Origin of the sequence: Vibrio sp. YT-15 (assembly GCF_033337445.1) — a bacterium.
GTDB classification, from domain to species: domain Bacteria; phylum Pseudomonadota; class Gammaproteobacteria; order Enterobacterales; family Vibrionaceae; genus Vibrio; species Vibrio alginolyticus.
In genome coordinates, this window is the sequence record NZ_JAWOQR010000005.1 from 57,672 (window position 1) to 173,014 (window position 115,343).

At 44.7% G+C, this 115,343-nt stretch carries 106 protein-coding genes and 1 riboswitch; of the genes, 49 read left to right on the forward strand and 57 right to left on the reverse strand.

All coding sequences use genetic code 11. The features are described from left to right. Positions 1-121: 121 nt before the first annotated feature. Positions 122-850 carry a 30S ribosomal protein S2 gene (gene rpsB, locus R7D93_RS11400; RefSeq protein WP_005380327.1) on the reverse strand — a complete coding sequence of 243 codons (729 nt, stop codon included), beginning with the start codon at positions 848-850 and terminating at the stop codon, positions 122-124. 385 nt (positions 851-1,235) lie between these two features. On the opposite strand from rpsB, the gene map reads away from it, so the two are divergent. The 3 genes from map to R7D93_RS11415 all read left to right on the forward strand — a co-directional run bounded on the left by map (position 1,236) and on the right by R7D93_RS11415 (position 5,373). Next, the gene (gene map / locus R7D93_RS11405; RefSeq protein ID WP_005380326.1) at positions 1,236-2,114 is read left to right on the forward strand and encodes a type I methionyl aminopeptidase; all 879 of its coding nucleotides are present in this window, start codon (positions 1,236-1,238) and stop codon (positions 2,112-2,114) included. Between the two features lie 108 nt (positions 2,115-2,222). Then, complete coding sequence (glnD, locus tag R7D93_RS11410) at positions 2,223-4,847, forward strand: bifunctional uridylyltransferase/uridylyl-removing protein GlnD (protein ID WP_053304072.1); 2,625 nt, start codon at positions 2,223-2,225, stop codon at positions 4,845-4,847. Between the two features lie 142 nt (positions 4,848-4,989). Continuing rightward, a complete protein-coding gene (locus R7D93_RS11415; RefSeq protein WP_005380322.1) occupies positions 4,990-5,373 on the forward strand; it encodes a DUF3461 family protein in 384 nt (127 codons plus the stop codon). 81 nt (positions 5,374-5,454) lie between these two features. Here R7D93_RS11415 and truC read toward each other — a convergent pair whose 3' ends face one another. Together truC and R7D93_RS11425 are read right to left on the reverse strand one after the other, a co-directional pair. Continuing rightward, positions 5,455-6,234, reverse strand: coding sequence for a tRNA pseudouridine(65) synthase TruC (gene truC / locus R7D93_RS11420; RefSeq protein ID WP_213868610.1), 780 nt, complete (start codon positions 6,232-6,234; stop codon positions 5,455-5,457). A 4-nt stretch (positions 6,235-6,238) separates the two neighbouring features. Then, positions 6,239-6,553: a YqcC family protein gene (locus R7D93_RS11425; protein WP_213868612.1), complete on the reverse strand. Its 315-nt coding sequence runs from the start codon at positions 6,551-6,553 to the stop codon at positions 6,239-6,241. A gap of 76 nt (positions 6,554-6,629) precedes the next feature. Between R7D93_RS11425 and R7D93_RS11430 the strand changes: the two genes are divergently transcribed. Both R7D93_RS11430 and R7D93_RS11435 read left to right on the forward strand, forming a co-directional pair. After that, on the forward strand, positions 6,630-7,667 hold the full coding sequence (locus tag R7D93_RS11430) for a DUF3549 family protein (RefSeq protein ID WP_213868614.1): 1,038 nt from the start codon (positions 6,630-6,632) through the stop codon (positions 7,665-7,667). A gap of 13 nt (positions 7,668-7,680) precedes the next feature. Further along, positions 7,681-7,980, forward strand: coding sequence for a DUF3301 domain-containing protein (locus R7D93_RS11435; protein WP_005380315.1), 300 nt, complete (start codon positions 7,681-7,683; stop codon positions 7,978-7,980). Here the strand turns inward: R7D93_RS11435 and R7D93_RS11440 are convergent. Continuing rightward, on the reverse strand, positions 7,940-8,425 hold the full coding sequence (locus R7D93_RS11440) for a GNAT family N-acetyltransferase (RefSeq protein ID WP_005380314.1): 486 nt from the start codon (positions 8,423-8,425) through the stop codon (positions 7,940-7,942). The two genes, R7D93_RS11435 and R7D93_RS11440, sit on opposite strands and share 41 nt — an antisense overlap. A gap of 932 nt (positions 8,426-9,357) precedes the next feature. On the opposite strand from R7D93_RS11440, the gene R7D93_RS11445 reads away from it, so the two are divergent. The 8 genes from R7D93_RS11445 (at position 9,358) to R7D93_RS11480 (ending at position 16,522) form a co-directional block, all read left to right on the forward strand. Further along, entirely contained in the window at positions 9,358-9,651 is a 294-nt protein-coding gene (locus R7D93_RS11445; RefSeq protein ID WP_005391777.1) for a hypothetical protein, read from the forward strand. After that, a complete protein-coding gene (locus R7D93_RS11450; protein WP_005380310.1) occupies positions 9,648-10,097 on the forward strand; it encodes a YaiI/YqxD family protein in 450 nt (149 codons plus the stop codon). The genes R7D93_RS11445 and R7D93_RS11450 overlap by 4 nt, the downstream gene beginning before the upstream one ends. A gap of 194 nt (positions 10,098-10,291) precedes the next feature. Then, positions 10,292-11,281 carry a ketoacyl-ACP synthase III gene (locus tag R7D93_RS11455; protein WP_017636033.1) on the forward strand — a complete coding sequence of 330 codons (990 nt, stop codon included), beginning with the start codon at positions 10,292-10,294 and terminating at the stop codon, positions 11,279-11,281. Further along, the gene (locus tag R7D93_RS11460) at positions 11,278-12,264 is read left to right on the forward strand and encodes an NAD-dependent epimerase/dehydratase family protein (RefSeq protein WP_005380308.1); all 987 of its coding nucleotides are present in this window, start codon (positions 11,278-11,280) and stop codon (positions 12,262-12,264) included. Before R7D93_RS11455 ends, R7D93_RS11460 begins: the two co-directional genes overlap by 4 nt. Next, entirely contained in the window at positions 12,233-13,096 is an 864-nt protein-coding gene (locus R7D93_RS11465) for an MBL fold metallo-hydrolase (protein ID WP_225496608.1), read from the forward strand. The genes R7D93_RS11460 and R7D93_RS11465 overlap by 32 nt, the downstream gene beginning before the upstream one ends. After that, positions 13,084-14,352 carry a F390 synthetase-related protein gene (locus R7D93_RS11470; protein WP_405537550.1) on the forward strand — a complete coding sequence of 423 codons (1,269 nt, stop codon included), beginning with the start codon at positions 13,084-13,086 and terminating at the stop codon, positions 14,350-14,352. The genes R7D93_RS11465 and R7D93_RS11470 overlap by 13 nt, the downstream gene beginning before the upstream one ends. Further along, positions 14,340-15,452 (forward strand): ATP-grasp domain-containing protein, encoded by a 1,113-nt coding sequence (locus R7D93_RS11475; protein ID WP_225496621.1) that lies wholly within the window; start codon positions 14,340-14,342, stop codon positions 15,450-15,452. The genes R7D93_RS11470 and R7D93_RS11475 overlap by 13 nt, the downstream gene beginning before the upstream one ends. Continuing rightward, positions 15,449-16,522: a hypothetical protein gene (locus R7D93_RS11480; protein WP_213906530.1), complete on the forward strand. Its 1,074-nt coding sequence runs from the start codon at positions 15,449-15,451 to the stop codon at positions 16,520-16,522. Before R7D93_RS11475 ends, R7D93_RS11480 begins: the two co-directional genes overlap by 4 nt. Positions 16,523-16,628: 106 nt before the next feature. Here R7D93_RS11480 and R7D93_RS11485 read toward each other — a convergent pair whose 3' ends face one another. The 3 genes from R7D93_RS11485 to R7D93_RS11495 form a co-directional block, all read right to left on the reverse strand. After that, a complete protein-coding gene (locus R7D93_RS11485) occupies positions 16,629-18,215 on the reverse strand; it encodes an AbgT family transporter (protein WP_005380301.1) in 1,587 nt (528 codons plus the stop codon). Between the two features lie 229 nt (positions 18,216-18,444). After that, complete coding sequence (gene ykgO / locus R7D93_RS11490; protein WP_005380299.1) at positions 18,445-18,570, reverse strand: type B 50S ribosomal protein L36; 126 nt, start codon at positions 18,568-18,570, stop codon at positions 18,445-18,447. 3 nt (positions 18,571-18,573) lie between these two features. Next, on the reverse strand, positions 18,574-18,834 hold the full coding sequence (locus R7D93_RS11495; RefSeq protein WP_005380295.1) for a type B 50S ribosomal protein L31: 261 nt from the start codon (positions 18,832-18,834) through the stop codon (positions 18,574-18,576). A gap of 123 nt (positions 18,835-18,957) precedes the next feature. Here R7D93_RS11495 and tsaA point away from each other — a divergent pair, with 123 nt between their 5' ends. From tsaA to R7D93_RS11520, 5 genes are all read left to right on the forward strand, one after another. Continuing rightward, complete coding sequence (gene tsaA / locus R7D93_RS11500) at positions 18,958-19,653, forward strand: tRNA (N6-threonylcarbamoyladenosine(37)-N6)-methyltransferase TrmO (protein WP_005380294.1); 696 nt, start codon at positions 18,958-18,960, stop codon at positions 19,651-19,653. Between the two features lie 111 nt (positions 19,654-19,764). Continuing rightward, a complete protein-coding gene (locus tag R7D93_RS11505; protein ID WP_017820763.1) occupies positions 19,765-21,480 on the forward strand; it encodes a proline--tRNA ligase in 1,716 nt (571 codons plus the stop codon). A 179-nt stretch (positions 21,481-21,659) separates the two neighbouring features. Then, entirely contained in the window at positions 21,660-22,328 is a 669-nt protein-coding gene (locus tag R7D93_RS11510) for a tellurite resistance TerB family protein (protein ID WP_017820764.1), read from the forward strand. A gap of 111 nt (positions 22,329-22,439) precedes the next feature. After that, the gene (locus R7D93_RS11515; RefSeq protein ID WP_005391765.1) at positions 22,440-22,646 is read left to right on the forward strand and encodes a YaeP family protein; all 207 of its coding nucleotides are present in this window, start codon (positions 22,440-22,442) and stop codon (positions 22,644-22,646) included. Continuing rightward, positions 22,646-22,837 (forward strand): DUF4250 domain-containing protein, encoded by a 192-nt coding sequence (locus R7D93_RS11520; RefSeq protein WP_005380289.1) that lies wholly within the window; start codon positions 22,646-22,648, stop codon positions 22,835-22,837. The genes R7D93_RS11515 and R7D93_RS11520 overlap by 1 nt, the downstream gene beginning before the upstream one ends. Before the next feature lie 104 nt (positions 22,838-22,941). Here R7D93_RS11520 and R7D93_RS11525 read toward each other — a convergent pair whose 3' ends face one another. Then, positions 22,942-24,306 (reverse strand): sodium-dependent transporter, encoded by a 1,365-nt coding sequence (locus R7D93_RS11525; protein ID WP_213868624.1) that lies wholly within the window; start codon positions 24,304-24,306, stop codon positions 22,942-22,944. Positions 24,307-24,684: 378 nt separating this feature from the next. Here R7D93_RS11525 and R7D93_RS11530 point away from each other — a divergent pair, with 378 nt between their 5' ends. Continuing rightward, positions 24,685-27,231, forward strand: coding sequence for an Ig-like domain-containing protein (locus tag R7D93_RS11530; protein ID WP_213868626.1), 2,547 nt, complete (start codon positions 24,685-24,687; stop codon positions 27,229-27,231). A 90-nt stretch (positions 27,232-27,321) separates the two neighbouring features. Here the strand turns inward: R7D93_RS11530 and R7D93_RS11535 are convergent, their stop codons facing one another. Continuing rightward, on the reverse strand, positions 27,322-28,065 hold the full coding sequence (locus R7D93_RS11535; protein WP_005385316.1) for a YggN family protein: 744 nt from the start codon (positions 28,063-28,065) through the stop codon (positions 27,322-27,324). A 61-nt stretch (positions 28,066-28,126) separates the two neighbouring features. Continuing rightward, the gene (locus tag R7D93_RS11540) at positions 28,127-28,606 is read right to left on the reverse strand and encodes a GreA/GreB family elongation factor (protein ID WP_017820768.1); all 480 of its coding nucleotides are present in this window, start codon (positions 28,604-28,606) and stop codon (positions 28,127-28,129) included. A 76-nt stretch (positions 28,607-28,682) separates the two neighbouring features. Here R7D93_RS11540 and R7D93_RS11545 point away from each other — a divergent pair, with 76 nt between their 5' ends. After that, entirely contained in the window at positions 28,683-30,608 is a 1,926-nt protein-coding gene (locus R7D93_RS11545; protein WP_225496623.1) for an ATP-dependent DNA helicase RecQ, read from the forward strand. On the opposite strand, the gene dinB is transcribed toward R7D93_RS11545, so the two are convergent. Together dinB and R7D93_RS11555 are read right to left on the reverse strand one after the other, a co-directional pair. Next, positions 30,605-31,669, reverse strand: coding sequence for a DNA polymerase IV (gene dinB, locus R7D93_RS11550; RefSeq protein WP_025768236.1), 1,065 nt, complete (start codon positions 31,667-31,669; stop codon positions 30,605-30,607). The genes R7D93_RS11545 and dinB overlap by 4 nt on opposite strands. A 76-nt stretch (positions 31,670-31,745) precedes the next feature. Further along, positions 31,746-31,979 carry a DUF2789 domain-containing protein gene (locus R7D93_RS11555; RefSeq protein ID WP_005380277.1) on the reverse strand — a complete coding sequence of 78 codons (234 nt, stop codon included), beginning with the start codon at positions 31,977-31,979 and terminating at the stop codon, positions 31,746-31,748. A gap of 187 nt (positions 31,980-32,166) precedes the next feature. Between R7D93_RS11555 and R7D93_RS11560 the strand changes: the two genes are divergently transcribed. Further along, on the forward strand, positions 32,167-33,384 hold the full coding sequence (locus tag R7D93_RS11560; protein ID WP_225496626.1) for a response regulator: 1,218 nt from the start codon (positions 32,167-32,169) through the stop codon (positions 33,382-33,384). A 158-nt stretch (positions 33,385-33,542) separates the two neighbouring features. Here the strand turns inward: R7D93_RS11560 and nqrM are convergent, their stop codons facing one another. The 9 genes from nqrM to bolA form a co-directional block, all read right to left on the reverse strand. Further along, a complete protein-coding gene (nqrM, locus tag R7D93_RS11565) occupies positions 33,543-33,776 on the reverse strand; it encodes a (Na+)-NQR maturation NqrM (protein ID WP_005380273.1) in 234 nt (77 codons plus the stop codon). Positions 33,777-33,798: 22 nt separating this feature from the next. Beyond that, positions 33,799-34,803, reverse strand: coding sequence for an FAD:protein FMN transferase (locus R7D93_RS11570; protein WP_213868632.1), 1,005 nt, complete (start codon positions 34,801-34,803; stop codon positions 33,799-33,801). Positions 34,804-34,958: 155 nt separating this feature from the next. Continuing rightward, positions 34,959-36,182 (reverse strand): NADH:ubiquinone reductase (Na(+)-transporting) subunit F, encoded by a 1,224-nt coding sequence (gene nqrF / locus R7D93_RS11575; protein ID WP_213868634.1) that lies wholly within the window; start codon positions 36,180-36,182, stop codon positions 34,959-34,961. Positions 36,183-36,215: 33 nt separating this feature from the next. Then, on the reverse strand, positions 36,216-36,812 hold the full coding sequence (gene nqrE / locus R7D93_RS11580; protein WP_005380270.1) for an NADH:ubiquinone reductase (Na(+)-transporting) subunit E: 597 nt from the start codon (positions 36,810-36,812) through the stop codon (positions 36,216-36,218). Between the two features lie 7 nt (positions 36,813-36,819). After that, a complete protein-coding gene (locus R7D93_RS11585) occupies positions 36,820-37,452 on the reverse strand; it encodes an NADH:ubiquinone reductase (Na(+)-transporting) subunit D (protein WP_005380269.1) in 633 nt (210 codons plus the stop codon). Continuing rightward, positions 37,452-38,222 (reverse strand): Na(+)-translocating NADH-quinone reductase subunit C, encoded by a 771-nt coding sequence (locus R7D93_RS11590; RefSeq protein WP_005380267.1) that lies wholly within the window; start codon positions 38,220-38,222, stop codon positions 37,452-37,454. Before R7D93_RS11590 ends, R7D93_RS11585 begins: the two co-directional genes overlap by 1 nt. Further along, on the reverse strand, positions 38,212-39,456 hold the full coding sequence (locus R7D93_RS11595; protein WP_005380265.1) for an NADH:ubiquinone reductase (Na(+)-transporting) subunit B: 1,245 nt from the start codon (positions 39,454-39,456) through the stop codon (positions 38,212-38,214). The genes R7D93_RS11590 and R7D93_RS11595 overlap by 11 nt, the downstream gene beginning before the upstream one ends. A 5-nt stretch (positions 39,457-39,461) precedes the next feature. Further along, positions 39,462-40,802 (reverse strand): Na(+)-translocating NADH-quinone reductase subunit A, encoded by a 1,341-nt coding sequence (locus tag R7D93_RS11600; protein WP_005380264.1) that lies wholly within the window; start codon positions 40,800-40,802, stop codon positions 39,462-39,464. 473 nt (positions 40,803-41,275) lie between these two features. Continuing rightward, entirely contained in the window at positions 41,276-41,584 is a 309-nt protein-coding gene (bolA, locus tag R7D93_RS11605) for a transcriptional regulator BolA (protein WP_005380262.1), read from the reverse strand. Between the two features lie 243 nt (positions 41,585-41,827). Here bolA and R7D93_RS11610 point away from each other — a divergent pair, with 243 nt between their 5' ends. The 4 genes from R7D93_RS11610 to R7D93_RS11625 all read left to right on the forward strand — a co-directional run bounded on the left by R7D93_RS11610 (position 41,828) and on the right by R7D93_RS11625 (position 45,553). Next, positions 41,828-42,982: a methyltransferase gene (locus R7D93_RS11610; protein WP_005385302.1), complete on the forward strand. Its 1,155-nt coding sequence runs from the start codon at positions 41,828-41,830 to the stop codon at positions 42,980-42,982. A 32-nt stretch (positions 42,983-43,014) separates the two neighbouring features. Further along, on the forward strand, positions 43,015-43,584 hold the full coding sequence (locus R7D93_RS11615) for a YajG family lipoprotein (protein WP_005380259.1): 570 nt from the start codon (positions 43,015-43,017) through the stop codon (positions 43,582-43,584). Continuing rightward, positions 43,584-44,129: a peptidylprolyl isomerase gene (locus tag R7D93_RS11620; RefSeq protein ID WP_005380258.1), complete on the forward strand. Its 546-nt coding sequence runs from the start codon at positions 43,584-43,586 to the stop codon at positions 44,127-44,129. The genes R7D93_RS11615 and R7D93_RS11620 overlap by 1 nt, the downstream gene beginning before the upstream one ends. Before the next feature lie 71 nt (positions 44,130-44,200). Continuing rightward, positions 44,201-45,553, forward strand: coding sequence for an AmpG family muropeptide MFS transporter (locus R7D93_RS11625; protein WP_005380257.1), 1,353 nt, complete (start codon positions 44,201-44,203; stop codon positions 45,551-45,553). Between the two features lie 63 nt (positions 45,554-45,616). Here R7D93_RS11625 and R7D93_RS11630 read toward each other — a convergent pair whose 3' ends face one another. Genes R7D93_RS11630 through R7D93_RS11645 form a run of 4 tightly spaced genes read right to left on the reverse strand, consistent with a single transcriptional unit; the run spans position 45,617 to position 48,853 of the window. Then, positions 45,617-46,276, reverse strand: coding sequence for a ChrR family anti-sigma-E factor (locus tag R7D93_RS11630; protein WP_213868636.1), 660 nt, complete (start codon positions 46,274-46,276; stop codon positions 45,617-45,619). Then, a complete protein-coding gene (locus R7D93_RS11635) occupies positions 46,273-46,857 on the reverse strand; it encodes an RNA polymerase sigma factor (RefSeq protein WP_005380255.1) in 585 nt (194 codons plus the stop codon). The genes R7D93_RS11630 and R7D93_RS11635 overlap by 4 nt, the downstream gene beginning before the upstream one ends. 44 nt (positions 46,858-46,901) lie before the next feature. Next, positions 46,902-48,260, reverse strand: coding sequence for a DUF4397 domain-containing protein (locus tag R7D93_RS11640; protein WP_130545067.1), 1,359 nt, complete (start codon positions 48,258-48,260; stop codon positions 46,902-46,904). Beyond that, positions 48,257-48,853, reverse strand: coding sequence for an LON peptidase substrate-binding domain-containing protein (locus R7D93_RS11645; RefSeq protein ID WP_213868637.1), 597 nt, complete (start codon positions 48,851-48,853; stop codon positions 48,257-48,259). Before R7D93_RS11645 ends, R7D93_RS11640 begins: the two co-directional genes overlap by 4 nt. Before the next feature lie 323 nt (positions 48,854-49,176). Here R7D93_RS11645 and R7D93_RS11650 point away from each other — a divergent pair, with 323 nt between their 5' ends. The 4 genes from R7D93_RS11650 to csdA all read left to right on the forward strand — a co-directional run bounded on the left by R7D93_RS11650 (position 49,177) and on the right by csdA (position 52,828). Next, complete coding sequence (locus R7D93_RS11650; protein ID WP_005391741.1) at positions 49,177-50,022, forward strand: outer membrane protein OmpK; 846 nt, start codon at positions 49,177-49,179, stop codon at positions 50,020-50,022. Between the two features lie 108 nt (positions 50,023-50,130). Next, positions 50,131-51,021 (forward strand): 2-dehydropantoate 2-reductase, encoded by an 891-nt coding sequence (gene panE, locus R7D93_RS11655; RefSeq protein ID WP_206949382.1) that lies wholly within the window; start codon positions 50,131-50,133, stop codon positions 51,019-51,021. Further along, complete coding sequence (locus R7D93_RS11660; protein ID WP_213962822.1) at positions 51,018-51,617, forward strand: DJ-1 family glyoxalase III; 600 nt, start codon at positions 51,018-51,020, stop codon at positions 51,615-51,617. Before panE ends, R7D93_RS11660 begins: the two co-directional genes overlap by 4 nt. Further along, positions 51,617-52,828 (forward strand): cysteine desulfurase CsdA, encoded by a 1,212-nt coding sequence (gene csdA, locus R7D93_RS11665; protein WP_062730471.1) that lies wholly within the window; start codon positions 51,617-51,619, stop codon positions 52,826-52,828. The genes R7D93_RS11660 and csdA overlap by 1 nt, the downstream gene beginning before the upstream one ends. 33 nt (positions 52,829-52,861) lie before the next feature. On the opposite strand, the gene R7D93_RS11670 is transcribed toward csdA, so the two are convergent. The 5 genes from R7D93_RS11670 to R7D93_RS11690 form a co-directional block, all read right to left on the reverse strand. Further along, positions 52,862-53,782: a GGDEF domain-containing protein gene (locus tag R7D93_RS11670; RefSeq protein WP_025768228.1), complete on the reverse strand. Its 921-nt coding sequence runs from the start codon at positions 53,780-53,782 to the stop codon at positions 52,862-52,864. 309 nt (positions 53,783-54,091) lie between these two features. Then, entirely contained in the window at positions 54,092-54,520 is a 429-nt protein-coding gene (csdE, locus tag R7D93_RS11675) for a cysteine desulfurase sulfur acceptor subunit CsdE (protein ID WP_213968929.1), read from the reverse strand. 19 nt (positions 54,521-54,539) lie between these two features. Beyond that, positions 54,540-55,349 carry a tRNA cyclic N6-threonylcarbamoyladenosine(37) synthase TcdA gene (tcdA, locus tag R7D93_RS11680; protein WP_225496628.1) on the reverse strand — a complete coding sequence of 270 codons (810 nt, stop codon included), beginning with the start codon at positions 55,347-55,349 and terminating at the stop codon, positions 54,540-54,542. 99 nt (positions 55,350-55,448) lie between these two features. Then, positions 55,449-56,552: a murein transglycosylase A gene (gene mltA, locus R7D93_RS11685; protein ID WP_225496631.1), complete on the reverse strand. Its 1,104-nt coding sequence runs from the start codon at positions 56,550-56,552 to the stop codon at positions 55,449-55,451. A 273-nt stretch (positions 56,553-56,825) separates the two neighbouring features. Then, positions 56,826-57,281, reverse strand: coding sequence for a DUF2850 domain-containing protein (locus R7D93_RS11690; protein ID WP_005380234.1), 456 nt, complete (start codon positions 57,279-57,281; stop codon positions 56,826-56,828). A gap of 162 nt (positions 57,282-57,443) precedes the next feature. On the opposite strand from R7D93_RS11690, the gene argA reads away from it, so the two are divergent. Beyond that, positions 57,444-58,781, forward strand: a complete 1,338-nt coding sequence (gene argA / locus R7D93_RS11695) for an amino-acid N-acetyltransferase (protein WP_012841478.1) — start codon at positions 57,444-57,446, stop codon at positions 58,779-58,781. 417 nt (positions 58,782-59,198) lie between these two features. Further along, a complete protein-coding gene (locus R7D93_RS11700; RefSeq protein ID WP_005380230.1) occupies positions 59,199-59,387 on the forward strand; it encodes a hypothetical protein in 189 nt (62 codons plus the stop codon). 48 nt (positions 59,388-59,435) lie between these two features. Here the strand turns inward: R7D93_RS11700 and R7D93_RS11705 are convergent, their stop codons facing one another. From R7D93_RS11705 to recC, 5 genes are all read right to left on the reverse strand, one after another. After that, entirely contained in the window at positions 59,436-59,807 is a 372-nt protein-coding gene (locus tag R7D93_RS11705; RefSeq protein WP_031780957.1) for a hypothetical protein, read from the reverse strand. Then, the gene (locus R7D93_RS11710) at positions 59,795-60,805 is read right to left on the reverse strand and encodes a LysM peptidoglycan-binding domain-containing protein (RefSeq protein WP_054574840.1); all 1,011 of its coding nucleotides are present in this window, start codon (positions 60,803-60,805) and stop codon (positions 59,795-59,797) included. Before R7D93_RS11710 ends, R7D93_RS11705 begins: the two co-directional genes overlap by 13 nt. A gap of 165 nt (positions 60,806-60,970) precedes the next feature. Continuing rightward, the gene (gene recD, locus R7D93_RS11715) at positions 60,971-63,118 is read right to left on the reverse strand and encodes an exodeoxyribonuclease V subunit alpha (protein WP_218745661.1); all 2,148 of its coding nucleotides are present in this window, start codon (positions 63,116-63,118) and stop codon (positions 60,971-60,973) included. Next, positions 63,118-66,792: an exodeoxyribonuclease V subunit beta gene (gene recB, locus R7D93_RS11720; RefSeq protein ID WP_180919381.1), complete on the reverse strand. Its 3,675-nt coding sequence runs from the start codon at positions 66,790-66,792 to the stop codon at positions 63,118-63,120. The genes recD and recB overlap by 1 nt, the downstream gene beginning before the upstream one ends. Positions 66,793-67,118: 326 nt before the next feature. Continuing rightward, entirely contained in the window at positions 67,119-70,610 is a 3,492-nt protein-coding gene (gene recC, locus R7D93_RS11725) for an exodeoxyribonuclease V subunit gamma (RefSeq protein WP_225496633.1), read from the reverse strand. A gap of 252 nt (positions 70,611-70,862) precedes the next feature. Here recC and R7D93_RS11730 point away from each other — a divergent pair, with 252 nt between their 5' ends. After that, positions 70,863-72,686 (forward strand): DUF3413 domain-containing protein, encoded by a 1,824-nt coding sequence (locus tag R7D93_RS11730; protein ID WP_225496635.1) that lies wholly within the window; start codon positions 70,863-70,865, stop codon positions 72,684-72,686. A 75-nt stretch (positions 72,687-72,761) separates the two neighbouring features. Here the strand turns inward: R7D93_RS11730 and R7D93_RS11735 are convergent, their stop codons facing one another. After that, positions 72,762-73,736 carry a TDT family transporter gene (locus R7D93_RS11735; RefSeq protein ID WP_017636010.1) on the reverse strand — a complete coding sequence of 325 codons (975 nt, stop codon included), beginning with the start codon at positions 73,734-73,736 and terminating at the stop codon, positions 72,762-72,764. Between the two features lie 109 nt (positions 73,737-73,845). Between R7D93_RS11735 and R7D93_RS11740 the strand changes: the two genes are divergently transcribed. The 5 genes from R7D93_RS11740 (at position 73,846) to dapD (ending at position 78,748) form a co-directional block, all read left to right on the forward strand. Further along, positions 73,846-74,772: a LysR substrate-binding domain-containing protein gene (locus tag R7D93_RS11740; protein ID WP_205390988.1), complete on the forward strand. Its 927-nt coding sequence runs from the start codon at positions 73,846-73,848 to the stop codon at positions 74,770-74,772. 128 nt (positions 74,773-74,900) lie between these two features. After that, a complete protein-coding gene (locus R7D93_RS11745; RefSeq protein WP_005380208.1) occupies positions 74,901-75,200 on the forward strand; it encodes a YebG family protein in 300 nt (99 codons plus the stop codon). A gap of 156 nt (positions 75,201-75,356) precedes the next feature. Continuing rightward, positions 75,357-75,432, forward strand: a riboswitch (Fluoride riboswitch). Between the two features lie 259 nt (positions 75,433-75,691). Further along, the gene (locus R7D93_RS11750) at positions 75,692-76,384 is read left to right on the forward strand and encodes an iron-sulfur cluster assembly scaffold protein (RefSeq protein WP_005386501.1); all 693 of its coding nucleotides are present in this window, start codon (positions 75,692-75,694) and stop codon (positions 76,382-76,384) included. Positions 76,385-76,407: 23 nt separating this feature from the next. Further along, positions 76,408-77,391: a GGGtGRT protein gene (locus tag R7D93_RS11755; protein WP_225496639.1), complete on the forward strand. Its 984-nt coding sequence runs from the start codon at positions 76,408-76,410 to the stop codon at positions 77,389-77,391. A gap of 325 nt (positions 77,392-77,716) precedes the next feature. Continuing rightward, on the forward strand, positions 77,717-78,748 hold the full coding sequence (gene dapD / locus R7D93_RS11760) for a 2,3,4,5-tetrahydropyridine-2,6-dicarboxylate N-succinyltransferase (protein WP_225496641.1): 1,032 nt from the start codon (positions 77,717-77,719) through the stop codon (positions 78,746-78,748). 70 nt (positions 78,749-78,818) lie between these two features. Here the strand turns inward: dapD and glpQ are convergent, their stop codons facing one another. Together glpQ and glpT are read right to left on the reverse strand one after the other, a co-directional pair. Then, on the reverse strand, positions 78,819-79,874 hold the full coding sequence (glpQ, locus tag R7D93_RS11765; protein WP_005380201.1) for a glycerophosphodiester phosphodiesterase: 1,056 nt from the start codon (positions 79,872-79,874) through the stop codon (positions 78,819-78,821). Between the two features lie 56 nt (positions 79,875-79,930). Next, complete coding sequence (gene glpT, locus R7D93_RS11770; RefSeq protein WP_225496642.1) at positions 79,931-81,295, reverse strand: glycerol-3-phosphate transporter; 1,365 nt, start codon at positions 81,293-81,295, stop codon at positions 79,931-79,933. A gap of 896 nt (positions 81,296-82,191) precedes the next feature. Here glpT and R7D93_RS11775 point away from each other — a divergent pair. The 5 genes from R7D93_RS11775 (at position 82,192) to R7D93_RS11795 (ending at position 88,540) form a co-directional block, all read left to right on the forward strand. Next, positions 82,192-83,046 carry an MIP/aquaporin family protein gene (locus tag R7D93_RS11775; protein ID WP_005380195.1) on the forward strand — a complete coding sequence of 285 codons (855 nt, stop codon included), beginning with the start codon at positions 82,192-82,194 and terminating at the stop codon, positions 83,044-83,046. Between the two features lie 59 nt (positions 83,047-83,105). Further along, on the forward strand, positions 83,106-84,623 hold the full coding sequence (gene glpK, locus R7D93_RS11780; protein WP_005380193.1) for a glycerol kinase GlpK: 1,518 nt from the start codon (positions 83,106-83,108) through the stop codon (positions 84,621-84,623). A 159-nt stretch (positions 84,624-84,782) separates the two neighbouring features. Next, positions 84,783-85,574: a DeoR/GlpR family transcriptional regulator gene (locus tag R7D93_RS11785; RefSeq protein WP_005380192.1), complete on the forward strand. Its 792-nt coding sequence runs from the start codon at positions 84,783-84,785 to the stop codon at positions 85,572-85,574. A 177-nt stretch (positions 85,575-85,751) separates the two neighbouring features. Continuing rightward, on the forward strand, positions 85,752-87,311 hold the full coding sequence (gene glpD, locus R7D93_RS11790; protein WP_017636005.1) for a glycerol-3-phosphate dehydrogenase: 1,560 nt from the start codon (positions 85,752-85,754) through the stop codon (positions 87,309-87,311). 275 nt (positions 87,312-87,586) lie between these two features. After that, on the forward strand, positions 87,587-88,540 hold the full coding sequence (locus R7D93_RS11795) for a CorA family divalent cation transporter (RefSeq protein WP_005391702.1): 954 nt from the start codon (positions 87,587-87,589) through the stop codon (positions 88,538-88,540). Between the two features lie 73 nt (positions 88,541-88,613). Here the strand turns inward: R7D93_RS11795 and R7D93_RS11800 are convergent, their stop codons facing one another. Further along, the gene (locus R7D93_RS11800) at positions 88,614-89,798 is read right to left on the reverse strand and encodes an NnrS family protein (protein ID WP_213868650.1); all 1,185 of its coding nucleotides are present in this window, start codon (positions 89,796-89,798) and stop codon (positions 88,614-88,616) included. Positions 89,799-89,982: 184 nt separating this feature from the next. Here R7D93_RS11800 and R7D93_RS11805 point away from each other — a divergent pair, with 184 nt between their 5' ends. Then, positions 89,983-90,534: a gamma-glutamylcyclotransferase family protein gene (locus R7D93_RS11805; RefSeq protein WP_017636002.1), complete on the forward strand. Its 552-nt coding sequence runs from the start codon at positions 89,983-89,985 to the stop codon at positions 90,532-90,534. Between the two features lie 38 nt (positions 90,535-90,572). Here R7D93_RS11805 and R7D93_RS11810 read toward each other — a convergent pair whose 3' ends face one another. Beyond that, the gene (locus tag R7D93_RS11810; protein WP_012841470.1) at positions 90,573-91,169 is read right to left on the reverse strand and encodes an outer membrane beta-barrel protein; all 597 of its coding nucleotides are present in this window, start codon (positions 91,167-91,169) and stop codon (positions 90,573-90,575) included. A gap of 428 nt (positions 91,170-91,597) precedes the next feature. Between R7D93_RS11810 and ebgR the strand changes: the two genes are divergently transcribed. Then, positions 91,598-92,584: a transcriptional regulator EbgR gene (gene ebgR, locus R7D93_RS11815; RefSeq protein ID WP_225496644.1), complete on the forward strand. Its 987-nt coding sequence runs from the start codon at positions 91,598-91,600 to the stop codon at positions 92,582-92,584. A gap of 170 nt (positions 92,585-92,754) precedes the next feature. On the opposite strand, the gene R7D93_RS11820 is transcribed toward ebgR, so the two are convergent. Beyond that, entirely contained in the window at positions 92,755-93,672 is a 918-nt protein-coding gene (locus R7D93_RS11820; RefSeq protein WP_005380171.1) for a LysR family transcriptional regulator, read from the reverse strand. 117 nt (positions 93,673-93,789) lie between these two features. On the opposite strand from R7D93_RS11820, the gene chrA reads away from it, so the two are divergent. Then, a complete protein-coding gene (gene chrA / locus R7D93_RS11825; RefSeq protein WP_132936907.1) occupies positions 93,790-94,929 on the forward strand; it encodes a chromate efflux transporter in 1,140 nt (379 codons plus the stop codon). Positions 94,930-95,042: 113 nt separating this feature from the next. Further along, the gene (locus R7D93_RS11830) at positions 95,043-96,158 is read left to right on the forward strand and encodes a phosphatase PAP2 family protein (RefSeq protein ID WP_225496652.1); all 1,116 of its coding nucleotides are present in this window, start codon (positions 95,043-95,045) and stop codon (positions 96,156-96,158) included. Between the two features lie 100 nt (positions 96,159-96,258). On the opposite strand, the gene R7D93_RS11835 is transcribed toward R7D93_RS11830, so the two are convergent. The 14 genes from R7D93_RS11835 to R7D93_RS11900 all read right to left on the reverse strand — a co-directional run bounded on the left by R7D93_RS11835 (position 96,259) and on the right by R7D93_RS11900 (position 108,742). After that, positions 96,259-97,272 carry a tetratricopeptide repeat protein gene (locus R7D93_RS11835; protein WP_005386465.1) on the reverse strand — a complete coding sequence of 338 codons (1,014 nt, stop codon included), beginning with the start codon at positions 97,270-97,272 and terminating at the stop codon, positions 96,259-96,261. 20 nt (positions 97,273-97,292) lie between these two features. Next, positions 97,293-98,234 carry a type II secretion system F family protein gene (locus R7D93_RS11840; RefSeq protein ID WP_005386462.1) on the reverse strand — a complete coding sequence of 314 codons (942 nt, stop codon included), beginning with the start codon at positions 98,232-98,234 and terminating at the stop codon, positions 97,293-97,295. 2 nt (positions 98,235-98,236) lie between these two features. Further along, positions 98,237-99,205 carry a type II secretion system F family protein gene (locus tag R7D93_RS11845; RefSeq protein ID WP_005386459.1) on the reverse strand — a complete coding sequence of 323 codons (969 nt, stop codon included), beginning with the start codon at positions 99,203-99,205 and terminating at the stop codon, positions 98,237-98,239. Between the two features lie 9 nt (positions 99,206-99,214). Beyond that, on the reverse strand, positions 99,215-100,660 hold the full coding sequence (locus tag R7D93_RS11850) for a CpaF family protein (RefSeq protein ID WP_005386456.1): 1,446 nt from the start codon (positions 100,658-100,660) through the stop codon (positions 99,215-99,217). A gap of 12 nt (positions 100,661-100,672) precedes the next feature. Continuing rightward, complete coding sequence (locus R7D93_RS11855; protein ID WP_005386455.1) at positions 100,673-101,881, reverse strand: AAA family ATPase; 1,209 nt, start codon at positions 101,879-101,881, stop codon at positions 100,673-100,675. Positions 101,882-101,885: 4 nt separating this feature from the next. Further along, positions 101,886-102,419 (reverse strand): TadE/TadG family type IV pilus assembly protein, encoded by a 534-nt coding sequence (locus R7D93_RS11860; RefSeq protein ID WP_005386454.1) that lies wholly within the window; start codon positions 102,417-102,419, stop codon positions 101,886-101,888. Further along, on the reverse strand, positions 102,416-102,880 hold the full coding sequence (locus R7D93_RS11865; protein WP_031781046.1) for a TadE/TadG family type IV pilus assembly protein: 465 nt from the start codon (positions 102,878-102,880) through the stop codon (positions 102,416-102,418). Before R7D93_RS11865 ends, R7D93_RS11860 begins: the two co-directional genes overlap by 4 nt. A gap of 1 nt (position 102,881) precedes the next feature. Continuing rightward, positions 102,882-104,201 (reverse strand): pilus assembly protein TadG-related protein, encoded by a 1,320-nt coding sequence (locus tag R7D93_RS11870; RefSeq protein ID WP_167415419.1) that lies wholly within the window; start codon positions 104,199-104,201, stop codon positions 102,882-102,884. Between the two features lie 25 nt (positions 104,202-104,226). After that, complete coding sequence (locus tag R7D93_RS11875) at positions 104,227-104,451, reverse strand: hypothetical protein (RefSeq protein ID WP_031781045.1); 225 nt, start codon at positions 104,449-104,451, stop codon at positions 104,227-104,229. Positions 104,452-104,464: 13 nt separating this feature from the next. After that, a complete protein-coding gene (locus tag R7D93_RS11880; RefSeq protein ID WP_005386449.1) occupies positions 104,465-105,928 on the reverse strand; it encodes a type II and III secretion system protein family protein in 1,464 nt (487 codons plus the stop codon). A gap of 7 nt (positions 105,929-105,935) precedes the next feature. Further along, positions 105,936-106,691, reverse strand: coding sequence for a Flp pilus assembly protein CpaB (gene cpaB / locus R7D93_RS11885; protein ID WP_005386448.1), 756 nt, complete (start codon positions 106,689-106,691; stop codon positions 105,936-105,938). A 13-nt stretch (positions 106,692-106,704) separates the two neighbouring features. Then, the gene (locus tag R7D93_RS11890; RefSeq protein ID WP_165401630.1) at positions 106,705-108,018 is read right to left on the reverse strand and encodes an AAA family ATPase; all 1,314 of its coding nucleotides are present in this window, start codon (positions 108,016-108,018) and stop codon (positions 106,705-106,707) included. Between the two features lie 62 nt (positions 108,019-108,080). Continuing rightward, positions 108,081-108,569 (reverse strand): prepilin peptidase, encoded by a 489-nt coding sequence (locus R7D93_RS11895; protein ID WP_031781044.1) that lies wholly within the window; start codon positions 108,567-108,569, stop codon positions 108,081-108,083. Further along, on the reverse strand, positions 108,569-108,742 hold the full coding sequence (locus tag R7D93_RS11900; protein ID WP_031781043.1) for a Flp family type IVb pilin: 174 nt from the start codon (positions 108,740-108,742) through the stop codon (positions 108,569-108,571). The genes R7D93_RS11895 and R7D93_RS11900 overlap by 1 nt, the downstream gene beginning before the upstream one ends. A 336-nt stretch (positions 108,743-109,078) precedes the next feature. Between R7D93_RS11900 and R7D93_RS11905 the strand changes: the two genes are divergently transcribed. Together R7D93_RS11905 and R7D93_RS11910 are read left to right on the forward strand one after the other, a co-directional pair. Next, on the forward strand, positions 109,079-109,804 hold the full coding sequence (locus R7D93_RS11905; RefSeq protein WP_130545037.1) for a helix-turn-helix domain-containing protein: 726 nt from the start codon (positions 109,079-109,081) through the stop codon (positions 109,802-109,804). Between the two features lie 148 nt (positions 109,805-109,952). Beyond that, entirely contained in the window at positions 109,953-111,644 is a 1,692-nt protein-coding gene (locus R7D93_RS11910; RefSeq protein ID WP_031779037.1) for an AMP-binding protein, read from the forward strand. A gap of 68 nt (positions 111,645-111,712) precedes the next feature. Here R7D93_RS11910 and R7D93_RS11915 read toward each other — a convergent pair whose 3' ends face one another. Further along, positions 111,713-111,922, reverse strand: a complete 210-nt coding sequence (locus R7D93_RS11915) for a DUF1127 domain-containing protein (protein WP_213898575.1) — start codon at positions 111,920-111,922, stop codon at positions 111,713-111,715. A gap of 97 nt (positions 111,923-112,019) precedes the next feature. On the opposite strand from R7D93_RS11915, the gene R7D93_RS11920 reads away from it, so the two are divergent. Next, positions 112,020-112,967, forward strand: coding sequence for a LysR substrate-binding domain-containing protein (locus R7D93_RS11920; RefSeq protein ID WP_130545035.1), 948 nt, complete (start codon positions 112,020-112,022; stop codon positions 112,965-112,967). A 118-nt stretch (positions 112,968-113,085) separates the two neighbouring features. Here the strand turns inward: R7D93_RS11920 and fusA are convergent, their stop codons facing one another. After that, the gene (gene fusA / locus R7D93_RS11925) at positions 113,086-115,176 is read right to left on the reverse strand and encodes an elongation factor G (RefSeq protein WP_005386444.1); all 2,091 of its coding nucleotides are present in this window, start codon (positions 115,174-115,176) and stop codon (positions 113,086-113,088) included. Positions 115,177-115,343: the final 167 nt, after the last annotated feature.

Below are 115,343 nucleotides of genomic sequence, written 5' to 3' on the forward strand. Positions count from 1 at the left end.
CGTTTGATTCGAAATAAGGTAAAAAACAGGGGCCTAACATTGTCGGCCCCCATTGCTAACTATAACTTAGTTTATGCTACACAAAGGTTTCACATAGACCAAGTGTGACACAGAGCCGCTATTATTCAGCTTCTACGAAACCGTCTTTTTCAGCAACTGCAGCTACGTCTTTGTTACGACCTTCAGATACTGCTGAAGCAGCAGCGTTCAGGTATAGCTGTACAGCGCGGATCGCGTCGTCGTTACCTGGGATTACGTAGTCAACGCCGTCTGGGTTAGAGTTAGTATCTACCACAGCGTATACTGGAATACCTAGGTTGTTAGCTTCTTTAATTGCAATGTGTTCGTGATCAGCGTCGATTACGAATAGAGCGTCTGGTAGGCCGCCCATGTCTTTGATACCACCAAGAGATTTCTCTAGCTTCTCCATTTCGCGAGTACGCATTAGAGCTTCTTTCTTAGTTAGTTTGTCAAAAGTACCGTCTTGAGATTGAGTCTCTAGTTCTTTTAGACGCTTGATAGACTGACGAACTGTTTTGTAGTTTGTAAGCATACCGCCTAACCAGCGGTTGTTTACGTAAAACTGGTTGCTTGCGATTGCAGCTTCTTTAACAGCTTCAGATGCAGCGCGCTTAGTACCTACGAATAGAACCTTACCTTTCTTCTCGCCAACTTTAGCTAGTTCAGCTAGAGCGTCGTTGAACATTGGTACAGTTTTTTCTAGGTTGATGATATGAACTTTGTTACGAGCGCCAAAGATGAATGGCTTCATTTTTGGGTTCCAGTAACGAGTCTGGTGACCGAAGTGAACACCAGCTTTTAGCATATCGCGCATTGATACAGTTGCCATTTTAAAATCCTCTATGGGGTTAGGCCTCCACATTCCCCATAACTCCGACCAAGCTTCTGCTCAGCACCCCGGAATATGTGACGGAATGTGTGTGATTTAAAGATAAAAGGTTATTCGGATGAAGCTTGCTTCGCCGCTCAACTTTGCTAAGCGAAGAGAACAGTCCTCTATTCCGGCGCGCTTTATACCATATTTTAGCTCACTGTGGCTAGTAAAAATTATTTCTTCACCGTGCCACTTTCTCTTATTTTATAAGCAAAACTTTAAACATATGATCGAATTAAGAATGATGCATATTCCTATCTAACTTGGGTTAACGCCCCGATGTCTGATAGAATGCGGCCATTCGCACGTTTACGTGCTTAGGAATAAGTAGAGAAAGCCAATGTCAATCAAGATTAAAACTGCTGAAGAAATAGAACGCATGCGCATTGCGGGCAAGCTAGCCGCAGAGATTCTAGAAATGATCGAACCACACATCAAAGTTGGTGTGACGACAGAAGAGTTAAACAAAATCTGTCATGAGTACGCTCTAGAAAAAGGCGCATACTCTGCTCCGCTTGATTACCATGGTTTCCCTAAGTCGATCTGTACTTCAATCAACCATATCGTATGCCACGGTATTCCAGCGGAAAAAGACGAAATCGGTAGCAACGGCCAAATGAAGCCAGCGGTACTAAAAGATGGTGACATCTTAAACGTTGATATTACCGTAATCGTTCCAAATGATGAGAATGCCGATCTGAGCGTGCGTCCTCAGGGTTACCATGGTGACACTTCTAAGATGTTCCTAGTCGGTGATGTTTCGCCTGCAAACAAACGTCTATGCATGGTAGCTCAAGAAGCACTGTATGTTGGTATGCGTACCGTTAAGCCAGGTTCAACAGTTGGCGACATCGGTACAGCTATCGAGAAGTACATCAAAGAGAACAACAAGAACAATCCTCGCAACAAGTTTTCTATTGTGAAAGACTTCTGTGGTCACGGTATCGGCGATGAGTTCCATGAAGAACCACAAGTGGTTCATTACAAGAACAAAGACCGCCGCGTACTAAAAGAAGGCATGTGCTTTACTATTGAGCCGATGATTAACGCTGGAAAATTTGGTTGCTCTGTTGATGCACAAGATGACTGGACTGTTTACACGGGCGACGGCAAGAACTCTGCGCAATGGGAACATACCATTGTTGTAACAAAAGAAGGTTGTGAAGTACTGACGCTTCGTAGCGACGATACGATTCCTCGCCTAATGAAAAACGCGTAAAGCTGACGACCACTCGTTGTTTACTATATCCCTGCTTCGGCGGGGATATTTTTTATCTGCCGCAAATTTGTTAGATTGTTATTAGATTAGCTTGCACGGATGGCAAATATGACACTTCAGTCCCCTCTTACCTTTTCCGATGAACAAATCAATATCGGTGAACTCAAACGAGAATTAGAGAAGTTTAGCTCTAATCAAAACCAAGAGTTTCTCAATCATCATCCGGTAACAAGCTTGGTTTTAGCCAGAGCTGAATATATGGATCTGCTTCTCAATCGTTTGTGGCAACATTTTGGTTTCAAGGATATTTACAACATTTCCCTAGTTGCCGTTGGTGGCTACGGACGCGGTGAGCTGCATCCACTCTCCGATATCGATATTTTGATTCTGTCGAACAATAAACTGCCAACCGCGTTAGAAGCAAAAATCAGCGAATTCATTACGCTGTTGTGGGATTTAAAACTCGAGGTCGGACACGCTGTTCGCACCGTTACTGAATGTGCTGAAATTGGTAAAGCCGATCTAACGGTCGCGACAAACCTGCAAGAAGCGCGACTGCTGTGTGGAAGCGAGGACACCTTTCAGGCACTGAAGAAAGTCGTGTTATCAGACTCCTTCTGGCCAAGTGAGACGTTTTACCGCGCTAAAATTCAAGAGCAGCGCGAACGCCATGCACGTTACCACGACACGACCTACAACTTGGAACCGGACATTAAATCAACCCCTGGCGGGCTACGCGATATTCATACATTAAGCTGGGTCGCTCGACGTCACTTTGGTGCGACTTCATTGTTGGAAATGAGCCGATACGGATTTTTAACTGACGCAGAATACCGAGAACTGGTTGAATGTCAGGACTTCCTTTGGCGAGTACGTTTCGCTCTGCACATGGAGCTTCGCCGCTATGACAACCGCTTGACCTTTGCTCATCAAGCACAAGTTGCGGAAAATCTAGGCTACGTCGGAGAAGGCAACCGAGGCGTAGAAATGATGATGAAAGAGTTCTACCGCACGCTTCGTCGTGTGGCAGAGCTCAATAAAATGCTACTCAAACTCTTTGACCAAGCGATCATTAATGGTGGGGCGACAGAAAGTGCCGAGATTCTCGATACGGACTTTCAACGTCGCGGTTCTTTAATTGAAGCGCGGAAACCCGCATTGTTCCAAGCTCGCCCAGAAACTATTCTGGATATGTTCTTACATATTGCTAACGACTCAACTATTGAAGGGGTGAGCCCACCAACGCTGCGTCAACTGCGCACCGCTCGCCGTCGGCTCAACAAGTTTTTGCACACCATTCCTGCTGCGCGTGAAAAGTTCATGGCGTTATGTCGTCACCCTAATGCTCTTCACAAAGCATTCAGCCTCATGCACCGATTAGGGGTTATGGCGGCCTATTTACCGCAATGGAGTCAGATTGTTGGTCAAATGCAGTTTGACTTATTCCATGCCTACACCGTTGATGAACACAGTATTCGCTTACTTAAACACATCAACACTTTTAGTGACCCAGAAAATCATGCGAAGCACCCTATTTGCTGTGACGTCTACCCTCGGATGCAAAAGAAAGAGCTGCTGATTATTGCCGCTATTTTCCACGATATCGGGAAAGGTCGTGGCGGCGATCACTCGATTATCGGTGAAGGAGAAGCGTACGACTTCTGCATTGAGCATGGTTTATCGAAGCCCGAAGCGAAACTTGTCGCTTGGTTGGTAAGACATCATCTATTAATGTCTGTCACCGCACAGCGCCGAGATATTTATGATCCTGATGTCATTACCGAGTTTGCCAAAAAAGTCAGAGACGAAGAATCTCTCGATTATCTTGTATGCCTGACAGTTGCAGATATTTGTGCAACCAACCCAGAACTTTGGAATGCTTGGAAACGAACTTTACTTGCGGAGCTGTATTACTCCACACAACGTGCTTTACGTAGAGGCCTAGAGAACCCTGTCGATGTGCGTGAGCGAATTCGCCACAATCAACAAATGGCCTCCGCAATGCTGCGCAAAGAGGGGTTTGCCGCGCGCGAAATTGAAGTATTGTGGCAACGCTTCAAAGCTGACTACTTCCTTCGTCATACCCATACGCAAATCGCGTGGCACTGCGAACACTTACTTCGCATGGAAGATCCGACTAAGCCTTTGGTGTTGATCAGTAAAAAAGCCACTCGTGGCGGCACTGAGGTGTTTGTATATACGAAAGACCAGCCTGCTTTATTTGCGACAGTCGTGGCGGAGTTAGATAGGCGTAATTTTAATGTACACGACGCGCAAATCATGACCAGCAAAGATGGGCACGTGATTGATACCTTTATGGTACTCGATCAACATGGCGAAGCGATCGATGAGTCTCGTCACGCCGCGGTGATTAAACACCTCACTCATGTACTGGAGGCAGGCCGACCAACCAAGATTAAAACGCGCCGTACTCCGAACAAACTTCAGCACTTTAACGTGAAAACCAAAGTCGACTTCTTACCAACCAAAGGTAAAAAACACACTTTAATGGAGTTTGTCGCGCTAGACACACCAGGGCTGTTGGCCAAAGTAGGCCGTACGTTTGCTGATTTAAATATCAACCTTCATGGTGCAAAAATCACCACCATTGGTGAGCGAGCAGAAGACTTGTTTATTTTAACCAGTGATGCAGGGGGAAGATTAAGTGAAGAACAACAGGATGAGCTAAGAGAGAGATTGATCGAAAAGTTATCTGATGAGGTCGCAGCTTAGATCAAACCTGCCAATCTTTTCGGTTCAGGGCGAGAGCGATCTTGCCCACAAGTTAAGCATTTTGGCTAAATATCAGCTATCTAGCTCATACATAGGCTGCTACAGTTATATCAATATCAATTCGATGTAATAGAGGTAGCCTATGTATCCCCACCTCACTGGTTTGGGTATTCACGACCCTAAGCAGATTGAACGTTATTCCCTACGCCAAGAAGCACACAAAGACGTACTCAAGATCTATTTCCACAAGCAAAAAGGCGAACTGTTCGCTAAAAGCGTTAAATTCAAATACCCGCGCCAAATCAAAAATGTTCTTGTGGACAGTGGCAGTCACAAATATAAAGAAGTAACGGAAATCAACCGTAACCTCACATTAGTCATTGATGAACTGAATAAAATCACTAAGCCAACGAAACAACCTGAGGTTGATGTAAAAGAGAAAATTCTTTCAGACCTTCGTCATTTAGAAAAAGTCGTTTCGAGCAAGATCGCAGAGATCGAAGCGGATCTTGAAAAACTAAAGTAAAACGTTAAGTCTTAAATATTAAAAAGGGTTAGCATTGATGCTAACCCTTTTTATTTGTACTCAATCATTATCTAGATCTAACTACGCCGATTGTCGGTTGATCATCGATTCATCCCACTCAAATCGAGTAAACAATTGCTGCCAAGTTTCATCAAGATTGGCCGTCATGACAATCTCTTGATCGGTAAATGGATGGACAAACCGTAACTCTGAAGCATGCAGTAGCAAACGATGAGAATCAAACTCTGTGCGATACAGCTTGTTGTGCTTTCCATCCCCGTGCGTTGTATCACCCACGATCGGATGGCGTAGATGTGCCATATGACGACGAAGTTGGTGCTTACGCCCCGTTTTAGGTTTCATCTCAACTAAGCAATAACGCGTTGTAGGAAATTTACCCGTCGAATAGGGAACCTCCACTTTAGCCAACGGCTTATATTCCGTCACCGCTTCTTGCGCTTCTTTTTCTTGTGAAGCGAACTTATCAGCAATCTTGTCTAACTCCACTTTGAGTGCGTAATCCAAGACGCCCTCTTCCTCAATCCAACCGCGTACTATCGCGTGGTATGTCTTTTCCATTTTATGTTCAGCAAACATCGGCATGACTTGTGATGCGACTTCACTCGACAACGCAAACACGAGCACACCAGATGTTGGACGATCCAGACGATGCAATGGGAACACATGCTGACCAATTTGGTCGCGCAAAGTTTGCATGACAAATTGAGTTTCGTGTTTATCTAACCAACTGCGATGCACTAACATGCCGGCAGGCTTGTTGACCGCTACAAAATATTCATCCTGATAAACGATCTCCAGCTCAACTGGTTCTGAAGATCGCGCTATTTCTTGTTCTAGCATTCGTTTACTTACACAGTTCGTCAATGGTTCGGATTGTAACAAGCAGCTCTGCGAACTGCGGTTCCTGCTTCCACGCTTCTGAAAAATAGGGCTCGAGAGAAAACCCTCTTGGCAATGGTTGGTTGTTTTCCACTAGCACGTGCATTCTGTCTATAAAGACCCACTGCAACCACTCATGAGGATGCAATGTATCAATCGCAAATGGCTCCACGCTTTGTAAGGCTTGCTCTGAAGGCCTAGTGTGTTGCCACAACTTATGTTCTTTAAGCTGCGTTTCAAGTTGGTGAAGTAAGTCGACCAATTGAGTATTTGTTACCATTAATTCTATCTCGAACCTTGAATTAGCCGAGAATGATACCATTTCTTGTGAAAAGAACGTTAGGACGTCGTATTTAATGGAAAACATTCAAACCCTCACTCAACTGTTGAACAACAGCCGCTGTGATTATCAAATCTTCGATCTTGGTCGTCGTATCAAAACCATCGCTAAGAAAGAGTTTGCCGATGTAGAAAAAGGTCAAGCACCGTACCCATTCCCAATGCAGCGTAAAGCACACCTTGCCATCGCTTATTGGAATGAACAAAAGCAACCTTGGATTTGGTTTCTAAAGTTTGAATTGGACGAGCGCGGTTTGTTAAAGCAAGCGGATATCGGCAATTTCATTAAATACGTAGTGGAGGCTATGGGAACACGCCTCAATGATGATATCACTGAAGAGCAACAGCAAAAGCTGTCTAACAACCCATACACTTTCAAACCTTCCGAAGATAAAATGGCCGTGTTTCATAGCCAGGTCCGCGCAAACCTTAATCTTCCTACCAGCCAATATTACGAGCATACCCAGCATTACTTCTCTGGAGGTTTAGGCTGGGATAATTGGCAAACTGTAGGTCTGCAAGGTATCACAGACATAGCCGCTCGCCTGGACAAAGAACAAAACGGAGTAATGATACGCAAAGCGTTGAACCACCTACCAAATGAGCCACTTTATGCCCTATTAGGTGCGCTTGAGCATGTAGAGCTACAAGAGCGTTTAGCAGAACGTATCGCAGAAAAGGCACAGCAAGAAATCGCAAGTAGCGAACCTGATCTCTTCCTACTTTCAGCACTTATCCGAGCCCTTGCTGGTGCACCAACAGAAGTCGCCTCTCCAGTATTAGATGCGATATTGCATAGCCCTCGTTTAAGCCATCAGGAGGTATTGATTGGTGTGGCGGGTCGCGCTTGGCACTTACTCGCCAATGAAAAGGTAGCAGAACAGTTTTTGCTGCGTTTAGCTCAAACCGGTAATCAAGCCCTATTTAATCAGTTATTTGCCGATTTAGTGATGCTGCCAGAGTTAAGGATGGTGTTATTGCCTTTACTGCATTCAAATCCATCAGAGGAACTAGCAAATGCGCTAGTAAGCTTACAACAAACAACAAAAAGCTAAGAAAGGTTCAGGAATGATTGGTGATCTTTTAGCAATTTTAGGGCTCTGCTTTTTCTGTTACCTGTTTTGGCAACAGCGTCGCCAAGCCGAACTCGCAAAAGCGGCCATCACGCGTAAATGTGAGCAATTGGATCTCCAATTAATCAGCATCGCCTTTGGTGCCCATAAACTAAAAACGCCAGACGGAGTCTGGCGTTGGCATACGGTGTATCAATTTGAGTTTTCATCTCTTGGTGACGATTGCTACCAAGGAGAGTTAACCATGGTCGGTTTCAGGCCGCAGAACTTTCACCTACCACCGCATCGCTTGTAAATTCCATTTCAAAGTAAGGACCATATATATCCTTACTTTCTTTTGTTTCAACAAATCCCAGCTTTTTCAGTACTGCCATAGAAGCTTGATGATTGCTATTCACGTTAGCTTTCACCTTATTCAAGCCCAATTCACGGCACGCTTTGGGGAAAAATGCTTTTAGTGCTTCTGTTGCTAACCCTTTACCCCAATATGATTTATCAAAAATAAACCCTAATTCAGGTTCGGAATCGAGATTAGCAATGAACACGTGCCCCATATAGTCACGACTGGTGCTCTCTAGCACTGCCATACTATAAATGTTCTCATCATCCAGTATTTTCTCAAACATCTGTTTGGCAGACGCAACTGTATACGGACCATTCAATTCAGCACGGTTTTTCGCACAGCAATTCAGCATGACGAATTCTAGTTGCAACGACTCATTGTAGGGTAGAAGAAGCATTCTTCTGGTTACTATGGCCACATCTGTTCCTTGATTACAACAAACTTAATCTATCCGCAGATCACAAACTCGATGAGCTGAACATGCTCAATGATTGCGGGCATAACACCTTGTAGAGAAGCCGAAAGTTAAACCAACTGGTTGGAAAGGATATTGATCTGAGTTGTTTTTTATTAAGTGTTATTAGGAATTTATATATTTTGTGATATTGATATCCCCAAGTAACATCGAGATGCTTAATTCAATGAGAACACTGGATATCGTTTTTATATAAGAAAGACCCCGACACATAAGTATCGGGGTCATGGTCTTACTCGCAGCAGTCCGGCTACTAAAAGTGCTCCATGCATCATCCATAATAGTGGCTGATTCCGTCAGCTTATTCCTTACGTCGCCGTCCTAGCGGTGTCCTTATCATCCTGACTGCTAACATTCCTCGTTAGCACACGTCACTTGTTCCTTGAGCGGTGTCCCTTGCATCTTCCTGATGCTGTCCATAGCCTCAATCCTAGAGGGGTCCATTGTCTATCCTTAGTCATCAACATCCTATTGATGATCGTATCCTTACAATGTCCTACGCTCCATGCTTGATTAATCATCCTGACCAACCAAATCGTCTTCCTGACGATAACCAAATCCTTGGTGCTTTCCTGTTCCATGTCTGCTTCCTGCTGACAACTCTCAATTTACGCCTTTTCCAAAAATAGACAATCTATCTAAGATAAATATTTGGCTCTCACATTGGTTAACAAGTTGTTAAATCATTATTTATCAGAAACTTAAGCTCTTCAGCTTCTCTTTTTCCGCTTACGAAATCGTTTTCTCTCACAACCTATGTAAGAGATCTCTCACACTACACTCTCCAAAATGCCATTCGCCAAATTAGCGCACTCAACGTATGATGATAGATATATCGTTGTTAAGGATTAAAAATGTTAACTCAAGACGTTACTAAAGAATTAGAAGCGGCAATGGAACAGTTGCAACAACAAGGAAAAGAGCCAACCGTAGCGTTAGTGAAAGCACGCTTGAAAACGCCAGTTCCAATGCCAGCATTAATCACCGCAATAAAAAGTTGGAAGAGTGCTCAACGCGTACCCAAGGTTGAAATCGCAGCACAACACCACACCGATAATGATCGTCTTGAAGCCCTAGAGCGCACCGTAAAAATGCTAGCCATTCGTATTGAAGAGTTAGAAGCGAAACTCAGTGAGAAATCATCATGAAGTTATGGGTAGATGCAGACGCGTGTCCGAAAGTTATTCGCGAAACCATTGTGCGTGCCGCCGAGCGTACAGGGATTGAATGTACGTTTGTCGCTAACCACGTTGTCCCTGTGCCGAAAAGAGACAACATCCACTCGCTGCAAGTCCCTGCGGGATTTGACATCGCAGACAACGAAATCGTCAAGCGTGTGGAAGCCAACGATTTGGTGATCACGTCAGATATTCCGCTTGCAGATGAGGTTATCTCTAAAGGCGCTCAAGCCCTCAGTTCTCGTGGCGAGCTCTATACAAAAGACACCATCAAAGCTCGCCTAAATATCCGCGACTTTATGGAAACCATGCGTTCAAGCGGAATTCAGACTGGTGGGCCCGCCGCGCTTTCTCAAACCGATCGACGCGAATTTGCAAACCATTTGGATCGTATTTTGGCGAAATTTAAGAAGTAACCCTCACTCTATTCAAATTGAGCCAGCAAATCAAAGCCTGGCTCATTCCTGAAAATTCATTCTCAGCATTGCACCCAAAGCGTGCTCTTACTCCCATTTGTTTTGTTCTGTTTGTTTTTCATCTCGCTCGCCATAGCTTCAATATGCAACGTGGTTTATTTTGAACGACGTTTTTAATAAGTGTATAGAGAATAATGGGCTTTAACATCGTTTCCAGTGGAAGCTACCTGCCAACGAATCAATGGTCTGATCGAGAGATGGATCGCTTCCTAAAATTAGCGCCAGGGACCTGCCGAAATAAATTCGACGTTGAATATCGTCATGTAGCCAATACAAAAGAGACCGCTATTTACATGGCAATGCAGGCAATAGAGCAGTGTTTAGGAAACACACATACCTTAAGCTCCGTTGATCTTCTTATCTACGCTAGCGGCACACACCACCAGTCTCTACCCTACGACGCCTCAGCGGTTCTCGCCGCGTTAGACGCTCCAACATGGCTAGAAAGCTTTGATTTGAACAGCACCTGTTTATCCTTTCTCTCTGCGCTTGATCTTGCTCAGAGTCTATTCTTAGCAAAACGGTACCGTCGGATTCTTATTGTCACCAGCGAACTCGCCACTGGCATCACACTGAATCGAAATTTTACGCTCAAACCAGAAGTTGCAACCTTATTCGCGGACGGTGCCGCCGCATTTTTGCTCGAAGAACACGACGATGATGGATTGCTCACCAGTCACTTTGAAACGCATCATACCGGGTATTCATTTTGTCAAATTAAGGGCGGAGGTAGTCATATCAACCCGCATACCTCCGAGCATCAAGCCTATTTAAAAAGTTGCCAGTTTGAAATGGAGGGCAAAGCACTCTTTAAACATGTGCGTAAAGCCTTACCAGCGTTTCTAAAAAAAGGGTTTGACGCCTCTCCGGTAACACTCGGCGATATTGATTATTTTCTTCCTCATCAAGCCAGCGCGCATGGATTAAAAAAACTGCCTTCACTCACCGGGCTACCAACAGAGAAAACCGTTAATCACTTTTCGACTTTGGGAAACCAAGTCGCCGCCTCACTCCCAATTAACTTACACTGGCTGCGTAATCAGCCAGAAACCGCAGGAAAACATGTGTTATTAGCTGGCACCGCCGCAGGGTTGTCGCTAGGGATGGGAGTGCTAAAACTATGAAGATATTGGTCACTGGTGGCAGCGGGATGTTGGGTAGCGCAATTCTGAGAATGTTTCACCAGCAGCATGAACTGCATTTTATAGCACGAAATACAGTCATCGCTAAACAACTCGCCGAGCAATTCGATGTTATCCCCCATATAGTCGATTTAAGAGACCACTCAGCAGTTCATGCGGTATGCCAAGGTATGGATGCAGTCATCCATTGTGCCGCTCTCTCAAGCCCATGGGGAAAGTGGCAGGCGTTTTATCAAGCCAATGTAGATGCCACCAAAAACCTCGTCAATGCGGCTAATACGCATCAAATCTCGCGTTTTATCCATATTTCGTCCACCAGCGTCTACTTTGACCATCAAGACCGTTGGAATATTCGAGAAACCGACGCCATAGCTTCATACTGGTGTAATGATTACGCACACACAAAATATCTATCAGAAATTGAAGCCGTAAAAGGTCGAAGTAAAGCGATCATTTTAAGACCGCGTGGCATTTTTGGACCCAATGATCGCGCGATTATCCCAAGAGTGCTTAAGGCGATAAAAAACAACACTCTGCTTCTGCCATCGGGTAGAAATCCTGTGGTTGATCTGACCTATGTCGACAACGTTGCCCATGCAGCGATGCTCGCTTGCACTCAGGCAGACCGACTTCAGCATGGTGATGTGTTCAACATTTCCAACAACGAACCAATGCCAATTGAGACTGTTCTGCAAGCTTTATGTGAGGGGTTAAACCTAAAAGTAACGTTACAATCATTACCATACGGTGTGGTATCACCATTATTAAAGCTCAGTGAGCAAATACGAAGGCACTTACCACATCAGCCAGAACCAAGGCTCACCTCATACAGCGCAGGATTGTTTAACTATCATCAAACTCTGGATATCAGCAAGGCGAAACAAACACTGAATTACCAACCGCTTTTTTCAATTCAAGAAGGAATACAGCAGTATGCAAACTGGTCTAAAAATAAAAATCTTTGAGGCTGGACACTGCGTACACCCAGGCTTTGTTGTCAAACCAGGTTCTGGTATCAAGCCTAGAGCATTTCCGGCAGCCGTTGCGTTAATTCAGCACCCAACGCAAGGCAACATCCTGTTCGACACGGGATATCACGAGCATTTTTTTAGCGCGACTCGTCCCTTCCCTGAACGTTTTTATGCTTGGACAACACCTTGTCGCTATAAAAAAGAACACGGAATTGTTGCGCAGTTAGCAAAAGAAAGTCTCAAACGTCATGATATTGAACACTTAGTGCTCTCCCACTTCCATGCTGATCACATTGCTGCCGTGTCTGAGTTTTCCCACTCTCAATTGCATTGCCAACAAAAAGGGGTAGATGCAATTACTAAAAGTGGTCGAATTGGAGGCGTAAGAAAAGGATACCTAAAAGCTCTACTTCCTCCACAGCTTGAACCTAACTTATTCATTCATAGTGATTTTTCTGTACCAATCAGCCAAATTCTTCCTCAGTGCCAAGGTGTTAATTTGCTCTGTAAAGACATGTTCGACGACGGATTCATTTATATGGTTAGCTTGCCAGGCCATGCAGCTGGCCAAGTGGGCTTGCTGGTTAAAAGAGACCAAGGTTGGCTATTCTTACTCGCCGATGCATGCTGGTTAATCGAGAGCTTGAGTGAAAATATTGATCAGCATTGGCTGGCGAACATGCTTTGCGATGACACAAATGCCTATAAAAACACCCTCTCCGAATTGAGAAGTTGCTACCAACAAACCCACCACTTTGTTCGCTTCGTGCCTTCACATTGTCAGGAAACTATCCGGCAGCTAATCAAAGAAGGGTGGATGAAGTGATAACGCTTATCTCAGAATTCTGGCGAACCCGCTACCGCCCTTTCGGTTCAAGGGAACAAGTCGAAGCGTGGCAGCAACAACATTTAACGCAACACCTGGAATGGGTATGCTGTCATTCACCGTATTACCGCTCACTTCAAGGTGCAGCACTCAGTGATTTCCCTATCATGAATAAGCAAACCATGATGGAGAACCTCTCGGAGTTGAATACGAAAGGCTTAGAGGCTGAACAGCTAATGCAACAAGCACTCGACGCAGAACAGTCACGCAACTTCGCCGCTTCGAAAGTTGGCGATGTTACTGTTGGGCTTTCCTCGGGCACATCAGGCATGCGCGGGTTGTTTCTTGCTGACAAACAGGAAACGCAACTGTGGGCTGGCAATATATTGGCTCGCCTGTTGCCCAACCTATGGCAAAAGCACCGAATTGCGCTAGCCTTGCGCGCCAACAGCCCACTGTATAAATCCGTCGCGAAAGGCCCTGTCACATTCTTTTATGCAGATTTAACTAAACCTTACCAAGAATGGATAAAAGAGTTGGATGAGTTCCAACCCACGCTTTTGGTTGGTAGTGCGCAAGCTCTTCAGCTCTGCGCCCAGCTCAGCGGTCAATTTGGTCAACCCGCAATTCAACCACAGCGGATCATTTCTGGGGCAGAGGTTCTAACCGAGAGTGACCGTCACTATATTTCTCAACGGTTCGACAGCGAACTCCATGAAGTCTATCAATGTACCGAAGGTTTTCTTGCATGTACTGATCAGCATGGACAAATGCGCTGGAATCAGGATGTTATTTACATCGAAAAACATTGGCTGAATACCGAACGTACTCATTACAGCCCAATTATCACCGATTTTCGTCGTAAAACTCAGCCCATTATTCGTTATCAGCTCGACGATATTATTGAGAATAAACAGGATAATGGCGTATTTGAACCTCTTGGCACGATTGCCGGACGATGTGGTGATCGCCTCACGCTAAACGCAAACCACGTCCCAGTTACGGTGTTACCAGATCTCATCTACCGCGCTATAACACTATCTGCCAAAGGTCGCGTGGATTACCGAATCACCCAAACAGGGTCACAAGCCATTCAAATTGAAGCGGATGTTCACCACCATCGGGTTATACACCAAGCCTTGATAAAGTTGTTTGACCAATTGCGGCTTGATCCTGTCAGATTTAGTTACCGCCCTGCGCCTATTTGGACGCCAATGAATAAACAACGACGTGTGGTGAACATATGCGGGTCTTAATCACCGGAGCCCGAGCACCAGTTGCACTAGAGTGGGCAACCATGTGTATGCATCATGGGCATGAAGTAATTCTCACCGATTCGCTAAAAAAGCCTCTGGGATCGTTTTTGCGAGGTATCGAGTCTTATATACCCACCGCTTCACCTCGATTTGCGTTTCCCACCTATCAACAGCAGATTCTAAAAATCATTACTCAGATGCGTATTGATATGGTGATACCCACTTGTGAAGAAGTGTATTACTTGGCTCATGTTGCCAAACAATGCCCGGAAGTAGATTTTTTTCTGCCCCATGTAGGACTACTCAATGCCCTGCATAACAAGTTGACCGTCTATGAACAGCTTCAAGGTTTGCCAGAAATTACACTTCCCAAAACTCGTTTGGTCGCTGATAAAAGTGAGATTGAAATTAATAAGAGAACCGTTCTAAAGCCCGTTTACTCTCGGTTTGGCGGGCAAGTCATAAGAGATGTGACGACTCAGTCTATTTCTGCCGCCACGATATCGCCCCTTTACCCTTGGGTTCAGCAACAAAAAATCCATGGGACTCCGGTGTGTAACTATGCCATTTTTGAACATGGTGACCTTAAAGCACACCAAGCTTATGTGCCGAAATACTGTGTAAACGGCTCGGCCGCCAGTGCTTTTCAGCCGATCTCGTGCGAACGACTAGATAGATTTATCGCAACTTTTGGTAAACGTCATACTTATCATGGGCAAGTGTCGTTTGACTTCATCAAATCACAAGATGAACTCTACGTGATTGAATGTAACCCAAGAGCCACCAGTGGTTTGCACCTACTCTCGTCTCGATGCAACCAACTGCTTCCTAATATGGATTTTACCAGTCCTTCCAAGCAGCGATTGCATCATTTAGGGCCAATAACACTCATCGCTGAAGGTGGATTATCCCTGTTCAAGGCTCGAACTTGGCAAGATTGGTGGTCTGGAGTGAATGTGATGCAACAGCATAACTTGCCGGTAGGGAGCCAAATCCGGAGTGTGTTTGAATTACTCCGGTTAGCTAGGCAGAACAAGACGAAGTGGAGCAACTCTTCTACCGTTGATATTGAGTGGAATGGAGAGGCATTGAACTCATGACGTTTTCCTCTCAAGAATGGCATCAAACCTTTATCACTCTTATGCAGTCAAATCCTATTGATGAATGCACAGCAAGCTTTGGTTGCTACTATATCGATGATGTTGCCATTCCTTACTCCGTAACACCAAAAATACCAAACAACTGTTATGCAGTCTCCCCTATGACACTGCTTAGTGGCTACGCGGAAGAAGAGCTTCACAAAGTCAAAAATGTGGCTGTTCGATGGGTATGTAAGTTACTTATTAATATGACTAAACCAATCTTATCATTGGCTGGATTGGATCAAGTCCAAACGCTCAACAATCAGTGCTTGTCCACCAATATGTATAGCGAACAATGGGCAGCCTTAAATCTCGATGAACTGCGTCGCGTCGCACTCGATCAATACCCCACCTTTCCCTTGGTGCTTCGCTCCCTCAACCAGCGTCAGCATTCACACTTAATTCAGCGATTGAAGCAGCCAAAATGGCAAAGCTTGGTAACACGACAAGTGTATTTACTTGATGATTGGCAAGCGTTCAGCTTCAACCGAGATTTAACGAAAGACTTCAAACTGCTTAATGATAAAGATTGGCAGTTTAGGCCACTGACCACTGATGAAGAGTTTCAGCGTGCCAAAGAGTTATATGACATGCTTTACCTTGATAAATACAGCCTCAATAACATCCAGTTTTCAACCCAATATTTAAAACAGGCGAGCCAGAACAAATTAGTAAAGTTAGTGGGACTGTTTTATCAAGAAGAGATGCTGGCTACGTTAGGCATTGTAGAAATTGATAATGATATGACTTGCCCAATTTTTGGCTACGATACCAATAAGCCACAACGCCTCGCATTGTATCGTCGAATATCGGCCTATACCATCCGCCACGCAATGATATTCCAGCGTCGTTTTAATATGAGCTCAGGTGCTCCGGCTTTTAAACGCAACAGAAAAGCCCGGCCAGAAATTGAATTTAGCTATGTTTATATTGCGCACTTACCTTGGTACAAACGCATAATTTGGAAAAGCTTATGCTGGCTCACTCAGCACTTTTATCGCCCTTTGTTGATGCGTTTTCAGCTATAAACCGACATCTATAATCAGGTAAGCCTGCGTACACAGTCTCAATCGATAAAAAAGCCTGCGACGTTCGCAGGCTTTTTATAATGGAGCTGTGTGAGGTAACCGTTTTCTACGGTGTGTAGTATGTTGCTGCGCCAGGGCCTACTGGTAAACCAAATACGAATACCCATAGGTAGAAGAGCACACTCCAACCTACTATGAAGCAGATTGAGTAAGGTAGCATGGTCGCGATCAGCGTACCGATACCTAAGTTCTTCATGTAACGAGTCGCTACGGCAAGAATCAAACCAAAGTAGCTCATCATTGGAGTAATGATGTTTGTCGTCGAGTCACCAATTCGGTAAGCAGCCTGAATCGTTTCCGGTGCATAACCAACAAGCATCAACATAGGAACAAAAATCGGAGCCGTTACTGCCCACTGTGCCGATGCCGAACCAATCATTAGGTTGATAAAGCCACACATCAGGATGAAGGCAAAGAACAACATTGGACCAGTTAAGCCAATTTCTTGCAGGAAGCTAGCGCCAGCAACCGCGAATACCTGACCGAAGTTAGTCCATTTAAAGAAAGCAACGAACTGAGCCGCAAAGAAAACTAATACAATGTACATGCCCATAGAAGACATAGATTTCGCCATTGCATCAATTACATCGCGATCCGTCTTCATCGTGCCAACAACTTTACCAAACACAAAGCCTGGAATAGCAAAGAACACAAAGATGAATGCCACGATACTTTTCAGGAATGGTGAACCTGCAATTGTACCTGCATCAGAACGTAGAATGCCGTCTTCTGGAACAACCGTCCAAGCAAGCAGCGCTGAAACAACCAGTACAGCAACACCTGCTAGTTTTAGGCCTTTCTTCTCAATGTCTGTTAAGCCACCCATTTTGTCGTTCGACAAATCTTCTGAGGCTTCTTCTTCACTGTATTTGCCAAGCTTTGGCTCAACAATTTTTTCAGTAACAAACGCACCTGTGATTGCAATGAAGAATGTCGACACAAACATGAAGTACCAGTTAACTTCTGGACCAACAGTGTAAGTTGGGTCGATCATTTGCGCCGCCGTTTCAGTAATGCCTGACAACAGCGGGTCAACCGTACCAATAAGTAGGTTTGCTGAGTAACCACCAGATACACCAGCGAACGCCGCAGCAAGACCGGCAAGTGGGTGACGACCTAAAGAATGGAACAGCATTGCAGCCAGTGGAATAAGTACCACATAGCCAAGCTCTGATGCCGTATTTGAAATGATACCCGCGAAAACGACCGTCACTGTTACCATGCGTTGAGATGCACCCATTACTAAGCCACGCATTGCTGCAGATAGCAAGCCTGAGTATTCAGCAATAGCAACACCCAACATCGCAACCAATACCGTACCCAAAGGTGCAAAGCCGACAAAGTTTTTCACTAGATTGGTAACGATTAGTTCAAGGCCATCAGCGTTAAGCAAGCTAACGACATGAATCATGCCATCCGCGGCACGACCTTTTGCACCCTCAGGACGAGGATCAACTACGGAAACTTCGAAGTATCCTGCAATACCCGACATCACCAGAATGGCTAAACAGAAAATGGCAAATAGTGTGATCGGGTGGGGTAATAAGTTCCCCAAATATTCGACAGTATCCAAAAAGCGCGTAAACAGCGGCTTCTTAGGCGAGTTTTGTTTAATTGAATCAGATGAACTCATCTGTTCCCTCCTTGTTTTTATTCCTATGCAAATGTGACAAAAATGTCAAAAAGCGTGCGAAGGGTACTTGAGTAGAAGGTCAAATAAAAGCCCTAAATGTTACAAACTGTGACAAACAGAGGCATTTATAACCAACATTAAATAAAAATGTAGATATTTCATCCATGTAAGATAATTAACTCAACATTATCAATTAAACAAAACCATAAGTTAGATATATGCAGGTTGATTACTTTTGCACAGCTTTGAATCTCGGGTTCGTTTTACAAATGACATAAAGACGCCCTCTCCGTTTTACAATCTGGCAATCCGGATGACGACTTTTTGCACTTTTTAATGATTTTACTACCTTCATGATTTATTCCTTTTCGCTCTTAAATTGACCAAAACGACGGTTGAAGTTCGCAATGCGACCTTCGGTTTGTACAACGCGCTGTTTACCGGTGTAGTACGGGTGAGAAGCTGACGACACATCTAACGTAAAGTAAGGGTAAGTTTTGCCATCTTTCCATTCTATGGTTCTCTCCGTTTTCAACGTAGAACCAACGACAAAGTACTTATCTACACTGGTGTCGTGGAACACCACAGGACGATATTCAGGGTGGATTCCTGGTTTCATAATACTTTTCCTTTCAATTAAATTGTTATGTTATAACATTTTAATTAATAATCATTATCAACAAGAAAAGCAAGAGAAATTTGTGATACTTTTCATCTCAATGAATTCTTAAAGATGTCCACCATGTATTCCATCGAACCCATCGGCGTCATTGAGACACCGTACAAAGAAAAGTTTGCAGTTCCGCGCCAACCACGCTTAGTACCAGAGGCTAAAGCACGCGTAAAACTGTTAGGTGCAGCAAATAGCCCTGAAGCAGTGCGTGGGCTAGAACAGTTCTCTCACGTTTGGTTGTTGTTTCTATTTGATCAGAATCTGGAAGCTGGTTGGAAACCAACTGTACGTCCGCCACGATTAGGCGGCAATGAACGAATTGGTGTCTTTGCCTCGCGCTCGACTTTCCGTCCAAACGGAATCGGAATGTCAGCCGTTGAAGTGAAAGGAGTCACTAAGCAAGGCGATCAAATCTATCTTGATTTAGGCAGTGTAGATCTCGTGGATGGGACACCGATTGTGGATATTAAGCCTTATATTCCCTATTCGGATTCTATTTCGGAAGCACAAGGCGGATACGCAGACCAAGAGCCAGAAAAGTCACAAGTCACCTTTTCTGCTCAAGCATTAGCAACGATAGAAAATCGATCCGATACTGACTATGTAAGATCAGTCATTGAACAAGTTCTGGCACAAGATCCTCGCCCTGCATATAAGAAAAACAAGCCGGACGACAAAGAATATGCGGTAAATTTGTTCGACTTGAACGTAAAGTTCACAGCAACAAGCAACTTAATAACGGTTACCGCTATTGAAAGCTTTTGACAAACGCAATTGGCTGATATTATAGACGGCTAACAAATTTCCCTTTCGGGAACTCCCATACTCCTGCTTATTCAAGCTTGAGTATCTAACTTAAATAAACGGATAAATTTAATGCGTACCAGTAATTATCTTCTTTCTACTCTGAAGGAGACTCCAAACGACGCAGAAGTAGTGAGCCACCAGCTCATGCTACGTGCAGGTATGATCCGTAAGCTGGCTTCAGGTTTATACACCTGGCTACCTACTGGTCTACGTGTACTGCGTAAAGTCGAAAACATCGTTCGTCAAGAAATCGACAATGCAGGCGCAGTCGAAACTTTGATGCCCGTTGTTCAGCCGTTTGAACTATGGGAAGAGACAGGCCGCAGCGAAAAGATGGGCCCTGAGCTACTTCGCTTTACTGACCGTCATGTTCGTCCGTTTGTACTTAGCCCAACCGCTGAAGAAGTGATCACTAGCCTTGTTCGCAATGAAGTGAGCTCTTACAAACAGCTTCCGCTAAACCTGTACCAAATCCAAACTAAATTTCGTGACGAACGACGCCCACGTTTTGGCGTAATGCGTTCACGTGAATTCTCAATGATGGATGCGTACAGCTTTGACATTGATAAAGACGGACTACAAAAGTCATACGACGCAATGCACGATGCTTACTGTAAAGCATTCGATCGCATGGGTCTGGATTACCGTCCTGTACTTGCAGATAGCGGTGCTATCGGTGGTAGCGGCTCTCAAGAGTTCCACGTACTGGCTGAAAGCGGCGAAGATATCATCGCATTTTCTAGCGAGTCAGATTACGCGGCAAACATTGAAAAAGCAGAAGCACTAGCTCCAGCCTCTGAGGCTGCGGCACCAACACAAGAAATGACGTTGGTTGATACGCCAAACGCGAAAACAATCGCTGAATTGGTTGAGCAGTTCGAACTACCAATTGAAAAAACAGTGAAAACACTGTTTGTGAAAGCATCTGACGAAGTTGATACGCCAATCATCGCGCTTATTATTCGTGGTGATCATGAACTGAACGAAGTGAAAGCAGAAAACCTTCCTCAGGTTGCAGCTCCATTGGAAATGGCATCTGAAGAAGAAATTCGTGAGCTTATCGGTGCAGGCCCTGGTTCACTAGGCCCTGTTGGCCTTAAACTGCCGTTCATTGTTGACCGCAGCGTTGCGGTAATGAGCGACTTCGGTGCGGGCGCGAACATCGATGGCAAACACTACTTCGGTATTAACTGGGGTCGTGATGTAGAGCTTGGTCAAGTTGAAGACCTACGTAACGTTGTGGAAGGTGACCCAAGCCCATGTGGCAAGGGCATTATCCAGCTTAAGCGTGGTATCGAAGTTGGCCATATCTTCCAACTAGGTAACGCTTACTCCGCAGCGATGAACTGTGGTGTACTGGGTCCTGATGGTAAGAACGTCATCCTAGAAATGGGTTGTTACGGTATCGGTATCACTCGCGTAGTAGCGGCTGCTATTGAACAAAACCACGACAAATACGGCATCATCTGGCCAGATGCAATCGCACCATTCCAGGTAGCGATCGTTCCAATGAACATGCACAAGTCAGAAGAAGTTAAAGAAGCCGCTGAGAAATTGTACGCTGAGCTAACGGCAATGGGCATCGAAGTGCTATTTGACGACCGTAAAGAACGCCCAGGCGTAATGTTCTCTGACATGGAGCTTATTGGTGTACCGCATACAATTATTATCGGTGACCGCTCAATGAAAGAAGGCAACTTCGAATACAAGAACCGTGCTACTGGTGAGAAAACAGCAGTCGCAATGACTGACATTGTTGAGCACGTAAAAGCTCAACTAAAGTAAGCACTCGACGAGTTCGCATTTGAAGTAGTTTCAAATAGTTAAAAAGGGTTGGCTTCGGTCAGCCCTTTTTTATTACAGCTCAACATCCTCCCTCCACCTTTTTCGAACTATTCACTTTGTTAATCTTTGGTTCAGCTTCTTACTATTAAACTGATTTCATCATCTAAAGGAGGTCAGTTATGGATTTAAAAAGTCTTCTAAACCAAGCACTCAAATCAGACTTACTTAAGCAAGGTGCAGATGCATTGGGCAAACAAACCAACAACATCAAATCCTCATCAAATTCAAGTAGCCTAAAAACGCTAGGAGCAGGTGCTGTAGGCGGAGGCCTCATCGGTATGCTGATGGGCTCAAAGAAAAGTAAAAAAATGACTAAAAAAGTAGGGTCAAGCGCATTAAAAGTCGGTGGCGCAGCTGCGCTTGGAGCCTTGGCCTACAAAGTGTATAACGACTGGCAAGCCAAGCAATCCGGTCAAGGTGTTCAAGAAACCTTTGACCCCGATGACAGTAAACACAGTGTCTTAATTTTAAAAGCAATGATTGGAGCTGCAAAAGCTGATGGTCACGTTGATGAAGAGGAAATGGCGCGCATTGAACAAGCTCTCGCGGATATGGGCGCAGATGAGCACGTTCGTCACCTCGTTCAGCAAGAGTTAAACAAACCGCTTGATCCTGCTGAAATTGCTAATCAGGCGACCTCTCCTCAACAAGCGTCAGAAATTTACCTGGCGTCTTTGATCGTCGCTGATGAACAAAACTTTATGGAAAAAGCGTATCTGCAAGAACTAGCAAAACAACTTCAACTTTCACCAGAAGTCACCCAGCAGTTAGAAGCACAAATGCAGTGATTAAATCTCGCTCAAGCAAACCTTCAACTTGAGCCAAAACAACTCTGTACTTTGAGTTTCAAATCCGCTGTGTGTATATTGAGATAAGTTATCATTTAGTGGAAAGAAAACATGCAAGTATACGGCTGTTGTGAACTGGTTCGTGAGCTTTATGCTCAGATTGGTAGTGGCGATCAAGCTTATATTCCCCAAGCAATTTCATGTGCAGTTAAAGCACTGAACGATGTTGCAGCGGATGAGTCCCTGCCTAAAGAAGTGCGTGAAAAAGCGGCATTTGCTGCGGCAAACCTACTGATTTCAGATTTTGAGGATAAGTAATGAATCTAGCGAACTTTGAATCCATGGATCCTGTCATGCTGATGAGCATTGTGAATATGAAGCTACGCGACGACTTCGGTGGTGACTTAGATAAACTGGTGGCTTTCTTCGATATCGAACGCACAGCACTTGAGACAAAACTGGCTTCTGCTGGTTTTGACTTTCTTCCAGAAGCAGGACAATTCCGTTAATCAACACCATTCTTGGCGGATAACCGAAACGAGAATAACCAATATGAAAAAGGGCTTGATGAGTTACCATCAAGCCCTTTTCTTTTATTCGATAGGCGTCTCGGTTAGCCAAATGAAGCCCAGATGACTGTCGCCACAAGAATTGGACATACAAACTTCACATACGCAGGCCATAACTTACCAAACCAACCTTGCGTAAACTCCGGGCAACCTTGCTCAAGCTCTTTGATTTTTGAGTTGCGATTCCATACCCAACCACCAAATAAGCAGAATAAGAGCGCAGCGGTTGGTTGTAGATACTGAGTAGCAACCGTCGCGACCATACCAAATAGAGCACCAAAATTATAAACAATCACCACACTGAACAAGGCAATGAGACCACCTAAAACCCAGCTCGTTGCGCTGCGCTTAGTATTGAAGCGCTCACTCACTAAAGCCACTGGACACTCTAACATTGAAATGGAGGACGTTAACGCCGCAATCGTCAGTAATAAGAAGAACACAATAGAGAACAATTGACCAAGCAAACCTAAGCTATCAAACATCAATGGCAATACGGTAAATACCAACGTATCAGAGCTTAATAGAGAGCCATCTTCTGCATAGATCTGAACGCCCTTTTGCATTGCCACAAACATCGCTGGCATCACCACTAATCCTGCAATGAAAGCAACGGCAGTATCTACCATGGTCACGTTCATCGCCATCTTTGGTAGGCTCTCTTTCTTACTCAAGTAAGAGCCATAAATCAGCATTGAACAGCCACCGATCGTAAGCGAGAAGAAGCCCTGCCCCATTGCGGCAAGAATCAACTTGCGGTCCCATACCTTTTCGAAATCCGGTACCAAGTAATGCTTTAGCCCTTCCATCGCACCGTTTTGCGTCATGATGTAAGCAAACAGTAGAGCAAACAAAACAAACAATGCTGGCATCAAACGTGTGGACCACTTCTCAATACCTTGTTTTACGCCACCTTGTACGATGAGAATCGTCAGTACATAAAAAGTAATGGTTCCGAACAAGTTACGTTCAACACTAAAGCCCTTTAGCCATTGAGTTGCAGCTTCTAACCCCATTAGATCTGTGATTGCACCCAGTAAAAAGCAGATCAACCAACCACCAACAATTGAATAAAACGCTAAGACAGCGCTTGGTACGCTTAAACCAATCCAACCCACAATGCCGCCGAGCTTTTTACCGGTAGGGTTATCTGTGATTGCACGCATACTGTCTACAGGGTTGGCTTGACCATGGCGACCAATCGCCATTTCAACCACCAGCATCGGAAATGCGACGATAAGAATCATCACCAAATAAACTAATAGGAAAGCACCGCCACCATTACTGGCTGCTTGAGTTGGGAAGCCCCAAATATTGCCAAGGCCAACTGCGGCACCTGCGGCAGCTAAGATGAACCCGAGACGAGAGCCAAAATGCTCGCGAGGCTGAGAAGAGGTTTGCTGTGTCATACTACTCACACAAAAATATCATTGAACTAGCTAACTAGTACACTATAGCAATATTCACTATTCAACAAGAGCACCTCGGTTAAATCCTCGACAGTTGAAGTAATTTGTAGTCATTCAGCTTGTAAATTTTAACGTACATCTCATATTCATCGCTCAAAAGCCTCGCGACTGTTGTTCGTTTTACGTGGCTGAATTTTACCAATCCTTCTGCCGTGAAGTGAGCCGAAAAATAATGAGCTCTGGTGTAAGGGACGAACTGTTCCTCGTGATACTGTGTCGAAAAGCAGAATATTGTGCTTCGCTTTTTCCCCCTAATGTCTATTTATCAGCTAGTTATTACTCTGTTCTCATTTATACCCATGATTCAAGGAGAGGAAAATGAAGGTCACCCTACTTCACGGAGCGATGGTTGTAGCACTCAGCGCCAGCTACCAAGCTCAAGCCTATAACTGTCAAAGTCTACCCGACTGGGACAGCACTGCGACTTATACATCGGGCGCTTTAGTAAAAACGCAAGGAGCCGCTTATGAGGCTGCATATTGGACGCAAGGCAATGATCCCGTGACCAACTCAGGATCTTGGGAAGCATGGAAAGCGTTAGGGCAATGTGATGGTGGAAGCAACAATTTATCACCAACGGTGTCGTTCTCCTCTCCAATAAACAACGCACAAATTCCCGAAGGCAGTGCGATCACTTTGTTAGCCAACGCAGCTGACGAAGATGGCCAAATCACACAAATTGAGTTTGTTGCAGGCAACCAAACCGTTGCTGTGGTAACTCAAGCACCATTCGAAGCTTCTTGGACAGCTATTGAAGGGATCTCACAATTGACCGCAATTGCGACAGATAATGAGGGAGCTGTTAGCACCACGACGATTTCTATCCAAGTTCAACCACAAGTCGAATTACCGCCACCAAGCATTTCATTGACAAGCCCAGTAGGCACAGAAGTGCTTAATGTAGGCGATAACCTAACCGTAGCCGCTCAAGCTGACGATATTGATGGTGTGGTCACACAAGTTGAGTTCTTCGTAAACAATCAATCTGTCGCCATTGATACTAGCGCACCTTACGAATATCAATGGACCGCTAGTCCAGGTACATACTCGTTCAAAGCACAAGCGACTGATGATACAAACCTCGCAACGATGAGCCAAGAAGTAGCGCTGGTTATTAGTAATTCAGAAACCGGAACGGGCGGATGTGCAGATGCAGTACCTTATGTGGCAGGCACAAGTTATCAAGCTGGCGACCTGGTTTCTCACTTCAACCAAAAATATCGTTGTGATGTTGCTGGTTGGTGCTCCTCGGATGCGACATGGGCTTACGAGCCTGGTGAAGGGCTATACTGGCAAGATGCTTGGAGTGGCCTAGGTGCTTGTTCGACACCACCGCAAGTTACCATTACGGCACCAACGGATGGACAAGTCGTGCTCGCTGGCAGCAATAACGAAATCACGGCAAACGCAAGCGATGCTGATGGCACAGTCACGCAAGTTGAGTTTTTTGCGAACAACACCAGCTTAGGGGTCACCACTCAAGCGCCATATTCCGTTACTTGGAACGCCACACTTATTGGCGCTAACCAGCTTAAAGCCGTCGCAACCGATAATGATAACAACACGTCAGAGTCCCTGGTTGGTGTGGAAGTCAGCGATAAAGATTTGGTCGTCTCTCTGACTTCACCAAGCAGCGGTCAGACCACCGGATTAGGCAAAAGCCTCGCATTAAGCGCCGATGCAACGTCTTTAACTTCAGGCATTAAACACGTTGATTTCATGATCAACGGCTCTATTGTTGCAACCGATACCACCGCACCTTACACAGCCAACTGGACACCAACTGCAATTGGTAACTTTACAGTTAGCGCCCAAGCTGTGGATTTGTCAGGAAGCAATGCATTGTCTGACGCCGCAGCAATAACGGTGGTTGAGCAAGTAGATAAACGCCATAAACTCATCGGTTACTGGCACAATTTTGTAAATGGAGCGGGCTGTCCAATTCGTCTAGCAGATATGGCAGATGCTTGGGATGTGATTGATATTGCCTTTGCTGAAAATGATCGCAACAGTGATGGCACCGTGCACTTTAATCTATATTCAGGCGATATTTACAGCGATTGTCCAGCACTCGATCCAACACAATTCAAGCAGGACATGGCAGCGCTTCAAGCTAAAGGTAAGAAGTTTGTTCTCTCTCTTGGCGGCGCAGAAGGCACGATTACGCTGAATACCGACCAAGATGAAGCCAACTTTGTCTCTAGCCTAACAGGTCTTATCGCTGAGTGGGGCTTTGATGGTCTAGATGTGGATTTAGAGAGTGGTTCTAACTTAGTTCATGGCTCGCAAATTCAAGCTCGCCTTGGTCGTGCTTTGCTTCAAATAGAGCAAAACATGGGTGGCGATATGTACCTAACCATGGCGCCTGAGCACCCTTATGTTCAAGGTGGTTATGTGGCTTACAGCGGTATTTGGGGGGCGTACATCCCTGTGATTAACGAGACACGCAGCACGCTCGACTTGCTTCACGTCCAGTTATATAACAACGGTGGTTTGCCAAACCCATACTTGCCAAGCAGTGCACCAGAAGGCTCTGTGGATATGATGGTAGCGCAATCTAAAATGCTTATCGAAGGCTTTGAATTGGCCGACGGCACTCAGTTTGCACCACTACGTGATGATCAAGTCGCAATCGGCTTACCTTCAGGTCCTAGCTCGGCAAATTCAGGGCAGGCTCCGACACAGAATATTATCAGCGCACTAGATTGTTTAACCAAAGGCACTTCATGTGGCACCGTCAAGCCAGCGTTCAATTACCCGAATTATGCAGGAGTAATGACATGGTCTATCAACTGGGATCAGCATGATGGTTTTAACTTCTCAAAACCTGTCGGCGATAAGCTCACCGAGATGAACGCGCAATAAGCAACCAAAGAACAAGCGAGTAAAACGCAAAGAGAGCACAATAGTGCTCTCTTTCTTTATCTCATCGAGTTTTTACTTTTTAATGAGTAATTAAATCGTAAATACTCGGTAATCTTTTAGCTCAGGGATTTTCTTCAACAAATCGTCTTCTTGCCCTGCCATGTCATCCAACGAGTCACACAAGTCTTCTGCTTGTTGCTCTACCTCTTTCGAATGCTCAGCTAAACGCTCTTCTACTTTCGCGCTGAGTTCAGCCATACTCTCCGATAATGCAGTGAGGTTTATTCCCCCCTCTTCCTTCATTTTTTTCGATAAAGCATCCAACGAACTCGCTAAAAACTCTTTATTGAAGATCTCTTGTGCTTTTGCAAAGTCTTCAGTCCACCCTTGTGTCATGGACTCAAAACTTTCCGCTGGTAGAATGAAATCGCCATCTTTGTAGTAACGTGATTCAACATCAGCGAAAAAGTCCTGTACTGCGACTTTGACGTTATCAAACGCGCCAGGTGCGTCTAGGCTTTCCGCGACATCATCGATGATGTCATTTGCAAGCGCTAAACCATCACTCGCCAACTGCTTTGCTTGTGGAATATACGCGTTCATTTTTTCGCGATAGTCTTCAATTGCCGCTTTTTGGTCGGCATTGAGTTCAATTAACTCACCTTTGATGAAAAGGTTGTTATCCTCATCCACGACAGCTTTATCACCTGTCGTTTGGCGAATTTCCAAGCTTTGCCCATCCATACGGACTTCATTATTGATGTCCACACGACACTGCGCTGCATAACCAGTAGCACTGACCATCAGCAATGAGAGTGTAAAAAGCTTTTTCATGTCATTCTCTTTTATTTAACATTACTCGTGTTAAACATAACACTGAGTGATACATGAGATGTCAGCAAACCGTCACGACTTCGTAACAAGTTGTTTTTTCTCCTATTTTCACATCAATCTCATCGCCTTCTTCTTTCCCGAATAACGCTCGACCAAGAGGAGATTTTGCTGTTAAGACAAAGACTTCCTGAGCCTGATATTTAACAGTCAGACCACCAGAGCAAGGGCCTACAAAGAAGTGCTTTTCAAGCAAATTCTCATCTGCGAGAACAACGTAAGCACCAACACCAACAGGCGCATTCTTAAAGTTGCGAGTCACTAAAGAACGATATTGACGCAATTCCTCTTCACTATCTTGAATTCGCATGGCTTGTCCATGAGCAAGATACGCGGCTTCAAGTGCCAATGTATCGTACTTGTGCTCGGGAACAGTTTCTTCATCTGTCGCGGCATCGATAGCTCGCTGAGCCGATGCATGGGCAACTTGAAGTTTTTCTTCCAGATGTTGGATGATAATTGGGACTAAGTCAGCTTTGTTCATACTTTTAGGACGCGCGTTTAGTATTCGGGGTGTGTTAATGTAGCCAAGTTTACCATCAAAGAAAGGTTTCCCTATTATGCAAAGTGACTCGCTGCATCAAACACTTCAATCTGTATTTGGTTTTGACTCATTACGCCAAGGTCAGCAACCCGTTATTGAAGCCGTTATGAATGGTTACTCTGCTGCGGCAATCTTTCCTACAGGCTCGGGGAAGTCACTCTGTTATCAACTACCTGCAACCATATTACCCAACCTTACGTTGGTGATCTCTCCGTTGTTGGCGTTAATGAAGGATCAACTGAGCTTTTTACAAAGTAAAGGAATAGCGGCCGCTTCTATCGATAGCAGTCAAAGTAGAGAAGAAGCACAAAAGGTCATGGCTGGCGTGAAGAATGGACAAATCAAAATCTTGATGATTTCTGTTGAGCGGCTAAAAAACGAGCGTTTTCGTGAATTCATTCGCCAAGTACCGATTTCTTTGATGGTCATTGATGAAGCGCACTGTATTTCCGAATGGGGGCATAACTTTCGTCCAGATTATCTCAAACTACCGCAATATCAACGTGAACTGAACATCCCACAGTCTTTACTTCTCACCGCAACGGCAACGCCTGCAGTTATTGAAGACATGCAAAAAAAGTTCGATATTGCCAGTGAACATATTACCGTTACAGGCTTCTACCGCCCCAATCTGGATATATCGGTGATCCCGTGTGAGGAAACAAAGAAACAAGAACAGCTCAGTGAGATCATCGCCTCTTCACCTAAGCTTCCGACCATCATATACGTGACGCAACAGCAAACAGCAGAACGAGTAGCAAAGTCATTAATCCATATTGGCATTAACGCTCACGCATACCACGCTGGCATGAAAAGCGACGTTCGTGCACAAATCCAACAGCAGTTCATGGATGGCCAAATTGACTGTATTGTTGCAACGATTGCATTTGGTATGGGGGTCGATAAATCTGATATTCGACGCGTCATTCACTTCGACTTACCCAAATCAATCGAGAACTACGCACAAGAGATTGGACGTGCAGGCAGGGACGGGCAACGCTCTGAGTGCATTCTGCTAGGCAATACGTCCGGCTTAACGGTGTTGGAGAATTTTGTCTATGGTGACACACCAGAATTTGCGTCAATTAACTATGTAGTCGAGCAAGCGAAAGAACATGCTCCACAATGGGAGGTAGTGCCACTGCGTTTGTCGCGTGAAAGTAATATCCGCCAATTGCCACTCAAAACCTTGTTGGTTTATTTGGAGCTACATAACGTCATTGAAGCAAAGTACAGTTACTTTGCAGAATATCGGTTTAAGTTTTTGCACGATCAGCAATTTATTGTGAATCAATTTCAAGGCGAGCGACGTCAATTTGTGGAGGCTATTTTTTCCTGCTCACAAAAAGCCAAAGTGTGGTGCCAAGTTGATCTAGAAGCGCTATGGATGAACTATCAATCGGAACGCAGCCGAGTTGTCGCAGCGCTCGACTATTTTCACCAGAACGGCTGGATAGAACTAGAGAGCAAACAACTGACGGACGTGTACTCAGTTATGCCAACCAAACAGAGCTCGGATGTTTTAATCCAACAACTGTATGAACTGTTCCAATCCAAAGAAAGCAAAGATATCGAAAGAATCCACACCATGCTGCACTTGTTCCAGTCCGAGCACTGTTTGAGCTCACAATTGGCGAACTACTTTGCGGATCACGATGCACCAAAGCAATGTGGTCACTGCTCCGTGTGTCGTGGTCACGTCGCCACATTCACAGCACCAGAATCTGAAGATATTGAACAATCTCAAGTATCGATATGGGCGCAGGAGTTTATTCAGCTTTCCCCATCGGCCATCAGTAATGATGCCGTTGCTCGCTTCTTGTGCGGAATCAGCACTCCTTTGATTAGCCAGCTAAAAGCCTCAAAGCTAGCAGGTTATGGTGCAATGGCAAACGTAAGTTTTGAGCAGGTATTAACGCAGGTAGAAACGGGAAGGGCCTAAAAAAAGCTCAATTGACGCGCTTGGTCTTCGGGCTTGAGCATCACGTTCAAGCCTAAAAGGCGAATTTCCCGTCCATTTTGGCGTTTAAGAATATCTCTTAGCAAGATCTTGAAGTCCTCAAGCTCTAATTGCGGATGGATGTGCTCAATTGTTGTCAGTTGAAAATCGGCAAATTTGACTTTAATACCTTGTTTAATAATCGACTTATCTGGGCTTGCACGCTCTAAACGTTTCTCGAGTTCAGGATAAAGTTTCTCCTCAATCACTTGCCAACATTCATCATAGGTTGCGATGTTCTGGCTGAATGTCCTTTCCACACCGACGGACTTTCTCTCGCGCTCAACAACGACTTCTCGATTATCAATTCCATGGCTTCGCTGCCATAAGGAGGCACCCTGGCGACCAAACTGCCTCAACAACTCTCGATAGTCACTGTTTTTAATGTCCTCACATCGATAAAAACCGGCTTGGTGGAGCTTCTCAAGACTCACTTTTCCCACACCAGGAATGTTCTCTAGCGGAAGACTATCGATAACCTCTTGGACTTTCTCTGGCGGAATCACAAACTGACCGTTGGGCTTGTTCATGTCTGACGCGACCTTGGCAAGAAACTTAATCGGAGCAATGCCCGCCGATGCCGTCAACCCAAGTTCACTCCAGATATCACGGCGAATTGACTCTGCGATCAACGTTGCGGAGCCACGGCAAGCTGTCGAGTCCGTGACATCGAGGTATGCTTCATCCAATGAGAGAGGTTCAATGATAGGCGTATAACGCTCAAAAATAGCACGAATTTGCTGAGAGACTTGTTTGTATACATGCATTCTACCGGGCACAACCAACAAATGAGGACAGAGTTGCAGCGCGCGCGCCGTTGACATTGCACTGCGAACACCATATTTACGCGCATCATAATTACAGGTGCTAATCACTCCACGCTGCTTTTCATGTCCGCCAACAGCGAGTGCAATGCCACGGTAACTGGGGTTATCTCTCATCTCTACGGCAGCATAAAAACAATCCATATCGACATGAATAATTTTTCTAATTCGATCTGACATAGCCATCAAAGCACTGTTCAAAAAAACAGTATAAATCAAATCTACCTGAAGAGAAATGGGCGTGTTTAAACGAACGTCAATCTCGAAGCATTACGTCCAATTGATCGACCAATTCGGCCCAATCTGCATCTTCTTCGATGGCTTGTTTTAGAAAGTTCGCCTGTGACATCGTCCAAAAGCTAGCTTCATGTAAAGGCGCAGAATCTCTTTTGTGTCGATGTTGATTAATAAAATCTTTCATTTCTTGAGGAGAGCTACCGAGGCCCAGTTGTTGAAATAGCTCAGCCATACCATGTTGATGCATTTCCATACTACTTTCTCCCTACGTTAGCTAAACATAATTATATAACTAAGACAGGAATAATGATGTGATGTTAACGGATGCGTGTCAAACATTTGAGTAGTTGTTCTACTTTTGGTTGACATGTGTTTTTTGATGGCGATAAGTTTAATTTTAGTTATCATTGATTTTAAACAATTAATTTTGGGGACTGCGCTTGAGTAATAAGATTCTGGTTGTTGAAGATAGTCGTGCATTTAAAAACTTTCTTTGCCAAACAATAAGCCAAGCTGGTTATGAGGTCATCGCAGCGGAAAGCTACGCGGAGGCAAAGAACTTGTTATCTTCAGCACAGGACCTCTTCTGTGCGGTTTTAGACTATTGTTTACCGGATGCTCAAGATGGCGAGATTATTGATCTCGTTTTGGAACATGGTCATCGTGTCATTGTTTTAACGGCTCGATTTCAAGAAGACACTCGCGAAAAGATGCTTGCAAAAGGTGTCCTCGACTATATTTTGAAAGACAGCATGGCGTCCGTTTCCTATCTATTACCACTCCTCAAGCGACTAACCAACAATCAACAACACAAATGTTTAGTCGTTGATGATTCACACACCGTAAGAAGACACATTGCCCAACTTTTGGAGCATCAATATATTCAGACGTTGGAAGCTGACAATGGGCAAAAAGCCCTAGAGCTTGTCGAGCAAAATCCAGATATCACTCTCGTTTTAACCGACCATGATATGCCCGTTAAAGATGGCATTACTATGGTGCGTGAATTACGTCGGAAGTGGGATAAAAATCAATTAGCCATTCTCGGCTTGTCGGGTAGTAACTCTAAGACCATGACGGCTAGGTTTCTAAAAGCAGGGGCCAATGACTTTTTATACAAGCCATTTAATCAAGAAGAATTTTTTTGCCGTATTCACCAACTGTTAGATATCAAAGACGCAACATCTGAACTGTTTAAAATGGCAAATCAAGATGCGCTAACGGGCTTATGGAACCGCCGCTTTCTGTTTGAGCAGCCCCATGTAGAAAACGCTCAAAGAAACATCGCGATGCTTGATATCGATTTCTTTAAGCAAGTAAATGATACACACGGACATGAGGGCGGCGATGCAGTGCTAGTCATGATAGCGAATATTCTAAAAATCTATTTTCCAAATGATATTGTCGCTAGGCTTGGTGGTGAGGAGTTTTGTATTCAAGCCAGTGGCGACTATGACGGCTTTCTAACACGCTTAGAACAAATGAGACAGCGCATAGAAAAAACGCCAATAACTTATTTGGACAAAAACATTCTTGTGACCGCGAGTATTGGTGTAAGCAACATCGTGGGGGAGCTAGAACAACAAATAAAAGTGGCGGATGAGCGACTTTACATGGCCAAAGAGAACGGACGTAACCAAATCATTGCTTCGTCCTAATGATTATCGATGTAGTCTTGCTCTATAACATGAGAGAAAGAAACAACAAAACACGGTATTGAGCTCTTTCTCGGACATCTGAGTTTTGGTTAGCCGCCTAAAAATAAAGCTCAGCAGAACGCTGAGCTTTATCACTTTCTTAGTACGATTAACCAATACTAAGCAATTCTATCTTTTTCCCACGCCGCCAATTTCTCAGCACGCGCAGCCTCTCGCGCTTCACGTTTTTTACGCGCATCGCAGGGTTCTGGACAATTACACACTTTTTCGATGCCAACTGCCCCTAAGCCACCACAGCTACCTTTCACGACTTTCTTTTGGAAAATGTATCCGACAGCCATTGCAGTGATTACCGCGACAAACACAGCAAAGGTAATTAGAAATGTATTCATAAAAACATGCTCACTTCTGTTGTTATTTCTTCATGAATGGCTTGTATGCTTCCGAAGCCAACTCTTTAAAACCATCTTCCGTTTTCACAATCATGAAAACAGGAATATTATTTTCGTTCGCAATTGCCATGCCTTTGTCTTCACCTAGCACCATAAGACCAGTTGCAAGACCATCAGCAGTCATCGACGATTTATCTAATACCGTTACAGACACCACTTTATGATGAATTGGTTTGCCTGTTCGTGGATTAATAATATGAGAGTATCTCACACCATTACTCTCAAAGTAATTACGATAGTCACCACTTGTTGCAATTGCCATGTCGCCTGGTTCAATAATTTCTTGAATTGAACGTTCATCAACGGTCGGTTTTTCAATTGCGATACGCCAAGGCACACCTTCACGATTGACACCTTTGAGACGCATTTCACCGCCAACTTCGACCATAAAGTTCTGTACCCCTTCAGATTGAAGGTAGTCAGCAACCACGTCAACCCCCCAACCTTTCGCAATCGTCGATAGGTCGACGTACAAGTTAGGAAGATCTTTGGACAGTTTATTACCATCAACAGATAGGTGGTGAATACCGGTATTTGCTTTGCGAGCAGCGAGTTCTTCATCGGTTGGAACTACATCTGGACGAGCTTCTGGACCAAACCCCCACAGATTAACTAGAGGGCCGACCGTCACATCCAACGCGCCTAAAGTAAGACCGTTAAGACGAATTGCTTCTTTCACTACCGTTGCTGTTTGTGTCGAAACTGTAAATGGCTCGCTCGTTTGATGCTGGTTAAAACGACTTAACTCTGAGTCGTCACGATAGGTCGACATTTGGTCATTAACCTCTTCCAATAAGCGATCAATTTCTATCTGCATCTCTTTTGGCGTTGGAATACCATCTTGCTCGATATACTTGATGTTGTAAGAAGTCCCCATGGTAGGACCACTTAAATGAATTTGATCTGCAGGCTGCTCACAGCCAGCCAAAATCAATAGAGAAGCGAATGCAACAAGCCACTTTTTCACTTGTTAACTCCCAATGTTGTTGAATTGATATGGGAAATAGGACCAATCCTTTCAATCCGATTACCTATATCAACTGTTGAGTATCAGTTTTATGTCTATAAAAAATAATGGCTAGCTCTTGGAGAGCTAGCCATAGATTCAATCACTTGGAGGAATTAACCACCGAAGTCATCTAGTAGGATGTTTTCATCCTCTACACCTAGATCTTTCAGCATGCCGATTACAGCAGCGTTCATCATAGGTGGACCACACATGTAGTATTCACAGTCTTCTGGCGCTTCGTGATCACGTAGGTAGTTCTCGTAAAGAACGTTGTGAATAAAGCCAGTGTAACCATCCCAGTTATCTTCTGGAAGTGGATCAGACAGTGCACAGTGCCATACGAAGTTGTCATTCTCAGCTTGTAGCATATCGAAATCTTCTACGTAGAACATTTCACGCTTAGAACGTGCGCCGTACCAGAAAGACATCTTACGCTTAGAGTGCAGACGCTTAAGTTGGTCGAAGATGTGTGAGCGCATTGGAGCCATACCAGCACCACCACCAACGAATACCATTTCTGCATCTGTATCTTTCGCAAAGAACTCACCAAATGGACCAGAAATAGTACACTTGTCGCCTTCTTTTAGAGACCAGATGTACGAAGACATGATGCCTGGTGGTACGTCTGGGTTGTTCGGCGGCGGAGTTGCGATACGAACGTTAAGCATGATGATACCGTGCTCTTCTGGGTAGTTAGCCATAGAGTATGCACGAATGGTATCTTCATTAACTTTAGACTCGTAACGGAAAAGGTTGAACTTCTCCCAGTCTTCACGGTATTCCTCAGGAATATCGTAGTCTGCGTATTTCACGTGGTGAGCAGGAGCTTCAATCTGGATGTAACCACCAGCACGGAAAGGTACTGATTCGCCATCTGGAATTTGCAGCTTAAGCTCTTTGATGAATGTCGCTTTGTTATCGTTAGAGATAACAGTACATTCCCACTTCTTAACGCCGAAGATTTCTTCAGGAAGCTCGATATCCATGTCAGTTTTCATTGCAACCTGACACGCTAGACGCTCACCTTCACGCGCTTCACCTTTAGTAATATGGTCAAGCTCGGTTGGTAGGATGTCGCCACCACCTGATTTAACTTTTACGCGACACTGACCACATGAGCCACCGCCACCACAAGCAGAAGATACGAATACGCCAGCACCTGCTAGAGCACTCAGTAGCTTACCACCTGGTTGTGTAACGATCGCCAGAGAAGGGTCATCGTTCACAGAAATTGTAATGTCACCTGTTGGTACAAGCTTAGACTTAGCGAAAAGAATCACTAGTACTAGTGCAAGTACGATCAGAGTAAACATCACTACACCAAGAATAATGTCCATTGACTATTCCTTAATTGTTGCGGTTTACCCGACTTACAGTTGAACACCAGAGAAAGACATAAAGCCTAACGCCATAAGACCTACAGTGATAAATGTGATACCAAGACCACGTAGACCTGGAGGTACGTCAGAGTACTTCATCTTCTCACGGATACCTGCAAGAGCAACGATTGCTAGCATCCAGCCCACACCAGAGCCGAAACCGTAAACGATCGATTCAGCAAAGTTGTAGTCACGTTGTACCATGAAAGATACACCACCGAAGATTGCACAGTTTACTGTGATCAGCGGTAGGAAGATGCCTAGCGCGTTGTACAAAGGTGGGAAGAAACGGTCTAGGACCATCTCTAGAATCTGTACAAGTGCTGCAATTACACCGATAAAGGTGATGAAGTTTAGGAAGCTAAGGTCCACGCCCTCAACTAACGCGTTCTCTCTCAGAACTAGGTTGTATACCAGGTTGTTCACAGGAACAGCGATAGTCAGAACTACCACAACTGCAACACCTAGGCCGAAAGAGGTCTTAACCTTCTTAGATACGGCAAGGAAAGTACACATACCTAGGAAGAAAGACAGAGCCATGTTTTCGATGAAAATCGATTTAACTAACAGACTAATGTAATGTTCCATGACGTCCTTACTCCTTCGCTTCTACTTGTTCTGGTTTCAGAATACGGATTACCCAGATAAGGAAGCCGATTAGGAAGAATGCTGATGGTGCTAGTAGCATTAGGCCGTTAGGCTGGTACCAACCACCGTTGCTCACTAGAGGTAGAACTTCTAGACCAAATAGTTTGCCTGAGCCAAATAGCTCGCGGAAGAAACCTACAGTGATAAGAACGAAGCCGTAACCTAGACCGTTACCAATACCGTCAATAAGAGATGGTACTGGCGCAGACTTCATTGCGAATGCTTCAGCACGACCCATTACGATACAGTTAGTGATAATCAGACCAACGAATACAGATAGCTGTTTAGAGATATCGTATAGGTAAGCTTTTAGCACTTGGTCTACCACGATTACTAACGATGCGATGATTGCCATCTGAACGATGATACGCACACTGTTAGGAATGTGGTTACGGATCAATGAAACAGAGAAGTTAGACAACGCAGTTACAAATGTTACCGCTAGTGTCATTACAAAAGCTGTTTCTAGTTTAGTTGTTACTGCAAGAGCAGAACATACACCAAGAACTTGTAGCGCGATTGGGTTGTTATCCAACACTGGCGCTAGGATGCTCTTTTTAACGTTTTGTGCACTAGACATTAGTTAAGTTCTCCGTCACGAACTTTTGCTAGGAAAGGACCAAAGCCCATATCACCTAACCAGAAGTCAAATGTGTGTTGAACACCATTACTAGTGAGCGTCGCTCCTGATAGGCCATCAACACCGTGCTCAGAACCTTGCGGTGCGCCGCCTTTCACGACCTTAATCGCTGGCTGGTGATCTTCATTGTACAATTTCTTGCCAATGAATTGATCGCGCCATGAAGGGTTCTCTACTTCACCACCAAGTCCAGGAGTTTCACCTTGCTCGTAGTAAGTAATAGCAGACACAGTGTTACCATCAGTTTCAACGGCTACAAAGGCATACATCATCGACCATAGTCCTTTACCGTGCATAGGCAGGATAACTTTTTGGACTTCATCTTGATCTTTTACAAGGTACACTACTGCTGTATTCGCGCGACGACGGATATCAGCTACGTCTTCTTCTGGTGTCAATGCGATTGAACGTTCTGCATCTTTTGATGCTTCACGTTGATCGTACGTAGATGCATTACCCTCAGTAAAGTTACCTGTTTCAAGGTCTACTAGACGAGGTTCGATGTACTCAGCAAATAGCTCTGGTACTTTCTTACCGTTTGCGTCAATGCCTGCAACTTCAACGATCTTTGATTGCTTATCTAGGACAGCGTTAGCTTTTTGCTTATCACGCAGACCTACTGCTGCTGTTGATACGATGATTGAACAAACAAGGCTCAACCCGATAACAACACCCAGCGTCTTTTTAATGCTGTCGTTATTACTTGCCATAGCGTGCTAGTCTCCGCTTGATGTTCTTCTCAATCACTACATGGTCGAACAGAGGTGCGAATAGGTTCGCGAATAGAATCGCCAGCATCATACCTTCTGGGTACGCTGGGTTAACTACACGGATCATCACACACATTGCACCAATCAGGATGCCGTACCACCATTTACCTTTGCTAGTAAATGACGCTGATACTGGGTCCGTTGCCATGAAGAACATACCGAATGCAAAACCACCTAGAACTAGGTGCCAGTGCCATGGCATATTAAACATTGGATTAGTGTCAGAACCGATCACGTTAAACAGAGTCGATACTGCGATCATACCGATCATTACACCCGCAATGATGCGCCATGAAGCGATTCGCATGTAAACGATCATCGCTGCACCGATCATTAGAGCTAGAGTCGATACTTCACCAATTGAACCAGGGATGTTACCGATGAACGCATCCATCCAAGTGATAGGAGCGCCAGTTACTGTGTTAACTAGAGCACCGTTACCACCTTGAGCCCATTGGCTAAGAGCAGTTGCACCAGAGAAGCCGTCAGCTGCAGTCCATACTACGTCACCCGAAATTTGCGCTGGGTAAGCGAAGAATAGAAATGCACGACCTGCAAGTGCAGGGTTAAGGAAGTTACGACCTGTACCACCGAAGATCTCTTTTGCTACAACAACACCAAATGTGATACCTAGCGCCGCTTGCCATAGAGGTAGCGTTGGTGGAACGATAAGTGCGAATAAGATAGAAGTTACAAAGAAACCTTCGTTAACTTCGTGCTTACGCACCATACAGAACAACACTTCCCAGAAACCACCAACAATAAATACTGTTGCGTAGATTGGCAGGAAGTAAGTCGCACCTAGTAGCATCTTACTGCCAACACCCGCTTCCGCACCGATAGTGCCGCCAAGCATTTCTGTTAGCCAGTAGTGCCAGTTACCTGCGATAACTGTCGCTAGTTGGTCACCAGCGTACATGTGGTTAAGTGCTGCAATAGCTTGGCCACCTGCGTTGTACATACCCCAGAACATTGCTGGGAATACCGCAAACCAAACCATGATCATGATACGTTTTAGGTCAACGCTATCACGAACGTGCGAGCTTTTATTTGTTACGATACCTGGCGTGTAAAAAACTGTTGCTACAGCTTCGTACAGGGCAAACCATTTTTCGTGTTTGCCACCAGGCTCAAAATGATGCTCGATGTCTTCAAGAAACTTTTTAAGAGCCATGAAAATTACCCTTCCTTCTCGATAGTATCTAGGCATTCACGAAGTAACGTACCGTACTCGTACTTACCTGGACATACAAAGGTACACAATGCTAGATCTTCTTCATCCAGTTCAAGCGCACCCAGTGCTTGAGCACTGTCTGTGTCGCCGGCACATAGATCACGAAGCAGCAAAGTAGGCTCCATATCTAGAGGCATTACGCGTTCGTAGTTGCCAATTGGAACCATTGAACGATCACTACCATTGGTCGTCGTTGTCATATTGAACAACTGACCTTTGAATACGTGACCAAGGAAAGAGCGAGTTACCGAGAACTTATTCTTACCAGGCATTGCCCAGCCAAATAGTTCTTTTTCACGGCCTTCACGTAATACAGAAACCTGTTGATGGTAACGGCCAAGGTATGCGTGTGGACCAGTTGCATGTGTACCTGTTAGTACTGAACCAGAGATCACACGAACTTCGCCAGGCATCAGCTCGTTATCTGTTAGGTCATCTAAGCTTGCACCCATTACGGTACGAACTAGACGAGGGTTATTCACAACTGGGCCAGCTAGAGAAACAACACGATCTGTGCATAGCTCACCAGTTAGGAACAGCTTACCGAACGCGATAACGTCTTGGTAGTTGATGCTCCACGCCACATTCTCTGCATTTACTGGGTATAGGAAATGCATGTGGGTGCCAGCAAGACCTGCTGGGTGAGGGCCATCGAAGACGTGTTCTTCTACGTTAGACTGTGAAGAGCGTGGCAAGCTAGTGCCAGATTTACATACGTAAACCTTGCCTTCTGTCAGGGCTGAAAGAATGTCTAGACCAGCAATGAATGCTTCTTGTTGCTCATTAATGATCAACTCAGGCTTAGCTGCTAGTGGATTAGTATCCATTGCAGTTACGAAAATAGCCTTAGTAGAAGACTCGATTGCAGGAACCTTGCTAAACGGACGAGTACGTAAAGCGGTCCATAAGCCAGAGTCAACCAACTGAGTCTTGATCACTTCACGATCTAGACCTGAAAGTTGAGCGGCTTCGAACTTATCAAATGTCACCTGCTCTTCACCTGCCACTTCAATCACTACAGATTGAAGGACACGTTTAGCGCCACGGTTAACTTCGATCACTTTACCGGCTGCTGGTGCAGTAAATTTCACGCCTGGGTTCTTTTTATCTTCAAAAAGAACTTGCGCTTTTTTCACTTCATCACCAACGCGGACATGCATGGTAGGTCGCATGCCAACGTACTCTTCGCCAAGCAAGGCGACTTTTTTGATGGTCTTACCATCATTAATCACCTGGGATGGAGTTCCTGCGATAGGAAGATCCAAGCCCTTCTTTATTGTAATCATACGCACTTGCACTACTTTTATCGGGAAAAAGATTCTTTTGATTGCGTAACTTTTAGACACGACATCAGTGTCCGGTTTTGATGTTGTTTTAAACATCAAAATCGCAACATCCTATTAAAAATCTCGTCACAAGGAATACGCGAGATTTATCAGGTGCCGTAGTCTAGCATTTTTTAGGAACTTGATGCCATGATCAATCATTAGAATAGAGGGGTTATTTCGGTAGAATCAGGTCTAAAAGGTCAAAGAATAGTCATAACTTTGACCCATCGCACAAATGCCATATTCCATACATATCTTATGGAAAAGTGATATTCATCGCCTGAAATATTCTGCAATTTCCATTCATTTGTTGAAACACTGTTAACACATTTTTTAACCAGAATTTGTGCCACGTTAACGTCCCTAAAGAATGTAAAACGAAAAAAGATGGCCTTAAGCCACCTTTCTCTGCACCTTTATATCTTGCGTTTTTAGTGACCGCCACCCATACACATCGGGCTATCAGGGGCGCCATCTTGTTCACGCTTCCACTCTTCATCAGTGTATGTATGAATAGCTAATGCATGAATGTGGTTATCCAGTTCATCTGCCAAAATTTGATGAACTTGACGATGGCGCCCAATCAAACGCTGTCCCGCGAACGAATCACTCACAACAATCACTTTGAAATGACTCTCTGAGCCTGGTGGCACATTATGCATGTAGCTCTCATTAATGACTTTGAGATAGCTGGGTTGCAGCTCACTGTGTAGTTTCTTCTCTATGATTTCTTGGATCATATTCGTTCCTCATTGATGCGAATTCCATAAGTATATACCTAAGTAAAGCAGACATGCATCACTCAAACGTCACTCTCATTATTGACGCACTTTGTAGACATATTGTCTCAAGGCGCTCGACTCCATGAACATGCCTAGAGAGCAGTCATCACTGAACTCGTAAAATTTGACAGCTTTTTGTATCTCGACACGTCATCATTTGCGACAATAACACTTAATTTCTAAATCAACTTACATTTAGCTATGAAAACCGAACTGAACCTTCACGAGCGAAGCTTAACACTTCATCGTTTCCCAAAACGTAGTAACGAAACGCTACAAGCGTGGGATGCCGGTGATGAGTATCTTATTAATCATGTTGAAGAGCTTGCTTTGCCAGACAATCAAAACATCCTCGTGATTAATGACAGCTTTGGTGCCCTCTCCTGCTGGTTTTCGGAAAAGCACCATGTAACGCTAATGAGTGATTCATTCATCTCACATAAAGGTGCACAGCAAAATCTCGAGCAAAACCAGTGCAATAAAGTAGCGTTTGCCACCACGATGGACCTCGTTCCTGCCAATATTGATCTCGTCTTGCTGCAACTGCCCAAAAGTAACCGCCATCTAGTGTGGATACTAAGCCAATTAAGAAAGGCGCTACCGGCTTCCTGCCCCGTCATTGCAGTCAATAAAGCGAAAGACATTCATACTTCGACGCTAAAACTGTTTGAAAAATACTTAGGCGAAACAAAAACATCTTTGGCCTGGAAAAAGCACAGATTGGTGTTTTCTCAAGCAACAGTTGAGCCTCCGATTGAAGTGATGCCTTTCACGACTTGGCGCGTTGATGGCGAAGATATCGAACTCAAGAACATGCCAAATGTCTATTCAGGAGAAAGTTTAGATTTAGGTGCACGCTTTATGCTGCAGCACCTGCCTCAAGACCCTTCGATAGACAATGTCATCGACCTCGGCTGCGGCAATGGTGTTCTGTCTGTTAAATTTGGTCAGTTGAATCCAAATGCTCGGCTAACATGTGTTGATGAAAGTTTTATGGCGCTTGAATCAGCAAAACAGAACCTACGCGACAACCTTGGTGAAAATAGAGACATACAGTGCATAGCGAACAATTGCTTGGACGGTTTTAAACACAGTAGCAGCTCTATGGTTATGTGTAATCCACCGTTTCATCAACAACAGGCAATCACCGATCATATTGCTTGGCAAATGTTCTGCGATGCTAAACAAGTATTAAGTGAAAATGGCCGTTTACTGGTTATCGGAAATCGTCACCTCGGGTACGACGCAAAACTCAAACGTCTGTTTGGCGATAAAAATGTGAAACTTATCGCTTCCAACAATAAGTTTGTGATTTTACAGGCTACAAAAAATCCTGCTAAATTAAGCGCAAAATAAGCTTTAGCAAAATAGTTAAAAGGAATAATAAAATGAGAAAATTGGTACTTGCGGCTTCGGTTGCGTTGCTTGCTGCGTGTTCAGCCCCTCAACAACCTCAGCTGAACCTGATGCCAGAAAGCACATTGAGCACCAATCCAATTGTTCAAGGCAAGACTTACAGTTTGACCAGCAAAGATGTACGTGCAGCGCAGTACGTGGCGTTGGTGGATAACGGCCGTTCGAACATTCTTCCTCTTCATGCTAAACAGAATTTACGTATTGCGTTAGAAGAAGCATTAGAGAAGCAATTCTCATCTCAAGGTTTCCATGCGGATCTAAACAGCAACAACGCGATTGAATTGAGCGTTCAAGAAGCGTTGGTCAACGTGAAGCATTCGGTGATGGAAAATGAGATGGATGCTAAAGTTGTGCTGGAAATCACAGCAGAGACACCTGAGGGCAAGCTAGTTAAAACTTATACAGGTACAGCAAAGCGCTCTGGCACATTGAGTGCTTCTGATGCCGATATTGAAGAGACATTGAATGATGTGGTGACATTGACGCTTAAAGAGATTGCCAATGACCCTGAGCTTCGTCAATACATGCAGGAGCGTTTCTAATGTTACGCAAAGCGATTCTGTCTTTAGCATTACTCAGCTGCAGCGTTTGGGCTGGACCAAAAGTAGCGTTTGAAACGACACTTGGTTCATTTACGGTTGAGTTAAACGAAGAGAAAGCACCTATCACTGTCGCTAATTTTCTGAAATATGTAGAAGATGGGAGCTACGAAGGTACTATTTTTCATCGTATTATCCCAGGCTTCATGGCACAAGGTGGCGGCTTTAACCAAGATATGCAGATGGTGAAAACATACGCGCCAATCAAAAACGAAGGAAATAATGGTCTAAACAATGACCGTGCTACCATCGCCATGGCACGAACTAATGCACCAAACTCTGCAACTCGTCAGTTTTTCGTCAACTTAGTCGACAATGACTTTCTCAACTATGGCGCTCGACCACCAGGTTATGCTGTATTTGGTGAGGTTACCGAGGGGTTCGACGTTATCCAGAAAATGGCTCAGCAGCCGACCACAACAGTAGGCCGAATGCGTGATGTACCAGAGACGCAAATCGTCATCACCAAAGCTACACTACTTAAATAGCCAAAACGATAAGCCCTTTGAATAATCGAAGGGCTTTCTCTTTCAACGGCTTCATTTTATTGGATTGATTTATGTCTTCATTACCTTCCATCACTTGGTTGGAAACGGTAAAAAGTTACCTCGATAAACGACTCATGTGGGTTTTCATGCTGGGCTGCTCTAGCGGCTTTCCGTGGGTTCTTATCGGTTCAAACATGTCAGGTTGGCTAAAAGATGCCGGCTTGACCCTCTCCGCAATTGGCTATTTTGGTAGCGTTTTTGCGGTCTATGCGATCAACTTTCTGTGGGCACCTCTGGTTGACCGCGTGAAGCTGCCAGTCCTCTTTAGACTGCTGGGGCAAAGACGTAGCTGGATTTTCTTTTGCCAAAGTATCGTACTCGTCGCTACCCTATTTATTGCCGGCGTTAATCCAGCGGAAAACTTGGTGTTTGCGTCACTACTCGCCTTGTGCATCGCAACGGCTTCAGCGACACAAGACATCGCAATTGATGCTTTTCGTATTGATACTTTCCCAAAGTCAGAAGAGTCTAAACTGCCTCAAGCTTCTGCAATGGCGGTCATTGGCTGGTGGACAGGTTATTCACTACCGGGTTATTTAGCGTTTGTTAATGCTGACAGTGTCGGTTGGAATGGTGTGTACTACGGGATGGCGGTGATAGTCGGCATTCTAATGGTCTTTACGATTTTAGTCGGTGAACCGAAGACTCAACGCGAACAACTTCAGTCTGCCGCTGAACAACGCCACAAAGAAGTGGTTGGTTCAAAAGTCGTAGCTTGGTTTACCGTGACTGTTGTAGAACCTTTCCTTGATTTCTTTAATCGCAATGGCGTCCGTGTCGCGATTACTCTGTTGCTGTTCGTTTTCCTATTTAAAATTGGCGAAGCGTTTTTGGGCAGGATGTCGATCGCGTTCTATAAAGATATTGGTTTTAGCAATGAACAAATTGGCTATTACTCCAAACTGATCGGTTGGGGAGCCACCATCTTCTTTACTTTTGTCGGAAGCATGTTCAACGTTAGGTTTGGTATTGTACGTGGATTAATGATCGGCGGTATTGCTATGTCTGCCAGTAACTTGATGTTTGCTTGGATTGCTTCGGTAGGCCCAAACGAGCACTTGTACTTAGCCACGATTATTGTCGATAACTTTACGACTGCTTTCTCAACTGTCGCTTTTGTTTCATTTTTGACGATTCTAACCGGGCAAGCATTTTCGGCAACTCAGTATGCGTTGCTTGCCTCTCTAGGAAACTTCGGACGGACGACTCTTGCTTCTTTCAGTGGCGAGCTAGTGGATTATCTTAATGATTGGAGCACATTCTTCGTGCTTACCGCTGTCATGGTCGTGCCAAGCTTGATTATGTTGTACTCGCTACGACATTACTTTGATGCTCTATTGGAAAAAGCACGTCACAAACATTAACGAAACATATAAAAAACCACCGAATTCGGTGGTTTTTGTTTTGCGAGATATAAGATAAGAGGTCTATGGGTATAACCCTTTACCAAACATATTAAATATACGTGCCACGCCTTGAGTAAAGATCATCGGCTCAGTCAATACGGTTAAACACAAGCAGTCTTCTCCGGCCTTAGTGTAAGGGCTGTGCTTCACTGATGCGTCTCTAATCATCAAATCGCCTTCTTCATATTGGCCATCCTCGTCACTAAATCCACCATGTAGGATCAATGTAGACTCCAGGCCTTTGTGCGTATGTTGAGGAATTTGCACATCTTCCCCGATGTACATTAAGCTGACACGAGCGTCTTCCCCTAGGTCAATCTGAGCACTGAAAACCTTGCCTCCGTAACTTCTCCATGACCCTACGAGGTCAGAGAAACGCGCTAGAGTTTTAGGAAGAGCGAAACTTTTTCCTGCCACATTAACAGCAGCAGAGTCGTGGATCACGATATTATCAGTCGCTGGCTCCGCATTGATGATGTCATTAAACATGTCGTCAAATTCAGAAACATACTCAGAAGGTATGTCACTTACGATGTTCGCTTGACTTGCTTCGACTTGGCTCACATAAGCTCGGCACTTGGTGCATGTTTCTAAATGGGTTGCGACCACAAGACCAGAAACTGCATCAATGCTTCCCGAAGCGTATGCTTCTAACAAGCTGTTATCTGGGTGTTTGTTCATAGTTGCTCCGTATGCATTGAATGCCTTAGCTTTTCTACTGCAAGCCTCAGCCTAGATTTTACGGTACCGAGGGGTATATCAAATAATTCCGCGACCTGTTGATGAGGTAGCTCTTCAAGATATACCGCTTGTAAAACATCTCTCTGGTTTTTCGGTAATATATCTAAAAACTTAACCACCTGTTCTTTTAACATATCTTGTTCTGGTGAATAGTGATCAACAAGATCAGGTGGATAATACTCTGACGGCCAAATGTCATCAGAATGAATGTGTAATTCCTTGCCTTTCTGTTTTCTCAGCAAATCAAAACAAAGGTTTCGGATTATGGTATATATCCAAGTCGATAACGCGCTCTTTTCCCCATCATAGAGGTGCGCTTTCTGCCAAACTGTCGCCATGGTCTCTTGCACCATCTCCATAGCAACTTGCTCATTACCAACATGTTTGTAAGCGAATTGCTTCAGCTTGGGTGCGTAAAAACGGAATACAAAAGCGAACGCGTCTTTGTCTCGAGCCTTCACTTTATCCATGTAATCGTTCCAATCACTGCGCCCCAGTTTTTTCGGGCTATCACTCATCATAATCGGCCTTAATTTGTGGGAGGAGTTTCCTCCTCCCATTCTTCCTAATCGGTCACGTCATCGACCAACAAGTTGAAACCACCGTTGTTCCCATCATCAATGGCAACGACTTGGTACACAACACCGTTCATTACATTGACTGGTGCTGAGTCAACCGCAACAATACTTGGGTTACCAGCCACTGTTACCGTTACATAATATGTACCTTCAGCGACATATAATCCTTGTACGCTATCTTTATACGCAAAATTAGCAATAGTTGGATCACTTCCATCTATTCCTGCACTCGTAGTGAGGTAAATATCCACCATTTCCGCTATAGGATTAGCCGCCGCGTGTGTCACATTCAACGTCGCGCTAGTCGCCACAGCGCGTCTCATATCTTCAACAACCAGAGCTTCGATATCAATCGCAGGGCTAACAACACCGACTGCGTAAACACTGTAATCCATTCCACCCGCAACCATTAAACCGTCAACATCTATGATCGGATTAGTTGTTGTGCCATCCACGTAAACGTCAATATCGTAAGCGCCAGCAGCAAGATCCAAATAACCACGAATCTCTTTGAACGCTAAGTCGGCAAGAGGAGCGAAGGCCGCCCCGTTAACGTTAACATCGACGACTGGCGCTCCATCGACAAGGTGTCCGACTCTTACTTCAGCTTGGCTGCCCATATCTTCAATTATAGAAGAGCCCGAACCGTCCAACACCAAGAGTTTGACAGGTGACGTGCTATTCGAATCTCCTGTGCCGATAGCGGCAATCGTCAAGTTGGAATTAGCCGCAAGAGATACTGTGCCCGAGTCAAAAGCAACGCTGTCTCCTACGGCAAGTCGAACTTGATACTCACCAGCTGGGATGTTCAATACGTCGGTAGAAGCTTTGTAAGCAAGGTTAGTTATTGGAGTCGCGCTAGCAAGAGCAGCACCTGGCTCAGTGACATAAAGATCAACAGCAGGAACACCTGAAGCTGCATGAACAACTTGAACATCTAGACTATTGGCATCAGCCATTGAATCGGCGCTGCGAGTCACAACTAAAGGCTCAACTGGGTTTGGCGAACCATCGGCATCGCCAACAACGAACACGTTATAATTGAGGTCGGAATCAAGATCTAGTTCTGTTTTAGGTATTACGGTCGCGGTTTCATTACCTGGGAGCTGAACATCGACCTGAATCGAATTCATCCCCTCTCGCAATTTAACGTAGCCAGATCCCACACCATAATCAACATTCGTTAATGATGGTTTATCGTTGATCCACACATTTGCAAGCGGCGCATCAGAAGACGCGTGCACTGCTTGTAAATTGGAATACTCGATAGTGTCACTGTCGGAGCCACACGCCGCCAGTCCTAATGTCGCAACAATAGTTAGCGCAGCTTTATTAAATCCTTTCATATCCTTGCCTCTTTGTTAGTCGGGGCTTCTATGGCTTCTGTCAGAAATTGCAACGCAGAAATACAGTCCTCTGCGCCGACTAGCTGTTCGAACAGATTGCAGTCTAGGGGTAGTAACTCAAGCCAACGCTGAGTAACCCAAGCAGAGTCATCGTAAAAACGATGCTGGTAGAGGCTTCCAAGTTGAGGAAACTCTTCATAAACATGGGATAACTGCTGGCTTAAAAAGAATAAATCTGGTGAGTTGTCTAGATGTTGCCAATTGTCTAACCATTCAACCTCTGCATGACGTAAGCCATCCGCATCTGCACGGACGCGTTTGACAACAAAGCGTTGCTCACCAGCAACTGTAATACCAAGAAGGCCATCACTGAATGTTTCAAAATCAACGATCCTGACCAAAGTTCCGATAGATGAAACGTTACCCACGTCTTTAGGGTCACCTTCACTTCCTACTAGGCAAACTCCAAAACCCACATTTTGTAGGCTGCATTCCTTTACCATTCGCTTATATCGTGGCTCAAAAATGCGCAGATTCATTTTACCTTCAGGGAGTACAACTGAAGTGAGTGGGAATAACATGACTTCTTTCATTCAAACGTCCTCTTTGATTCACGGATACATACGAATCCCTTATCACTCCGATCACTAACGATTTATGTTGGTTAATCGACTGGCTTAAAAAGTCATAAAATCGCTTACGCAAACGATCTAAATCACATATTTACTGCAATTGAATGCAACAAACAAAAAGTTCCGTAAATAAAGATAATTTCGTGACACAACTCACCAAAAACGTTCAATTTTGCACCCTTTATCACTTTCATTTGGGATTTTTATCGCTATTATTCCCGCCAATTGGAAAGCGCAGCACAGATTGCGTGTTCTGAATCATTACAAACATAGAGAGTCCCCTTATGCGTAAATCACTTTTAGCTCTTAGCCTTCTAGCGGCTACTTCAGCTCCAGTTATGGCGGCAGATTACTCTGACGGCGATATCCACAAAAACGATTACAAGTGGATGCAGTTCAACTACATGTACTCAATTGATGAAATGCCACGAGTTAAAGGCGCTGACGACAACGCTCACGATTACCTAGAAATGGAATTTGGCGGTCGCTCTGGTATTTTCGACCTATACGGTTACGTAGACGTATTTAACCTAGCGACTAAAGATAACCAAGATAAGTCAATCGAGAACGGCGCTCCTGACAAGATGTTCATGAAATTTGCACCACGTATGTCTCTAGATGCAGTAACTGGTAAAGACCTATCTTTCGGTCCAGTTCAAGAGCTATACATTGCATCTCTAATGGAATGGGGTGGTAACAACGGTGGTGTAAACAACCAGAAAATCGGTTTAGGTTCTGATGTAATGGTTCCTTGGTTAGGTAAAATCGGCCTAAACCTGTACAGCACTTACGATGGCAACAACAAAGGTTGGAACGGTTTCCAAATCTCGACTAACTGGTTCAAACCATTCTACTTCTTCGACAATGGTTCATTCATTTCTTACCAAGGTTACATTGATTACCAATTCGGTATGGATGATGATGCTGGTAACAAATTTGGTACTACCGCGTCAAACGGTGGTGCAATGTTCAACGGCATTTACTGGCACTCAGATCGCTTCGCGGTTGGTTACGGCCTGAAAGCATACAAAGAAGTATATGGTGTAAAAGACGGTCTACAAGTCGCTCCAGGTGTTGAGCTAGAATCGACTGGTGTAAGCCACTACCTAGCTGTAACTTACAAGTTCTAATTGAACCACTAAGTTTGCTCAAAAATGGCGCCTTTCGGCGCCATTTTTATTTGCTTTCCTTTTTTCCCTCATTATCCTTGCAGCAAACCTTTTTAATGAGAGCGTTTGGTGAATATCCTTATCCTCGGTCCAGGTGCGGTGGGCTCACTCTGGGCAACAAAATTTAAGCTTGCTGGGCACAATGTTTCATTGTGGGGAAGAAGTTCTGAAAGCCAACAATCACTTCAGTTGGATGACACACCCGCAAACGTATTCAGTAATCAAGATATTTCCTCCGTAAATCAAGCGGACCTCATTTTGATCACGGTAAAAGCTTGGCAAGTGGAAGACGCCATTCAGCCTTTACTGCCTCATATCAATACAGACACGATTATCATGCTGATGCACAATGGTATGGGTACTGCCTCTGCCGTGGAGAAGGTTGTGCCAAACAATCCGATAGTGCTCGCAACAACGACGCACGGCGCATACAAACCAGATAACCAACACGTATTGCATACCGGTCACGGAACAACGCAAGCGGGTGGTTATAATGACAAAGGAATGCAGTGCACTTTTCTGCAAGATGTTATGCATAATGCCCTTCCAGAGGTCATTTGGAATCCACACATCCAATCTGCGTTATGGACTAAGTTAGCGATCAACTGCGCGATTAACCCACTGACTGCGATTCTCCAGTGTAAGAATGGTGAACTTGCGAAGCCCGAGTTTAAGATACAACTCGAAAGCATCACTCAAGAACTGGTTGAAGTAATGAGTAAAGAAGGTATTGCTATCGAGTTTCGCTCTCTTTTCGATACGGTAATGCAAGTGGTGAACGCCACAGCTGAGAACTATTCTTCAATGAGACAAGACGTATTCCATCAGCGTCGAACGGAAATTGATTTTATAACCGGATACTTGTTAAAGGCTGCCGAGAAACATCGCATCAATACGCCTGAGAATTTAAAACTTTACCAACGCATCAAACAAATAGAACAAAGCTGGACAGAACAATGAGTAAGAAAATCTTAGTGCCAATCGCTCCAGGCACCGAAGAAATGGAAGCCGTCACCGTTATCGACATGATGGTTCGCGCGGGTTATGACGTTACGGTAGCGAGTGCTGCTTTTGATGGCTCATTGACGATGAAAGCTTCTCGCGGAGTCACATTAACGGCAGATTGTAAGCTGGTCGATATCGCTGATGATGAGTTTGATGCCATAGCGCTTTCTGGTGGTGTTGGTGGTGCAGAAATTTTCCGTGATAGTACGGTGATGATAGAAATCCTTAAGCAGCACATCTACGAGGGAAAATTGGTCGCAGCTATCTGCGCAGCACCAGCGTTGGTATTGCAACACCATGATCTTTTCCCACAATCACTGATGACCTGTCACCCGAGCTTTCAGTCGCATATCCCGGTAGAGAAGTGGCGCAGTAAACGTGTGACCTTTGATATCAACCACAACCTGATCACTAGTCAAGGTCCGGGTACAGCTTTAGAGTTCGCGATGGAAGTAATCATTCAACTCTCAGGTAAAAAACACGCATGGTCAGTTGCTGAACCAATGATCCCTCTGCCTACTCTGCACTACCACAAGCTTGGTGAAGAATAATGTTTGACGTAAATGCTGTACGCGAGCAATTTCCTGCTCTAAACCAATCCGTCAACGATACGCCCTTAGTGTATCTAGATAGCGCAGCGACAACGCAAAAACCGCAATGTGTGATTAATGTCATCAGTCATTACTACAGTGCGCAAAATGCCAATGTTCACCGTGGCAGCCATAGTTTAACGGCTAATGCCACCAGCCAATTTGAAGCGGCACGAGAACGAGTGGCAAGCTTTATTGGTGCAAACAGCTCTAAAGAGATCATTTGGACACGGGGCGCAACCGAAGCACTGAACTTAATTGCTCAAACCTACGCCCGTAGCACGTTACAACCAGGTGATGAGATCTTGATTAGCGAGATGGAGCACCACGCCAACATCGTGCCCTGGCAAATCGTGGCAGAGCAAACGGGTGCTAAAGTCATTAAAGTTCCGATGACATCAGATTGCCAGTTCGACATCAGTGCATTTGAGGCGCTTCTGTCTGACCGCTGTAAACTTGTTGCTTGCACACAAATAACCAACGTAACAGGCACACGCCAACCTATCGAAAAAATCACTGAACTGGCGCACAACGTTGGCGCGGTTGTTGTAGTTGATGGCGCGCAAGGCATCGTACATGAGCAACTTGATTTATCGACATCAGATATCGATTTCTACGTTTTCTCAGGTCACAAACTTTATGCACCAGCAGGCATTGGGGTTTTATACGGCAAGCTTGAACTTTTGGAAGCCATGCCACCATGGCACGGCGGCGGTAAAATGGTTGAACGCGTTTCTTTCGAAAAAACGACGTTTTCTGCACTTCCTGGAAAATTTGAAGCGGGCACACCAAACGTTGCGGGCGCGATTGCTCTAGCGAAAGCCATTGAGTGGTACCAAGGTTTTGACCATCACGAAGTAGAGACTCATCTCCATGCGCTTCAGGATAAGGCCTACCAAGCACTAAGCGCTTTGGATGACATTCATATTCTAGGCTATCAACCGAATGCCTCTGTACTGACGTTCGTCATGGACGGCGTTCATCACCAAGATATTGCGACGCTGCTCGATCAACAAGGCATTGCGGTACGAGCAGGACACCACTGCGCTCACCCATTGATGGATGCGCTAAATGTGAAAGGCACGGTACGCGTCTCTTTTGGTATTTATAACACGACGAACGATGTGGAAAGACTCATCGCCGCCGTAGAAAAAGCCGTCGACATGCTATAACGCCAACGGTTTGATTTGGAGTAACCAACAAGGTTACTCCATCTGCCTATCCAGAGTCGCCACGCAATTTCTGCCATTTCTTTTCGCAGCATAAAGCGCTTTATCTGCATGCGCATACAAACGTTTGGTGGTTTCATTTCTGCCTATTTCCACCACGCCTACACTCACCGTGACCGGAATTTCAATCTTTTCAAATTCGAACTGACAATTTTGAATGTGGGAACGTACTTCCTCTCCTACCTCTTTCGCCGCCGACAGAGAAGTTTCTGGCAAAATAATCGCAAACTCCTCCCCTCCGACTCTTGCAAAAATTTCGTCTTTGACGAGTAAGTGAGAAACCAAATCAGCTAACGTCTCTAAGACATAATCCCCCGCATCATGACCACGTTTATCATTGATGACTTTAAAAAAATCCAAATCAAATAATAACAACGCGGAGTGATAATCCGGAGCTTGGGATTTAATAACTTCTTCTGTGAGCTTTTCGAAAAAGACACGTCGGTTGTAGATGTTGGTAAGAGCATCAATTTGGCTTTGATGGCGAAGAAGGGTTTCAACTCGGTGGCGATTGGAGATGTTGCGTGTAAGAATAAGGACAACGCGACGACCTCGGTATTTTATAGCGAGTGGGCAGATCTTGCCTTCGTAGTATAGGTCGCCTCTTGGCCCACTGTTAGCATCTATTCCCTGAATGCTGTCGGCGCACATCTTGTACTCGATCGTCACAATACTGTCTTGTTTCAGTGATCGACTGATCTGCTCGATAAACCAGTCGGCTTTATCTTTTTCAAGTACGCCGTGAAGTGTCTTACCTATCAAATTGCTTCCATCGTGATAGGCTTTTTTATCTGTTCCTCCAAAAACATCAATATAGATACCATCTTCACTCAGAATAAAAGTGGGGTCTGGCATTCCGGATAACACGTCTTGCGCATGTTCCAAGGTGAATTGCATATAGGGAGGTTCCTAGCATTTGTATCTAAGTAACCCAATCGCTTCCAAGTGTGTTTCCACATTGGGGAATAGGAGCGAATGGGGCATATGTCTATTATCTAATATAGACAAATTTTAAATACAATTGAGTTTATAAAAACCAAGTGGGCAATATAATGAACCAGGATCAATAGAATGGTTAATTAACGCTAAAATAGTCGACCATTTGCACACTTTTTATCCATATGCAAAAAATATCTCAACTCAGATACAAAAAACGCCAAACAGCTAGGCTCTTCGGCGTTTTTTAAGAATTGGGAAAATGACTCGTTACACGGCGGTTTGCTTAATCTGCTCTACAATAGCTTTCAAGCCATTACCACGTGACGGGCTTAAATGGGAGACAAGCCCCAGTTGTTCAAAATAAGCATCAATATCAAATGCTTGAATTTGATCGGCCGTTTTACCGTCATAAGCAGCCATCACCAAGGTAATCAATCCACGGACGATACGCGCATCGGAGTCCGCACAAAAATGCCAAACGCCATCTTGCTCTTTGCTCACTAACCACACCAAGCTTTCACAACCCGAAACGGTAACTTGTTCTGATTTCAGCTCTTCTGGCATTTGTGGCAGCTTTTTACCCCACTGAATAACCTGACGGTAACGATCTTCCCAGCCTTTAAATTGCTGCATAGTCGCTACAATGTCTTCGCTGGTGATATCTGTACCAAATGGAGAAACGGGAAAATCTGTCATGATGCGCTCTTCTTCTAGTTTACTGCTTATATTTTGAAATCAACTTCTCAACGATTCGCGATACCGCGACAAAGCCAAACGTTGCAGTTACGACAGTCGCCGCACCAAAACCGCTAGCGCAATCCATACGTTTTGGGCCTTCCGCTGTCGACTTCACACCACACACTGAACCGTCTGCTTGAGGATACTTCAGCTGCTCGGTTGAAAACACGCAATCAATACCAAACTTACGAGCCGGATTCTTAGGGAAGTTATGATGACGACGCAAGGTGTCTTTGATTTTCTTCGCAAGAGGATCTTGGATCGTTTTCGTTAAATCAGCGACCATGATCTGCGTTGGGTCAACCTGACCACCAGCGCCCCCCGTGGTGATCACTTTGATCTTGTTGCTGCGGCAATACGCCAACAAAGACGCCTTCGCTTTTACGCTGTCAATCGCATCTAGCACGTAATCAAACTCTTTGCTTAAGTACTCATGTTGATTGTCTGGCGTGATGAAATCATCAATCAGATTGACTTTACACTCTGGGTTGATCAATTTGACACGCTCGGCCATAACTTCAATTTTGCTTTGGCCAACGGTGCCCGTCATCGCATGAATTTGGCGGTTAATATTCGTGACACAAACATCATCCATATCAATCAGAGTCAACTCACCGATCCCAGTACGGGCCAGCGCTTCGACCGCCCATGAACCCACGCCACCAACACCAATAACACAAACGTGTGCAGCGCGAAGAATGTCCACTTCACTGTTGCCATAAAGACGACGAGTGCCGCCAAAGCGTTGATTGTAGCTGTCAGATGCTGGGGTATCGAGTTCACGCATATTGAAGTCCAGATGATCGATAGAAAAACAAAGAGTGCGATTTATACGCACTCTTTGATGAAATGTCTAGATAAGAGGCGGTTCCTCTTTCTTGGGTCGCTATTGTAGCTTTTCTGGCGGCAAAGCCCAAGGCGCTTGAGTTGGTGAGTTTTCCAGCCCAAGTTTCCAAACTCGACCAAAATGCTTGTAGTGCCCTGCTTCCGTTCCTGCTCTCGCACCAATGCCATGATACAGATCCAAATGGCTCTGTTTTACCGCACCACCAGTGTCTAAAACGATCAGCATTCGCAGTTGATGAGCACCGCTCCACGTACCATCCGCATTCAGCAATGGTACTTCCGCCAAGATTGGTGTGCCCATTGGTAAGATAGAACGGTCACCCGCGACCGCGGCCATTGGTAACAAAGGAATACCAGCCGATCCCGTTACTGGCGCTTCCGCTTTTGGCGCAAAGAAGACGTAAGAAGGGTTTTGCTCCAACAACTCGCGTACTGTTGCGTCGTCGTTGTCCATTACCCACTCTTTAATCGCTTTGAGAGACATTTTTTCACGCGGCACTTCACCACGTTCAATCAAAATGCGGCCAATACTAACGTAAGCTTTATTATTTTTCCCTGCGTACGCGAAGTACTCCAACGTATCATCATCTTCAAAATGCACATAGCCACTGCCCTGCACTTCCATCATAAACGGGTCAATACGGTTAGGCGCATAACCTAGCACTAAACCTTGGCCATCTAATGCCCCGTTGTAGATCTCCGCACGAGTCGGACAATCTGATGAGCAGTTTGGCTTGCCATAAACTGGGTACTTAAAAATGTCGTTTGGTGTATGACGCAGCTCCATCACGGGAGAAAAGTATCCGGTAAACAGCACATTACCTTTTTTATCACCACCACCCAATTGCGCGGCTTGAATGCCAAACGCACTCAACGCACTGGTATCTCCACTCTGTTGCGCCCACTCACTTAATCGTTGATATAGCGGTTGGTATATCTTCGCCATGGATGGTGACTTTATCACCACTTGCTCAGCTTGCTTGTTAAATTCAGTAAAATCGCGTGGTTTGTTAGACTCAACCACATCCACTTGATTGAGGATCTGAGGAAACTCACCATCAAGATATTGCTGAGCACGATCATTTTGTTGAGCACAGCCAAAGAGTAGGCTCAAAGAGATAATAGGAAGGAGTTTTTTTAACACGTGTCTTTTCCGTAAAAGAGAATAGCAAAAGGATGGCAAACAAATGCATACGGTGCAATTGAAAAGCAACGACAAAATGTTTCAACGCTAAGCCAATCCGTTTACTCGTTGTGAATTCATTCAGTTAATACAACATGATAGCAGCGGAAGAATTACGGAATTGTCCGGATTATGTTTGAAAGTAAGATTTACTGATTGAGAGATGAAATTGTGATCATCCATGTGACTCACAGACGCAAGAGATCTCTGCTTAACAGACAAAGATAAAAACGACTATCTTACCGCAATCCTTGCACGCCCCTCTAAACGGAATACAGGTAGATAATGTGCATTGGCATCCAGCTTCATTTCTGCATGCTGCTTACCCACAAAATTGAAGTGCCGCTCATTTGAACCCACTCGATACGAAAACGAATCCCCATCGAATTCAAAACTGGTCGCCACTGTAGAACCATTTACGGTAACACCGCGCTCACTCAACACAAATTCTTCACGAGCATAAGGCGCAACATCTTGCTCAACCCAGCGACCATAAATTGTCGATTTGGGAATGGGCGGATTAATGGTTCGAGTAATCAAATCACTATACAGCATGCACACGACAACGGTTCCAACTATCGCTATAAGCATGAGAGAACGCTCTAGCCACTTACGAAGCATTGATTTAGATGACGTTTTTGACAGATTGGAAGCAGTGATCGCAGCATTCTTATTAACAGCAGAAGACATGAGGTTCACGTATTGAGGAAAGACGCACCCATTGTAACCTTCCCTTTTAACGGGACCAAGAACCTACCTCAATATGTTTGTGCTTTATTCCAAAATTTCACCTTGCCACCAAATGAATAAAAAGGCATTATTTTAACATAATTAAACAAAGGAATGGCTGTAGTGAAAATTCGTAGTACTGCTCTCGTAAAAGGATTCCGTCAATCAACACCTTATGTCAATGCTCACCGCGGAAAAACCATGGTGATCATGCTGGGCGGAGAAGCCGTCGCACACAAAAATTTTGGCAACATTATTAATGATATCGCCCTCATGCACAGCCTCGGAATCAAAGTCGTGGTGGTGTATGGTGCACGTCCTCAAATTAATCAGCTGCTAGAAAAACAAGACCTCACTACGCCTTACCACAAAAATATCCGCATTACGGATGAATCGGCTTTATCTGTTGTTATGCAAGCTGCCGGACAACTTCAGCTTGCGATTACTGCGCGCCTATCAATGAGCCTCAACAATACTCCGATGGCAGGTACCCAGCTCAATGTCGTTAGCGGAAACTACATCATTGCCCAACCACTCGGCGTTGATGATGGTGTGGACTATTGCCATAGTGGACGTATTCGCCGCATTGACACCGACGCGATTAATCGCACGCTCGACCAAGGCTCTATTGTGCTACTTGGCCCCATTGCGAGCTCTGTGACTGGCGAGTGCTTCAATTTATTATCGGAAGAAGTCGCCACCCAACTAGCGATAAAGCTGGGTGCGGATAAGCTGATTGGTTTTTGCTCCGAACAAGGTGTCATTGATGACAACGGCAATGCTGTCGCCGAGTTACTGCCAATTGAAGCGGAGCATGTCATCAAAACACTCTCTGAAAATACGTCTCCTGACCTAGATTACAACACTGGGACACTGCGCTTTCTTAAAGGCTCTATTGCCGCTTGCCGTGCCGGAGTACCTCGTAGCCACTTGATCAGTTATAAAGTAGATGGCGCCTTAATTCAGGAGTTGTTCTCTTTCGACGGTATCGGTACCCAAGTTGTTATGGCGAGTGCTGAACAAGTGAGGCAAGCTAATATTGACGATATTGGCGGTATCTTAGACCTCATTCGCCCTTTAGAAGAACAAGGTGTACTCGTTAGGCGCTCTCGAGAGCAGCTAGAGCAAGAGATTGGAAAATTTACCATCATCGAAAAAGACGGCTTGATTATTGGCTGTGCTGCCCTTTATCCATACCCAGAAGAGCGCAAAGCTGAGATGGCTTGCGTAGCGATTCACCCTGACTATCGTGATGGAAACCGAGGTTTGTTACTGCTCAACTACATGAAACATCGTTCTAAATCCGAGACCATTGATCAAATTTTTGTCCTCACGACACACAGTTTGCATTGGTTTAGAGAGCAAGGTTTTTACGAAGTCAGTGTCGACTATTTGCCTGGAGCCAAACAAGGGTTATATAACTTCCAGCGTAAGTCCAAAATCTTAGCGTTAGATTTATAGCTTAACCTTAAATCAGGGAGCGAAACTTAACGTTCCACTATACCAACTAACCTCAAAGGGCAGGATTCAGTTCATTAACGCTCAACCCTGCACATCGAGCTTGTTTAGGAACGAGTTTGTTTAGGAGTAAGGCCACACATAAACCCTACTCCGGACTAGCGGGTCATCATGTAAACCCAACTTAGAAATGCGCAAACCATTGCTTGATTTTTGTTCCAATTTTATCTTTTAAATATACATTTGGTTGGCTATACTCTGCTCGCTAGTGATTGGTTTTTAACCAATACGAATGGATCTAGGTGATGTAATGTAGCCTTCACCCTAAAATACTGGGCAATTGAAAAACTAGTTAGCTCCGTATTGCACACCAAGGACAGTTGTTAATCTGACTTTAAATAAGCCGAGACGAGCACTGTTATGAGAACAATCATTTGTAATTCGCTTCAAAGCTTCTGGGATATGGCTGACAATCAGTTTTTAGAAGGCCTAGACGTCCACTGTGTTTTCCCCGTAAATGACGCTATCCGAGATTTTATTCTTGCTTATCAACAGCAATACAAAATACGCAGCGTGTCTTTTACCAATGCGTTTGCAAAACATGCATAAAAGAAGACCGAGCCATAAGCTCGGTCTTCTTTTACGTACGTAATCAATTCAAAACAAAATCATAGCTAACAAAGATGCAAAAATAGTGACTACGATAAAGATTAAAATAGTCCAGTACACTAGCCCAATACTTATGAACCACTTTGGGCAAACTCTACGAATATCTGTTAGCTTTCTTTTTTTGGCCAACTTAGGAAATGCAACTGCGGCAACAAGAGCTAATCCATGTATTAAGGCCCCAAAGTGAAATCCAGAAACTAAAGCAAGCTCAATATCTGTATAGTGCTCACTAGTATACGCATAGTGCTTTACTTTTTGCGGCGTGATAACAATAAGCAAAATACCTACTATCAGGTACCAAAAAACTAACAAAGCACCTGCAACAAAAAATGTAATAAAAGAAACTTCTAATAACTGCAAACTTCACCGACCTTGGTCTTACCAACTAAGTCTATATTGCTATATAACTCTTTGTATTTATCAGCAACAACTTTACCAGACGCATAACTAGCACTGGCAGAGACAACCCCTAAAGCGATAGCGCCTATCCAACCAACTGGAGTAGCCATAACTACCAGAGATATAACGGCCCCGCCAGCTAAACCAACTACTGTACTTGCTGCAGTTTCCACCAATATTTCGTTTTTCTTTGCGTTAGAGTCTGCTCTAGCTATCTGATCGCAGGCAATACCAATATTAACTGCAGTTAATACAGTGCCGCCTTTAGCTGCTACTTTTGATAACTTTGCTAACCTATCTGTATTCTTCTTAAGCGCCGCAGTAGTCATAACCCCGCCGTTTCTAGATATCCTCATAGCCTCTCGAGCTTTCTTACCATTAAAGAGAAGCTTCTCAGTTGGTCCAAGATTTTTTGCTACATTCTCTAATAGTTTTTTCCTGCGATAATCATACTGCCCTTTCGAAAACGTTCCTGATTTATAATCTCTATATAAACCATCAAGCTTTTTTAGCTCTGCAACATTTCCTTTTTCACTATCTCCTAATAAAGCCCCCATGGACGCAAAAGTAGCACCGATACCTGCGCTCGCAGGCCCCCAATTATCATCAAGCCAAGAAAGAGCCCAAAATGCTTCCTTTTCGTTTTGCGACATAGATTTCATCGTTGATTCAAATTGCGCTTGATCATGATCTGAAATGGCAATTTTAGAAGAAAACTCAGATTGCTTGGTATTTGAAACGTTCAACTTTCTCAAGTAAATAGATTGACCAGATTTAATCGAATTAGGGTCTGAAATTTTAGGGTTGTCTTTTTTTATTTGAGCAAGAGCAAAATTATAGCCATCTGTTCCAAACTTAAAATGATAAAACTTCCATATAATTCTCGTAAGAGTATCACCAGGCTTAACACTATATATGTAGCTATACCTATTAACGCTGTTAAAGTAAGTTGTATTCATTTCATTCAGATCCTTATGCCCATAATTGCGCATAATGTTAACGTTTCAGATTCAAAAACATCAATTGAAATGACTTTTCTTTCAGAAAGAGAATTGTTAAAACACAACTCATCACCAAGTTTGACATGTAACAAAGGTAAAACTGACTATAAACTAAGTCCATAATCAGTTGGTAAGCCGCTGTACTAACCCACTCGCACGAGTGGTTTTCACCTTAATGCCTCGCTTCAGAACATTAAGTTCGGCGTAAAGAGCTAAACGCTTTTTCGCGCGGGTAATGCCTGTGTAAATCAACTCACGGGTTAATATCGGGCTAAAGTCTGGTGGCAAAATCATCAGGGTGTAATCAAATTCACTGCCTTGCGATTTATGGATGGTCATGGCGTAAGCCGTTTCATGTTCAGGTACTCGGCTTGGCAAGACCGATTTCACACTGCCGTCAGGTAACTCAAAAAAGACTTTCAAACGCGGTTCTTCTTCAGTGTCATCTCGCATGCAAATACCAATATCACCGTTATACAAACCTAAACCGTGATCATTACGCGTAACCATGACGGGTCTGCCGTGGTACCAAATTTCATCCTGAACTTGAATGAACTTGCGCGCTGCGAGCGCTTTCTCGATACGTTGGTTTAGCCCAGCCACACCGAAGTCACCTTCACGGATCGCGCACAGCAACCGGCATTGGTTGAAGGTATCTAACACCGCTTTGGCTTTGTGCGTTAGCGACTCTGGCTCTCCGGTTTTAGGATCGGTTTCCTGTTGTCCAATGCGTTTGAGGTAACGACCGTATTCCTGCACCAACGTCTGCATCATTTGGTTGTAATGTTGACTACTTAGCGCGAAGTGTTCGATGTCAGAAAAGTCACGCGCCCAGACGTTATCTACGCTCGCAGCAGAACCTGAGTTAACCGCTTTTGCCAACTGACCAATGCCTGAGCGAGCGTCAAATCGGTAGCTCTTTTGCAGCATACATAAACTATCAGCAATGCTAGATGCACTGTTACCCGTATGCGCTAAAGTATCGAAACCCGTCAGTTTTGCGATGGCTGACGCCTGCTCTTTGCCATAACCCAATGCATGGAACGAACAGATATCACCCAACACTGCCCCAGCTTCAACTGAGGCAAGTTGGTCTTTATCACCTAACAAAATCAGCCGCGCATGTTTCGGTAAGGCATCGACCACTTTGTACATCATTGACAAATCGACCATCGACGCTTCATCGATAACCAAAATATCCAAATGCAGTGGATTTTGCTTGTTGTGACGAAATTCTGCGCTATTAGGAATCGCGCCCAGCAACCTATGTAAGGTACTCGATTCAGTCGGAATTTTGGCTTTTAGCTCCGGAGAAACTGGCAGTTCTTGCACTGCTTTACCAATGGACTCGGTTAATCGCGCCGCCGCTTTCCCCGTCGGGGCCACCAGCTTAATGGTCAGATTTTTCTCGTGCGTTGCCTGTTCAATCAAAGCAGCAAGCAATTTGGTTACCGTCGTCGTTTTACCCGTACCTGGGCCACCAGAAATCACAGCAAACCGACGGGTCAACGCAACCGCCGCCGCGACTTTTTGCCAGTTCACGCAAGCCGAGAGTGGCACGAGTTCATCCAGTGTTTGTAAATCCTGAACCTTGCGCGCATTGCTAAGTACGGAATCAATGGCGTGCCAATCCAACGATTCGCTTGCGACCACATCGAGGTGGTCACACACCAGTTGCTGACGCAACACTTGGTTACTGTTTCCCGCTTCTACTGCTTTACCTAACGCGTTAAACAGAAAATGGTATTGGCGTGCAAACAAATGGTTGAGCAACTCGGATAATCGCGCAAACTCTTGTGGTTGCAAGTTAACTGCGGCGCCCAACTGATTGAGCTTTTCCGCCAGTGTCACTTCATAATGCCAATAGCGATGCAGATACAGACGCTCACCATCGAACATTAAAGGCAAGGCTTCTCCTTGCGCGCCGACCACGCTGGAATTTTGTAATACTTGAATCCAGTCTATGCCTTGCAACTGTGTGTTGAGCGCCAATGCCGACTCACCAAACAGCCCTAACTTACTGGCTAAATCCGCAGATTGCCCTTGTGCATCGAACAGAGACAGACAGATATGTCCTTTGCCGAGCTCACTACTGACAACACCAGCGATAAACGCCAATGCTTGGCTGTCCGACGATTCATCATGCGCTTGAGAATCAATAAAGCAGGCGAATTGGTAGTCGAGCTGACGAATAGCACCTTTGTGCGCCAAGCGTTCCAGCACTACCAATAGACTATCTTGGCCAGAATGAAGATTGCGATTTGTCGTCATTAAAGTAGCTCCATCTGCCCGGCTTGAGTTGAGCGCGTTTCAAGTGCTTGACCATCAATCAAACGATCCATCTCTTGTAAGAAGTCTAAGGTTGGTTTCGCAGCAAAAATGCCGTGGTCACTCTGCCCATCCATGCCGCGCAAGAACAAGTAATACACGCCACCGAAGTGCTGCTCATATTGATAATTCGCCAATCGGCTGCGTAGGAAACGATGCAGTGCTAACGCATAAATCTGGTACTGCAAATCGTAGCGGTGATCCGCCATCGCCGATTTCAGAGCCTCACCATGGTAGCTCGTCACATCGTCGCCAAGATGATTCGATTTCCAGTCAAGCACGTAGTATTTACCTTGATGTTCAAACACCAAGTCGATAAAACCTTTGAGCATGCCTTGCACGGTTTGGAAACCTAAATCCCCCGCTTTCGCCGACAACGGATCGTGACGTTGAATGACTCGGTTTAACGCCGGTGCAGACAAAACTTCAATCGGCAGCAAAAACTCCATCTCCACCAAACGTTGCGACGGTGCTTTTTGATTCAGCAGCAAAGATTTACCATCCAACGGCGTTGCGAGTACGGTATCAATCAATTGCTGTAAAATGGGCAACCACTCTTCATCGAGCTGTTCGCTTTCCATCAAGCCAAGGATGATTTGTGTATTCTCTTCCGTCGTGGCTGGCTGAGTAAATTCAATTTCCTCAAACAGGCTGTGCAGGAACGTACCCGGACGCGCACCACGAGGGAAGGTAAAAATCGAACGCTCTGGCTCCACCAAATCCGCTTCGTCTTGTTCTTCAGATGAGTCGATATCGAAACCTGTAATCTCAATCGTGGCATCATGCTCGGCGTGATGAGAGCCTTGCTTGACCAAGCCAGAGTAACTGGTGATGCGCCAGTTTCTGTCGATAGGGTTTTGCAGTTCTTTCGCACTAAGATCGTGTACTTCTTCTTGTGGCGCTACGTACTTCTCTTCGAGTTTCTGCGGCGGATCGGCCACGACGACACAATCAAGCTCGTCTTGTTGCTTTGTTAAACCTTGGTGCAAATCGTTAATGCCACCTTCTTGACCATTCTGAATCAAATAGCCAATCGCACTGCGGTGTACGCCAGTTGGCTCTTTGGTCGAACGACCATTGCGCAAAGGCGAGGCTCCAATAAAACACGCATACACAGCACGCGTTAGTGCCACGTATATCAAGCGTAAGTCTTCCGCCAAACGCTCTTTATCCGCTTGCTTCATGGACGCATCGTTGCCAGTGATATCCAGTACCGTGCGGTCATTGGCTGCATCGTAATATTTGGCTTCGCTGGCTTCTCGATAGCTGAACACAAACGGCAGAAATACGAGGTCATACTCCAAGCCTTTTGATTTGTGAATAGTTACGATCTGCACTAAGTTACGTTCCGATTCTAAACGTTGGATTTGGTCATCACTGCCACCCAAACCATTTTCCGCATCACTGATGGACTGAGCGAGCCAACGCAGCAGACCGTGGTCGCTATCCAGTTCATTACTGGCTTGTTGAAGCAGTTCACCGATGTGCATTAAATCGGTAAGTACTCGCTCACCATTCTCACCCTGTGAACTCGCACCTTCTTCTAGTAATCGCTCGGCAATATGGCGTTTGCTGATCACCGCGCGCAACATCGGCAGCACACCACGTTGAACCCAAAGTTTGCGATATTCTTTGAATTCGTTTACGGCGTTTTCCCACACAATTTCATCGTTATTAAGTGCATCCAAACTTGCTGCGTCGAGGGCAAACAGCTCAGAAGCAAGACTTGCACGCAGCGCACGGTCATTTTCTGGAGTCAGCACCGCTTGCAGCAAACGCTGTAAATCCTGCGCCACCGAACTGGTAAACACACTGTCTCGGTTAGACAGGTACACGCTGGCAATGCCTTGATCAGCCAACGCTTGTTTGATCATTCGACCTTCGCTACCTGTTCGAACCAATACCGCGATATCGCCCGCTTGAACCGCTTTCTGTTTTTCGCCATTCACCAGACACGCTTGCCCCTGTTGAGCCTGCGTCAAAATGGTTTGGATTTGGCTTGCGGTCGCCTCTGCCATTCGAGTCAAATACTCGCCTTTTAGTAGCGGTTTATCGTCCGCTTCTTGCAACCAATAAGTCAGCGCCGGTTGCTTTTGGCCACCCATAGTCCAAATGCGTTTTTCGGCATTAGGACTGTACTTAACGGGTAAGAACGGGATGTCCGAATCATAGATAAATGGACAGTCTGGCAAAGCAAATACTTGGTTTACCGCCTGCACCATATCTGCGCTAGAACGCCAGTTGGTTCCTAACGTGTAGTGGGCACTTACTTGGTTACGCGCTTTGATATAAGTGAAAATGTCTGCGCCACGAAAGCCATAAATCGCCTGCTTGGGGTCCCCGATCATAAACAAACCACATTCCGGGTTGTTCAGATAAATACGGCTGAAAATACTGTATTGAAGCGGGTCGGTATCTTGGAATTCGTCAATCATTGCGACAGGATACAAAGTACGAATACGCGCCGCTAAAAGCTCGCTTTCGTCCGTATCGATAGAAGCAGAAAGTTGCGTCAGCAAATCATCGAAAGAGAGCCACTGTTTTTGATTTTTCGCGTTGGCCAGCATCACACGACAATGCTCAATCGCCTGCGCAAGCAGTGGCGCTTTTAAGCTGATTGGATTGGCAAGAAATGTTTCAATGGCTTCAAATACCGCATGCTGCGGCGCACTGCCTTTCGGTGTTTTTTCCAACAAGACGTTTTGCGCGAATTTCTCCAGCTTGTCTGGATAATCGTAACCTGTAGTTTCCGTTGCAGCCCAAGCGTTTACCGCCTCCAACCACGTCGGCAGAGACTTTTTGTTGTAACTTCTCGGATTTACACCTGAAGACGAAATCAGCGTTAAGAAGTCATCTTGGCTTTCTCGCCACTGTGCTTTTAATTCATCAATTTTTTTCAAATTTTCAGTATGAAGATCAGCCAAACTGCCTTTCATTGCAGGAACAGAAAGGCTTAACGGCGCACCGGTTAAGTAATTGCTAATGTCAGACAACAACGCAGATGGAGAGCTCCATAGCTGGCGAATTTCCCCAGCCAAGGTAAATGGCAACGGGTAGAAATTGCGGCGCCAGTAATCGGCTACAACTTGCGCTTTTAGGTGACTTTCATCGGTCACAAACTCGTTATTAAATCGGCTGCCAGATTCAAACGCATTTTGCGTTAGCATACGTTGGCAAAAACCGTGAATGGTGTAGACCGCCGCCTCGTCCATCTGACGCTCTGCCTGCAATAAAATTTCTGCGGCTTGCTTGTGATCGTCAAACTCATTAAGCAAAGGTTGGATCACCGGGTCGGAACTCTGTCCACGCGCAAACGCGATTCGCGCATCATGGATTCTTGCCCTGATACGATCGCGCAATTCCGCAGTTGCCGCTTCGGTAAAGGTTACAACCAGAATTTGGTCGACCGTAAGCGGTACGCGATGTCGAGTTTCCGCGCTGCCGTGACCAAGCAAAAGGCGCAGATATAAACCTGCAATAGTGAAGGTTTTACCTGTACCTGCTGATGCCTCGATTAACCTCGCACCATGCAGAGGAAACGTCATCGGTTCTAGTGGCGTTGGTTGAGGTTGCTCTGTGCGGTCTAATGTATGTAGAGGACACTCTGCACCTGACATTTGATCCATAACGCTGAATCTCTCCGGATTATTTACTAGGACGTATCACCTAATAAATGTGATCTATAGTTAAAAATTCTATTAATATGTTTAATAAGTTGGATAATTTAGAGCTTTGTGAGATCTTTCTCACGGTTATCCATAAGACGTACCGTTAGTATGCGCCCCACGAGATAAGCCAAACCTTTTGGCGGCACAACTCAAATGAATTAAACAAAAGTATCATGGTCCCTCTGACCTTGTGGCCGTACAGCGAACGCCCTACAAAAAATAATGATTTTCTGGCGGCCACCCTACTCTTCCTTCTCTTTATCCAACTGTCTTTATTACGCTTTTACGTCATCAGCGTCTTGAACCGCTAAGCGCGCACCTTGCAAAACTAATGCTGTCAGCAAACGAACTTCTGAGGCCAACTCATCATTCCAAGCAGGCCAAATTCGAGAGATGTACGCATTATTGCCTTCGCCCGGGCTCATGAAGCCATCATTGAATGCGTCAGCCATTTTCTTCAAAGATTTCTCTTCGTCATCTACCCACTGACCGCGACTAAAGCCCGCTTCAACACAAGCCAACGCCGTTTTCGGGAAATAAGGCAAAGGCTTAGTCATGCCTTCGAAGAATAAGCGAACTAATTCAGTCAGTAGCTGTTTGGCATACTGAGCATCGGCAATTTCTGGGTAGATCAAATGCAGCGCGCCTTCTTTACGATCGTAACCAATGATGTGGGTTTTCTTAGCATGACCCGACGCCGACATGGCAAGGTGATCGACCCACGCTGCAAGGTAATCCTGCGATCGAATCTTACCGCTTCGGTAGCGAATCAAACCGGATTGGTAGCATTGAGTCAGCCAACCTGTTAGGCGAACGTTTTTCTCTTCGCCTTCATTTCGCTCAAACAAGGAATCAAACGTCAGGTCGATTTCCAAATCGTCTTGAGGCGCACCAGATAAAAACGCCAGTTTATCCACCAGCTCTTCCGCCTGAACTCGGTTGGTTTCAAACTCGATATCACCAAACGCCCCCACCGGCAGTTTGCCTTGCGCGCGCTGTTGACTCATAAAGTGTTTAAGTACCTCTGTTTTTTTCTCTGGCTGCATCAATGTCGTTTCAAGCAAGGTTTCTAACAGCTCATCACGCATTTGATAGCTTTCCAAACCACCTAAAACAAAGGGTTCGTCGTCTTCCATCACCGGTAGCGGCGGTTCAAAGATTACTTTTAAACGACGATTGAAAAAATACTGCACAGGTAAGCGCCAGAAACGTTGCAACTCGACTAAGTCGAGCTCAAGTGGGAACGTCGCTCCTAACAGATAGTCGTCTAATGCCCGATTAAAATCACGACGAACATAGCCTTGCGATTGACTACTTTGAGTCAATGCCGCTGGAATCCACTCTTTCGCGTAGCTGGCGTGCATGCCTTGGAACGCCCTTGGGCTAAACGGCACCATGGCGTGGGTATTCACCAACGCATTTAATAAGTTATCGCCAGACTCATCAACGGGCAACGCTTCATCACCACTTAAACAATAGTTTTGGTGACAGTATTCCATCAGCTCAGAAACCAGAACCGAAGGCACTCGCTCGGTGTTGTCTTGGATTGAACGGCCAACATAACTGATGTAGAGCGTTTGCTGTGCAGACAACATCGCTTCGAGGAATAGGTAACGGTCATCATCTCGGCGCGAACGGTCGCCCGGCTTGGTTCTTCCCGTCATCAAGTCAAAGCCTTCTGGCGGCATGGAGCGTGGGTACACGCCGTCATTCATCCCCAGTAGACAAACGGTTCTAAACGGAATAGAGCGCATCGGCATCAGAGTACAAAAGTTCACTTGACCAGCAAGGAAGCGCTGGCTGACTCGTGTGCCAGATAATTTGTTTTGAAGGTATTGGCTGATGATCGACGGCGATAACGCATCATCAAATGCGGCATCAGCTAATTGCTCTTTGAGTTGGCTGAGCGTATCGCGAATGGATTTGAGCGCCATTTCGCCTTCTAACTCAACAGAGAAGAAGTCATCCAGCAGTGAAACCAAAGTCTCTCGCCAACCATCGATAGTTTGAACATGAGAAAGTTTGCTTCGATAAGTGCTAATTTGTTGGATAAAGTGTGCCAACTTGCCCGCCAGCTCTGCGCCCATGCCTTGCACTTCGTTGTACGGAGACAAACTGCCTTGCTCGGTTTCAAACAAACCAGCGGATTCTGGCATCGCGTAGCCAAGCAACATTCGTTGAATACCAAATTGCCATGTGTTTTGACGAGTTTCCGGCAGTTCAAATTCGCGTCCGGTATTGGCATCCAACCCCCAGCGAATTCCCGATTCCTCAACCCATTGTTTGGCTTGTAAGAAATCATCTTCGCTGAGTTCAAAACGCTTTAATATCGCTGGAGTTTCCAGAAGTTCGAGTAGTTCTGATGCCAAACAGCGCGTATTGGGTAAGTTCACCAACTGCATAAATGCAGCCAGAATTGGGCTCTCTTGATCGGCGGTTCGGTCAGAAATCGAATATGGAATAAAACGCTCACCCGGCGCGTTACCAAAGACCGCCTGAATCGCAGGGCTGTAAGCGTTGATGTCCGCGACCATCACGATAATATCGCGCGGTTTTAACGTTGGGTCAGCATCGAACATCGCCAACAGTTGATCATGCAGCACTTCCACTTCGCGCATCGGGCTGTGACAAGCGTGTAGGCTCAGTGATTTATCACCCAAGCTAACCACTTGTTTGTGATGACTGTTTTCAATCTGTTGATCATCTTGATGTTCTTCAAGATTGAGAATATCCGCTTGCAATTGATGGAGCAGACTGTCGCGCTCAACATCAACAAAGGCTTCGATTTCATGAGATTCCAGCTGAGACAACAGATACATATTGTCGCGCCCGAGTTTACCCATGGATGCCAACAGACTGTTTCCGACCACATCGGTGTGCAGCTCATCGATCACATTATCTTCCAGTGATCCTTTCAGTTGCTCAGTTTCACCTTGCACTTCCGAGTGATCGTCCTGCCACACAACGTGCTGACGATGTTTCGCCGCCAAACGAGCCAGATATTTGCGATCTCGAACTTCACCCCAGTAATAACGACACGGGTTGGTGAACATCAGATGCACGTCGATGTGTTCACCAATTGCTTTTAGCGCATCCATATAGCGAGGCGGCAACGAAGAAATGCCAAAAACAAACAAACGCTTGGGTAAATGGCCAAAATTGCCGTTAAAACTCTCTAACGTGTCGATAAAGTGCTCATAAAGGTTGGCACGGTGATATGGAGACTGTCCTAATGACACAGTGTGATCATACAACGCTTGCCATAAGATCGGCTGCCACGGATGCTCATCTTCCAACTCTGCCACACTCTTCCCGGCTTCCCAACTTGCGATCCATTCCGGACGATACACCAAGTAACCATCGAAAATATCGGCAATTTTCTCAGCCAGCTGATACAGCTTAGAGTGGTCACTGTCATCTTTGAGGTACTGCGCTAACGGCGAAAACACCTCTTGGTTGAGAAGCCCCGGTAGCAGATGCATCAGCTTCCACGTCATCGCTTCTTTGTTAAACGCACTGCGCTTGGGCACGTCTGGCAACACCTGCGTAAACATTTCCCAAATGAAGGTAGCAGGAAGCGGAAAATCAATGTTCGCGGCAACACCAAACTCTTTGGCCAATTCCATTTTTAGCCACTGGGACATGCCCGGACTTTGAACCAGAATTTGTTCTTTTTCGAACGGGTTTTCCAGCGGACTGATTCGAATCAGTTCGACAAGGAGTGATTTAAGAACGTCAACTTGGTTGGAGTGATAAACAGTAAACAAATTGGGAATACCGAGCGCCGATTGAAACTGTTAGCTAGCTTAGCACAGCCCCATTTAAACCCGCAGTGATCTCGCGTTCGGAAAAAACAAAAGGTTATATATCACTCAAATAGAGTATGAATCTTCTGAATTTTCACATGTCAATCAAGTCTGACACTTCCATACAAAATGTGACATTAGTCGCAACTATTCCATAATAAAAAACACTGTTTTATACTCCCTCTACCCATAATTTATAAACAAACAAAAAGTATGTTTCGCAAACTGTCTTCCAACAGCGCTTGGCTGATTGCTTTTTTTGCTTGCTTTGCAGTGTACCTGTCGATCGCTTGTTATCCTTTTGTGTTGTCTAACAATCAGAATGAACCGCTAACCTTGTTGCAAGGTTACTATTTGGTCTCGACTCAATATGGCTGGCTGGGCTTGATCGCTCTTCCATTTATGTTGTTGAGTTTATTGCTCTCTTTTCTACCGACTCGAGCATTCAAAGGTATCGTGATCGCTATCGCGATCTGTCTATTGATCATGTTTAAAGTCGATATCCTCGTTTTTCAGCAATACAAACTTCACATCAACGCCCTATTAATCCGTATGTTTTTCGAAGGTGGCGGTGATGTCTTCGATATTTCTTGGATGAGTTGGCTTATCTTCGTCAGTGAAGTTGCCGTTCTGGTGATCGGGCTCGCTTGTACCGTTTGGGTAAGTAATCAACTGGCACAAAGCCGAGCTAAGTTCGTTTTGATCAGCGTCTGGTTTGCTGTATTGCTTAGCACGCAGATGATTCATGCGTACAAAAACGCACTTTACGACGATGAAGTCAGTCAGTTTTCGAACAACTGGCCACTTTACTACCCGCTGACGGCTCGTAAATTTATTTACAAACACGACCTAGTGGATGAGAACATTGCATCGAAGAACCGCGTAGAGTTAACCAACATTGAACGTAGCTCACTCAACTACCCGCTTGCGCCGATTCAAGTGCAAAGCAAAGAGAAACAGCCCAATGTTTTGTTTATCTTGGTTGACGCGTGGCGCTACAGTGATGCGACGCCGGAAGTCATGCCAAATGTCAGCAAGTTCGCCGAAAAAACGGTGAATTTCACACAACATATGAGCGGCGGCAACTCAACTCAAGCGGGTATTTTCAGCCTGTTTTACAGCTTGCCAGCGACCTACTGGGAAAGCTTTTACGCAAGTCAACGCTCTCCTGTGTTTATGGATACGCTGCAAGCAGAAGGCTACCGCATGGGCATTTTTGGCTCAGCACCGCTCACCAGTCCGCCACTCTCTCGCACGGTATTCAAAAAAGTGTCGGACTTGACCCTGAAACAAACTGGGGAAACAGCTGTCGAGCGCGATCAGCAGATAACAGACAAGTTCATCGAGTTCCAAAAGCAGGACAGCGACAAGCCGTACTTTGGTTTTCTGTTCTACGATGCCGCCCACGGCACGGTGTTTCCTGAACCTGAATTTGCGAAATTCAAACCATACTGGGAACGCGTTGACCACATTTTGCTCAACAACGATTTTGACGCTTCGCTTTACCACAATCGATACAAGAACTCGTTGTACTACATCGATAGCTTGATTGGCGATGTGCTGAAAAACGTCGACTTAGACAATACCATTGTGGTGATTTCATCAGATCATGGTGAAGAGTTTAACGACCATAAGATGAACTATTGGGGCCACACGGGTAACTACAGTGACGTTCAAGTACATGTGCCTCTTTATGTGTACATGCCAAATCGTCAGCCAGAGCAAGTTGATTACCGCACGACCCATTTTGACGTCGTGCCAACCATGATGAATACGCTGTTTGACGTTCAAGGCACAACGAGTTCATACAGCGTTGGTCATAACTTGTTTGATAGCTCTGCCTCTCGCGATTGGTATATTGCAGGCAGCTACTACAACTATGCATTGGTCGGCAAAGAACTGATGCTTGTGGTCAACCCTGGCGGGCACTCTCAGCAACTGAATCGCCAGTTAAAAGTCGAGAAAGAACAGAAAATTCCTGTCGATATCATTCGTCATTCTCTGGATGAGATGTCGCGATTTTACAAAAAAGGCTAGTGTCCAACATCGACGCCGATTGAAATAAAAAAGCCTCTTGGTTGTAAGACCAAGAGGCTTTTTCCTATCTGCTATTTAAGCGTGATGAGCGTGCATCAAGCGTGGCTGAATCAATAAGTTGTTGATGTATTGTAAAGCCACATAAGAGACAACAAATGTTGCCACAATCAACTCAAGACCAGCTAAGCCTCGCACTTGTTGAACATAGTGCGCAGCCAATCCTTGCAACTCCATCCAATTCGCCATTTTAAACAGCGCCGTCGCACCGATCACCATCGGGAAAGTGAACGCCGCATAGCCTGGGCTAAATGGCAGTCTAAGCAATTTAAAGAATGCGAGGTAAATGATGGCTGTCATCAATACCGCGATACCAAATAGCATAGCGATGATCACTGGTGATGGTGTCGCAGTGACCGTTAAGTACCCTGCCAATGATAGACTTGCTGGCGCTGCCATGATTGCCATTGTTGGTTTCGCTGCATCCGGAATTTCATGGGTGAACATGAAACGGTAAATCATCATCGGCAACATGATCGCGTACGCCACCATACCAAACATCAATGCACCTTGTGCCACTGGTGCTAACATCGGGTTGCCAGAGAAAGACACATCCGCAACGATGATACCCACAGGCGGTACAAACCAACTAGGAACCATGTGGTGCAATTCAAAATCTTTGGCGCGATGGTAAACAAAGCTCACCAAGAACACGATGTGCAAAACCACCGCAATCAGCCAAAGCGCATCGCCAGCTAATGGGTAAAAATGGCCGAGAGAGTTCGATACCACCATAGTGCCCATCGCAAATGTCGGAACCACGCTGCCCACAACCGGATGAGCAAGATCTTGTCTCAATAGATGATTATGTAGCAAAAACTTGGTTGCCAATATAGCCAACAATATGCTCGCGATACCCGCACTAATCCACTGTCCGTAGCCATGTAATTCGGCGAAGTTTTCCCAACTCCAGCCCAAGCTTGCAATACCAAGAGCCAAACCCGCCATTGGAGTTGGCGCTCCCATTACTTTTGCTTTTGTTCTTTGAATCATGATGACCTCAACCAGACTCACTCTTGATGAGACGTATAATACGCTTGCACTTCGTTCCGATATATCTAATTATTTAAAACAAACGTTCAGAATTACTTAACGGTGGGGTATGGCAAGTCACATTTCTCTTAAACAACTGAAAGTGTTTACGACGATCACGCAGCACAAAACGCTCACAGCGGCTTCTGATAGTCTCTTTTTATCGAAAGCCGCAGTGAGCATGGCACTCTCAGAATTAGAAAAGCAGATCGGCCATCACTTATTTGATCGTGTTAATAACCGACTGATTTTGAACCAAGAAGGTCAAAAACTACTGCCACTGGCGGATGAATTACTCAACCGAGCCAAGGACATCGAGAGCATTTTCGATGGTGACCAAGCGCTATCGGGCCAACTTCGCATTGGTGCCAGCGACACCATTGGCAACCAAGTCGCGCCCTATTTGCTTAGCGAATTTCGTCAGCAAACGAACCATCGTTCTCAAAGTCTGTTCATTTCTAACTCCGCACAAATCTGCGACATGCTGACCGATTACGAGTTAGACATAGCCCTCATTGAAGGCAAAACACTTCACCCTGAATTGCAGTCTACCCAGTTTAGCGAAGATGAAATGTGCGTGATTTGCGCGCCCAATTCCCCAGCCGCGCACGAAGGGCCAGTAAACTTAACCGAGCTAGAAAACAGTGAATGGATATTGCGAGAGGCAGGATCTGGTTCACGCGAATTTTTTATGCGCGTTGTCGCGCCGCGCTTGGAACATTGGCATGAAGCTTTTCAGCTCAATACCACCGAAGCGTTGATCAACTCAGTATCGGCAGGGTTAGGCTTGGGCTGCTTGTCACGTTTGTCTGCAGAACCTGCTATTCGTGACGGCCGCGTAAAACTGCTCGACATGCCTTTAGATATGAAACGTCGCTTCTGGTTACTTGTTCATAAAGAGAAATATCAAAGCCCATTGCTCAAAACGTTTATCGAATTTTGCCAAGATTGGGAGCGACCAACAAACCTTCCTTTGACGGACAAACCCGCAAAGTGAAACCAAGATAGTTTAAATGCTAGTCAGTTAGTTGTACGTGTCTCTCATTCTGAGGCTTGTCGCTAGACTTGATTGGTCAAAAACTGTATAAAAAGCCAGTATCAATACACCAAATTAGGGGACCAACCATGGCTGTAATCGTCAAGTACGTGGTAGAACGCAATGGAGAAGAGAAAATGACTTTTACCTCTAAAGCGGAAGCTGACGCATACGACAAAATGCTGGATATGGCGGACGAGTTATTCTCACTGCTAGGTAAGAGTGAACTTCTAGAAGACGAAGGTAAGCAAGAAGATCTTGCAATGTTCCTTGCGCAAAACAAAGAAGAAGTGCTTTACGCTCTTGGTGCAAAACGTAAACCTGCACCAAAAAAAGCAAAGAAGCTTGAAGCTGTTGAAGAAGATAGCGAGCAAGAAGACGCTGCATAAGCCTCTCATTTGTTTAGAAAAAACGTCGCATTATGCGGCGTTTTTTTATTCCTTCCGTTTATCTCCATATATCTCTGAGAATATAAAGAACCGATTTAATATCCCAAATTGCTCTAAATTTCATGTTGCAGATTAGTGTGACTTAGATCTAGTCTAAATGGGTTCGGTGATGGGGTTCCACCGGAATCGAAAGATTCGAACCGCTGTTAAAGCTAATGACTCCTACAGAAACGAAAACAGGTCAGCCCTGTTGGAAGTGCTTTCGCTTATGTTGTGAAAGCGAGAGTTCTGTAGTGAGCAATTCAACTCTTCTCCAACCCCGCTCCTGTTTTCTCAAAAATTAAAAAGATATCCAAAATAGTTGTTAACTCAACAAGGCGACAAACGCATGAACCTCCTGAACATAGTTTTCTATTTGATGGAGCGAATAAGAGCAGTCAACGCCGTTGAGTCTGACAAATAGGCTGGATATCGTACACTGGGAAAACACTATGCAATACTCACACGAAATCCAATCAATGTGCCCGATTCAACGCGGCGATCTTCATGCATCTGCACCGATCCCTGTTGAAGGCGCAATGATCAATCCAAAAGACGTTATCGCGATTTCTGGTCTTAGCCACGGCGTTGGTGCTTGTGCTCCTCAACAAGGTGCAGCAAAACTGACTCTTAACGTCAAAAACGGCATCATCGAAGAAGCTTTGATCGAAACGATCGGCTGTTCAGGCATGACTCAATCAGCCGCGATGGCCGCAGAAATCCTAACTGGCAAAACCATTCTTGAAGCACTGAATACCGACTTGGTATGTGATGCTATTAACGTCGCGATGCGCGAAATCTTCCTTCAATTTGTTTACGGTCGTACGCAATCTGCTTTCTCTGAAGGCGGCTTGGAAATTGGTGCGGCATTGGAAGATCTTGGTCAAACTCAACGCAGCCAAGTGGGTACTAGCTACTCAACCAAAGCAAAAGGCGTGCGTTACATGGAGCTGGCAGAAGGCTACGTAACAAAACTCGCGCTAGACGAAAACAAAGAAGTGATTGGTTACCAATATCTCAACCTCGGCAAGATGATGAAAGCCATCAACGAAGGCGTATCTGCTGCAGAAGCGGCAGACAAAGCAACAGGGACTTACGGTCGTTTTGACGAAGCCGTAACGACCATCAACCCACGCCAACAATAATTGCCACCAGAAGGAAAGAGATTATGAACACTCCAATTACTGAATCTGTACGTCGCACATTAGACGAAATGCAACTTTCTTCTCTGGAAGAGGCTTACCAATACTGTATGGATCGTGGTATCGACCCTAAAGCACTAGTGATGGACACTCAACCTATCGCGTTCGAAAGCGCGGCCGATGCCTACACACTGGGTACGGCTTTGGCGATTTTCCGCGGAGCAAAAACAGCAGAAGAAGCTGCAAACATCATCGGTGAAGGTCTTCAGGCGTGCACTAAACCCGGCAGCGTGGCAGAGCAACGCCAAGTGGGTATCGGTCACGGTGCATTGGCGGCTCGCCTACTGAATGAAGAAAGTGGCTGTTTTGCTTTCCTTGCTGGCCATGAGTCATTCGCAGCGGCAGAAGGCGCAATCAAAATCGCATTGAACGTGAACAAATCACGCAAAAATCCGTTGAAAGTGATCCTAAATGGCTTGGGTAAAGACGCCGCTTACCTAATCTCACGCATCAATGGTTTCACTTACATACGCACTCAATACAACTACCAAACTGGTGAGTTAGTGGAAGTAGAGCGTCGCCGTTTCTCCCAAGGTCCACGTGGTGAGATCCTTTGTTACGGTGCTGATGATGTACGTGAAGGCGTGGCTATTATGCACAAAGAACAAGTGGACGTGAGTATCACTGGTAACTCGACTAACCCGACTCGCTTCCAGCACCCAGTTGCTGGTATCTACAAAGCAGAGCGTAACCGTGAAGGCATGCCTTACTTCTCTGTGGCATCAGGTGGTGGTACTGGTCGTACTCTACACCCAGATAACGTGGCGGCTGGTCCTGCTTCTTACGGTATGACCGATACCATGGGTCGCATGCACGCTGATGCTCAGTTCGCGGGTAGCTCTTCAGTACCAGCACACGTAGCGATGATGGGCTTCATCGGTATGGGCAACAATCCAATGGTAGGGGCAACGGTTGCACTTGCAGTAGAGGTCGGTGAGCTAAGCCTCTAAGCCGATTTATCGCTTTACTATCTAAAGCCAGTAAATCCAACAAACCCAGTGTAGGGGGAGTGACTTCGGTCCTCCCCTTATTTTTTTGCGATGCTCCCTTCTCCCACTTCACTGTGTCTCTGCCCAAAATCTGTCTGATAAGGCTTTTGCGACACATTTCTCATCAGACAAACATATCTCTAAAAAGACAAAAGGTATCCATCTACAGACTTTATCTATTTCCCCTCTTTAAACTCCCTAGCACTCTCATTATGATGACTGACAACTTAATTATTTCTTGTCAATGAACAGACGAGACACAAGACTCAACACATGGAGATCAACTATGGCTTTCTTCTCTCTAGCCTTTGGTACGGCAACTAAAAACCGCGACGGCAAAATCATCGAAGCGTTTTTCCCAAACCCAGTTCTTAACCCAAGCGAAGCGCTTGTTAACGCACTAGCAGCAGTAGCAGGTTACGAGCAAGGCAACCAAGCTATCGAGATCTCTGCAGCACAAAGCGCAGAACTAGCAGCAGCATTTGAAGCAAACGGCGATGCAGCAAACGCATCTTTCGCAGCAAAAGCAGCAGAATCAGCACAACCACTTGTACTGGTTATCCTTACCACTGACGAGCAGCCACAAAGTGTTGCTGAAGGCTTCCTAAAACTTCAACTTATCTCTAACCGTCTAGTTAAGCCACACGGCACAGTACTAGACGGTATCTTCGGTCTACTGCACAACATCGCATGGACTAACGAAGGTCCAATCGATCTACCTGAACTAGCAGAGCGTCAAATTGAAGCTCGCCTAGCGGGTCGTGCACTAAGCGTAGATTGCGTAGACAAGTTCCCTAAAATGGTGGACTACGTAGTACCAACTGGCGTTCGTATCGCTGATACTTCTCGCGTACGTCTTGGCGCACACGTTGGCGAAGGCACAACAGTAATGCACGAAGGCTTCATCAACTTCAACGCGGGTACAACAGGCGTGAGCATGGTTGAAGGTCGTATCTCTGCTGGCGTAGTGGTTGGTAACGGTTCTGACATCGGCGGTGGCGCATCTATCATGGGTACGCTATCTGGCGGCGGTAAAGTTGTAGTTTCTATCGGTGAAAACTCTCTACTAGGCGCAAACGCAGGTCTTGGTTTCCCAATGGGTGACCGTTGTACTATCGAATCAGGTCTATACGTAACCGCTGGCTCTAAAGTGCGCATGCTAGATTCTGCAGGCCAAGAAGTAGAAGTAGTAAAAGCACGCGATCTTGCTGGTGTTTCTGACCTACTATTCCGTCGTAACTCTGTAACAGGTCAAATCGAGTGTCTTGCAAACAAGAGCGCGGTTGAACTGAACAGCGAACTGCATAAAAACAACTAATAAATAGTTAAGAAAAATCCCCCAGCAGGAAACTGTTGGGGGATTTTTTAGCTTAAAGAAAAATGCGTGATTACTGATTTAAAAAGCTGACCGCTTTATCTGGGAAATCAGTAAACAAACCATCCACTTTTACTTGGTTGTAGTACACATCCATCATGCCTTCAAAGCTGTCAGTGTACGCTGGAATGCGTCCTGGATCGGCGCGGAACGTGTATGGATGCACTTGCAAGCCAGCGTCTTTTGCAGCCTTCATCAACGGCTTTATGATGATATTGTCTTTGGTTGACTTATCATCCACCAGCATCGGCTTCCAAGGTCCAATTCCTTCCGCGTAACTCGCTACTTTCTTCATTCCGTCGGCTTCGAACATCCAGTCATAACTGTATGGTGTTGCCTTGTCGCCTTTGTACACCATAGTTTCGTTCCAGTCCGTGTAAGCCATAAGCTGAACGAGCTTTAAGTCCATATCCATTGCAGGCATGAGTTCACTGTTGATGCGTTGAAGTTCATTCGCATCAAAACATTGAAGGTAGACTTTGTCGTCTTGAGAGCCGTAACCGTACTGCTTCAAGACTTTAAGTACTGCTTTAGAAATGTCCTTACCTTCATGACGATGGAACCAAGGCGCTTTAATTTCTGGGTAAATACCGATGTCATAACCCAGCGTTTTGTTTAAGCCTTGGATCAGCTCAATCTCTTCAGCAAACGTCGGCACGGTGAAATCAGATTTCCACATAGGGAATCGGGTTGGATAGCCCGCTACTTTGTTGCCTTTCTCATCGATGTTGAACCCTTCGGTAACTCGCAAGGATTTGATTTCCGCCAGAGTGAAATCAATCGCGTAATAACGACCATCTTTACGTGCACGATCAGGAAAACGCTCCGCAACATCCGTTACGCGATCGAGATAATGGTCATGCAACACGACCAACTGGTCGTCTTTCGTCATTACCACATCTTGCTCTATGTAGTCAGGTTTCATTGCGTAAGCAAGTGCTTTGGCTTCTAGCGTGTGCTCAGGCAAGTAGCCCGATGCGCCACGGTGCGCAATGACAAGCGGCTTCGCAATCGCACCAGCAGAGAGGCTAAGTGCTAAAAAAGTAAGACATACTGACTTTGTTTTCATTGTTATTTCCTTGATAAAGCGAAGAGGCAGTATTCCACTGCCTCTTTAAATAAATATTACGCTAGCACTTCCTTCTCGCGCTCTTTTTGCTCGTGGTGCGCACGTTCACCTAAGAAGGCGTACATCAAACACACGATAGAAGTAATACAAGAACCCACTAAGATGATAAAGCCACCATCCCAGCCAAAGTGGTCTACGGTGTAGCCCAAAATCGCGTTTGCGGCAACTGCCCCACCCAGGTATCCAAACAAACCAGTAAGACCAGCGGCAGTACCTGCGGCTTTCTTCGGAGCGAGTTCAAGTGCGTACAAACCGATCAGCATAACCGGACCATAGATTAGGAAGCCAATTGCAATAAGCGCCATCATATCTACTGTTGGGTTGCCTGCAGGGTTAAACCAATAAACCATCACTGCAACTGTCACTAGCACCATAAATAAGATACCAGCAGGTGCACGACGACCTTTGAACAATTTGTCAGAGATCCAACCACACAATAGTGTTCCTGGAATGCCAGCCCATTCGTATAAGAAATAAGCCCATGACGATTTATCTACCGAGAAATCCTTCGCTTCTTTTAGGTAAACAGGTGCCCAGTCCAGTACGCCGTAACGAATTAGGTAAACAAATGCGTTTGCAATTGCAATCGACCAAAGAAGTTTGTTGTTGAAGACGTATTTGAAGAAGATTTCCTTCGCTGTCATTTCTTGTTCATGGGACTTGTCATAGTCATCTGGGTAATCGTCTTTGTATTCTTCAATAGGAGGCAGACCACAAGACTGAGGGGTATCGCGAACCGTCATCCAAACAAACACAGCAACCAACGTGGCGAAAAATGCAGGAACATAAAATGCAGTGCGCCAATCATCGTTAAATGCCCACAGGCCAAGAATAAATAGTGGACCAATCAAGCCACCACCCACGTTGTGCGCCACGTTCCAAACCGAAACGATCTCACCACGCTCTTTACGTGACCACCAGTGCACCATGGTTCGGCCACAAGCAGGCCACCCCATCCCTTGGAACCAACCGTTTAAGAAAAGCAAAATGAACATCGCAGTGACGCTACCAGTCGCCCATGGCATAAAGCCAAAGCAAAACATCACTAATGCAGACATCAATAGGCCGCCACTAAGGAAATAGCGAGGGTTGGAGCGGTCTGAAACGCTGCCCATTAGAAACTTAGAGAGACCATATGCAATGGAAACAGCTGCCAAGGCGACACCTAAGTCTCCGCGGCTAAAGCCTTGCTCGATAAGATAAGGCATCGCCAAACTGAAGTTTTTACGAACTAGATAGTAACCGGCGTAGCCAACAAAGATACCGATAAAGAGTTGCCAACGGAGGCGAGAGTAGGTGCTATCGATGCTGCCAGGGGACAGACGATCAATGTGCGCCTTAGGTTTGAATATTCCAAACATAGGAACCTCATTATTTTGTATGCGATGGTAAAAACACAAAAGGAGCGAACGAAACAAAATAAATCTTCGTTCGAAAGTTCATGAATTGTATGGAGTTAGGATTTTATTTCTGTGACAAATGTTGCACATGAATTAAATATAAGTAAATACAGTAAATTATATGAGCATTAATTAGATCATCGTTCAACTTTACTCAAGATTCGTTAATATTAAACTGATGTTCAAACCTCTCACTTGAGCATTCCAATTCGAAACCTTTGAAACAAAGGCTCGAATTAGAACATAAACTAACCGTAAAAAGGGCGATTTACGCCTGCCCTACTCGCTCCGAACCAACTAATAACTAAAAAGCTGAAAAACGATCACGTTTAGCATCAAACGAAATAAAAAAACAAATTTTATTTGAATACAAGCCGAAGCAATGATTCACAAACACAAGACATTAACAGCGTTTATTCTCTTCTCAACTCATCCTAATGGTACCAATGGGATGACGATTTTTTCTAAAAGTCCAAACATGACAGCGTATTTTTTTATATCACTGCTAGCCCTTGATACATTTGACATTCTCCTACTCCTTTAGGGTTAATTGCTACACAAGTTCTGTGCAATAAGTCTCCAAGCACGTAGCAGCTTCACAAAACTCCTCTTACCAGTTGTGCATTCTTTTTCACATCGGTAATTTGAGCGCTCTCAACACTGGCCTCGTGACAAATAAATTATTTTCGTTGTGTTCTTTTCCGGTTAAAAGATGCGCCATTTAACAAAAACGAAGACTTTGATTAACAAATTTACGCTCAAACGCTCATTTTTAACGCTCGTTTGTTTTCGCAAACGTTTATATATGCACAATAGTATCGTGCTAGACAGGCAAAAATGATCAAAGGACTTTTAACATGACAACGAACAAACACCCCTCTCTACTCGGAGAATGTTTGGCCGAGTTTATCGGTACAGGACTACTTATTTTCTTCGGCGTAGGCTGTGTTGCAGCCTTAGTTCTAACAGGCGCATCATTTGGACAATGGGAAATCAGTATTGTATGGGGCTTCGGTGTCGCCATCGCTATTTACTGTACGGCTGGCGTCTCTGGTGCACACATCAACCCTGCCGTTACCATCGCACTTGCTATGTTCCATGGTTTTGATAAGGCGAAAGTGGTGCCATACATTATCGCTCAAATGCTTGGGGCATTCTGTTCTGCTGCATTGGTATACAGCTTATACAGCAACCTTTTCACCGACTACGAAATCGCTCATAACTTCGTTCGCAGCAGCCAAGATGCACTAGCAACTGCTGGTATCTTCTCAACCTATCCGCATGCCTCCCTCTCTTTCTTTGGTGCTTTTGCTGTGGAATTCGTTATCACTGCTGTGCTGATGTTTGCGATTCTGGCTCTGGGCGATGAAAATAACGGCGCGGCACGTGGCGCAATGAACCCTCTATTGATCGGTATTTTGATTGCCGTCATCGGTGGTTCACTTGGCCCACTAACAGGCTTTGCGATGAACCCTGCTCGTGACTTTGGACCGAAGCTGTTCGCTTACTTCGCTGGTTGGGATTACGCTCTGACAGGTGCTAAAGACATTCCTTACTTTATCGTGCCTTTACTTGCTCCGATTGCAGGTGCGTGTTTTGGTGGTTGGTTGTATCCAAAAGCGATTGCCGCTTACCTTCCACAACAAGGTCACGGTTGCACGATTCCAAACCAATGTGAGACGGAAGAAGAAACAGAAGAAGCTAGAGCTTAAAACTGACGTAACTCGAACATTTACTAAAATATAAATAACGAAACAAAAGGATTCTTACCATGACTGAGCAAAAATACATTGTTGCCCTAGACCAAGGTACAACAAGCTCTCGCGCAGTGATTCTTGATCATGATGCGAACATCGTAAGCGTCGCGCAACGCGAATTTACTCAGATTTATCCAGAAGCTGGTTGGGTTGAACATGATCCAATGGAGATCTGGGCAACACAAAGCTCTACCTTAGTAGAAGCTCTAGCTAAGTCTGGCATCCGTAGCGACCAATTAGCGGCTATCGGTATTACTAACCAGCGTGAAACGACTATCGTCTGGAACAAAGAAACAGGTAAACCCGTTTACAATGCGATTGTATGGCAATGTCGCCGTACTGCTGATATCTGTGAAGATTTAAAAGCACGCGGTCTCGAAAACTATGTACGTGACAACACTGGTTTGGTGCTTGACCCTTACTTCTCCGGTACCAAAGTTAAATGGATTCTGGACAATGTTGAAGGCGCACGAGAAGACGCAGAAGCAGGTAAGCTGTTGTTTGGTACTGTCGATACTTGGTTAGTTTGGAAGATGACTCAAGGTCGCGTTCACGTAACCGACTACACTAACGCATCGCGTACCATGCTGTTTAACATCAACGATCTATGTTGGGATCAAAAAATGTTAGATGAGCTTGGCATCCCAGCATCTATGATGCCAGAAGTGAAGCGCTCATCGGAAATTTACGGTAAAACCAACATCGGTGGTAAAGGCGGTACTCGTATTCCTATTTCTGGAATCGCAGGTGACCAACAAGCGGCGCTTTACGGCCAAATGTGTGTTGAAGCGGGTCAAGCGAAAAACACTTACGGTACGGGTTGTTTCTTGCTAATGAATACTGGCCAAGAAAAAGTCACTTCGACACATGGCCTTCTAACTACTTTGGCTTGTGGTCCTGCAGGCGAACCAGCTTATGCACTTGAAGGCGCCGTATTCATGGGTGGAGCTTCTATCCAATGGCTACGCGATGAATTGAAAATCCTAAACGGTGCAGAAGACTCTGAATACTTCGCGACAAAAGTGGATACATCAAACGGCGTTTATGTCGTGCCTGCATTTACTGGTTTAGGCGCTCCATACTGGGATGCCTACGCACGTGGCACGATTGTCGGCCTTACTCGCGGTGTGAATTCAAACCATATCATCCGTGCAACATTAGAAGGCATCGCTTATCAAACTCGTGACGTACTGGATGCGATGCAAGCTGACTCAGGCATTAAGCTTGCGAACCTTCGCGTCGATGGTGGTGCAGTAGCGAACAACTTCCTCATGCAATTCCAATCCGATGTATTGAACACAGAAGTACACCGCCCTCAAGTAACTGAGGTTACCGCTCTTGGTGCAGCCTACCTTGCCGGCCTTGCCGTTGGTTACTGGGATAGCATTGATGAGTTGCAGAATAAAGCGGTACTTGATCGCACCTTTGAGCCACACGATGATGAAGAAAAACGCAATCGTCGTTACAAGGGCTGGAAACGTGCAGTGAAATGTGCACAAACCTGGTCTGAACTTCACGACGAAGAAGATTAATCTCATCTCCATAAGAAAAAAAGAGCGCCATTTGTGCGCTCTTTTTGCGCTTTATCCCCGATTCCTGAACTCGCTTACTTCTCACAACGAGCAAATTCGAGCACAATAGAGCTTCGAATTTGAAGCATTGGCCGTTACCAATGCACAAGGGAGTGGTAAGTGAAGCAAATACCTCGACACCAGCAGATTGTTGAGCTGGTGAAAAAACAAGGCTATGTCAGCACGGATGAGTTGGTAGAAAGATTCAATGTCAGCCCACAAACCATCCGACGCGATCTCAATGAACTCGCCGATGACAACAAAATTCGTCGTTATCACGGTGGAGCCACTATTCCTCTCAGTTCTGAAAACACATCTTACAACACGCGTAAAGCGCTCAACTTCAATGAAAAAGATGTCATTGCAGACGAGGTAGTCAAACACATTCCAGATGGTGCCACACTATTCATCGATATTGGCACTACACCAGAAGCAGTTGCGCGAGCGCTCAATAAAAACCATAAACAGTTGCGTGTTGTCACCAACAACATCAATGTTGCGACCATTCTTTTCCCTAACCCTGAAATCAAAGTCATTTTGGCGGGTGGAGAAGTCCGCAGCAGAGACGGCGGTATTGTTGGCGAGGCTACCCTCGATTTCGTTAAACAGTTCCGTCTCGACTTTGGTATTCTCGGCATTAGCGGTATCGACTTCGATGGCTCGCTATTAGACTTTGATTACCACGAAGTCCGGGTCAAACAAGCGATCATTGACAATAGCCGTAGTGTATTTCTGGCCGTAGACCACACCAAGTTCGGGCGCAATGCTATGGTGAAACTAGGCAATATTGCACAGCTCAACATGATCTTTACCAATAAGCAGCCACCAGAAGAAATCTTGTCAATTTTGAAGGAAGCTTCTATCCCACTTGAAGTGGTTGAAGCTAACGAATCAAACTCCGAAAACGAGTAACGTCAATCGTATAATTTCCCCTCAAATGACCTCTGTCTTAATTAGACAGAGGTTTTTTTTGTGTCTAAATCACACAAAACGCTCACAAACGAAAATAATAGATGATCACAAACGAAACCTGAGCTAGGATTACATTATGTTCTAAAATGCTCGTTCGCTCACCAAGAGGTCAAATTTATGAGTATACAAAATAATGCTTCCACTACTAGCTCATCCACTACCTTAGACTTGATCGTAATCGGTGGCGGCATTAACGGAGCTGGTATTGCAGCAGACGCAGCTGGCCGAGGTTTGAGTGTTGGCTTATATGAAGCAAATGACTTCGCATCTGCGACTTCTTCAGCAAGTTCTAAACTGATACACGGCGGTTTACGCTACCTTGAACACTACGAGTTTCGTTTAGTTTCGGAAGCGCTCGCAGAGCGTGAGGTTATTCTTCGTAAAGCACCACACGTCGCATTACCAATGCGTTTCCGTTTACCGCATCGCCCATTCCTACGCCCAGCTTGGATGATTCGTTGTGGCCTTTTCCTTTACGATAACTTGGGTAAACGTACGACGCTGCAAGGCAGTAAAACCGTCAACCTTGCGAAATCTGGCTTGCTAAAACCAGAGATGAAAACGGGTTTCGAATACTCTGACTGTTGGGTTGATGATGCACGTTTAGTATTACTGAACGTTCTTGCGGCTCGCGAAAACCATGCTGAAGTACGTAACTACTGCCGCGTGGAAAAAGCACACCGTGAAGGTGGTATCTGGCACGTTACTATTCACGATGTGATGACAGACCAACGTTTCGAACGTAAAGCGAAAGCGTTAGTCAATGCTGCGGGGCCTTGGGTAAAACAGTTCTTTGATGATGGATTAGAGCAAGCCTCTCCTCGTAACATTCGCTTAATCAAAGGCTCGCACATCGTTGTTCCTCGTATCCACAACGAACCGCAAGCCTACATCCTTCAAAACAAAGACAATCGCATCGTATTTATGATTCCTTACTTAGATAAGTTCTCAATCATTGGTACAACAGATGTGGAATACAAAGGTGACCCACGCGAAGTATCGATCTCAGATGACGAAGTCGATTACCTCATTGATATCGTAAACCAACACTTTGTCCACCAGTTGACTCGCGAAGATGTAGTTTGGACATACAGCGGTGTTCGTCCTTTATGTGACGATGAATCTGACTCTCCGCAAGCAATCACACGAGACTACACGCTAGAGCTCGATGCGGAATACGACCATGCACCTCTGCTTTCTGTTTTTGGTGGTAAGTTAACGACCTACCGTAAGTTAGGTGAAGCAGCAATGAAGAAACTTGCTCCGTTCCTACCTGAAATGGGTAAAGACTGGACGGCCAACCAAACCCTTCCTGGTGGTAACTTCAGCTGTAGTCGTGAACAATTAGCTAAACAAATTCACGCTAAATACACTTGGGCGCCAGAAGCATTGATTCTTCGTTATGTCACACAGTTTGGTACCCAAACCTGGAACTTAATGGAAGGCACAACAAGTGAAGCTGACTTAGGACAAACGTTCTCGGCACAAGCAGGTGGTGTTTACCAACGTGAGATCGATTACTTAATGAACCATGAAATGGCAATGACCGATGAAGACATTTTATGGCGCCGTACTAAGCTTGGTCTTTACATGAACGAGGAAGAAAAACAGGCCTTAACGGACTATTTAAAGAAAAAGCTACAACAGAAAGTGGTTAATCTTTCTCAAGTTGGCTAACAGCTCCCCTCCCTCCCCCACAATAAAGCCTGCTTAGTTGCAGGCTTTTTGTTTTGTTGTTTAAGCACAACACCTTGGTGCGCTCCACTCGATTGCAAATAAGAACAACTATTCATAGACATTTGGCGTTAAATACAATCATACTCATTTGAAAAATAATGCATCAATGACTTCAGAGTACCGTACTCAGAGTATTGCCTCTGTATGGCAATGCAATTCTCGCGAAAGAAGTATCTTGAGGTTATTTTGGTATCGGCTCAAACAAGGAAAAGAAAATGGGTTTTATGATTGAACATTGGGACTTCTCAACCCCAGAAGCAACTCAACAATCCACCACGGCAGAGCAAATTCAAGCTAAGCATTGGTACCATTGCGAACGGCTGCATCCCGATATTCGTGGTTGGCTGGAGCAGAACCAAGTACCTCGAGCTACGGTTGATCATCTATTAGCCGACGAAAGCCGACCATCTTTCCATCCTTTAGATGACGAGAACTTCATGTTGATTTTACGAGGCGTCAATATGAACGGCAATGCATCACCAGAAGATATGCTTAGTATTCGAATTCTCTACTTTCAAGGCGCACTCATTTCAACTCGTAAAATTCCATCACGCGCGATCATGGAGATTCGCCAAGCATTAGCGGAACACAAAGGCCCAAAAAGTCTTGCTAGTTTACTTCATCAGATCATTGAAGGATTAAACAGTAAAATAGACATTTACCTTGATACGATTGAAGAAACACTAAACCAGTTCGATGTGAATGATGAGTCGACGTACAAACATATGGCGACTCAAAAAGCACTGATTTCTATCAAGCGTTTTATTCGCCCTCAGCAGTACGCTATCCGTGATCTTGTGGAGTCAGAATCAGAATTGATTGCTTTGAGACCTCATCAATATCGCTTCGCACACAATAATATTACGCGCATAAATGAAACACTTGAGTTTTATCTTGGAGAAGTGGCGCTTTTCCAAGAAGAGATCAAACATCATCGTGATGAGAAAACCAATAAAAACAGTTACCTGTTTACTTTGGTAGCAACGATTTTTCTACCAACCAGCTTCTTAACAGGTTTACTCGGTATCAATGTTGGTGGAATGCCAGGCGTGGAATCCACCATGGCATTCACCTGGTTCTGCATCGCCTTAATTGTCATTTTTGGTCTAGAGTGGTGGCTATTTAAACGCTTGGGGCTCACGAATAAAGCGGACGACGAAGACGAATAAACACTAAACCTATAAAGAACAAAAACCAAAAGAGGAGCACGCGGCTCCTCTTTTCTCTACTCACATTAGAATCTTATCCGGGGTGACCATCCACACGAGGGGTCACAAGCATCACACCAAAGCGCCACACAAACAGCCCAAACGCAACAATCCATAATCCGCCGCTGATATCAATCCACAGTATCATGTTCGCTGGGTCAAAGATCACGGCGAAACTGCGAACCAAAGCTGCCGCGGTAATCGCTGTAAACGCAAGGCTCATGTTTGGCCCTTTGTAGATCATGCGACCAGTATGTCCCATCGTCACCCGTGCAATCATCGCTAAAATCAAACCGCCTAACGCACCTATCGCAAACAGGTGAATGAGGTTATGGCTGGCAAATGCATCTCCCCAGACGCCTCGCAAAATTAAGCTTAGTGGTAAACACAAATACGCAGCATGCAGCGACCACACTAAAGGCTCGCTCAGGGTTAACCAAGGTTTCCAGCGAACAAAACGCACCAACTGAGCAACACCTGCAAATAGCATCAAAGGACTACCTAGTTCTGCAAACGTCACAGGGAAAAAGCTCAGCACAAATAGCATTACCAATGGCAAGTTCGCGAACCACTCTAACCAAGCCAATGGTTGCGCTTTTTCGAAATTAAATCGACGCGCAGTAAAAAATGGAATCACACGTCCGCCCATCACTGACAACAGCAAGGTAAACCACCACAGCATTGCTTGCCACACCGCTGAAGAGCTAAAGGGCGGCATACCTTTTATCGTTGCGTAGCTTGCAAAGTTCGCAAAGATGGCCAAAAGAAACAGTGGAACGAAAAACAAATTACGCCAACCTTTGGCTCGATACACACGAATGCCCACCTCATAGGCGACAAACAGTAAAAATACCGCTTCGATACTGCTGGTTAACCATAACGGTGCTTGTGTCCAAAGCAATATGCGGGGCACTAACCACAAGCCAAATAAAGCCAGAAGCATGTAATGCTTGGTACCATTAATGCCAGTCCAGTTTTGTACCGCGGTCAGTACAAAGCCAACTACGATTGCCATCGAAAAACCGAACAACATTTCATGTACGTGCCACCATAATGCCGGTACAGCTAATGCGTTTGGCTGTCCGCTCTGGAACATCCACACCCACAACGCGATCGCAACAATGGCGTAAATCGACCCAAACAGAAAAAACGGCCGAAAGCCTAATCGCAGCCATGCGGGGATTTTTTCTTCCACTTTTTTATCGGTGATATTCAGCATTATCTTGCCCTCAAGCGTCTCTTGATGCTGGTTGACTCAACTACAATATTGATGCTACCACAAACATGCATAAAAAATACATGTTTATAATTAAGATTATACTTAAGAGGTAAAGTTGTGCTTCAGAGGCGGGTTAGGTATAAACGGTGAGAGACACAACCATCAGTTAAGGGATGCAACGAAGATGTACATATTTGGCTATGGCAGTTTGATTAATTCTGCGTCACGTAAGTTAACCGGACAAACGGGAGAAGCCATTCCCGTCATTGCTCATGGACTGGTGCGCTACTGGGGGAAGATTGACGACAGCTACAGCCTCTCTCCATTAGTGGTGAACCAAGGCGATGGACAGGTTAATGGCGTTTTACTCGAAGTGAATAAAGAAGCGCTCGCAGAATTCGACCGCCGTGAGCGAGGTTATCATCGTATTCAACTTCAGCCAGATCAAATCGAAACAGATGCGAGTTTTAACCAAGAACATGACATTTGGGTTTACGTAAAAGACGAGCCACTACCACCATGCGCAAAGAGCCCAATCATGCAAAGTTATGTTGATACCGTGCTGGCAGGTTGCTTGGAAGTTTCCCACGCGTTTGCAGAGCATTTTGTGCGTCACACCATTGGCTGGCAACACGCGAAAGAAAATGACCGCCATCAACCCAAATATGGCAACCTTGCAGGCGTACAAGAGCACCATTATGAGTTGATTGATAATCTAATAAAAAAAGGAGCCTAACGGCTCCTTTTTAGTATCTATGTTTTGCTTATGCGAGCTTAAAACTTGTAATCAACGCCAACGTACAGGCTGTCAAAATCAAATTCAAGATCGCCACCACCTTCAACATCGATGGTTACTGTAGAAGCACGGTAGCCACCAGAAACAACCAGACCTGAAGCAAATTCATAACCCACTTCAGCACCATAGTTAAAGCCAGCATCGCTACCATCAGTCTTACCAGTGAAACCAGAAAGGTTTGATTTTGCCTCTAAATCAACCCCAGTTACACCTAGACCAACAACAGCACCAACATAAAAACCAGTGCCAGAGAATTGGTACTTAGGTTTAGCATTAAGGTTGAATGAATAACCTTCAACAGTAGCTTCTAACCAATTACCCGCGCCCGATGCTTTTTCTTCGAAGCTACCGTAGTAAATGTACTCACCTTCTAAAGCCAATTTGAAGTTTTCTGAATATTGCAGCTCTTTACCTACCGCAATACCCAAACCTGTAGCTGAAGAGCTGTAAGAGTGACCTTCAACTTCAAGATCAGAGTTAAGAATATCTGCGCCAACATACCAGTTACCTTTTGCTTGAACTGACGCTGAAGCAACCACTGCACCTAAAGCCAATAATGGCAATACTTTTTTCATTATAATTTCCTATGTTTTTCATACTGTTAAACAGTTTTTAAAAGCGCGGAGATTATAAATAGAGTTGAATACTTTCCTATTGATTTGTTTATAAAATGAGACACAAAACATAAACATGAACAATAAAACGTTTGCTTGATTAAACTCTAAACAGCTCGAGTCCTATTAAGTACTAGAGTTACCACAAGTAGCAAGTTTCCAAACCAGTCGCGTTTTTCAGTATTTTTACAGCAATATAATCCTTACGTTTACGGCTTTATTTATTACTCAATAGAGTGTATTTCATGAAAACAAGTTGGCTTGATATGCTGATTTAAAGTGTTTAGGACTGTCTTACTAAAGGTTTGTGCATCTCTAAGTAGCTGTTTAAAATAGTCAGATTATTGAGCTCACACTTGGGCAGTGAGCAGTGCCGACGGGAAATTTACATGGCAAAGCTAAAAGATATCGCCATTGAAGCGGGCGTCTCACTTGCAACCGTATCGCGGGTTTTGAACAACGACCCAACGTTGAGCGTTAAAGAAGAAACCAAATACCGCATTTTGGAAATTGCAGAAAAACTGGAGTACCGCACCAGTAGCTCGAAGAAAGGCATCAAAGAAGTTAAGCAAAAACATCACTTTTTAGCCTTATATAACTACAAACAAGAAACAGAGGTAAATGACCCTTACTACTTATCAATTCGTCATGGGATTGAAACGCAATGCGACAAATTAGGTATTACGCTAACCAATTGCTATAACAGTGAAATTGATGTTGAAACGAAAAAGATAACAGGTGTCCTTTTAGTCGGAAATGTCGACCAAAAGGTAGTAGATAAATTACCTAAACGTCTAGCCGATAGCATCTGCTACATAAACTTTTCAGATCCAACCTGCCCTTATGATTGCGTTGATGTCGACCTTATTCGAATCAGTAGGCAAGTAGTTGATTTCTTTGTACAACGAGGCTACCGCCGCATCGGTTATATTGGCGGTCAAAACAAGCCCGACGCAGCTGACACTCGTGAAAATGTGTTTTTGGACTATGGCTATCTAAAAGGCGTGGTCGCAGAACAAGATATACACTATTGTGCCTGCTCTAGTTTGTCCGGTTATAACTTAGCGAAAGAGATGCTAGCCAAAGGTGACTTCCCGAAAGCAGTATTCATTGATTCAGACTCCATCGCGATTGGCATAGTACGTGCAATCCATGAATTTGGCTTAAAGATACCAGAGGACATTACGTTGATTAGTATGAATGATATTCCTACTGCTCGCTTTACCTTTCCGCCGTTGTCTACAATTCGTATTCACTCTGAGTTGATGGGAGCTCAGGGAGTAAACTTACTGGTGGAAAAATACCGAGATGGACGCTTACTCCCTCTTCATGTATACGTTCAAACAGAGCTTAAACTACGTGGTACAACTCAATGATACCTTTTCCATTAATCTCTTTTATGAATTAAACCTGGAACATCCCCCCCTAACCAAAGACATTCATTTTGCACAATCAGTACTGTTTCGGTGTAACGCCGATAACTCAGCGGGTAGTAAGAAGTTCAACAACAAATCACTCTAAGCACCATGAGTGCCCCAAATGTTTATCATTTAGAGGTGATGGTCGAAGAAACCAACTCGCGTAGCCAAATGCCTTTGTCTTCATTGTTTCGGCTGGAATGCCACAGCATAGCAATATCAAAATCCGCAACGGCGATCGGCGGCTTAACGGTAACGAGATCGTCCGAAAAGCCCTCCGCCAATGCCATTTTTTCTGGCACGATGGCAATGAGATCGCGTTTTTTCAATAGATGCCGAATAGTGAGAAAGTTGCGCGACGCCACGGTGACTTTGCGGCTCAAGCCATGTTCTGCAAGCTTTTGGTCTACTTGTGTCTTTAAGCTCCCATCGGGACTTACCAGAGCTTGCTCTATGTTCGCGAACGCTTCCAGAGACAGCTGTGTTTCCCCTTGCAATACCTGTTTATCACACATGCACACGTGCTTTTCGGTGTACAAGTACAAGCTCTCAAAGTTGTCATCCAACACCGGCATGCTGCCAATAATGACATCGAGCTTTTCATGCTCAGTTAATGCCACGTAGTTGCTACGATTGACGTTAATAAAACTGATCTGCGCCTCTGGGGCGCGCTGGCGTATTTCGTCATAAAGCCTAGGAGCAAAGATAAACTCGGCATAATCCGTTAACCCGATGCGACATACACCCGCGTAATTTTCAGGTTGGAAGGCAGACTTAGTGAGCAAGTCTTTGGCGATAGAATCCAACAAGTGATGCACAGTTGGCGCGATGTGGTGAGCGTGCTCGGTGGGCTCCATCTTGTGCCCTTTTCGCTCAAAAAGCGGGTCGTCAAACAACAACCTTAAACGAGACAAACTATGACTCATCGCCGACTGACTAACGTAACTTTTCTCTGCCGCGACGCTAACGCTTCGATAGCGATACAAGTAGGAAAACGTCACCAATAAGTTCAAGTCAATATTGCGCCACTGAATGTCCTCTTTCACTCCAACATCCTCATCCCATTTCATTTCATTCATAGATGAAATTAAAATCATCAATTTGAGTCATTTTAGAGCATTCGATAAATTAGCAACAATGCTTTTTAGATAAACAGGCTCGACATGTTCACCATATTCAAAACTTTTTTCTGGCTGGGTTGGTTCAGCTTCGGCGGCCCTGCGGCTCATATTGGTTATTTTCGCCAAACATTTGTTGAGAAACTGAAATGGCTTGATGACAGCGAGTACGCGCAAATTGTCGCGCTCAGTCAGTTTTTGCCGGGACCGGGCTCAAGCCAAGTTGGCTTTGCATTGGGTTATAAACGTGGCGGTTTAGGTGGCGCATGCGCAGCATTTGTCGGATTCACGCTTCCTTCAGTGGTCATCATGTTGGCGCTGGCGATGGTGAGCAGCCAAATCACCGACACCGCAGTGTTCCAAAACATCGTTCACGGCCTAAAACTGCTCGCAGTCGTCGTCGTGGCGGATGCGACTTGGGGCATGTACAAAAACTTCTGCCAAAGCAAACTGACCGCGGGTTTGTGCATCGCGACTGCGATTGCGTTGCTGGTGGCACCAAGCATCATGACGCAAATGTTCGTGTTGATCGCAGCAGGTTTTGTCGGAATGCGATATCTGAAGAAAGACTCCGCGCCATCAGCCGAGTCGTTTAAACCGTCTATCGCGGCATTGGCTCTATTTGCGATGCTTTTACTCGGCTTACCGTTAGTGGCTCATACGTTACCTTTGCTTGGGCTGTTTAGTGATTTTTTCCAAGCTGGTAGCTTAGTGTTTGGTGGCGGTCATGTGGTTCTGCCGCTTCTGCAAAACATTGTTGGCGACCAGCTCAGCCAAGATGCATTTTTAACAGGCTACGCCGCTGCACAAGCTGTACCAGGGCCAATGTTCACCTTTGCGACTTTTATCGGTTATGAGCTTTCGGATACGCCAATTTTAGGTGCGCTGATCGCAACGCTTGGCGTATTCCTCCCAGGGTTTCTTTTACTACTTGGCGTTCTTAAGAACTGGCAAGCACTGGCAGGAAAACCGCTGGTCTCCGGCGCCATCAACGGTGTAAATGCCTCGGTAGTAGGGTTACTACTCGCGGCACTTTACCAGCCAGTATTTAGCAGCGCAGTTGTTGCTCCCATCGACATGGCGTTAGTGATTGCGGGTTTCTATCTACACAAAAAGCTCAACCTTTCGGTTCTGTGGATGATCGTGTTTTTTGTGGCGGCAGGCCTTGTCACGGGCATGATGTAGCCTGCTGATACGCCAACTATTGAATCCAGATAAACCACGGGTACTCAAATACGAGTGCCCGTTTTCTCAACTAAGCTTAATGATATTGGAAGGATAGAGATGACGGATCATCAATGGAACAAGACAACAATTACGAGCTCAACCTTAGCTGGCAGCAAAAAGCATCGGCTTTACTCACATCAGTAAAGAATGAGTTATTGAACGATAGGATTTTCTACACCTATTGCTTTATCTCGACTGCTGTCATTTATCTTTGTTCTTTGTATCTCGATTTCCCTATCGATTACTCTTTTACCACTTACCTTGAAACACTCATACAAGCTTTGTATGTCACAGGTTTAAGCTGGTGTATCTACTATTATTTCTATCTCATACTGCGCAAAGAAAAGCAGCCGGCAAAAAGATTCATACAAAAACTGAAGCATCTTATTTTTCCGCTGTACCGACCTGTATCAGTGTTTGTTTCGATGATGGCACTCAACCTGATTTTCTCTAACCACACGTTTTTGAAATCGCTGATTCCAATCATCAATCCGTTCAAGTGGGATCTGACCTTTGCGAATATTGATTCGTTGCTACACTTCGGCGTTGCTCCGTGGGAGTTGACCCATGCATTATTCTCCAATGCTTGGGCCTCATTAGGGCTAAATGTAGCCTACAACGCATGGTTTTTTTGTATGTGGGGTATACTCATCTTTTTCCTTATCTACAAAAAATACCCGTTGGTAAGGCAACAGTTTTTACTCACGTTCGCATTGTCTTGGATGATTCTTGGTGTCTTCTTCGCCACGCTGCTTTCTTCAGCAGGCCCTTGCTATGTGGAGCTTATCACTGGAGATGAACAGTTTGTTCCTCTGATGAAAACGCTCGAAGCCCAAAGCCAATATCTTACCAATGTGGACGCTGGGCAATTGTGGGCATTGCCTACACAGCAATATCTTTGGGATGAGTACATCGCGAATGCCAATGGTATTGGCTCTGGCATTTCGGCAATGCCTAGTTTGCACGTTTCCATTGCGGTTTTGATGGCGCTATCAATTTATAGACTCAACAAAACCATCGGCTACTTTGCCTACGCTTTCGCAGTCATCATTCAAATCGGTTCGGTACATTTAGCTTGGCATTATGCGATTGATGGCTACCTCGCAACACTCTTGACGGTGATGTTATGGAAGATAGTTGGTTGGACTTTACGGCGCTATGCTTCTTACCCTGAAAGAAGAGAATGAACGGCTAATTGAACAAACACCTTTGCAACGGACTACTCCCGGTAAATGAAAAAGCCACTCTATCTTGCAGAGTGGCTTTCTTTTAAAAGGGTCTTCAAATTTATTGGAGAAGCGCGGTAGAGGTATCCCCTCGCTCTCTCACCATTGCCAATGCTCGTTCTAGGTTTTTATTTGCCAGTTCATAGTAGGCAGGGTTCTTATCAATAGCCTGTTGTAGATAAGGAATCGCCTCGCCTGGTTTGCCTTGAAGGATCAAGAAGTAACCAACATTATTGAGTGCTTCCGGCTCTGTCATGTGTCGACTAAAAATACTCAGAGCTTGTCGTGGCTGATCTTTAGCTAAAGCAATGAGACCTAAATTATTGATTCCTCTCTCATCTCCTGGCTTGATACTTAGTGCGGCTTGAGTAAAGTGCGCCGCTTTTGAGTAAGCTTTTTCCATGTAGTAGGAGTAGCCAAGGCTGACCAAAGCGTTTACGTTTCTTGAGTCAATATCCAACGCTTTTCGAATTAACGCCTGCGCAATATCGTGGTCGCCACGAATGTCGTAAAGCACACCTAGACCGGAGTAAGCAGAGACTGGTGATTTATCATCATAGCGATATGTTGCAACGCTCTCTGCAGTAATGTTGTCTTTAGTGATGGTAGGATCGCCATCCATGCGAATTTGGTCAGCATTCAAAGCGCGTATGTAGTAGCTTTTCCCAACGTCCTTTTCTCCACGCTTCGTGTATAAAGTACCAAGCTCAGTCAGGGAGCCAATATGATCGGGGTTCTCAGCCAAAGATGCTCGAAATGATTTATCGGCGAGTTCTGAATTCTCCCTAGCTAAATGGATGCGCCCCACGGTGTACAAGGTTTTATCTTTATGGACCGCATTCGGGAAAGAGAGCGAGCGAATATATTCATACAAGGCTAAGTCGACATTTTTGTTGCTTAATGCAATATCCCCTCGTGAGATTGCCTCTTCCTCTGTTTTGGGTGGTTCATCATTAGTGAGAGACTCAACGGGCTTACCTGAGTACAGCGTTGAATCGAAATCTGATGACTGTTCAGTTGTTGAACATGCGGTAAGCACCAACAACGAGATGATGACGTATTTCTTAATCCACATAACGATCCCTATTTTGCTTTTTAATTAGAAAATGCCTCAGCCAATGAAATTAACGCAGGTCCGATAGCCACTATAAAAAAGCAAGGCCAAATAAATAGCACCATTGGAAACATCATTTTGACTGGGATTTTTGCAGCAATTTCTTCTGCTGCTTGTTGACGCTTATCCCTGTAGTCTTCGGTATATTCACGCAAGGAGTTGACTAAACTCCCCCCTATTCGAGAGGCATGGCTAAGCATACTTACCAGCCCCATTAATTCTTCTAACCCTGTCCTTAATACTAGCTCCCTCAGCGCTTCTGGCATTGGTTTGCCCGCTTTAATTTTGTTGCACACCGTATCGATTTCATCAGCAAGCTCTGGGTGAGAGATAACCAGTTCATCAGCAACCCGACGCAACGCTGCATTAAAGCCAAGCCCTGATTCGGTACAAACCACCAGCAAATCAAGCATGTCGGGCACACCTGCACGAATCGCTTGCTGACGCTTGTTCACCATTCGACGCAAAATAAAATCAGGAAATAAAAGCCCAATAAATACGGATAACGCCATATACGTGTACAGGTATTTAGATTCCGGAACCGAGAAATACACCAGTGCCGCCACCATCACACCTAAGATTGTCGTGACCGATTTAATGGCATAAAACATCGATAATGCATTGCTTTCATGAAACCCAGCATGCATCAGTTTATTGCGTGTCGTTTGGCGCTCTTTTTCACTGGTTGGGGAAGTTAAAGGCGCTAACGACTCCAAGGTGTCTGACATTTTCTTGTTGTGATGAGAGACTTCTTTCTTATCACCAGACAATTCGGCTAACTTTCGTTTAATTGGCGAGTTAACCCCGATAATTATCGAGCCTAACGTCATCACAACCAACACTGTAGTGATGAGGATCAACCCCATAAGCAGTGTTTCTTGGCCGACAGCAAAATCGTTTAACCATCCTTGAATACTTTCCATGGCTACACCTCAATATTGACGATTTTACGAATCCAAAGCGTGCCGATAAACAACGCTACCATCCCACCAATGACCATTTTGATCCCCATTGGATGCGTGTGGAGTAACTCAATATACTCAGGTCGAACAAGGGAAATGATGACGTACAAACCAAAAGGCGCTAATACTAATACCCATGCCGACATTCGAGATTCCGCCGAAATGGTTTTTATTTTTCGAGCGAGTTTGAAACGAGCACGTAGGATATGGGAGAGCTTCTCAATGTTTTCGACTAAGTTACCACCCGTTTCCTTTTGCAGTAACACAGCACTGGAGAAAGCAAGCATAGATACGGTAGGAGTTCTCTCCGACATTTGCATAATCGCCAAGCGGAGGTCATAACCATAGTTGAGTAAGTTAAAGGTATTCATGAACTCAGGACCAAGCGGTGCACTAACCTCTCTGCCTACTTCTCCAAACCCCTGCGTAATTGGCTGCCCTGCCTGCAAAACTCGCTTGATGATATCGAGAGCCTCTGGCAGTTGCTCTTCAAATTTCATTAAACGATCAGCAATCCTTTTCTGTATGTAGAAGTAAACAGACACCCAGCAAGCAAACGCAACGCCAGCACAGAGGTACCAAACTTGCCCGAACAAGAACAGAAATAGACCAACCGCAGTCCCTCCGAGGAATGTGAGGAAAATAAACCGACTGAACCCCATGTGTATCCCAGCCAGTTCCAACTTCTTCTTAAAGCTATCGAACAGGCTAAACCTCACAAGCCATCGCTCTAATGGCGATAGATTCTTGAGCGAGTTTTCCCTTAATAAAGAAATACTCTCTTGATCAATATGTTTATGGCTTTCGTGTATCCGCTTGATTAATTGCTTATGCTTAACCTTTTTACCCGCAGAAGGCAGAATTAACGCTTGGCTAATAAAGAATACGGACAAAAACAGCAGTACAAGAAAAAGGGGGAATTGACTATCCATAGCAATCTCCTAACGGGCTTTTTCATTGAATATTTCAAATGGTACGTCTAAGCCTCGTTTTACTAATTGGTCATGGCAGCTTGGTACAATCCCTGTAGCCATGTAATCACCTAACACATTGCCTTCTTGATCGACCCCTCTTCTTTGGAAGGTGAAGATCTCCGACATGGTAATAACGTCACCTTCCATGCCATTGATTTCTTGTACGCTAACCATGCGACGTTTACCGTCTTCCTGACGATCCATTTGCACAACAATATTGATGGCCGACGCGATCTGCGCTCTCAAGTTTTTTGTCGACACATTCCACCCTGCCATCGAGAACATATTCTCAATCCGGCTCAACGCATCTCTTGGTGTATTCGCGTGGATAGTAGCCAAAGACCCATCGTGACCCGTGTTCATTGCGGATAGCATATCCACCGCTTCTGAGCCACGAACCTCACCAACAACTATCCGATCGGGACGCATACGTAGTGAGTTTTTTACTAAATCACGCTGAGAAATTTCACCCTTACCCTCGATATTGGAAGGACGTGTTTCCAAACGGATAATATGTGGCTGTTGGAGTTGTAACTCTGCTGAGTCCTCAATGGTTACAATGCGTTGGTCGCTAGGAATAAAGCTCGACAAAATATTTAGCGTGGTTGTTTTACCAGAACCTGTACCTCCAGAAATCAGGATATTCATTTCCCCCACAACCGCCGCATTAAGAAACTTCGCCATTTCAGGAGACAACGATCCAAGTTCTAATAGGTTATCCATATTCAAACGTTCAACAGCAAAACGTCGAATAGAAACTGAAGGCCCATCAATAGCAAGAGGAGGTATAATCGCATTAAAACGTGAGCCATCTTTGAGTCGAGCATCCACCATGGGTGAAGCCTCATCGATCCTTCGACCCACTTGGCTTACAATACGGTCGATAATATTGCGCAAATGGCGTTCGTCTAAAAAGGTGTGCGGTGTTTTCTCCAACTTACCAAAACGTTCGACGAAAATATTTTTCGGGCCATTTACTAAGATATCTGAGATTGTTTGATCTTCAAGAAGTGGCTCAAGAGGCCCTAGGCCGAACACTTCATCTTCAATTTGATGTATTACGCGGTTTCGCGCTTCTGAACTCAATGGGTGTGTTTGATCTTCCGCAATGAGCTGAACAACCGCTTCGCGCAACTCCTCTTTCGCGCGATCTTCTTGCAAGTGCGATAGAAGCCCGAGATCCAAGGTATCCAGTAGTTTCTTGTGGTAGTAGTGTTTTATCGAGAGATCTTGTTCTAATTGCTTTTTCTGCTCCTCGATCGCTTTCATCTTGGCTTCTACCGGCGACAAAGACTTTTGCTCATCTGACGAGTCTTCATCAGATTTTGCCAACTCGACATTCACAACTTTGGATTCTTTTGTTTCATCTACGGAATTGAAAGAACTCCCGACGCCTTTCCGTTTGAAAAACATAACTCCCCCTTACTAAGAAAATAGTTTTTTTATCCAACTTTGATTCTCTTTGGTCGGACTTTCTAATAAGTGCGATATTTCAGCCAAAGACGCTTTCAGCGCACTATTTTTCTTAGATTGAACAATTGGGTTGCCCAAATTAGCGCTCTCGATAGCAATAGCAAAGTTATTAGGTACTAAGTGTATTGCATGTCCACTAACCGCATTTTCAATGTCTTTCAACGATATTGTCGATTTCTTTTCAAAACGATTAACAATTAGTTCAACCTGATGACTACTTAAACCATAGTCTAATTCTAAAGAACGTATATAACTAACAGCATGCTTCACCGAGGTAACATTCTGTTGCAGAATCAAAAAAACATGTGTTGCCGGAGAAACAATTTGTTGGTAAACGTGCTCAACGCCATGAGATAAATCCACAATAATATGTGAGTAAAACTGCCTCAAAATAGGTAATAATTTACTAACTTGAACCGCATGCTTGTAATTACCTTTTGGATCATTTTGGTTAAAACACAAATAATTCAAACCTGAAGGATGCTGGTAGACTAGTCCTTCTAGTGATAATTCATCTAAATCATTAACAGAATCAATCACATCATTAATATTGTATTTAGGCTTACAGTTTAAATAATCAGCGGCATCACTAAACTGCATATCCAAGTCAACGAGCAACACTTTACTCTTAGCATAGCTTGATAATTCTATTGCTGTATTAATAGCCAAAGTGGTTGCTCCAGAGCCACCTTTTGTATTAATAAACAATGTTAGATCGCCCATTTTCTTATTGGCAATCTTTTCATCCGCGGTAGATTTTAATAAAGGATATAGCTCGCCAAAATCAACCGAACGAGACAAATAATCTGTTGCCCCAAGCCTTAATGCCATTTTAAGGGATGCAGTATCGTTCTCGTCGCCAAATACAATCAAAGCGGTATGATTATGCTGTAAACTGCTGTCACTAGAATAAACATGAGCCACTTTCTGAGCCCAGCTTTCACCGGTTTCAATATAAATGAGATCAGGAACTTGCTTATTTTTCACAAAGTCCAAGTTAAAGGTATCTAGCTCTATCCAATCAATATTTAGATTTACACACCTTGATAGTTCATCAGCAATGTGAATTTTAAAATTTGATGTAGAATAAACTATCCAAATAATCAAGTTAGTTTTTAAACTTTTATGTGTTTCATTATCCATTTTGACTGGTTTCAACATAAAGCTACTCCGCGGAACAATCCGAATAAACAGCTGGGTTATCAGCTTCAGGCTTTAATACACCTAAGCTTTCTGCCGGCAATACAGTTTCAAAAGCAGGCGTTTTTCCTACTGCACTAATAAGCGCAGCTAACACAAAAAACTTAAATTCATAATCAACTGCTCTTGCTTGAACATATTTTATTTTTGAAAACTGAGCATCTAACACTGTAGATGCTGCAGGTGGAGTACTCAAAAAGTCCGACACATCAACAGTTGCACCTGTATCGTCTAAATATTCGATTTGTAAATTATTAGCGGTAAAACCTGAAGGATATAGACTCTCCAAAGCTTGATGATTAGGTATTTCATCACGTTCAGAAATAAAACAAACCGTAGCAAGTCGTGCCGCTCGCCTGGTAATTTCGTTGACCATTTGCACTGAATAAAAGTAGATTGCAAACTCAATAATCATGAACAGTACTAACATTACCGCAAGTGCAATTAACGAAAACTCAACTTGGGTCAGTCCTTTCTGTTTCCTTATCCATTGTTTCATGGGCTAGTCCTCATTGACGCAGAAGAGCCAATACTGAAAGCCAAAGAGGTTCCGGTAAAAGGTAAGGTTGAGAAAATAGGCTCATAATTATAAGTAGCCGATATGGTGACAACCTTATTGGTGTCCGTTGGTTGAGTCACAATAATGTCAGCAGCTTCAATATAGTCGATTACCGGCGTACCAACGCCACTCGGCGTGCCATAGATCACCACATTTTTAATATCAGATTCTTCAGCTATGCCTTCAAAATCTAACGTGCCATAAGTATCAACCACGGCATACCGTGCGCCATTTTGCAACGCTTTGTTGACCTCTGTGTATTGAATAAAAGCTCGGCTCACGTCGATAACTAATACGGTCAGCATCAGTAGCACTGGCAATGCAAGAATAAACTCTATAATTGCCAGTCCTTTCTGGTTAGCCATCTTTTTCATCTGATGCTTTCTATTGGAGTACATCATATTAAGACCCTCCACTTGACGGGTCTTTGTATAGAACGATTTTGTATGGCCCAACTCCATCTTCATCCGGATCTACCCCAGACGACGCATTTTTTACCGTACAATCCTCTAGAAACTGACCGAATATTTCCGATTCATTCCCCTTGTTTTGCACTTCCTGAGTAACAAAAAAGCATCCTAGGCCCAGTACTTCTAAATCCATCTTGCCGCCTTTTTTTGGAGCTTCATCACAACGAACGATCGGCACTCGTAATACCCTTCTATCGGTTTTCCCATCCGCTCGGTAATATTGCGACTTGCACGCGCCAGGCCCACCCGTACAAGCGGCTAACCCTTCGACATAATCAGCATAATAAAACGCATCGTTATCAACGGCCGGGTCTTCCGCATCCTGATATTGTTGTTGGTAATTGTCGTATGTTACGTTGGACTCTTCGATGTACTTATCTGAAGTAATGCCTTCATCTGGCTTACCTCCATCAAATCTCGTATTTAGACCTTGAGCTACTGGTCCCGTACCTTTACCAGTCTCTGTTGTGACTAAATCACCGACTGTTATGCACTCCTCAGTATCCCCTGCCAGCATTTCTCTTACTGTATTTTTACCGGAACCAAAGTCTAAAAGGTGATAGTTACCCGACCCAATGCCACCATCCGTGTGCCCTGATGGTTTCAATACATGAATAGTGTCAGCATCTCGATCTTGTGCGCCATTGTAGTTTGGGTTTGAAGAAGGAATGTATCCCCACGCCAGATCAGCTGAGCTTACATCGCCACACATAGCAATAGGCGACACGTTACATGTAGTAATGCTTGGCGCACTTGGTCCTGCAACAGCACTTGCTGACACCCCTTTGTCGAGCCCAAACATGCCACTTAAATACTGTGTCAAAAGAACATTACTAACGGCAACACGAACATAGATGTCGCTGTCACTGCCCAAAGAGAACTCTCCAGCTTCAACAAATGAGCCTTTAGCGTTCGAATTTGAGAAAGTTACATCTATGTTTTCCCCCGTGTAAACTAATTCTTGGTTCCCATCAGACGCAGCAGAATGAGTCAGAGCATCATTCGCCGCTTGCGTCGCTAAACTAAGCCGCTCAGCCAAATCTGCCGCGTCGGTCCTTTCATCGACGACAACCGCAGCCGCTAATGCAGCGGAGTCGACCGCGTTTTGTAGTCTTGTTTTATTGAGTACTTGGTGATTCAAATCAATACCAAAGGCTGCAACACCAAGTAAAAATAATAAAACTAAACTAATTAATACCAAGGTAATCCCTTTCTGAGCTCTCCTTGGCGCTATATGCATATTCCTTCGCATAGCCCCTCCTAAGTGAACGTATCACTTAATCATCTTTGGCTACCCCATTGTTGTTATATACCTCTAAGCTAACTTGTGTGCGCTCACCACTACCTTCCGGTAAGTAGCCCAAATTCTCATACCAGGCTTCTGGATTCAGAGTTTGTTCAGCGCGCAGCTGGCTAACCGAGATACCAAGCTCGGGGTCATTCGCACAGCCAAACAAGCCGAATGATGTGAAACAAATGGTCATTATCATTATGCTTTTCATCTTGTTCTCCCACTTATAGACTGTGCCCAAACTTGCCCTCAGAGCCACCTTCTGACGAACCGTATTGAATAAAATTGTTGTTAGTATCTTCTTCACTGATGTCGTTTAGCTGGTACCTATCGAAATCCAACTCAGCACCTTTACCAAGCAAATAGAACTCCACATCGTTTGGAGCAACAAAACCATCTGTTGGTAGCGTGATTCGACGTCGATCAATTGGGGTTGCTAATCGAGGAGTAACCAGAATGACTAGTTCTGTTTCCCCAGAGGTAAATTCTTCACTCTTAAACAAGCGGCCTAACACAGGTAGATCACTCGCACCAGGTATACCATTCGCAACGTTACGCGCGTTTTCACTCAATAGCCCCGCAATACCAATGGTTTGACCATCTGCTAGCTCAATCGTTGTACCAGCACTTCGTTTTGTGATTGGTGGAATAAAGAAAGTGGCATTCACTTCGTTTGGATTAAACGTCAACACACCAGAATTGGAAATTTCACTCACATTGACGTTCAGTTTGAGATTGATTCTCTTATCGCTCAAAATAAACGGAACAAAGTCGAGTTGAACACCGTACTCTTTGTAGTCGATGGTAATACCATCTTCATTTGGTACTGGAATTGGGAATTCACCACCAGCGACAAACTCGGCTTGCGTACCACTTAATGCGGTAAGGCTAGGCTCTGCCAGCACTTTCGCTACGCCATTTTGCTTCGCCACATCAAGCGCAAAGGTAAACAAGGTATTACTGTCAATAAACGATCCGAGAAAACCGAAATCTTCGACTGTTGGGACGTTCAAAATCGGTCCAATGCCATCAATACCGCCACCAGCAGTCGTACCACCCCAAGTAAAGTCCCCACTTCTTTGGAAAAAGTGGAAGTTTGAGTCGAAGCGTCTTACAAGTGTGCGCTGTACTTCGGCAACGGTAACTTCTAGCGTTACCTGTTGAGCACCACCAATAGAAAGTAGATTGATGACCATACTTTCATCATCTTTAGAGCTATCATCTTCTTCATCTGCCGCTTCACCCAAAGCAAAGGTTTCAGCAATTTTGACCGCAGTGTCCATGTTTTGCTGACTGCTGACCAAGCCTCTAAGTACCACTTTTTCTTGCGCACTGTGCACTTCGATATTTTCATCCGGCAAGAACTGATAAAGCTTCGACTTAAGCGTATTTAGATCATGCGTGACTTCCACGTTAAACTGCTCAATTAACCGGCCTCGGCGATCCCACACCGACACATTCGTGGTACCTAACTTCTTACCAATAAGAAACAGCTCGTTCGATCTGAGCACTAAAATATCCAAGACTTCTGGATCCCCTAACGTCACTTTCTTTGCTTGGCCTGAAATCATCAATTGAGTTGATTGGTGATGTGCAACGGTTACGACTTTTCCTGACTGCGCCGTAGCTGCGTTAACAGACAAGCTGACGAAAAGTAACTGGCTAACAAGTAATATTATTGTTTTCATAATTCACCTAATTGCTGACTCGGACACTGGATGCCTGAGATCCCTTAATAATGGTCACACTAGGTCGTGGCGTGTATTTTCTTGCTACAACAGGTTTATCCACTTCATGAGGGTTGCGCAGAGCAAGCTGTATATCGCCTTTGCTGTTCGCCGATAAGAGCTTTTCTGCCTCTTTCGGTGTTACTTCTAAAGTCACAGCGCGTACAATCACGGGTTTGTTATCATTCGTTTTGGCTGTTTGGTCCACCGCAAGAACATTGATATTTTTAAGCACTGTTTTTGTTGTGGCGTTTTTACCTTGTCCATAACTCACTGTATTCAGGACATCGACCTTGTTGCCTGGTAACAAAAAACCTGCCACACCGATAACGTCATTTACGCGAATAGTGATTGCTCGCTTGTTTTCTGGAATTAATGCAGCAAGTGTTGCGCCTTCACCAGGTAGGGCAAGGCGATGAGGGTTAACAAGTTCACCCGCGTAAATAGTATTGGCAACGATTCTTCCCAATGCCTGTTCTTTTACTTTCAATGTTTCATCATCTATCCAGTCCACTTCCATGAGCTTAGTAGACAAATGTTTCTCAGAGAGAATAGTTCCTGGTTCTAGCTCCATGGCGGCAACTAAAACGGGATGCCTTTCGACCTCTTCTAACTCGACTGTTGGTTGGTTTCTGCCATCCATCCATTGTTTAGCTATCAACACGGCAGCAAGGCCGAAAACAATGGAGAGTAGCAATAGCATGATGACTTGAGTCCGACTCATAATTTAGATCTCCCTATTCATCCACTGTGAAATACAGTCCCCAGGCACGAGTTAAAATGTCTGATGAGACGACTTTTCGTTTTCCTTCAAAAACGAGAACGTCTCTGCTAATGCCCAAAAGATCTTTAGGTAAGCATGGATAATTAGGCATTTTATTTTCACGGTGCAATTGATTTAATGTGTCAAAGAATTCAGGCGACAACGCGAGTTGCAAGTCTTTGGACAGCGATAACCAAAGCGCTTTATAGTCATCATCACCAAGTGGCTTAAACTCAATTTTGTACCCCAGACGGCGTAAAAAAGCAGGGTCAGCAATTTTGCTTGGTGCAAAATTGGATGAGAATGCCAAAGTAAGCATAAATGGCACCGTTACTTGTTGACCATTTGGCAGCGCCAGATGGTCAAATAAGTATTCCATTGGAACGATCCATCTATTTAGCAAGGCATCAACAGGCATTGACTGACGACCGAGATCATCAATCACTAAGATTCCGTTGTTAGCCATCATTTGAAGTGGCGCAATCCATACACGATTATGCTCGCTGTGGTTTACCTCAAGCATCTCCAATGTCAGCTCACCGCCCACTTGAATGTTTGGTCTTTCACAAAGAACCCAGCGTTTGTCGTAATGGGTTTCCAACTTAACGAAAACCTGAGAATGGGAGTTGTCTAAACGACGGTGATGATGCTCTGAGAACACTTTGATGATGTTGCCATCGGCATATACGGCGTAAGGAATAAACACCGAAGTGTTCATTGCATTGAGCACTCTTGATGCAACGTAACTTTTACCAGTACCCGCGTGGCCGTAAAGCAACAAAGCTCGTCCAGAGTTGATAGCAGGTCCGAGAACAGGAACTAAGTGATCCGAGCCAAAAACATCAGATAATGCACGCTCTACATCGATACGGGTAACAGGGTTTTTGCGTAGATCTTGTCCTTCAACAACGGTCCAATACTCTTCCAAAGAAACTGGAACAGGACCGATATATGGATCTTTTCTATATGCAATGTCTGCTTCCGCAAGTCCTAATTCCGTTAGACTATAACGAATGTTCGAGTACGAATGGTTTAGCTTCTCAGATGTAGGCTGATATACCTCAACCCAGCTTCGTTTCCTCAACTGCGCCAAAGCAAGTTCAACAATATTTGAAACCACACATAACCGCTGTGTTAACTCGATCAAATCACATTTCGGATAAGCTGACAGGTGTTTCAACACTAAGTTTTCAACGACTGAAGCCGGTATGCCAAGACCTTCTACCGATGAAGGTACTTTTGGTGGATTTATTTGTGGCACGAGTTTTTCCCAATACACAGAGCCCATCACACTTCCCCTCCTTGAAGTTGCTTAGCCAACTGATGCTGCATGCCATTTATTATTTTTATTTAGTGGGTATAGGAAAAATAAGCTAATCCAATTACGATTATCGGCGCGAATGGAATGACTAACGGCTTACTGGACCTAAAACCTGGTGTTACTTTTTCTAAGCAATACCCTTTAATCTGATGTGATAGAGCAACACTAGTCGATGACACATGTAGCATTAGATAAAAAATGCCGACAATGCCTCCAGCGAGTATTATCCCGGTAGACGCTTCCCCAAGGTTACTCAATCCCAACCATGCCCCTATGACGGCGAGTAACTTAACGTCTCCTCCAGCCATTACTTTGAAAAGATACAGCGCGAAACACACCGCAAACGCAACCAACCCACCATATAAATGATCCAAACCAGTTGTGGCTGGGTTGTAAATTACGTTTGCAGTTACTGCAACCAAAAGCATAAGCACCGCTTTATTCGGTATTCTGTGTTTCTGTGCGTCTGAAACTCCAATCGCAATAAGTAATGACCAAATAATTAACTCGCTAACCATTACGAAGAGCTAATACGACCAGCTACTGAAGTGAACTTGTTAGACAAGGTTGTCCAGAAGCCTGAAGTCAAGAATGCAGTAACAATTAGTGCCGCACCTAGGATGTACTCCAAAAGTGTTAGCCCCTCTTCGTCTTCCATGAAGTCCTTGATTAGATTGCGAAAGTTATCCATAAGATTATCCCCTTTATTTAACCAAATCTCGCTTGTCCATGACGCAGGTATCATATACACCCGAATCATGCTTAAACATTAGTCATCAAGAATTAGGGGGGTTAGGACTTTTTTGCCAAAGGTTAGTACTTTCTTGCCTGTCTGCGCTTCAGAGGCGAAATGTATCATAAATAAGACACATTACTGTAAGCTATGTGACACATTTCACACTTGCAGTATGACTATATAAGCCTAAGCTTAATAAACGAAAGGGTGAGGTCTGAAGCTCAAGGAATGAGGCTCGACTGACCTCAATGCATACTAACATTGGTGTAGTACGTACTGAGCAGGATTCATATGGATAAACAGACCAAAGCTTACTGGATAGGAGAGACCCTTTGCTCGCTGCCGGAACAATTTCGTTGTGAGTTTGATGGGTGCTTTGACATTATGGACTGCAGTAAAGATATCTCAGTCCTCAGCGATAAAGAACATAGCTATTTCTTTTACTACATAACCTGTGATCATCAAGAGCACTTGAAAGGTGTTATAACGCTCTGTAAAAACCTCGACAAAAAACTAATCGTCGTATCTCCAAAAGATACGGCTCCTCACTTGCCGCCCAAGCATATTTGTGCGGAATATTATAAGTTGAACGAGCTCACTCTTCCTATCTGGCTTTCACAAATAAAATTGAAATACTTTTTGCATAGTAAAGTAGACGAAGAACAAATCTCGGTAGATAAACTTTTCTCTCGAAGCGGCAAGTCAAACTTTTCAGACGTAGTCCATTACATCGCCAATAACGTTCATAAGGACCTAAGAGAAGAGGAAGCAGCCGCTCTTTGTCATTACTCGCCGAACTACTTTTCCAAAGTTTTCCACCGTAAAGTGGGTATGTGCTTTCGTGATTATGTCACGGCGAAACGCATTTCATTAGCTAAGAAAATGCTAATTGAAAATGAATCGATGAAAATTGCTTACATTGCTTATCAGTGCGGGTATCGAGACGTTTCTTACTTTTCTCGAATTTTTAAGAAAAAAACAGGTCTGTCTCCAGCAAATTATCGACAGCAGTTTTAGGCTTTATTTGTAGCAACTGTCAGAACAACTAACGCTATCTTCCCCACATATTTCATCAAAATGCATTCCCGTGTCGCGATTTAACATGCTAAAGTTAACAATGCGTTAACAATTATAAATACAATGAGAAGACATGGAGTCACTTAAAATGAATCAGCCGAATCTAAATAGCGCTGCTGGTTGCGCTCTCCCACCACCAAATGAAATGATCCTCAAATGGGCTCAAGAGCGTCCAAATGAGGTCTACCTAAAACAAATTATTAACCGACAGTTTGTTGAGTACACATTCTCTGATGTTGCAGATCAAGCCTTAAAACTTGTCAGCGCACTACGCTCGCTTGGTGTAAAGCCTGGCGACAAAGTCGCGTTAGTATCTAAAAACTGTGCAGAATGGTTTATTTGCGATCTTGCTATGATGCTTGGTGACTATGTCAGTGTGCCAATCTTTCCTACCGCCGGTGCAGACACCATCGAATACTGTGTGACTCATAGTGAAAGTAAAGCGATCATTGGCGGAAAACTCGATGATCCCAAAGCAACTCAGCAAGTCATTGATGCTATGCCTGAACTCATTAGCATCGCTCTACCTTATGACACGGCACCTAAGTGTAAGCACGAATACCAAGCGCTCATTGCTGATGCAGTGCCAAGTGAAGAGCGTCCGCAGCATTACGATGACAAGCTAATGTCGTTGGTGTATACCTCAGGCACATCAGGGTTACCGAAAGGCGCGATGCTAACTTACGGCGCATTCAGTTGGTCTGTTCAGCAACTGATCAATCATATTGGTATCCAAGAAAACGACCGACTGTTCTCTTATTTACCGCTCGCTCATATTACAGAGCGTGTTTATATCTTCGGTTCATCGATTATGGGTGGCGTGCCAACAGCATTTCCAGAGTCACTGGACACTTTTATCGAAGATGTGAAGATGCACCGACCAACTCTGTTTATCTCCGTCCCACGGTTATGGACGCTATTCCAGCAACGTATTCAAGACAAACTTCCACAGAAGAAGCTCAATATTCTGTTGAAAATCCCATTCGTCAATTCTTTGATCAAGAAAAAGCTAGCAGATGGTCTAGGTTTAGATCAGGCTCGAGTATTAGGCTGTGGCTCTGCACCTGTCTCGCCAGCGCTGTTGGAATGGTACCACTCAGTGGGCCTTGATATCACAGAGGCTTGGGGGATGACGGAATCATTTGCCTACAGCACGCTCAACTACCCATTTAGAGCTGACAAAATCGGTAGTGTCGGTAATGCAGGGCCAGGCATTGAGTTAAAAATCGCAGCTGATGATGAAATCATGGTGCGTGGCAAAGGGCTATTTTCTGGCTACTACAAAAATGACATTGCCACCCAAGAGTCTTTTGATTCAGAGGGCTGGCTACACACAGGCGATATCGGCGCTATCGACTCAGATGGTTATCTAACGATTCAAGGCCGTAAAAAAGATAACTTCAAAACAGCCAAAGGTAAATTTGTCTCTCCGGTTCCTATCGAGAAAAAGCTTTTCGAGTACAGTCGTGTAGAGATGATGTGTCTCATCGGTTTAGGGCTACCCGCTCCGATTCTTTTGGTTGTGCCACATGACTTCCCTAACTTTGATCGAGAGCGATACGCACGTACCACACGTAAAGTTATTGCCAGGATGAATCAAGAACTCGCCTCTCATGAGCAAATCAAAGGCGTGTTAATGATTAAAGAACCTTGGAGTATAGAAAATGGCGTACTGACGCCAACACTTAAAATTAAACGTCATGTGCTCGAACAAAAGTATCATGAGATAGGCCACAATTGGCCAAAAGATGAATTGGTCGTGTGGGAAGAAGACTTGTAATTTTGCTTGCACTCCTCAACGCCATTGGGGAGTGCAGCTTAACTTTGAGCTTGAATCAAACTCATAAACTACTCTCTCCAGAATGGCTTACTCACTTCACAATTAATCTCCCTTTCACCTAATCCAATATCGTCCCAAAGGTGCTTTGGTAACTCTCTCAAGTGACGACGTGTCTTATAGTTCCTTCTCCAAGCCGCCAGTTTAGAATAAATTAACTGTAACCCGCTCTGATGGGCAGTAGGTATAGTACGCTCACAAGTGTGTGTCATGTTTTCCATTTCAAAGATTCCTATACAATGTTGACCACTTAATAATCAGCGACTACGCTGATATCCTCAAACGATAGAATCTGCCATAGAGTTAAGGAAAACTAATGTGAAAGATCGAATGCCTCCCTTACAGGGCTTGTATTACTTTTTCGTTGCAGCAAAGGAAGGAAGCTTTAAAACGGCAGCAAAAGAACTGTTTGTTACGCCAGCGGCCATTAGTCAGCAAATTCGTCATTTAGAAGAGTTCTTAGGCACGGACCTATTTGTTCGTCAGCACAGAAAAATCGTGCTCACACCAGAGGGAGAGCTACTGTTTAGTCAGGCAGAAAGAGGGTTTGCTCATTTGCAGCAAGGGGTTAGATTAGTCAATCAAGATCCAAACCCGAACCACCTTTCGATATCAACACTCCCCTCTTTCGCTCATCATTGGTTAGTCCCGAAAATTACGGCTTTTCGCCAGCGTCACCCTGATATCGCCTTGCTATTAGAACCAACCAATGATTTGGTGTCTTTTCAAGATAGTCAGATAGATTTATGTGTTCGTTACGGTTTAGGAAAATATCCCAATTTAGAATCACAATGGCTGATGGACGAAGCTTTTTATCCTGCTTGTCATCCGGTGTACCAGAAAGAGCACGGGATCTATAACATCGAGGATTTAAGCAAAGCTGAGCTGATTGAAGATGTTTGGCCTGATCTTGATTGGAATATGTGGTTAGCAACCTTGGGTCACTGCGCAGCAAAGCCTACCTTAAAATACAGTGGATCACATCTCGTGCTTGAGGCTGCACTATCACTTCAAGGCGTGGCATTAGTAAAACACAGTTTAGCTCATCAATATTTTCGTTCTGGCAAATTGGTCCGAATTGGAGATATCGCTATCAAGCCCAACTTTGCGTATTACTTGTGTGCGCCAAAAGGCTACTTAAAAAGACCTAAAGCTCAATTGTTTGCGCAATGGTTGAAGGAAGAAATAGAAATATTTGAAAAGTCAGTGGTACCAGACTTTAGGACCATTGACCTAAAAGGCAACAGTACTAGAACGGCATCATAACAATCGTCAAAACAAACGCTAAATAGGAATAAAACAAACACGCTCTGCGTATAAGACTGCTAAATACAAAAAGCCCCGCACTAAGCGGGGCTTTCAAGTTATAGAGTTAACTTAAGAATTACTTCTTAGCGTTACGCTCTTTAACGTCAGCAATTACTTGCTCTGCAACGTTTGTTGGACATGGTGCGTAGTGTGAGAACTCCATAGAGAACTGACCACGACCAGAAGTCATAGTACGTAGAGTACCGATGTAACCAAACATTTCTGATAGAGGTACATCACCCTTGATACGTACGCCAGTAGACGCTGCTTGTTGGTCTTTGATCATACCACGACGACGGTTAAGGTCACCGATTACGTCACCAACGTGATCTTCTGGAGTGAACACGTCAACTTTCATGATTGGCTCAAGAAGTTGCGCGCCAGCTTTAGGCATAGACTGACGGAATGCACCTTTCGCTGCGATTTCGTAAGCGATAGCTGAAGAGTCAACTGCGTGGAAACCACCGTCGAATAGTTCAACTTCAACGTCTAGAGTAGGGAAGCCAGCTAGAACACCGTGCTCCATCATTGACGCAAAGCCTTTCTCAACTGCAGGCCAGAATTCTTTAGGTACGTTACCACCAACAACTGTTGATTTGAACGTGAAGCCAGAGTTTGGCTCACCTGGTTTGATGCGGTAGTCGATCTTACCGAACTGACCAGAACCACCAGACTGTTTCTTGTGCGTGTAGCTATCTTCGATTGCTTGAGTGATAGTTTCACGGTAAGCAACCTGTGGAGCACCAACTTCTAGCTCAACGCCGTAAGTACGCTTAAGGATATCTACCTTGATGTCTAGGTGAAGTTCACCCATACCTTTCAGGATAGTTTCGCCTGAATCTTCATCAGTCTCAACTTGGAATGATGGATCTTCTGCAACCATTTTACCGATCGCGATGCCCATCTTCTCAGAACCGCCTTTATCTTTAGGCTTAACTGCGATAGAGATTACTGGATCTGGGAAGATCATTGGCTCAAGAGTACATTCGTGCTTAGGATCACATAGAGTGTGACCAGTTTGAACGTTCTTCATACCAACTACAGCGATGATGTCACCAGCTTGTGCTGAATCGATCTCGTTACGCTCGTCCGCGTGCATCTCAACCATACGGCCGATACGCTCTGTTTTACCAGTTGCAGAGTTAAGGATTGTGTCACCTTTCTTCATCTTACCAGAGTAGATGCGGATAAAGGTTAGAGCACCGAAGCGGTCATCCATAATCTTAAATGCAAGAGCACGTAGTGGCTCGTCTGCAGATACAGTCGCAACTTCACCAGTTGGCTCACCAGTCTCTGAATCAGTTAGAGGCTGTGGATCAACTTCTGTTGGAGATGGTAGGTAATCAATTACCGCGTCAAGAATAAGTTGGATACCTTTGTTCTTGTACGCTGAACCACAGTAAGTTGGGAAGAATGCTAGATCACGAGTACCTTTACGGATACAACGTTTGATGTCTTCTAGAGATGGCTCTTCGCCTTCTTCTAGGTAAGCCATCATTAGATCTTCGTCTTGCTCTAGAGCAGTTTCGATTAGCATTTCACGGTATTCAGCAGCTTTTTCTACCATGTCTGCTGGAATATCTTGAACTTCGTAGTTCTCTGGTTGGCCAGACTCATCCCATACGTAAGCTTGTTGGCTTAGTACGTCTACAACACCTACGAAATCTTCTTCGATACCGATAGGTAGAGTCATAACTAGAGGTGTAGCACCTAGTACGTTCTGTACTTGATCTACAACTTTGTAGAAATCTGCGCCCATACGGTCTAGTTTGTTAACGAAGATCAGACGTGATACGTGTGATTCGTCAGCGTAACGCCAGTTAGTTTCTGACTGAGGCTCAACACCACCAGAACCACAGAATACACCGATACCACCGTCAAGTACTTTTAGAGAACGGTAAACTTCGATAGTGAAGTCAACGTGTCCAGGAGTATCGATGATGTTTAGACGGTGATCGTTCCAGAAACAAGTTGTTGCTGCAGACTGGATTGTGATACCACGCTCAGCTTCCTGCTCCATGAAGTCAGTAGTAGTTGAACCGTCGTGAGTGTCACCGATCTTATGGATCTTACCAGTTAGCTTTAGGATACGCTCTGTAGAGGTAGTTTTACCCGCGTCTACGTGAGCAAAAATACCAATGTTTCTGTATTTTGATAAATCAGTCATTGTCTTACTCTGTTAATAAGGTATAAAGTGCGCGCAGAGTATATCACATTCTGTCAATACTGATACCCTTGCGTGCGGATGGAAGAAAAAAAATTTTAACGTGAAATTTCCGTCCCCAAAGCATAGTCAAACACAGCAATTTATGTACTTTATTCGCATTTTATTGA

Bases quoted from the DNA above. Each gene is read 5' to 3' on its own strand.
- rpsB (WP_005380327.1), bottom strand. From the start codon at position 850: ATGGCAACTGTATCAATGCGCGATATGCTAAAAGCTGGTGTTCACTTC.
- map (WP_005380326.1), top strand. From the start codon at position 1,236: ATGTCAATCAAGATTAAAACTGCTGAAGAAATAGAACGCATGCGCATT.
- glnD (WP_053304072.1), top strand. From the start codon at position 2,223: ATGACACTTCAGTCCCCTCTTACCTTTTCCGATGAACAAATCAATATC.
- R7D93_RS11415 (WP_005380322.1), top strand. From the start codon at position 4,990: ATGTATCCCCACCTCACTGGTTTGGGTATTCACGACCCTAAGCAGATT.
- truC (WP_213868610.1), bottom strand. From the start codon at position 6,234: ATGCTAGAACAAGAAATAGCGCGATCTTCAGAACCAGTTGAGCTGGAG.
- R7D93_RS11425 (WP_213868612.1), bottom strand. From the start codon at position 6,553: ATGGTAACAAATACTCAATTGGTCGACTTACTTCACCAACTTGAAACG.
- R7D93_RS11430 (WP_213868614.1), top strand. From the start codon at position 6,630: ATGGAAAACATTCAAACCCTCACTCAACTGTTGAACAACAGCCGCTGT.
- R7D93_RS11435 (WP_005380315.1), top strand. From the start codon at position 7,681: ATGATTGGTGATCTTTTAGCAATTTTAGGGCTCTGCTTTTTCTGTTAC.
- R7D93_RS11440 (WP_005380314.1), bottom strand. From the start codon at position 8,425: ATGCTTCTTCTACCCTACAATGAGTCGTTGCAACTAGAATTCGTCATG.
- R7D93_RS11445 (WP_005391777.1), top strand. From the start codon at position 9,358: ATGTTAACTCAAGACGTTACTAAAGAATTAGAAGCGGCAATGGAACAG.
- R7D93_RS11450 (WP_005380310.1), top strand. From the start codon at position 9,648: ATGAAGTTATGGGTAGATGCAGACGCGTGTCCGAAAGTTATTCGCGAA.
- R7D93_RS11455 (WP_017636033.1), top strand. From the start codon at position 10,292: ATGGGCTTTAACATCGTTTCCAGTGGAAGCTACCTGCCAACGAATCAA.
- R7D93_RS11460 (WP_005380308.1), top strand. From the start codon at position 11,278: ATGAAGATATTGGTCACTGGTGGCAGCGGGATGTTGGGTAGCGCAATT.
- R7D93_RS11465 (WP_225496608.1), top strand. From the start codon at position 12,233: ATGCAAACTGGTCTAAAAATAAAAATCTTTGAGGCTGGACACTGCGTA.
- R7D93_RS11475 (WP_225496621.1), top strand. From the start codon at position 14,340: ATGCGGGTCTTAATCACCGGAGCCCGAGCACCAGTTGCACTAGAGTGG.
- R7D93_RS11480 (WP_213906530.1), top strand. From the start codon at position 15,449: ATGACGTTTTCCTCTCAAGAATGGCATCAAACCTTTATCACTCTTATG.
- R7D93_RS11485 (WP_005380301.1), bottom strand. From the start codon at position 18,215: ATGAGTTCATCTGATTCAATTAAACAAAACTCGCCTAAGAAGCCGCTG.
- ykgO (WP_005380299.1), bottom strand. From the start codon at position 18,570: ATGAAGGTAGTAAAATCATTAAAAAGTGCAAAAAGTCGTCATCCGGAT.
- R7D93_RS11495 (WP_005380295.1), bottom strand. From the start codon at position 18,834: ATGAAACCAGGAATCCACCCTGAATATCGTCCTGTGGTGTTCCACGAC.
- tsaA (WP_005380294.1), top strand. From the start codon at position 18,958: ATGTATTCCATCGAACCCATCGGCGTCATTGAGACACCGTACAAAGAA.
- R7D93_RS11505 (WP_017820763.1), top strand. From the start codon at position 19,765: ATGCGTACCAGTAATTATCTTCTTTCTACTCTGAAGGAGACTCCAAAC.
- R7D93_RS11510 (WP_017820764.1), top strand. From the start codon at position 21,660: ATGGATTTAAAAAGTCTTCTAAACCAAGCACTCAAATCAGACTTACTT.
- R7D93_RS11515 (WP_005391765.1), top strand. From the start codon at position 22,440: ATGCAAGTATACGGCTGTTGTGAACTGGTTCGTGAGCTTTATGCTCAG.
- R7D93_RS11520 (WP_005380289.1), top strand. From the start codon at position 22,646: ATGAATCTAGCGAACTTTGAATCCATGGATCCTGTCATGCTGATGAGC.
- R7D93_RS11525 (WP_213868624.1), bottom strand. From the start codon at position 24,306: ATGACACAGCAAACCTCTTCTCAGCCTCGCGAGCATTTTGGCTCTCGT.
- R7D93_RS11530 (WP_213868626.1), top strand. From the start codon at position 24,685: ATGAAGGTCACCCTACTTCACGGAGCGATGGTTGTAGCACTCAGCGCC.
- R7D93_RS11535 (WP_005385316.1), bottom strand. From the start codon at position 28,065: ATGAAAAAGCTTTTTACACTCTCATTGCTGATGGTCAGTGCTACTGGT.
- R7D93_RS11540 (WP_017820768.1), bottom strand. From the start codon at position 28,606: ATGAACAAAGCTGACTTAGTCCCAATTATCATCCAACATCTGGAAGAA.
- R7D93_RS11545 (WP_225496623.1), top strand. From the start codon at position 28,683: ATGCAAAGTGACTCGCTGCATCAAACACTTCAATCTGTATTTGGTTTT.
- dinB (WP_025768236.1), bottom strand. From the start codon at position 31,669: ATGTCAGATCGAATTAGAAAAATTATTCATGTCGATATGGATTGTTTT.
- R7D93_RS11555 (WP_005380277.1), bottom strand. From the start codon at position 31,979: ATGGAAATGCATCAACATGGTATGGCTGAGCTATTTCAACAACTGGGC.
- nqrM (WP_005380273.1), bottom strand. From the start codon at position 33,776: ATGAATACATTTCTAATTACCTTTGCTGTGTTTGTCGCGGTAATCACT.
- nqrF (WP_213868634.1), bottom strand. From the start codon at position 36,182: ATGGACATTATTCTTGGTGTAGTGATGTTTACTCTGATCGTACTTGCA.
- nqrE (WP_005380270.1), bottom strand. From the start codon at position 36,812: ATGGAACATTACATTAGTCTGTTAGTTAAATCGATTTTCATCGAAAAC.
- R7D93_RS11585 (WP_005380269.1), bottom strand. From the start codon at position 37,452: ATGTCTAGTGCACAAAACGTTAAAAAGAGCATCCTAGCGCCAGTGTTG.
- R7D93_RS11590 (WP_005380267.1), bottom strand. From the start codon at position 38,222: ATGGCAAGTAATAACGACAGCATTAAAAAGACGCTGGGTGTTGTTATC.
- R7D93_RS11595 (WP_005380265.1), bottom strand. From the start codon at position 39,456: ATGGCTCTTAAAAAGTTTCTTGAAGACATCGAGCATCATTTTGAGCCT.
- R7D93_RS11600 (WP_005380264.1), bottom strand. From the start codon at position 40,802: ATGATTACAATAAAGAAGGGCTTGGATCTTCCTATCGCAGGAACTCCA.
- bolA (WP_005380262.1), bottom strand. From the start codon at position 41,584: ATGATCCAAGAAATCATAGAGAAGAAACTACACAGTGAGCTGCAACCC.
- R7D93_RS11610 (WP_005385302.1), top strand. From the start codon at position 41,828: ATGAAAACCGAACTGAACCTTCACGAGCGAAGCTTAACACTTCATCGT.
- R7D93_RS11615 (WP_005380259.1), top strand. From the start codon at position 43,015: ATGAGAAAATTGGTACTTGCGGCTTCGGTTGCGTTGCTTGCTGCGTGT.
- R7D93_RS11620 (WP_005380258.1), top strand. From the start codon at position 43,584: ATGTTACGCAAAGCGATTCTGTCTTTAGCATTACTCAGCTGCAGCGTT.
- R7D93_RS11625 (WP_005380257.1), top strand. From the start codon at position 44,201: ATGTCTTCATTACCTTCCATCACTTGGTTGGAAACGGTAAAAAGTTAC.
- R7D93_RS11630 (WP_213868636.1), bottom strand. From the start codon at position 46,276: ATGAACAAACACCCAGATAACAGCTTGTTAGAAGCATACGCTTCGGGA.
- R7D93_RS11635 (WP_005380255.1), bottom strand. From the start codon at position 46,857: ATGATGAGTGATAGCCCGAAAAAACTGGGGCGCAGTGATTGGAACGAT.
- R7D93_RS11640 (WP_130545067.1), bottom strand. From the start codon at position 48,260: ATGAAAGGATTTAATAAAGCTGCGCTAACTATTGTTGCGACATTAGGA.
- R7D93_RS11645 (WP_213868637.1), bottom strand. From the start codon at position 48,853: ATGAAAGAAGTCATGTTATTCCCACTCACTTCAGTTGTACTCCCTGAA.
- R7D93_RS11650 (WP_005391741.1), top strand. From the start codon at position 49,177: ATGCGTAAATCACTTTTAGCTCTTAGCCTTCTAGCGGCTACTTCAGCT.
- R7D93_RS11660 (WP_213962822.1), top strand. From the start codon at position 51,018: ATGAGTAAGAAAATCTTAGTGCCAATCGCTCCAGGCACCGAAGAAATG.
- csdA (WP_062730471.1), top strand. From the start codon at position 51,617: ATGTTTGACGTAAATGCTGTACGCGAGCAATTTCCTGCTCTAAACCAA.
- R7D93_RS11670 (WP_025768228.1), bottom strand. From the start codon at position 53,782: ATGCAATTCACCTTGGAACATGCGCAAGACGTGTTATCCGGAATGCCA.
- csdE (WP_213968929.1), bottom strand. From the start codon at position 54,520: ATGACAGATTTTCCCGTTTCTCCATTTGGTACAGATATCACCAGCGAA.
- tcdA (WP_225496628.1), bottom strand. From the start codon at position 55,349: ATGCGTGAACTCGATACCCCAGCATCTGACAGCTACAATCAACGCTTT.
- R7D93_RS11690 (WP_005380234.1), bottom strand. From the start codon at position 57,281: ATGTCTTCTGCTGTTAATAAGAATGCTGCGATCACTGCTTCCAATCTG.
- R7D93_RS11700 (WP_005380230.1), top strand. From the start codon at position 59,199: ATGAGAACAATCATTTGTAATTCGCTTCAAAGCTTCTGGGATATGGCT.
- R7D93_RS11710 (WP_054574840.1), bottom strand. From the start codon at position 60,805: ATGAATACAACTTACTTTAACAGCGTTAATAGGTATAGCTACATATAT.
- recD (WP_218745661.1), bottom strand. From the start codon at position 63,118: ATGACGACAAATCGCAATCTTCATTCTGGCCAAGATAGTCTATTGGTA.
- recB (WP_180919381.1), bottom strand. From the start codon at position 66,792: ATGTCAGGTGCAGAGTGTCCTCTACATACATTAGACCGCACAGAGCAA.
- R7D93_RS11730 (WP_225496635.1), top strand. From the start codon at position 70,863: ATGTTTCGCAAACTGTCTTCCAACAGCGCTTGGCTGATTGCTTTTTTT.
- R7D93_RS11735 (WP_017636010.1), bottom strand. From the start codon at position 73,736: ATGATTCAAAGAACAAAAGCAAAAGTAATGGGAGCGCCAACTCCAATG.
- R7D93_RS11740 (WP_205390988.1), top strand. From the start codon at position 73,846: ATGGCAAGTCACATTTCTCTTAAACAACTGAAAGTGTTTACGACGATC.
- R7D93_RS11745 (WP_005380208.1), top strand. From the start codon at position 74,901: ATGGCTGTAATCGTCAAGTACGTGGTAGAACGCAATGGAGAAGAGAAA.
- R7D93_RS11750 (WP_005386501.1), top strand. From the start codon at position 75,692: ATGCAATACTCACACGAAATCCAATCAATGTGCCCGATTCAACGCGGC.
- R7D93_RS11755 (WP_225496639.1), top strand. From the start codon at position 76,408: ATGAACACTCCAATTACTGAATCTGTACGTCGCACATTAGACGAAATG.
- dapD (WP_225496641.1), top strand. From the start codon at position 77,717: ATGGCTTTCTTCTCTCTAGCCTTTGGTACGGCAACTAAAAACCGCGAC.
- glpQ (WP_005380201.1), bottom strand. From the start codon at position 79,874: ATGAAAACAAAGTCAGTATGTCTTACTTTTTTAGCACTTAGCCTCTCT.
- glpT (WP_225496642.1), bottom strand. From the start codon at position 81,295: ATGTTTGGAATATTCAAACCTAAGGCGCACATTGATCGTCTGTCCCCT.
- R7D93_RS11775 (WP_005380195.1), top strand. From the start codon at position 82,192: ATGACAACGAACAAACACCCCTCTCTACTCGGAGAATGTTTGGCCGAG.
- glpK (WP_005380193.1), top strand. From the start codon at position 83,106: ATGACTGAGCAAAAATACATTGTTGCCCTAGACCAAGGTACAACAAGC.
- glpD (WP_017636005.1), top strand. From the start codon at position 85,752: ATGAGTATACAAAATAATGCTTCCACTACTAGCTCATCCACTACCTTA.
- R7D93_RS11795 (WP_005391702.1), top strand. From the start codon at position 87,587: ATGGGTTTTATGATTGAACATTGGGACTTCTCAACCCCAGAAGCAACT.
- R7D93_RS11800 (WP_213868650.1), bottom strand. From the start codon at position 89,798: ATGCTGAATATCACCGATAAAAAAGTGGAAGAAAAAATCCCCGCATGG.
- R7D93_RS11805 (WP_017636002.1), top strand. From the start codon at position 89,983: ATGTACATATTTGGCTATGGCAGTTTGATTAATTCTGCGTCACGTAAG.
- R7D93_RS11810 (WP_012841470.1), bottom strand. From the start codon at position 91,169: ATGAAAAAAGTATTGCCATTATTGGCTTTAGGTGCAGTGGTTGCTTCA.
- ebgR (WP_225496644.1), top strand. From the start codon at position 91,598: ATGGCAAAGCTAAAAGATATCGCCATTGAAGCGGGCGTCTCACTTGCA.
- chrA (WP_132936907.1), top strand. From the start codon at position 93,790: ATGTTCACCATATTCAAAACTTTTTTCTGGCTGGGTTGGTTCAGCTTC.
- R7D93_RS11830 (WP_225496652.1), top strand. From the start codon at position 95,043: ATGGAACAAGACAACAATTACGAGCTCAACCTTAGCTGGCAGCAAAAA.
- R7D93_RS11835 (WP_005386465.1), bottom strand. From the start codon at position 97,272: ATGTGGATTAAGAAATACGTCATCATCTCGTTGTTGGTGCTTACCGCA.
- R7D93_RS11840 (WP_005386462.1), bottom strand. From the start codon at position 98,234: ATGGAAAGTATTCAAGGATGGTTAAACGATTTTGCTGTCGGCCAAGAA.
- R7D93_RS11845 (WP_005386459.1), bottom strand. From the start codon at position 99,205: ATGGATAGTCAATTCCCCCTTTTTCTTGTACTGCTGTTTTTGTCCGTA.
- R7D93_RS11850 (WP_005386456.1), bottom strand. From the start codon at position 100,660: ATGTTTTTCAAACGGAAAGGCGTCGGGAGTTCTTTCAATTCCGTAGAT.
- R7D93_RS11855 (WP_005386455.1), bottom strand. From the start codon at position 101,881: ATGTTGAAACCAGTCAAAATGGATAATGAAACACATAAAAGTTTAAAA.
- R7D93_RS11860 (WP_005386454.1), bottom strand. From the start codon at position 102,419: ATGAAACAATGGATAAGGAAACAGAAAGGACTGACCCAAGTTGAGTTT.
- R7D93_RS11865 (WP_031781046.1), bottom strand. From the start codon at position 102,880: ATGATGTACTCCAATAGAAAGCATCAGATGAAAAAGATGGCTAACCAG.
- R7D93_RS11870 (WP_167415419.1), bottom strand. From the start codon at position 104,201: ATGCGAAGGAATATGCATATAGCGCCAAGGAGAGCTCAGAAAGGGATT.
- R7D93_RS11875 (WP_031781045.1), bottom strand. From the start codon at position 104,451: ATGAAAAGCATAATGATAATGACCATTTGTTTCACATCATTCGGCTTG.
- R7D93_RS11880 (WP_005386449.1), bottom strand. From the start codon at position 105,928: ATGAAAACAATAATATTACTTGTTAGCCAGTTACTTTTCGTCAGCTTG.
- cpaB (WP_005386448.1), bottom strand. From the start codon at position 106,691: ATGAGTCGGACTCAAGTCATCATGCTATTGCTACTCTCCATTGTTTTC.
- R7D93_RS11890 (WP_165401630.1), bottom strand. From the start codon at position 108,018: ATGGGCTCTGTGTATTGGGAAAAACTCGTGCCACAAATAAATCCACCA.
- R7D93_RS11895 (WP_031781044.1), bottom strand. From the start codon at position 108,569: ATGGTTAGCGAGTTAATTATTTGGTCATTACTTATTGCGATTGGAGTT.
- R7D93_RS11900 (WP_031781043.1), bottom strand. From the start codon at position 108,742: ATGGATAACTTTCGCAATCTAATCAAGGACTTCATGGAAGACGAAGAG.
- R7D93_RS11905 (WP_130545037.1), top strand. From the start codon at position 109,079: ATGGATAAACAGACCAAAGCTTACTGGATAGGAGAGACCCTTTGCTCG.
- R7D93_RS11910 (WP_031779037.1), top strand. From the start codon at position 109,953: ATGAATCAGCCGAATCTAAATAGCGCTGCTGGTTGCGCTCTCCCACCA.
- R7D93_RS11915 (WP_213898575.1), bottom strand. From the start codon at position 111,922: ATGGAAAACATGACACACACTTGTGAGCGTACTATACCTACTGCCCAT.
- fusA (WP_005386444.1), bottom strand. From the start codon at position 115,176: ATGACTGATTTATCAAAATACAGAAACATTGGTATTTTTGCTCACGTA.